Here is a 115063-nt window from a genome sequence, read left to right on the forward strand (position 1 = left end):
CCCGAACTCAGTAGTGAAACGATGCATCGCCGATGGTAGTGTGGGGTTTCCCCATGTGAGAGTAGGTCATCGTCAAGCACCTATACCAAACCCCCGATCATCGAAAGGTGATCGGGGGTTTGACTTTGCGCGGAAGAAAAATCCAACTCGGTCATTCGAGTCTGCAAGCTTTCCGCTGAGTCTTGTTCGTCCCTGTGAAAGGGTACCCCGTCAAAGCTGCGTGTCGGTCTTCCGCTCCCATCCGCCGACCGCTCACTTCTTGGCGCTCGCCACTGCGCAGACACAAAAAAGCCGCCTATTGGCGGCTTTCGCTGGGGTGGAGAGTTAATCCCCTCGGTATTCACACCCGCTTGTGCACGTCTCGTGTATGCGTACTCGGCTCAGTTCCGGGATCAGCGGCTTGACCTGTTGCCAGATCCACTTGGCCAGCACTTCACTGGTGGGGTTTTCCAGGCCGGGGATGTCGTTCAGGTAGTTGTGGTCCAGTTGCTCGTAGATGGGCCTGAACAGTGCCTTGATCTCCGAGAAGTCCCGAATCCAGCCGGTATGGGGGTCAACGTCCCCTTCGATATACAGGGCGACTCGGAACGAATGGCCATGAAGGCGGCCGCACTTGTGTCCGGCCGGTACGTGGGGGAGGCGGTGGGCTGCCTCGAAGATGAATTCCTTGAAGATTTCCAACTGCTGCGCCCTGGCTGAAAGGGATTTCGGGGGCGCGAGTGTATCAGGTGCGCTGAGTGTTTTCGTGCCGTCTGGCGCTAGCCTGGCTTCAGCGAAGGCCCAGGCGCTTCGCCAGGCGTAGAAGGTTGGCGCGATCCAGTCCCAGATCGCGTGCCGCCGCTGCCCAGTTGCCCTGATGATGCTCCAGCCCGGCCTCGATCAGGCGTCGCTGGTAATCATCGACCGCTTCCCTCAGGTCACGGACCTCGCCAGCACCTGCTTCGATTGCACCGGATGTCGCAGTCACGCCCTCCTGAAGCGTGGGCAGCGCCAGGTCAGAGGCGTCGATCGTCAGGATACGTGGTCGGTGGGGGCGCACAGCAGCCAGCGCCTTGAGTCCCGCCCTACCGATCAGATGCTCTAACTCCCGCACGTTCCCTGGCCAGTCATAGCGGAGGAGGGCGGCCTGTGCGTCTGCTGCCAGGCGCAGGCTGCGTAGCCCTAGCTGGGCCCGGTTGCGTTCGAGGAAGAAGCCCGCCAGCAGCAGCACATCCCGCCCACGCTCCCGCAATGACGGAACCAGCAGCGGATACACGCTCAGCCGGTGGTACAGATCGGCGCGAAAACGGCCTTGCCTGACCTCCTCGGCCAAGTCCCGGTTGGTGGCTGCGATGACCCGTACATCCACCCGGTGCTCCCGATCCGAACCGACGCGCTGCAGTTGCCCGCTCTGCAGCACCCGCAGGAGCTTCGCCTGGACGGCCATGGGCAGCTCGCCCACTTCATCGAGGAACAGCGTTCCCCCGTCGGCCAGCTCGAACTTGCCTCGACGATCATTCACCGCGCCCGAGAACGCCCCACGTACGTGACCGAACAGCTCGCTCTCCACCAGCGTGTCCGGGAGCGCCGCGCAGTTCAGGCTGACCATCGGCATCCCGTGCCGGGGCGAGCGGGTATGGATCGCCTGGGCCACCAACTCCTTGCCAACCCCCGTTTCCCCGGTCACCAGCACCGTCAGCTCGCTGTCCGCCACCGTTGCGATCTCCGCCAGCAGCGCCTTGTGCGCAGCACTCTGGCCGATCAGTTCACGAGGAGCCGGCTCGCCGGCGGCCTGGCGGTATGCATCCGCCCGTTGCCGTTCGTCCTGGGCGCGACGCTCCAGGTCATGCATGCGCTCCGCAGCCTTCACCGTGGCGGAAGCCAGGCTGGCGAACTGTTCCAGTGTCTGCAGGTCCTGCTGCGAAAAGCGCGACGGGTCCAGGGCATCCAGCGTCAGCAAACCCCATGGGCGCTCATCGAGGTAGAGCGGGCACCCCAGGCAGTCATGCACCTCCAGGTGCGCGTGATGGCCCTCCACCAACCCGTCGTAGGGATCGGGCAGGTCACAGTCCGCAGGAAAGTGCGTAGGGGATCGCTGTTCCAGCAAGGCCGCGAGACGGGGGTGATCGGCCACGCGGAAGCGCCTGCCCAGGGTGTCGAGGCTCAGTCCATCCACTGCCAATGGCACCAGGTGCTCATCCTCCAGGCGAAGAAGTGCCGTGGCATCGCACGGTAGCAACCCGCGGAGGGCTTCCAGCAAACGACGATAGCGCTCGCGTTCGGGCAGGTCGCGGGAGAGGTCGCTGACCAGGGGAAGCAAGGTCTGCAGCAAGGAGGGCGCAGTCATAATGACTCCATGTGTGTCGTTAAGACATGGAGCCAAGTGTAGTCAAATTAACCTGAATAAATACAACTCACTGAATATAAAGGGAAAATTTTCTGGCACGAAAACTGGAATAGCCAAGGTGAACCATCACACCACAAGGGAAACCCCCATGCTGTCCAGCCAAGCCCGTGCAATCGTCACTTCCACCATCCCGCTGCTGGAAACCGGCGGCGAAGCGCTGACCACCCACTTCTATCGCATCATGCTGACCGAGTATCCCGAGGTTCGCCCGCTCTTCAACCAGGCCCACCAGGCCAGTGGCGACCAGGCTCGCGCCCTGGCCAACGGCATCCTCATGTATGCCCGCCACCTTGATCGCCTTGACGCCCTGGGGCCGATGGTCGGGCGCATCGTCGCCAAGCACGTTGCCCTGCAGATCCTGCCCGAACACTACCCCATCGTCGGCGCCTGCCTGCTGCGGGCGATCCGCGAAGTGCTGGGCGATGAGATTGCCACCGACGAGGTGATCGCCGCCTGGGCCGACGCCTACCAGCAGCTTTCCAGCCTACTGATCGCTGCCGAGGAAGAGGTGTACGCCGCCAACGCCGAATCCGAAGGCGGGTGGCGGGGTGGTCGTCGCTTCGTGGTCCGGCAGAAAGTGGTGGAGAGCGAAGAGATCACCTCGTTCTACTTGGCTCCCGCCGATGGCGGCCCCGTCCAGGCGTTCATCCCCGGGCAGTTCATCGGCCTGCGGCTGGACATCGATGGGCAGGAGGTGCGCCGCAACTATTCCCTGTCCGCCGCACCCAATGGCCGCGACTACCGCATCAGCGTCAAGCGTGAGCCGAACGGCAAGGTTTCCAACCACCTGCATGACCGGGTCGGGGAGGGCGACGCCCTTGAATTGTTCGCCCCCGCCGGCGACTTCATCCTGCGCCCCGGCCGCAAGCCCCTGGTGCTGATCAGCGCCGGCGTCGGTATCACCCCCGCCCTGGCCATGCTCGAAGCCGCCAACGGAAGCGGTCGACCGATCCACTTCATCCACTGCGCCCGCAATGCATCCGTGCAGGCTTTCCGCCCCTGGCTGGAAGAGATGACCGCGCGCACGCCCAACCTGCGACTCCACACCTGCCTCAGCGAACCGAACGCCGGTGACCGGGCCGATGCCATCGGCCTGCTGAGCCGCGACCAACTCGCCCAGTGGCTGCCCGCCTCCCGTGATGTCGAGGCGTACTTCCTCGGTCCCAAGCCCTTCATGGCCATGGTCAAGAAACACCTCGCCGCGTTGGGCGTGCCGGCTGCACAGTGCCACTACGAGTTCTTCGGCCCGGCTGCCGAACTGGATGCCTGAACCGCCGCCCGGCACCCCGGTGCCGGGCCTTTCCTGGAGGAGTTCGCCATGCGCCCTGTCCCTTGCCGTTGCCCCTTGCTGAGCCTGGCCCACCGCCTGCTGGCTGCCGGCCTCGCGCTGCTGCTGGTTGGCGTCGTTGGCGCCTATGGGCTGGATCGTTACCTCGTGCTGCCCGCCCAGGTGCTGGCCCATGGACTGGTCATCCTGGGGCCCACGCTGATCAAGGTCGGCTATGTCATCCGCCTTACCGCCCTGCAGCGGCTGCATCGGGAGGCCTGCCATGCAACTGCGTGACCGTCGCCGCGAACTGGCCATTGCACCGCTCTGGCGCCTGGGGTTCCGCCCCTTCTTCCTGGCGGGCAGTGCCTTTGCGTTGCTCGCGGTAGCGGCTTGGCTGGGCGTGCTGAGCGGGCTGCTTCAGGGTTGGCAGCCCACCGGAGGCTGGCTCGCCTGGCACCGTCACGAGATGCCTTTCGGCTTCGCCGTGGCAATCATTGCCGGCTTCCTGCTCACCGCCGTGCAGAACTGGACCGGCCAGCCGGGCCTTGCCGGCCGCCCCCTGGTCGGCCTGTTCGTGGTGTGGCTGCTGGCGCGCCTGGCCTGGCTGGCCGGTGTGCCCCTGGTGATGGCGGCGCCCCTGCAACTGGTCTTCCTGCCCTTGCTGGCCTGGGTGATCGGTCGTCGCCTGTGGCGGGTGCGACAGCGCAACAACTACCCGGTGGTGCTGATGCTTCTGCTGTTGGCAGTGGCCGATGGGCTCGTGGTGCTGGGCATGCTCGCGGGCAACGACGCCTGGCAGCGCCAGGGTGTGCAGGGTGCGCTCTGGCTGGTGGCCGCGCTGATGGGCTTGATCGGCGGGCGGGTGATCCCGTTCTTCACCCAGCGCGGACTTGGCCTGCCCAGCCAGGTCAAGGCCTGGCCCTGGTTGGAGTGGGGCACCCTGGGGCTGTCGCTGGCAGTGGCGCTGTCGACGCTCATGGGCGCCGCCAACCGGTCTGTTCCGTTCCTGGCGCTGCCGTTCGCCGTGCTCGGGGCGGGGCACCTGCTGCGCCTGGTGCGCTGGTATCACCGGGGCATCTGGCGGGTGCCACTGCTCTGGTCACTGCACCTGGCATTCGCCTGGCTGGTGGTGGCGCCGTTCGGCCTGGCGGCCTGGCACCTGGGCTGGCTGGCGGGCAGCAGTCCGGCCCTCCACGCCCTGGCGGTGGGGGCCATGGGTGGGTTGATCCTGGGGATGCTGGCGAGGGTCAGCCTGGGGCACACCGGGCGCGCGCTGGTGGCACCAGCGGCGATGGGCTGGGCCTTCGGCCTGCTCAACCTGGGGGCGGTGCTGCGGGTCTTCGGCATCGGGATTTGGCCACTGGCCAGCCTGCTGCTGGCCGGAGCCTGCTGGATCCTGGCCTTCGCCCTGTTCCTCGGGCACTACGGGCCGATGTTCTGGCGGGCCCGGGTGGATGGCCAGCCAGGCTGAAGGCAGAGGGTCAGGGGCGGGCGGCGCGCAGGCGGGCCAGTTCCTGTTTCAGCCAGTCCGCGGAGAGTTGCTCCTGACCGGCGCAGTTCACCTTGTAGGGCTTGCCGCTCATGCTGCTTTCCGTGGCGGCCCGGGCGATGAAGTCCTCGGCGTTGTCCACCAGGCCCTTGTTTTCCAGGTAGTCCAGCTTCTTCTGCAGGTGCTGCCGTGCTTCGGCGGCGGGGTATTCACTGCCGTTGCGGATGAACAGGCAGCCACTGCTCTCCACGAACCCCAGCAGGGCGTTGATCTCCTGCTGGCTCCGCGCGTCCAGCTGGGCCTGGCTCGGGGTGGTCGCAAGCAGCAAGCAGCTGGCGCAGATGGCCCGCCAGGTAACGGTGGAAGCGCGCATCGTTCCAATACTCCATGTGGCTCAAAGGGGTGTGGCGTTTGTACCAGGGGCCGACCGGCAGGGCGACGTCCTCCGTCACGACTTCGGCATAGTTCTGCAGCGGTCGCAGCGGATAGCCCAGCGGATCGGCCGGCGCATACACGTTCAGCCAGCGCGCAGCGTGCTCAAGGCCCGCCGGCAGGCAATGGCCGGGAAAGCGGATCGGCCGCACCGGGTCGTAGGCGAAGGTGAAGAGCGGGATGTTGCAGCCGAAGGTCACCAGGCCCGCCAGGGTTTCCAGCGCGAGAAAGGGATCGCGCGGGCAACTGGGCGTGGTGTTCAGCTTCTGCTGGTCCCAGACGAAGTTGGAGAAGATGTGCCCGCCCAGCGAGTGGGCCAGCACCACCAGTGGCGTGGTCGGTGCCACCTTGGCCCGCAGGGCGGTGAGGCCGTTGCGCAGGCACTGGTGCACTTCTTCATAGGTGGTGTCGTAGGCCTGGCTCACCTTGCGGTAGCCGCTGGCATCACCGAGGAACAGCGTCACCGCCTCGCGCAGCCAGCGCCAGGTCACCGGTTCGTGCTCCAGACGGTCGAGGTAGGCCCGCTCGCGGCGGTCCAGCACGCTGGCCCAGTACAGGCTCTGGAAGGCGATGGCATCGGCCTCCATACCCAGCTCCCGGCGCAACCCGCCGATAAGACCCTGGGCATAGCTGTACTGGCCCTCGGCATCGCGCTGGTCGGGCTGGCTGCCAATGCCATGCAGGATGGCGACGGCGAGTTTCATGAATCCTTCCTTGGAACAGATGGGGTCAGAGGGGCAGCAGGCGCTCGGCGAGGCGGCCGCTGTCGGCCAGTTCGAGGAACTCGTCGCCCAGCCGCTGGCTTTCCGCCATGGCCTTGCGCCAATAGCGCTCGCGGCCGTCGTCGTCGCCCAGGTAGCGGGTGAAGTCCTTGCGGTCCGGCAGCTTGCCGTGGGGCAGGGTGGCCAGGTAGTCCTTCGACGGTGCCAGCAGCAGCACGTCCTGCAGGCGCTCGGCATCGCCACGGCGCCAGGGCAGGCCCTTGTCGAACCAGCCGGGGATGACCTTGTCGGTGAAGTGCGGGTAGAGCACCACCCCGTCGCCCTGGTAGGGCAGGTCCAGGTGGTAGTCCAGCAGGCCGCCGTCGCGGTAGGTGCCGGGGCCGACGCCGGGGATGTCGCGCACCCCCTCCATCACCATGGGGATGGAGCCGGAGGCCAGCAGTGCATGGCGCAGGTTGGCACCGTCCAGGGGCAGGCAGCGCGAGGGGAAGTCGTTCAGCGGCGCCAGCGGCGGTGCCAGGCGGCTGTCATGCAGGATCACCCGCTCGAAGTGACGCGCCAGGCGCGGGCGGCCCAGCAGGTTGGCGCCGATCACCGAAGACAACCCCAGGCCCAGTGCACCTCGACGGTCGTGGGCGAGCAGGCCGTGGCTCTTCACTACCACCACGTTCAGGCGGTAATGCGGGTTGCTCAGCACCTGCTGGTCCTGGCCGTCGAGCAACTGGTCCAGCATCGCCGTGCAGCGGCGGCTCACGTCCGCCATGCTCACGCCCTTGGGGAAGCGCTGCGAGGTGTACAGCTCGCCGAGGCGACGGAGGCCTTCCGCGGCGTCCGGCAGGCAGGCACTGGCGAAGCGCCAGGAGCCGATCGAGGCGCCGATCAGCGAGCGCTCCTGGGGCGCTCGGGGCAGCCATTCGCCGAACAGCGCCAGGTCCAGGCCCTGGATGCCCAGCGCCTTCGGCCCGCCCGCCGCGCCCGGGAGGATCTTCACATCCGCCGGTTGCAGGCCACGCTCGCGGATACGGGCCAGGGCCCGCTTGCCGGCGCGCAGGGTAAGGGCGGGCGACTTGATGTGAATGGCGCTCATGGGGGCCTCCGAAAAAAGCGAGGCAGCGATTATAGTGGCCCGCGCCTGCGGACCAAGTGCTTTCAGCGCGTGAATGATGCCTCCGCCTGTAGCACGATGCCGCCCCGGCAGCGGGGAGCCTGGCGAATTCAGCTTGAATTAATGGCGACTGGCTACAGTGGACCCATCTCAAGACAGCGCCCCCCACAAGGAGAAGCCACGATGAAAACCCTTACCGCCCTGTTCGCCACTGCCGTTCTCGCCACCACCTCCAGCCTCGCCCTGGCCCGCGACCTGGGGCCGGACGAAGCGCTCAAGCTGCGTGACGCCGGCACCATCCAGTCCTTCGAGAAGCTCAACGCCGCCGCCCTGGCTCAGCACCCCGGTGGCACCATCAACGAGACCGAACTGGAAGAAGAGTACGGCCGCTACGTCTACCAGGTGGAACTGCGTGACGCCAAGGGCGTGCAGTGGGACCTGGAGCTGGACGCCACCAACGGCCAGGTTCTGAAGAACCACCAGGACGACTGATGCGCCTGATCATTCGCTACAGCGGCATCGTCGCCCTGGTCCTGGCCACCTGCACCCTGCAGGCCATGGCCCGCGACCTGGACCAGGACGAAGCCCTCAAGCTCCGCGAGCGAGGGGTGATCATGCCCCTCGAACAACTCCTCGACCGCGCCCTGGGGCTCTACCCCGGGGCGCGCCTGCTGGAAGCGGAGCTGGAGGAAGAGGACGATATCTACGTGTACGAAGTGGAACTGCTGACCACCGATGGCGTGGTCCGCGAGCTGGAACTGGATGCCCGCGACGGTCGCATCCTGAAGGACGAGGAAGACGACTGATGCGCCTGTTGTTGGTGGAGGACCATGTCCCCCTGGCCGATGAACTCCTGGCTGGCCTGACCCGCCAGGGCTATGCCGTGGACTGGCTGGCCGACGGCCGCGACGCCGCCTACCAGGGCGCCAGCGAACCCTACGACCTGATCGTGCTGGACCTCGGCCTGCCGGGCCGCCCCGGCCTCGAAGTGCTGCAGGAGTGGCGCGCCAATGGCCTCGCCACCCCCGTGCTGGTGCTCACCGCGCGGGACTCCTGGGCTGAGCGCATCGAAGGCCTCAAGGCCGGTGCCGATGACTACCTGACCAAGCCGTTCCACCCCGAGGAACTGGCCCTGCGCATCCAGTCTCTGCTGCGCCGCGCCAAGGGCCTGGCCAACCAGCCGCACCTGGAGGCCGCCGGCCTGCAACTGGACGAAGCCCGCCAGTGCGTGCTGCGTGACGGCGAAGAGGTGACCCTGACCGCCGCCGAGTTCCGCCTGCTGCGCTACTTCATGCTCCACCCCGGGCAGCTGCTCTCCAAGAGCCACCTGGCGGAGCACCTCTACGACGGCGAGACCGAGCGCGACTCCAACGTCATCGAAGTCCACGTCAACCACCTGCGCCGCAAGCTCGGCCGCAGCGTCATCGAGACCCGCCGCGGCCAGGGCTACCGCTTCACCGGGGTCACCGGGTGAGGTCCATCCAGCGCCAGCTTTCCCTCGGCCTGGTCGCCCTGCTGCTGGTGGTTGGCCTGCCCCTGGCCCAGCTCAGCCTGTGGCTGTTCGACGATGGCCTGCGGCGTTACCTGGAGAACAACCTGCGCAGCGAAGCGGAAGGCCTGCTCGCCGCCCTGGTGCGCGGTCCCAATGGCATCCAGCTGGACGAGCAGAAGCTCAACCCCGCCCACCAGCAGCCCTTCTCCGGGCGTTACTTCGTGATCCGCATCGACGACCGCCCCTGGCGCTCCCGCTCGCTCTGGGACAGCGAGCTGCAACTGCCCGAGCGCGCCGGCCTGGCTGCCGACCTGCTACCCGGCCCCCGCGAGCAGCGCCTGCTCACCTACCGGGGCGACTACCGGCGCTTTGGCCGCCAGGTGGTCATCGTCGTCGCCCAGGACTACACCCCCGTGCTGGAAGACTTCCGTCGCGTGCAATGGACCGGCGTCGCCCTCGGCCTGGCCGCGCTGCTGCTGATCCTCGGGCTGCAGCGCTACACCGTCCGTCGCGCCCTGCAGCCCCTGGAGCGGGTGCGGCAGCAGATCGCCCAGTTGCAGCAGGGCCAGCGCAGCGACCTGGACGCCCAGGTGCCCCAGGAGCTGGAGCCGCTGGTGGGCCAGGTCAACCACCTGCTGGCCCACACTGAAGACACCCTGCGCCGCTCGCGCAATGCCCTGGGCAACCTTGGCCACGCCCTGAAGACCCCGCTTGCCGTGCTGGTCAACCTGCAGGACCGGGAGGAGCTGCGCGAGCATCCCGAGCTGCGCGCCACCCTCACCGAACAGCTGGAGCAGATCCAGCAACGCCTCGCCCGTGAACTGGGGCGTGCCCGGTTGGCCGGCGAAGTGCTGCCCGGCGCGCACTTCGATTGCGACGCGGAGCTGCCGACCCTGTTCAATACCCTGGCCATGATCCACGACAGCGCACTCGACCTCGACTGGAGCGTCGAGCCCGGCCTGCGCCTGCCCTGGGACCGGGAAGACCTGCTGGAACTGCTGGGCAACCTGCTGGACAACGCCTGCAAGTGGGCCGAGACCCAGGTCCTGCTGGGCATTGCCCGAGAGGGCGACGGCTACCGGCTGTGCGTCGACGACGACGGCCCCGGCATCGCCGAGGACCAGCGCCAGGCCGTGCTCGAGCGCGGCACCCGCCTCGACGAACAGGTGGCCGGGCATGGACTCGGCCTGGGCATCGTGCGGGACATCGTCGACGCCTGGGGCGGCCGCCTCGCCCTGGACAGCAGCCCCCTCGGCGGCCTGCGGGTGCGTATCGACCTGCCTGCGCCTCGCCGTTGACGGCACGCAGTGCGGTTGGTATCAGGCCTGTCTAGTCTGTAGGCAACCCAACAAGGACCCGCCCCATGCATGCATTCGATGCTCCCCATCCGCCGCAACTGGCCCGGCTGCTCGGTTTTGCCGGGCTGGTGCCCTTCGTCACGGGCGCACTCGGCATCTGGCTGACCCCGATCGGCTGGCGCCCCCTGGTGCTGGCGGCGTTGCTCGACTACGCCGCCGTCATCCTCGCGTTCATGGGGGCCATTCACTGGGGGCTGGCCATGCGCGCCGGCCAGGAGGACACCCGCGCGCGCTTGCAGCTGGGCTTCTCGGTGATTCCCGCATTGTTCGGCTGGGTCGCCATCTCCGCCGGGCTGCCCGCCGGCCTGGCGGTGGCCGTGTTCATTCCGGCTTTCATCGGCCTTTACCTGGCCGACCTGCGTGCCGTGCGCCTGGGCCTGGCACCGGATTGGTACCCGGCCCTGCGCCGCCCGCTGACCATCGGCGTGGTCACCAGCCTGCTGGTGGCCTGGGGCGGCCTGCTACTCGGCCAGCCAGGCTGATACCGTAGCCAGCGCCGCCTCGCGGCGCTCGGCCCAATCCCCCTCAAGCACCACGTAGCGCTGCCCCCGGGCCTTCAGCCACGTCTCGCTGGCGTGGAAGAATGCCAGGCGTTCGGCCAGTGCCGGCTGGCAGCGCTGCCCATCGCCCACCCAGGGCACGCCTTCCGGGCTCAGCAGCAGGTGCAGGTCGTAGCGGCGCTCGTCCAGGGCCGTCTCCAGCCAGGCCGGGCAGTCGCCAAACAGCGTGCGGCTCCAGAGGATGTTGCTCAGCAGGTGGGTATCCAGCACCAGCAGCGCCGAGCGCTCGGCCCGTGCCGCGTCCTCGCGCTGCAACTGCCCCCGGGCGATCAGGGGAATGTCGGCGTAGCAGGTGTCGCGCTGCTGCTCGTCGATGAACTCGCGCACGTACTCGCCCACCACCCGGCCGCCGAAGCGCACGGCGATCTCGCCGGCCAGCCAGCTCTTGCCGCTGGACTCGGGGCCGGCCAGTACCAGCACCTTCATGCCGAGGCCGCCAGGGGTTGGCGCCACTGCCGCCAGCCATGCACCGCCAGCAGGGTGAACAGCGCATAGAGCGCGGCGGTGAGGTAGAGCCCCTTGTAGGTGAACAGCCCGACGAAGATCACATCCACCACGATCCACAGCGCCCAGCACTCCAGGCGCTTCTGCGCCATCCACACCTGGGCCACCAGGCTGAACCCAGTCAGCGCCGCGTCCAGCCAGGGGGCGGCGGCATCGGTGTGGGTGGCCATCACGTAGCCCAGCGCCAGGCTGCCGGCGGCCCCCAGGCCCAGGCCGGTCGCCAGCTGCGCCGGTGCCAGGCGGCTGACCTCGCGGCCGTCATGGCGGGCGCCGCCCCGGGTCCATTGCCACCAGCCGTAGCCTTGCAGCACGGCGTAGATGCCCTGCAGCAGCATGTCGGAATAGAGCTTCACCTCGAAGAAGATCCAGACGTAGATCAGCACCATCACCAGGCCGATGGGCCAGCACCAGATGTTCTGCCGGGCGGTGAGCCAGACGGCCAGCACGCCGAGCGCGGCGGCGAAGAGTTCAAGCGGTGACACAGGCGACCCTCGTTCGATGGAGGGGCGATTGTAGCGGCTCCCACCTGCCGCGCCAGCAGCGGCAGGTGGGGCAGGGGAGGGCTCAGATGCGGAACTGGCGCAGCAGGTGGCCGAGGCGTTCGGCCAGCTCGTTCAACTGGTGGCTGGCGCTGCGGGTCTGCTCGGCGGCCATGGCCGTGTCGTGGGCCAGGCTGGCGGCCTGGGTGACGTTCTGGTTGACGTCCTCCACCACGTGGGACTGCTCCAGGGTGGCACTGGCGATGGAGGCATTGAGGCCCGTGAGGTTGCGCAGCGACTGGCCGATCTGCCCCAGGCTCTCGCCGGCCTGGCTGGCGCGTTCCACCGTGGCCTGGGTGGCCCGGCTGCTCTCGTCGATGACCTTCACCGCTGCCTCGGAGTTGGCCTGCAGGCGCTCGATCATGGTCTGGATCTCCGCCGTGGATTTCTGCGTCCGCTGGGCCAGCAGGCGCACCTCGTCGGCCACCACGGCGAAGCCACGGCCCTGCTCCCCGGCACGGGCGGCCTCGATGGCTGCGTTGAGCGCCAGCAGGTTGGTCTGCTCGGCGATGGAGCGGATCACCTCCAGCACGCTGCCGATCTGCGAACTTTCCGCCGCCAGCGAACGGATCACCTCCACCGCCTGGCCGATGGTGCTCGCCAGGTCGCTGATCTGCTGGATGCTGGCATCGATGCTGGTCTGGGCCAGGCGCGCCTGGTCCTCGGCGGTGCGCACCTCCTCGGCGGCGTGTTCGGCGTTCTTGGCCACGTCCTGCACGCCGTAGGTGACCTGGTTGATGGCGGTGGCCACCAGTTCCATACGCTGGGACTGCTGCTCGCTGTGGGCGTGGCCGTCCTGGGCGATCCCGCCCAGGGCGCTGGCCGACTGGTCCAGCGCACCGGCGGCCTCCAGGGACTGGCGGATCACCCCGCGCAGCTTGCCGGTGAAGGCGTTGAAGTGGCTGGCCAGCGCGGTCACTTCATCCCGGCCGTGGGTGTCCAGCTGGCTGGTGAGGTCCCCCTCGCCGCTGGCGATGTCGGCCATGGCACCCACCACGTCCTTCAACGGGCGGGTGATGCTGCGGGCTATGAGCGTGACCAGGGCGGCCATCAGCAGGGCGATGACCAGGCCGATGGCCGAGGCTTCGAGCGCCTGGTTGCGGAACTCGCCCTCCATGTCGTCGATGTAGATGCCCGAGCCGAGCACCCAGCCCCAGGGCTGGAACAGCTGCACGTAGGACACCTTCGGCACCGGGTCGGAGGCACCCGGCTTGGGCCAGCGGTAGTGTACGAAGCCCGCGCCCTTGGTCTTGGCCACCTCCACCATCAGGTTGAACAGCGGCTTGCCGTCCGGGTCCTTGTAGCCGGAGAGGTCCTGGCCCTCCAGCTTCGGGTTGGTCGGGTGCATGACCATGCGCGGGCCCAGGTCGTTGATCCAGAAGTAGTCGGCCTTGTCGTAGCGCATGCCGCGGATGGTCTCCATCGCCTGCTTCTGCGCCGCCTCGCGGGTCAGCGTGCCCGCCGCCTCCAGGCCCTGGAAGTACTGCAGGGTGCCCATGGCGGTCTGCACCACGTGCTGCGTCTTCAGCTCCTTGCCGGCGAGCAGATCTTCATGGATCTGGCGGAGCATCAGCACCCCGAGGATCAGCAGCATCGACACGGCGACGACGAGGATCAGCCAGAGTCGCTGGCTGATGGGCAGGCTGCGCAGATTCATGAATGAAATACTCCCGCGATATTGTTGTTTTTCCCTAAGGCGACAGAGGCGCGCTACAGATGTTGTCTGATAGCATTTCGGCCCTTTCGCCCGAAACCTGAGCATGCACCGCAGGACGCCCGGGAACCCAGTCGACCAAGGTCGGTCATAGAGCCGCCCGTCAGCCGTGCCGGCAGACACACCAACGCACTTAATTTAGTCGGGCCACGACCGCGTGTGCCCTGGGGAGATTCGATGGATTTGTGGACCGCCTTCCAGGCCTTGTTGCTGGGCATCGTCGAGGGCCTGACGGAGTTCCTGCCGATCTCCAGCACCGGTCACCAGATCATCGTCGCGGATCTGATCGGCTTCGGCGGCGAGCGCTTCGAAGCCTTCAACATCATCATCCAGCTCGGTGCCATCCTCGCGGTGGTCTGGGAATACCGGCGCAAGGTCCTCGACATCGTAGTCGGCCTGCCGCGCCAGCGCAGCGCCCAGCGCTTCACCCTCAACCTGCTGGTGGCCTTCCTCCCCGCCGTGGTGCTGGGGGTGGCCTTCGCCGACCTGATCCACCACTACCTGTTCAACCCCATCACCGTTGCCACCGCCCTGGTGATCGGCGGCGTGATCATGCTCTGGGCCGAACGCCGCCAGCACAGCATCGAGGTCGACACGGTGGACGAGATGACCTGGAAGCACGCGCTCAAGGTCGGCTGTGCCCAGTGCCTGGCACTGGTGCCCGGCACCTCCCGTTCCGGCGCCACCATCATCGGCGGGTTGGTCTTCGGCCTCTCGCGCAAGGCCGCCACCGAGTTCTCCTTCTTCCTCGCCATGCCCACCATGGTCGGCGCGGCCGTCTACTCGGGCTACAAGTACCGCCACCTGTTCCAGTCCGCCGACCTGCCCGTATTCGCCCTGGGCTTCGTGGTGTCGTTTATCTTCGCCATGCTCGCGGTGCGAGCGCTGCTGAAGTTCATCGCCAGCCACAGCTATGCCGTGTTTGCCTGGTACCGCATCGGCTTCGGCCTGTTGATCCTCGCCACCTGGGTCTTCGGCGTGGTGGACTGGAGCACCGTCCAGGCCTGACGAGGCCGAGGTATTCGCCGCATCGATGAAGGCGCGCCACAGGCGCGCCTTTGTCATAGTGGGCCCCCGCCATTGCCCGGAGGCCCACTATGCTCCCGCTCGAACACAGCCTGCTGGCCGTCAACGGCATCCAGCTCGCCCTGCACCTGGCCGGGCCGGAGGATGGTCCGCCGGTCTGGCTGCTGCACGGCTTTCCCGAGTGCTGGCTGGCCTGGCGCCACCAGATCGAACCCCTGGCCCGTGCCGGCTACCGCGTGCTGGTGCCCGACATGCGCGGCTATGGCGCCAGCAGCGCCCCAGCCGACCCGGCCGCCTACGACCTGCTGACTCTCTGCGCCGACATCCGCGCCGCCATGGACGCCCTCGGCCAGGCCCGCGTTTGCGTCGTCGGGCACGACTGGGGTGCCCCCGTGGCTTGGCACCTCGCACTGCTGGAACCCCAGCGCGTCCAGGCGGTGGTGGGCATGGCCGTGCCCTTTGGTGGCCGGCCCCGGCAGCCGGCCACCGAGGCGATGCGCCGCCACTTCGCCGATCGCTTCAACTACATCCTCTACTTCCAGCAGGTCGGCCTGGCCGAGCAGGAGCTGGACGCCGACATCCCCCGCACCCTGCGCATGATGCTGCACCACTGTTCCGCTGCCGTGCCGCTGGGGCATTTCCTCCAGGAGCGCCCCGCCGGCTCGCGGCTCTTCGATGGCCTCGAAGACCCCGGCCAGCCGCCGGTGTGGTGCGAGCCGGAAGCCTTCGCCGGCTACTGCAAGGCCTTCGAGCGCCACGGCTTTCGCGGTGCGCTCAACTGGTACCGCAACTTCGAGCGCAACTGGGCGCTGACCGAGCCCTTGCAAGGGCAGCGGGTGCTGCAACCGGCGCTGTTCCTCATCGGTGACCACGACCCGGTGGGCCTGCTGGAAGCCCACACGCTGAAGCAGATGCCGGAGGTGGTGCCAGCCCTGGAGGCCCATCGGATCGAGGCCTGCGGGCATTGGCTGCAGAGCGAGCAGCCCGAGGCGGTGAATGAGCGCCTGCTGAATTTCCTGGCCCGGCACTACCGCTGAGGGGCTGGGCGGCGCAGCGCCAGGTAAAGCAGCGGGCCGATGGAGGCGAAAACCGCCGTCAGCAGGTAGAAGGGCAGCAGGTAGGCCAGGCTCCGGCCCTGGCGGCGGTTGTCCTGGTACATCCAGACCGCGATCAGGATGCAGGCCAGGTACAGGTCGATCACCACCTGGGCGGTGTCCGGCCGGCTCATCAATTGAGCGCCGAAGGCCAGCAGCGACTGTTCGCTGATGGCCATCACATAGAGGGTGTAGCCACCAAAGGCGAGGAGAGCGGCGAGGGCGAGGGGGCGGGCAGGCATGGCAACGTCCTTGTTATGGGTATGGACGCCGAATCTGCCGCAGTGCCCCCGCGCCGGCAATGAGGCATCGGGTCGCCCCAGGCGGTTCAGTCCAGCAGCAACCCCACCCGCTTGTACTTCGGCAGGCGCGCCACTACCAGTTGGTGGGAGCGGGTCAGCAGGGCCTTCAGCTCGGCGTCGCCGAGGGCTGGCGGCATCGCCACGCTGACCCAGAAGGCTCGGGCCAGGTAGGGCGCCGGGCGGATGCCGGGGCGGTCGACGTAGCCGAGGAACAGGTCGGGGTCGACCTTGAAGGCCAGGTCCTCGCCGAGGAAGTCGACGATGGCGAACATCTTGTTCCCGGCCACCGAGAACACCCGGTTCGAGCCCCACTTGAGGTCTTCCCGGGCGCCGGGCAATTGCAGGCAGAACGCGGCGATCTCGTCAGCGGTCATGGACAGCTCCTTGCAGGTCTATAGAGGGCGCTGGCGCGCATCGCTGCGCAACAGCACGAGACCCAGCAGCATGCCGGCCAGGGCCAGCCCGGCGGCTACCAGGAAGATCGCGGCAAAGCCCTGGGCGTTGGCCACCAGGCCCATCAACGGGCCGGCCAGGCCCAGGGCCAGGTCGAAGAACACCGCGTAGGCCCCCAGCGCCGAGCTGCGGCTGGAGGCGGGAATGCGCGAGATGGCCTCCACGCCGAGGGCCGGGTACACCAGCGACAGGCCGAAGCCGGTCAGCGCGGCGCCGCACAGGGTCAGCCAGGGCTGCGGTGCCAGCCACAGCAGGAGCAGGCCCAGGCTCTCGATGCCCAGGCAGGCGATGGCCACCCGGTAGCCGCCGAGCCGGTTGATGGTGCCGGCGAACAGCAGGCGCGCGCCGATGAAGGCGCAGCCGAAGGCCGTCAGGCACCAGGCCGCGCCGCTCCAGCCACGGCTGGCGTAGTACAGCGTGACGAAGGTGGCCAGGGTGCCGAAGCCGATGGAGCCCAGGGCCAGCGCCACGCCGTTGGGGGCGATGCGCAGGAACACGTTGCGAAACGGCAGGCGCACGCCGGCGACGATGGGCGCCGGCGCCTTGCCCCGCGCCACCAGCAGCGCTCCTGCGCCCAGCAGGGCGATCAGCGCGCCCATGCTCCACAGCCCCAGGCCGCCCACCAGCAGCACCCCCAGGGGCGCGCCGATGGCCACCGCGCCGTAGGAGGCGATGCCGTTCCAGGAGATCACCCGCGCGGTGTTTTCCGCACCGACCCGGCCGATGCCCCAACTGATCGAGCCGGTGCCCACCAGCCCCTGGGACACCCCCAGCGCCACGCGGCCGGCCAGCAGCAGGCCCAGGCTCAGGCTCGGCAGGCCCTGCAGGGAGGTGGAGGCCAGCGTCAGCAGGCCGCTCAGCGCGCAGCCCGCCAGGCCCAGCAGCACCGCGTGCTTGGCACCGCGGCGGTCGGCCACCGCGCCGGAGAAGGGGCGCGAGAGCAGGGTGGCGGCGTACTGGGTGCTGATCACCACGCCGGCCAGCACCGAGCCGTAACCCAGGTCGTTGTGCACGTAGCCGGGCAGGACCGCCAGCGGCAGGCCGATGCAGAGGAAGCTGATGAAGGTGAAGAAGACGATGGAGACGATCTGCAGGGTGATGGAGGCAGACTGCTCGACGCTGCGCATGGATGGACCTGGTTCGGCTCGGTGCGGGAGGCGCCCATCATCCTCCAGCCGGCGGGCCAAAGGAAAGCCAGCTAACGATTGCTCAGAGGGGCTCCAGCGCCTCGCCGCGGCAGGCGTCGACGAGGTGGTCGATCCACGCCCGCACCGCTGGCAGCAGGCCGCGCCGGTGGGTGTAGACCACCTGCAGGTGGCCACCCGGCAGCTCCCAGTCCGGCAGTACCCGTACCAGGCGGCCGTCTTCCAGCTCCCGGTTGCAATGCATCGCCGGCAGCATGGTGATGCCCAGGCCACGCAGGGCCGCCTGCTTGCGCACCTCGAAATCCTCGATGGCCAGCCGGGGCTCGAGCACGATGTCGCGGCGGTTGCCCTGGACGTCGCGCAGCAAGTAGTGCAGCTTGCGGTCCCGCTCCAGCGCGCCGAGTACCGGCAACCGGGCCAGGTCGTCCGGGGTTTGAGGGGCGCCTGCCTGGAGCAGGGCCGGGGCCGCCACCAGGTAGGCGCGGGCGGGCGCCAGGCGGCGGCAGATCAGCGAGGGCTCCTCGTCCTCCTGGTCGCGTACCCGCAGGGCCACGTCCACCCCCTCCGCCAGCAGGTCGACCCGGTGGTTCACCAGCGCCACCTCCAGTTGCACCAGCGGGTAGCGTTCGAGGAAGTCGCTGAACACGCCGCGCAGCCGGGTGCGGGCGACTTCGGTGGGGCAGGTGACGCGAATGCGCCCGCGCGGTTCGCTGGTCAGGCTGGCCACCGCTTCCTCGGCCTGTTCTGCCTCCAGCAGCATCGCCTGGCAATGCCGCAGGAAGCGCTCGCCCACGTCGGTCAGGGCCAGCTTGCGGGTGGTGCGCTGCAGCAGGCGTGCACCGAGTCGGGTCTCCAGCTCGGCGATGCGCCGCGACAGGCGGGACTTGGGAATGCCCAGCAGGCGCCCGGCCGCGGCGAAGCCGCCGTGCTCCACCACCTTGGCGAAATAGAAGAGGTCGTTGAGGTCCTGCATGCTGCGCTACCGCTCGGAAGAGGGCGCACTATGGCACTCGGGGGCGGATTTCGTCGACTTGATGAATCCTTTGCCTACGCAGTTGTCGGAGCGGTGTATCTTGAACGCTCCGCGTATCGGTGAATGCCAGGCCAAGACTGGCGCGATACCTGCAACACCTCAGGCTCACTGCCGGTCCATCGGCGGTGGCGCCGGCTCAGGGAGGCGAGCCTGGTCCGAACGCGGGGCGGAGCGCCCGATCCCTGAACCCGGAACGGAAGGTGAGCACCATGTTGGTTCGTCTTTCAGCCATCCTCGGCCTGGCCCTGCTGGCCGCCCTGGCTCCCCTCGATGCCCTGGCCGCCCAGGCCGTCGGCGTGCACCGTCTGGTGCTCAGCGACCCCCTCGACGACAGCGCCAGCCTCAGTGCCGTGGCCTTCTACCCGGCACGGGGCGAGCCGCAGAGCAGCGACCTGGGCTTCTACCACGTCGCCGCTGGTGAGGATGCGCCCATGGCCGCCGGGCGCTTCCCGCTGGTGCTGCTCTCCCACGGCAACGGCGGGTCGCCGCTGGCCCACCATGACCTCGCCACCGCCCTGGCCCGGCGCGGCTTCGTGGTGCTCGCCGTGCTGCACACCGGCGACAACTACAAGGACCAGAGCCGCACCGGCACCCTGAGCAACCTCTATGGCCGCCCGTTGCAGCTGTCCGCCGCCATCGACGCGGCGGAGTCCGATGCGCTGCTGGCGGGCGGCCTCGACACCGAGCGGGTCGGCGTCATCGGCTACTCCGCCGGCAGCGAGACCGCACTGATCCTGGCCGGCGCCCAACCCGACCCGGATCGCCTGCGCGCCTACTGCCAGCAGCAGCCGGCTGACCACGACACCTGCGGCACCCAGGGCGAGCTGGTGCCCGACCGCGACGACCTCGACCCCTTCGCCGACGAGCGTGTCAGCGCCGTGATGCTGATGGCGCCCCCTGGCGTGCTGTTCGGGCGCAAGGGGCTGGAGCCGGTGCAGGTGCCGGTGCTGGTCTACAGCGGGGACGAGGACCGCGTGGTGCCGCTGGAGCAGAACGCCCGTGCGCTGCTGCGCAAGCTGCCCAACCCGCCGGACTTCCGCCTGGTGCCGGGTGCCGGTCACTTCGTGTTCATGGCGCCCTGTTCCGAGGAGATGGACGCCCTGGTGCCCCAGGTCTGCGAGGATGCCGACGGGGTCGACCGGGTGGAGGTGCACCGCGAGCTGGACGCCGAGGCCGTACGCTTCTTCACCCGCACCCTGGCGGACCTGCAAACATCGCTGCGCTGATTCGCCTCATGGATGGGACGCTGCATCGCAAATGCACCGACTAATCGTCGTTTGGCTGCATGGGTAGGATGGCCACCATTCCGATCGCACTCCGCCGATCGCCAGACACAGGGGCCTTCCCATGAAACTTCTGCACCTCGACTCCAGCATCCTCGGTGACGCGTCCGCCTCCCGCCAACTCAGCCGCGCCGTGGTCGAAGCCTGGCAGGCCGCCGAGCCGGCCGTGCAGGTCACCTACCGTGACCTTGCCCAGGACGCCTACGCCCACCTCTCCGCCACCAGCCTGATGGCCGGTGCCACCCCCGCCGAGCTGCGCGACGCCGCGCAGAAGGCCGAGGTCGCCCTGTCCGAAGCCTCGCTGGACGAATTCCTCGGTGCCGACGCCATCGTCATCGGCGCGCCGATGTTCAACTTCACCGTGCCCACCCAGCTCAAGGCCTGGATCGACCGCATCGCCGTCGCCGGCAAGACCTTCAAGTACACCGAAGCCGGTCCCCAGGGCCTGGCCGGTGGCAAGAAGGTGGTGATCGTCTCCACCGCCGGTGGCATCCACGCCGGCCAGCCCAGCGGCCAGGCCCACGAGGCCTACCTGGTGCAGGTGCTGAACTTCCTCGGCATCACCGACATCGAGATCGTCCGTGCCGAAGGCCTGGCCTACGGCGAGGAACCCCGCGCCAACGCCCTCAAGGCCGCCCAGTCGCGCATCGGCGAGCTGTTCGCGGCTGCCTGATCGGCAGGCAGGATGAACGAGCCCCGCTTCGGCGGGGCTTTTTCATGGCTGTCGTGCTGGCCGGCTAGGGGGGGCCAGGCCAGGTGCGGCTGAGCAGTTCTTCGAGAATGGCCAGGCTGAACTGGCGCTGCAGGGTGATGGCGAAGAACTGTTCGGCGATGTCCGGCACCTCGGCGTAGAGCTGGAGCGTGCCGTTGCGCAGTTCATCCTGGACCACCACGGCCGGGAGCAGGGCCATGTCCCCGGAGTCGCGTGCGAGCAGGCGCAACATGGCCATGTCGTCCACCTCGGCACAGATGATCGGCGCCAGGTCGTGGCTGTTGCAGTAGACCTCGAACTGGCTGCGTACATCGCTGCTGCGCCCCGGCACTATCAGGCGCGCCTGGTTCAGGTCACGGCGGATGTCGAAGGGGCGGGAGGACTCGCGGGGAGGGCCGATCAGGCAGACCGCCTGGCGTGCCAGCAGGCGGCACTGCCAGGTGCGCTGGCTGTCGGCGCTGACGGCCTTGTTGGTCAGCACCACGTCCAGCTTGTGGAGGGCCAGGCGCTCCAGCAGGTCCTCCAGGCTGCCGGACTCCAGGACGATGCGCAGGTCCGCACGCCCCAGCAGCGGACGCAGTAGGTTCTCCTGGAAGTTGCGGGAGAGGGTGGCCACTGCGCCGATGCGCAGGACCTGGCTGGCCTGGCGGCTGCTCAGCAGGGTGGTTTGCAACTCGCTGCCGAGGGCGAAGATGGTCTCTGCGTAGTCCAGCACCAGGCGACCGGCCTCGGTGAGTTGCAGGCTGCGGCCGGAGCGGGTGAACAGGGCATGGCCGAGCTGGTCTTCCAGGGCACGGATCTGGGTCGACAACGCCGACTGGGAGACATGCAGGGTCTCGGCGGCGCGGGTCAGGTTGCCCTCCTTGGCCACGGCCCAGAAATAGTGAAGGTGATGGAAATTCAGCCGGCGCATCTGATCGTTCCCAGAAAGTGAACGTTTCCTTCTTATCTATCTATTTTTAATAGATCAAGCACTCCCCGAAACTGACCATCAACACGCCTCGGTGGAGCCTTCCCATGTCCGATCTGTCCTTTCCTCTGGCGCAGGCCTTGCCCTGGGTCTACGCGCTATCACTGCTGGCAGCGGCCTTCCTGCGCGCCGGGCGCATCTGGTGGCCGGCCCGGGGTGCCGGCTTCGTCGGGCTCGCCCTGGCCTTCGCGGCCTGGCTGCAGGCGGCTGCACACGGGTTCGAGGGGGACCGGCTGGGCCTGGCGATGATCGCTCTGGTAAGCCTGCTGGCCCTGGTGATCATCGAGTACTCCCGGCGTTACCTGGAGGGGGAGCCGGGCCAGCGGCGCTACGTGCTGGCCCTGCTCGGCACCCTGGCGGCGGTCGCCACGGTGGTCACCAGTACCGACCTCTTCCTGCTGGTGGGCGCCTGGATCGCGTCCAGTCTCTGCCTGCATCCGTTGCTCACCTTCTACCGTGAGCGTCCCCAGGCCCGGGTCGTGGCCCATAAGAAGTTCCTCGCCAGCCGCCTGGCCGATGCCTGCCTGCTGCTGGCGGCGTTCCTGCTGGTACAGGCCAGCGGGGATAGCGCCATCCCGGCCATCACCCATGCCCTCGAGGTCCGGCTGCAGGCCACCGGCCAGCTCGGCTGGGACCTGCAGCTGGCGGCCTGCCTGATGGCCCTGGCGGTCATCCTGAAGTCGGCGCAATTGCCGGTGCATGGCTGGTTGATCCAGGTGATGGAGGCGCCCACACCCGTCTCGGCGCTGTTGCACGCTGGCCTGGTCAACCTCGGTGGCTTCCTGATCCTGCGCTTCGCGCCGCTGTTTTCCGCCTCGGTGTCGGCGCAAAGCCTCCTGGTTATCGTCGGCGGGGGCACTGCAGTGCTCGCCGCCCTGGTGATGATGACGCGCGTCAGTATCAAGGTGCGCCTGGCCTGGTCCACCTGCGCACAGATGGGGCTGATGTTGCTGGAGTGTGGCCTGGGCCTTTATGAGCTGGCCCTGGTGCACCTGCTTGCACACTCGCTGTACAAGGCTCATGCCTTCCTCACCGCCGGGGAGACGGTCGCCCAGTCGCGGCACCAGGCCCTGTACCCCAGCGCGCCGAGCCCGGACCTGCTGAGCCTGGTGTCGGCCCTGCTGCTGTCCGGCCTGGCCCTGCTGCTGGTGAAGGGGGCGTGGGATGCGTTGTGGCCGGGCCATGCGCTGCCGCTGGTGGCCCTGGCGATTCTTGCCGTCGGGCTGGCCCCGTGGTGCCTGCGCCGAGGTCCGCTGCCGTATGGCGTGGCTATGTTCGTGCTGCTGGTGGGCGCCTACCTGCTGTGGCACCAGGCTGCCGCCTGGCTGCTGCGCAGCACGCCGACCGTCGCGCCACTTCCTCTGACCCTGCTGGCGCTGGGGCTGTTCCTCGGCCTGTACCTGGTGCAGGCACTGATCCTGACCCGCCCGAAGGGGGGCCTGGCGCGGCGTCTGTACCCGCTGGCCTTCGCCGGCTTCTACCTCGACGAGCACTTCACCCGCCTGACCTTTCGCCTGTGGGCGGCGAGCCCGCCGCAGGCATCGTCCCGTGTTGCAGGAGACCAGCCATGACCGCCCATGAACACCCTGTCGGCCTCGAACAGCAAGCTTTGCTCGATGCGGCACGGCAGGCCTGCGAACGCATCGCGCCGACCTGGCCGCTGGACCGCATGATTGCCGTCAGCCCGCTGTGGGAGCGTCGCCACCAGCCCTGGCAGGCTGTCGCCGAGCAGCTCTGGCTGCGCGCGGGGAGTCGCCTCACGCTCGCCCCCGATGACTACCGGCAGGCCTGGGAAGAAGGACGGATCACCGAGCGTCACCTGCGCCAGGCGCTGGCGGAACAGCACCAGGCGGCGCACATCGATCCCCTGCTGCAGGCCCTGGAGACCCCCGGCGAACCCGCGCAGGGGCTGCTCCTGTTGGAGGATCTCGCCGAGCCGGGCATGCCCCTGCCGGGCTGGTCGGTGCTGATCACCCAGCAGATCGGACAATGCTGCGCCGCGTGGTTCGATCGCGAGCAGGCCGACTGGCGCCCGGACGAGGCGTCTGGCCTCTATCGCTCCTGGCGCGACAGCACGCTGCTGGACCGGGGACTGGAGGTACTCAGCGGCTGTGCGGACCTGAATGCACGAGTCGCCACGCTTGCCGAGCAGCCGGAGGTGGCGCTGGAGCACGCGGCGCGGCACCTGGGCCTGTCGGCGAATGACTGGGCGCCCTGGTTCGATGCGCTGCTGTTGCGCAGCATCGGCTGGGCGTCCTGGTGTGCCTACCAGCGCTGGCAGGCACGGTTGCAGGGTGGGGACGACCAGAGCCTGCTGGAGCTGCTGGCCATTCGGGCCTCCTGGGAGGTGCTGGTGGATGACGGTCGGCGCGACGGCGAAAGCCGCTGGAGCCACTGGCTTGCGGCTTGGCAGGCCCGGCTCGAACAGGCCCCCGACGAGCGCTGGCGGGCCTTGCAGTTATGGCAGCGGGCCGAGGAGCTGGCCTGGCAGGAGCAACTGCAGGCGCAACTCTGCGGTGCCGTGCCGCTGCCGGTTCCCCGGGCGCCGCTGGCCAAGGTGTTTTTCTGCATCGATGTGCGTTCCGAGCCCCTGCGTCGTGCCCTGGAGCACGCCTGCCCGGACCTGGAGACCGGCGGCTTCGCCGGCTTCTTCGGCCTGCCCATTGCCTACACCCCGCTGGGCACCGCCGCCACCCGGCCGCAGTTGCCGGGTCTGTTGGCCGCGCAACTGCAGGTCAGCGAGGCCAGCGGCGATGCGGCCCTGGATGAGCGCCTGGTAGCGCGGCGGCAGGTCCGGCTGGCTCGCGAGGGGCGCTGGCAGGTCTTCCAGCGCCTGCCGGCGTCGACCTTCGCCCTGGTAGAGAGTCTCGGCCTAGGCTATGCCGGTGCCCTGATCGGGCGCACCTTCGGGGCGGCGGGTGCCGGCCACGACGTGCACCGCAGCGGGTGGCGTCGTGACGAGTGGCGGCAACTGCAGCCCCAACTGCTGGCCGTGCCCCTGGCGCAGCGCATCGACCTTGCCGAGCGCATCCTTCTGGCGATGGGGCTCAAGGGCACGGTGCCCGGGTTGCTGCTCCTGCTGGGGCACGGCAGCCAGAGTGCCAACAACCCCCAGGCCGCCGGCCTGGACTGTGGGGCGTGCTGTGGGCAGACCGGCGAGGTCAACGCCCGGGTCCTGGCCGGGCTGCTCAACGACCTCGATGTGCGTAGCGGGTTGCAGGCGCGGGGGTTCGTGCTGCCGCCGTCCTGCCATGTGCTGGCCGGGCTCCACAACACCGGCACCGACGAGGTCCGGGTGTTCGACCATGACGCCGTTCCGCAGGCCCTGCAGCCGAACTGGCGGCGCCTGCGCGAGGCCCTGGACGAGGCCTCGGCACGGGTGCGCCGGGAGCGCGCGGCCGGGCTGGGGCTGGCCGATGCGCAAGGCCAGCCCGGCAAGCTGCTCGGCCTGCTGCGGCGGCGTGCCCGCGACTGGGCCCAGACGCGTCCCGAGTGGGGGCTGGCCGGCAACGCCGGGTTCATCGCGGCGCCGAGGGCACGCACCCGTGGCGTGGACCTGCAGGGCCGGGCCTTCCTGCACGACTACGACTGGCAGCAGGACGAAGGCGGGCGTGTGCTGGAACTGATCATGACCGCGCCCATGGTGGTGGCCCACTGGATCAACCTGCAGTACTTCGCCTCCACCACCGACAACCTGCGCTTCGGCAGCGGCAACAAGCTGCTGCACAACGTAGTGGGTGGCCATATCGGCGTGTTCGAGGGCAATGGGGGCGACCTGCGCATCGGTCTGTCACGCCAGTCCCTGCATGACGGGCAGCGGTGGGTGCATCGCCCCGTCCGTCTGCATGTGGTGATCGAGGCGCCCACCGGCATGATCGACCGGGTGATCGAGCAGCACGCCACCGTCCGCGATCTGGTCCACCACGGCTGGCTCTACCTGTTGCAGCTGGACGGCGAGCCGGCCCGCCTGCAGCGGAGGACGGCCGACGGATGGCAGGTGCTGGAGCGCGCCTGAGTGCCGACGCCTCGCCCCGGGTCTGGGGCGGGGCATTTCGGGGGAGCGCTAGAAGTAGCCCTCGATCTTCTTCTTCTCCATCGAGCCTTCCTGGTCATGGTCGATGACCCGTCCCTGGCGTTCGGAAGTCCGGGTCAGGAGCATTTCCTGGATGATGGCCGGCAGCGTCTGCGCCCGGGATTCCACCGCGCCGGTCAGCGGGTAGCAGCCCAGGGTCCGGAAGCGTACCCAGCGGGTCTGGATGCTGGCGCGCTGCGCCGGACTCAGGTGGGGCAGCAGGCGCTCGTCGTCGACACAGATCAGCGCGCCGTTGAGTTCGACCACCGGCCGCGGCGCAGCGCGGTAGAGGTCGACGATCTCGATGCCTTCGAGGTGGATGTATTGCCAGATGTCCAGCTCGGTCCAGTTCGACAGGGGGAACACCCGCAGGCTTTCACCGGCGTTGATGCGGGTGTTGTACAGCTGCCACAGCTCGGGACGCTGCTGCTTGGGGTCCCACCGCTGGCGCGGGTCGCGGAAGGAACAGACGCGCTCCTTGGCACGGGATTTCTCCTCGTCCCGCCGGGCGCCACCGAAGCAGGCGTCGAAGCCGTACTGCGCCAGCGCCTGCTTCAGGGCCTCGGTCTTCATGATGTCGGTGTACTTGGCCGAGCCGGCGGAGAACGGGGTGATGCCGAGCCGTTCTCCGTCCGGGTTGATGTGAACCCGCATGTCCAGGCCCAGGCGCGCGGCCAGGCGGTCGCGAAACCGCCCCATCTCCTGGAACTCCCAGCCGGTGTCCACGTGCAGCAGCGGGAAGGGCACCGGACCGGGAAAGAAGGCCTTGCGCGCCAGGTGCAGCAGTACCGTGGAGTCCTTGCCGATGGAATAGAACAGGCAGGGGTTGCGCGAGGTGGCCACCACCTCGCGGAGGATGTGGATGGCCTCGGCTTCCAGGGCCCGCAGGTTCGTCAGGCCCGGGGAGCGGGCGGGGCAGGGGACGTCGGTCATGGGTTGCACCGTTCGCAGTCACCGGCGCTGGCCAGGTGGGTGACGGCCTGCCGCTGCTGGTGTCGGCAGGCGGGGCATTCCCAGATGTGGGCGGCCGCCAGGGCGGTGGTCAGCCCGCAGTCTTCGCACAGTAGCCCGGGTTCATGGCGGGCGATGGCATAGCCCGGCGCGTTGCACTGGGGGCAATGCCTGGCCAGGCGCCGCGCCAGTTGCCGGGCGGCTTCGGTGATCACCACCTGGCGCTGCGGATTGAGGTGGGCGCGCATGTCGGTCTCCAGCCACACCGAAGGCTGGTGCGCCAGCACCTGGCCCACCGCATCCATCAGCACGGCAGGGTCCTGGATGGCCTTGCGGAACCAGGGTTCGCCGGGGCGGCCGAGGATCAGCGCGTGCTCGGGGAACTGTGCGCGCCGGGCAAAGCTGTCCGCGGCCTCCAGGCTGTCGATCTCGGCATGGGCATAGTTGGTGGCACCGGAGCCGGCCATGGCGAAGACCGCGTAGTTCAACTCGGCATCCCATAGGCAGAGGATCTCGTAGTCCCAGGGCATCCAGCCCAGGTGCGGGTCACGGCCGAAGCAGCCCTCGCTGCCCAGGCCGTAGCGCGTGCCTGCCAGGGTGCAGGCCAGCTCGGCCTTGCGTTGTGCGGCATCGTGGGCGCTGCCCTGGCGCGGGATTTCCCGGCTGAACGTGCCGAACTGGTCGGTATCCCAGGCGCTGGTCGGTTCGACGACGAAGCCCAGCGGAGCCAGGGCGTCGACCACAAGCCGGGCCTTGTCATGGCAGGTGAGAAAGGCAATGCGGGATGCCTGGGTGGCGGTTGCATCGTGGCGGCGCGGCGTGAAAGCGGCAGTCATGGCGGGTCTCCTGCAATAGCGGGGATGCAGGCATTTTCGCGAGGGCTTTCTATAGTCGAAAATAGATTATCCAAGCGTAATACATTGGTTATCAGCAATGAAAAGACCCCGGTTCCACACGCGCCAGACCACCTTTCGCCAACTGGAGACCTTTCTCGCCGTTGCCGAGCGCCTGAGTGTCACCGAGGCGGCGCGGGCGCTCCACCTGGCCCAGCCCTCCGTCTCGACGCAGATCGCCAAGCTGGAGCAGGCCCTGGGCATGCAGCTGTTCGAGCAGTTGGGCAAGCGCCTGCACCTGACCGATGCCGGGCGCGAAGTGCTGGCCGGGGCCCGGAACATTTTCGACGCCCTCGACCATCTGGAGATGCGCCTGGCCCAGCTCAACGGCCTGACCGCCGGGCAACTGCGGCTGGGGGCGGTGACCACGGCGAAGTACCTCGTGCCCCGCCTGCTGGGGCCGTTCTGCCGGGCCTTTCCCCAGGTCGAGGTGGAGCTGAACATCGCCAACCGGTCGGAGGTGATCCGACGCCTGGAGGACAACCGCGACGATCTCTACGTCTTCAGCCAGCCCCCGCGCCACCTCGACCTGGAACTGACCCCACTGGCCGACAACCCGCTGGTGGTCATCGCCCCGGCCGGTCACCGCCTGGCCGGTCGCCGCATCCAGTGGGCGGAGCTGGCCGGTGAGCCCTTTCTCACCCGCGAGCCGGGCTCCGGTACGCGCCTGGCCATCGAGGAGCACTTCGCGCATTCGGGATGGACGCTGAAGCCGCAGATGACCATCGAGAGCAACGAGGCCATCAAGGAGTCCGTGGCGGCGGGGCTGGGCATCGCCATCCTCTCGCGGCACACGCTGATCCACACCGCGCCGGGCAATCTGGTCGAACTGGATGTGGAGGGCTTCCCCATTGCCAATCGCTGGTACCTGGTGCGCTGGCGCACCAAGAGCCCGTCACCGGCTGCGGAGGCGTTCAGCCGGTTCGCCGAGCTGCCGCTGGAGGCGCCTGTCTTGCCGGTGTGAGCCTCAGGCCAGGCGCTGGCTTGCCCGGGCCAGGCGGTCGTGGATGGCGGCCCAGGCCTCGTCGGCCGGCGGCAGTTGGATGTACAGGTGTTCCAGGCCCAGGGCGTCCAACTGGTAGAGCGCCGCGTAAAGACCCGCTGCGTAGGCCTTGGGGTCATCGCCCAGGTCAAGTGCCGGTCCCTGGCAGGGCAGCGGCTGGCCGCACCATAGCCAGCCACAGCGTGGCGATGCGATGGCGTGTACCGGCGGCTGGACGAAGGCCAGGGCCGGTGTGGCCGGTGCGTAGTGACGGTGGTGCTGGCCCGGGGTGCGCAGCCCGCCGGCCTTGTCCTCCAGCGGCTGGCCTATCACAGCCTCCAGGCTGGCCCGTGGCAGCATGCCGCGCCGCAGGAGCCGTGGCGCATCGCCAGGCAGCAGGCTGACGATGCTCGACTCCAGGCCCACTCCGCACGCGCCGCCGTCGAGAATCCACAGGTCGCTGTCGGGAAACTGCTGGGCGACATGCCCGGCGCTGGTGGGGCTGATCGACATGTAGCGGTTGGCCGAGGGCGCCACCAGGCCGCCATCGAACGCGGCCAGCAGCGCACGCGCCATCGGGTGCGCCGGGACCCGCAGTGCCACGCTGTCCTGCCCGGCGGTGACGCAGCGCGAAACCTCGTCACGGGCCGGCAGCACCAGGGTCAGGGGGCCCGGCCAGAAAGCCTCCATCAGCCGCCGGGCGGCGGCGGGAACCGTGCTGGCCCAATGTTCGGCCTGCTCCTGGCGCTCCAGGTGGACGATCAGCGGGTTGCTGCTGGGGCGGCCTTTCAGCTCGAACACGCGCTGCACGGCAGCTTCCTGACAAGCATCGGCCGCAAGGCCGTAGACCGTTTCCGTGGGCATGGCGACGAGGTGGCCCGCACGCAGGCGGGCGGCGCACGCCTGGGCGTTCTGGGTGAGGTGGGGCATATCGGGGCTCTGTGGAGATGCGGCTACGATTCGCGCGAGCTTTTAGCAGGTCCGGGGCGACGTGGCGAGGCCTCTCGCGGCCATGGCGCCATCCGGCAGGGGCGGGCTGTGGTTCGGCCCGCCAGGTGTTACCATTGCGCCCCTTTACGCCGCGCCGGGCGCCCGAATGCCAACCGGGCACCGGCCACAGGACGCCCCGTAACCCCGCTGGACCCCGTTTGCCGACTCGCCTCCCATCGCTGCTTGCCGATCCGGCCCATAAGCCCGGGAGCGCCTGCCGCCTGCCATGGCGAGCACCAGCGGCTGTTCGCCATCGACGACGACCGGGTAGCGGAAAGGGCGCTCAATTACCGTTGCAATCCCGTAGGACACACCCTTGATCTCCACCGCCAACATCACCATGCAGTTCGGCCCCAAGCCGCTGTTCGAAAACGTTTCCGTCAAGTTCGGCAACGGCAACCGCTACGGCCTGATCGGTGCCAACGGCTGCGGCAAGTCGACCTTCATGAAGATCCTCGGCGGCGAGCTGGAGCCGTCCGGCGGGCAGGTGATGCTCGAACCCAATACCCGCCTGGGCAAGCTGCGCCAGGACCAGTTCGCCTACGAGGACTTCACCGTCATCGACACGGTGATCATGGGCCACGCCGAGCTGTGGAAGGTGAAGGCCGAGCGCGACCGCATCTACAGCCTGCCGGAGATGAGCGAGGACGACGGCATGGCCGTGGCCGAGCTGGAAGTGCTGTTCGCCGAGATGGACGGCTACACCGCCGAATCCCGCGCCGGTGAACTGCTGCTGGGCCTGGGCATCCCCCTGGACCAGCACTTCGGCCCGATGAGCGCCGTGGCTCCGGGCTGGAAGCTGCGCGTGCTGCTGGCCCAGGCGCTGTTCTCCGATCCGGACGTGCTGCTGCTGGACGAACCGACCAACCACCTGGACATCAACACCATCCGCTGGCTGGAAGGCGTGCTCACCGCGCGCAACAGCACCATGATCATCATTTCCCACGACCGTCACTTCCTGAACAGCGTCTGCACCCACATGGCCGACCTGGACTACGGTGAGCTGCGCCTGTTCCCGGGCAACTACGACGAGTACATGACCGCCGCCGAGCAGGCCCGCGAGCGCCTGCTCTCGGACAACGCCAAGAAGAAGGCGCAGATCGCCGAACTGCAGCAGTTCGTCAGCCGCTTCTCTGCTAACGCCTCCAAGGCCAAGCAGGCCACCAGCCGTGCCCGCCAGATCGACAAGATCCAGCTGGAAGAGGTCAAGCCGTCCAGCCGCGTCAGCCCCTTCATCCGCTTCGAGCAGTACAAGAAGCTGCACCGCCAGGCGGTGACCCTGGAGCGGGTCAGCCAGGGCTTCGACGGCACGCCGCTGTTCAAGAACCTGTCCATGCAGATCGAGGCCGGCGAGCGCGTTGCCATCATCGGCCCCAACGGCATCGGCAAGACCACCCTGCTGCGCACCCTGGTGGGCGAGATGGCGCCGATGGCCGGCGAGGTGAAATGGACCGAGAGCGCCGACGTGGGCTACTTCGCCCAGGACCACGCCGAGGACTTCGAGGACGACATGACCCTGTTCGACTGGATGGCCCAGTGGACCCAGGGCGGCGAGCAGCTGGTGCGCGGCACCCTCGGCCGCATGCTGTTCTCCAACGACGACATCAAGAAGTCGGTCAAGGTCATCTCCGGGGGCGAGCAGGGCCGCATGCTGTTCGGCAAGCTGATCCTGAAGAAGCCCAACGTGCTGGTGATGGACGAACCCACCAACCACCTGGACATGGAATCCATCGAGGCGCTCAACCTGGCGCTGGAGAACTACCCGGGCACGCTGATCTTCGTCAGCCATGACCGTGAGTTCGTCGGCTCCCTGGCCACCCGCATCATCGAGCTGTCGGAGAACGGCGTGACCGACTTCAGCGGCACCTACGACGACTACCTGCGCAGCCAGGGCGTGATCGTCTGATCACGACCGGACAGGAAAAACCCCGCTCAGGCGGGGTTTTTCGTTTTCAGAGGCGGGCCGGCTTCAGCCCAGCACCCGGTGGGCCAGGCCGACGTACAGCGGGATGCCCAGCAGGATATTGAAGGGGAAGGTGATCCCCAGGGACATGCCGAAGTACAGCGAGGGGCTCGCCTCGGGGATGGCGAAACGCAGGGCCGCCGGCACGGCGATGTAGGAGGCGCTGGCCGCCAGCACCATCAGCAGCGCGGCGTTGCCAGCCTCGACCCCGACCAGCACGCACAGGCCCAGGGCCAGGCAGGCGTGCACCGGCGGGGCGGCCAGCGCATAGAGCAGCAGCCAGGGCGAACGGCCCTTGAGGTCCCCCAGGTTGCGTGCGGCCAGCAGGCCCATGTCCAGCAGGAAGAAGGCGAGCATGCCCTTGAACAGGTCCACCGAGAACGGTGCCAGGGCGGCCTGGCCCTTGGCGCCGGTCACCAGGCCCACCAGCATGGCGCCGAGCAGCAGCAACTGAGCCCCGTCGGTGAGGGACTCGTGCAGCACCTTGCCCAGGCCGACGCCGCCGCTCGGGGCCCCGCCCACCGCCAGGGTGCCCGAAGGCGTGGCCAGCGCCGCCGGGGCGGGCGCACGGTGGCGCAGGGTGTTGGCCAGCACCACGGCGATGATGATCGCCGGCGACTCCATCAACGCCATGGCTGCAGCCATGTGCCCGCCATAGGGCAGGCCCTGGTTCTCCAGGTACTGGATGGCGGTGATGAAGGTCACCGCGCTGACCGAGCCGTAGGTGGCGGCCAGGGCCGCGGCGTCGAAGCCGTTGAGCAGGCGGCGCAGCAGCTGGTAGGCCAGCGCCGGCACCAGCAGCGCGAGCACCACGGCCAGGCCCAGGGAGCGCGCCACTTCCGGGGTGAAGCCGGAGGCGGCGAGGGCGAAGCCGCCTTTCAGGCCCAGGGCCATCAGCAGGTAGAGCGAGAGGAAGCGGGAGATCGGTGCGGGGATCTCCAGGTTGGACTTCAGCAGGCCGGCGAAGATGCCGAAGAGGAAGAAGAGGATCGCGGGGTCGAGGAAGTTGGCCATCGTCGGTTTCCAGGGGAGCAGGGATGGCCATAGGCTAGTGCGCAAGATGCATAATCAAAAATCAATAATTACGATGCAAAGATTAGAGGAAAGGTTATGAATGCGACGTTCCGGCAATTGCGCCTGTTCCTCGCCCTGGCCGAGCACCGCAGCATCACCGCTGCCGCCCGGGCCTGCCACGTCACGCAGCCCACCGTGTCGATGCAGCTCAAGGAGCTGTCCGAGGCGGTGGGCATGCCGCTGTACGAGCAGATCGGCCGGCGCCTGTACCTCACCGAGGCCGGCGAGGCGCTGGCCGAGACGGCCCAGGCGATGGTGGAGGAGTGGGGCTCGTTTGAGCAGCGTATCGACGGCATGCGCGGGTTGACCCGGGGGCGCCTGCGCCTGGCGGTGGCGAGTACCGCGCAGTACTTCGTGCCCAGCCTGCTCGGACGCTTCTGCGCCAGCCACCCGCAGATCGACATCGCCCTGGAGCTGCTCAACCGCGATGCGGTGCTGGCGCGCCTGCGGGACAACCGCGACGACCTCTACATCCTCTCCATGCCGCCGGCCGACCTGGAGCTGGAGACCCACGCCTTCCTGCCCAACCCGCTGGTGGTGATCGCCAGCCAGTCGCACCCCCTGGCTGGCCGGCAGGGGCTGACCCTTGCAGACCTGGCGGAGCAGCGCTTCATCCTCCGCGAGCGTGGTTCCGGTACGCGGCTGGCCTGCGATGCGCATTTCCAGCAGGTCGGCTTCGTGCCCCAGGTCTGGGTGGAGCTGGGCAGCAACGAGGCGATCAAGCAGACGGTGGCCTCTGAAATGGGGCTGTCGGTCATTTCCCGCCATGCCCTGGCACCCATCGTCGAGCACGAGCAACTGGCCGTGCTGGATGTGCAGGGATTCCCGCTGCAATCGAACTGGTGGACGCTCTATCCCCGGGGCAAGCGCCTGTCGCCCCTGGCGACGGTGTTCCTCACCCACCTCGATGACATGGCCCAGGCCTGGTACCGGCAGCGCCAGTCGCAGTAGGGCGCCTCCAGGCCCCCCGATGCTGTCATCGGTTCGGGTGTTTGATACGGGGCGGGCGGGTGGCCGGTCGTCTGTTTTTCCAGGTTGTCAGGGGTGCGATGCGACTCGCCGAGGGTTTGCAGCGTCGCATCGCCTGAAATGGAAGTCTGCGTGGTGCATTTGTGAAACGTGATATCCGTCTTACCGCTCTGCTCCTGGCCATCATCGTGGTCTCGCTCATCGCCCTGGTCGGCTGGAAGGTCTGGGCCTCGCGCGAGCGCGCCCTGCATGAAGCCTACGTGCACACCCTCAACCTGACCCAGGCACTGGACACCTACGCCGAAGGCATCGTCCGGCAGAGTTCGACGCTGCTGCTGGGCTTCATGGAGCGCCTGGAGGCCGACGGCACCGGGCCGGAGCAGATGGAGCGCCTGCATGCCCTGGCGGACCAGCAGCAACTGCTGATGAGCCAGCTCAACGGCATCGTCATCTACGACGCGGCGGGCAACTGGCTGATGTCCTCCAATGGCGAGGTTCCGGCCAATGCCAACAGCGGTGACCGGGCCTTCTTCCTCTTCCACCGCGACAACCCGACCCGCGAGGTGCACATCGGCCCGCCGATCCGCAGCCGCGCCACCGGGGCCTGGGTGATCACCGTCAGCCGGCGCTTCGAGGACGCCCCCGGCCATTTCGCCGGCGTGGTGGCGGTCACGCTGGGGGTGGAGAACTTCCTCCGGCTGTTCGGCAAGATCGACGTGGGCACCGAGGGGGCCATCGCGCTCACCTTCACCAACGGGCAGATGCTGGTGCGCTACCCGTTCCGTGAGCAGGACATGACCCACGATTTCTCCGGGTCGCCCATCTACACCCAGTACCTGGTGGGGCACTCGGTGGGCACGGCGGCACTCACGTCGAGCCTGGACGGGGTGGACCGCCTGTATGCCTTCCGCAAGAACGAACACCTGCCCCTGGTCACCACCGTGGCCGTCGGCAAGGGCGAGACCCTGCAGGCCTGGCGCACCGAAACGCAGTTCACCGTGGGTGTGGCCACGGCGATGCTGGGGGGCATCGGCATCGTCGGGCACCTGCTGATCCGCGACATCCGCCGGCGCATCCGCACCGAGCGGCTGCTCATGGCGACCCGCGAGGACCTGCTGCTGAGCAATGCCCGGCTGGAGGCCCTGGCCTCCCGCGACCCGCTCACCGGGCTGGCCAACCGGCGCGGCTTCGACATGACCCTCACCACCGAGGCGCGGCGTGCCTACCGGGAGCGGACGCCGCTGTCGTTGCTGTTGCTGGACATCGATCACTTCAAGCGCTTCAACGACGCCTACGGGCACATCGCCGGGGACGAGTGCCTGAAGGCGGTGGGCGAGGCCCTGCAGGGGTGCGTGCGGCGCCCGAGCGACCAGGCCGCCCGCTACGGCGGGGAGGAAATGGCGGTGATCCTGCCCGGCACCGACCTGGCCGGCGCACAGGCCGTGGGCGAGGCCATCCTGCAGCGCCTGGCGGAGCTGGCGATTCCCCACAGTGCCAGCCCGCTGGGCCGGGTCAGCGCCAGCATCGGCGTGGCGACCCTGCAGGGCCCGGCGTTGCTGGGGGGCGAGCTGGCGCTGGTGGAGGCGGCCGACCAGGCGCTGTACCGGGCCAAGGACGCTGGCCGAAACCGCGTAGAGCTGGCCGGGCCGGCCTAGCATCGGGCCGTGTGTCAGAACCGCGCCTGCACGCCGAGCCGCCAGGTGCGCCCCGGGGCCGGCATGAAGCTCTGCGCCAGCGGGTCCAGGTAGTAGCGGTCGGTGAGGTTCTGCACCGACAGGTTCAGTTCGGCGTGCTCCAGCACCTTGTAGGTGAGGAACAGGTCGTACAGCGTCACGGCGCGGTAGTCGATCTGCGGCGTGGTGGCGCCGGTCTGCCAGGGCTTGTCCAGCTGCGCGGTGGGGCCGGAGGTGTGGGTCATGCGACCGCCCAGGGTCAGTGTCTCGTCGAAGAAGCGCAGGCCGGCCAGCAGGTTGGTGGAGAACCTGGGCGGGTTCTGGGTGTTGGTGTACGAGCCCATGTAGCTGCCCGGGGTGCAGTCCGGCGTGTCCTGGGTGCGCTGGTAGGGGCTGGCGACGGCGCGCAGCTTGGCGGCGAAGGCCGCGTCGCAGGTTTCGGTCTTCAGGTAGTAGGTGGCCGAGAGGTCGGCGAACACGCGCCCGGCGTCGTAGTGCGACTGCAGTTCCAGGCCACGGGTGCTGTAGCGGTCGGTGTTGCTGAAGGTCATCTGCCCCCAGAGGCCCGGGCTCGGGTCGTAGTAGCGGGTGATGTAGTGGCGGATCTCGTTGTCGAAGAACGCCAGCTTGGCGGACGCGGTGTCGCCTGATGCCAGCAGGTCGCTGCGCAGGGCGCTCAGGCCCAGCTCCCAGCTGCGCGAGCGCTCGGGCTTGAGGTGCTTGCCCGGAGTGACCTGCTGGGTGCCCTGGCTGGTCTCGAACAGCGAGGGCTGACGCATGCCTTCGGTGTAGGTGAGGTAGGCGAAGGTGTCCGGCAGGAACTCGACGTTGATGCCGAAGGCCGGGGCGAAGCCGCCGCCGTGGCTGTCGCGCTGCGGGGTGTAGGCGTAGCCGGTGACGACGTTGCTGACTTCCTCGGGGGAGACCGTCACCTGGGTGGCGCCGAAGCTGTCGAAGGGCACGCCGTTGAACGGCTCGTTGCTGTTGCCGAAGACGATGCCGTTGTTCAGGCGCGGGTCGGTGGCGGCGGTGTACTGCCCGTTCTGGTCGGGGAACCACATCATGCTGCCCCAGCCTGTGGGGCTTTCCACCGTGATCCAGCGCATCGCGCGGTCCGCCCGGCGGGCCTCGGCGAGCACGGTGTTGTCGCGGGTGCGGTAGTGGCTGTAGCGGCCGCCGCCCCACAGGGTGACTTCCTCGATGGGCTGGTACTCCAGCTTGCCGTTGAAGCTGAACTCCTGGCGCGAGGCGTCCCGCAGCATGCGGTTGGCGTTGATGTCGTGCTGGGTGACGACCACGCTTTTCTGCGGCTTCAGGTCCTCCACCTGGAAGGCGCCACCCAGCTCCAGGGTGAAGTCGCCGTGGTCGGTGCTGAAGCGCGACACGTTGCTCAGGTCGCCGCCGATGCGCCGGTCGTCCTGCCGGGTCCATGCGCGGTCGGTGCGGTACAGCTGGGAGGCGGGCGCCATCCAGGCGGCGCTGAGGGAGCTGGTCTGCGAGTCGGTCAGCCACAGGCCGGCGTTGAGGTCCAGCAGTGGGTTGTCGGCGGGCAGGTAGTGGTAGCGCGCGGTGTAGGTGTCGATCGCCACGTCACTGGTGGGGTACTGGTAGATGCCGGCGGTGCCGAAACGGAAGATGTCCGAGGGCATGATCTCGCCCATGTGCCCGTCGAAGCGGCGGTAGCCAAGGTCCAGGGTCTGTTCGTCGTCCAGCCGCCAGGTGGTCTTGAGCAGGTAGGACTCGGTCTCTGCCGAGGAGTTGAGCACCTCTTCACCGGCGTTGTAGGTGCTGGCCACGCTGGGCTGCTCGTCGCCCTCGCGGTCGAACAGGCGGTAGCGGTCCTGGCCGTGCTTGCCGGCGAAGTAGTTGCCCTGGTTGCGGTGGGCGTAGGCGGCTACCAGGTCCACCCGCTCGTGGTGGAAGGCGAAGGCTGCGCTGCCGGATTCGGCCGCCGAGTTGAACAGGTTGCCGCGCTGTGTGCGGGGGACGGCGCTGAGGTCCTCGGTCCGCGAGTGGGCGTCGCGGCTGGCGGGTTCGACGCCGTTGTTCCAGAGGTTGCCGGTCACGCGCAGGCCCACGTCCTGGCCGTCGACGAGGATGTCGTCGACGCCGAGGGTGGTCATCTCCACCGCGCCGCCGATGGCCCCGGAACGCAGGCTGGGGCCCTTGTTCACGGTCACGCTGCTGAGCAGGTCCGGGTCGATGTAGCTGCGCTGCTGGGTGCCGCCGTAGCCGCGGTAGACATCCAGCGCCTGCTCCGAGCCGTCCACCCGCACCGCGATCCGGCTCTGCCCCTGGATGCCGCGGATGTTGACGTCCAGCGCGCCGCCGTTGCGGCTGTCGCCCACCTGCACGCCGGCCACGCCCTTGAGCATGTCGCCCACCGAGACGGTGCCGAAGCGGTCCAGGTCCTCCCGCGTCAGGTGCACGGAGGAACGTGGCGCGCGATAGGCCTCCTGCGGGTCGTCGAGCAGGGCGGTGGCGCCGACCATCGTCGGGCCCAATTCGAGCCCGGCCTCGGGCGGTGTGCTCCGGGGCAGCAGGACATAGGTGCCGGCGGCCCCGGGCAGCAGGTCCAGCTCCGTGCCGGCCAGCAGGCGCCGCGCGGCGTCCGCCACGTTGTAGCGCCCCTTGAGTGCGGGGGCGGTGCGGCCCCGCGTCAGGTCGGCATCGTAGGACAGCAGCAGCCCGGACTGGCTGGCGAACAGGCCCAGCGCGGCACCCAGCGGCCCGCGCGGGATGTCGTAGTCGTGGGCGCTGTCCGGCCGGTCGTGGGGCGCGGTCGTCTCAGTGGCTTGCACGGCCGGGGCGGCGACACCGGCCAGCAGGCAGCCAATCAACGCGCAGCCGACGGCCAGGCTGATCGGGGAGAGGCGGATGGGCATGGGCGAAGCGGCGGGGTGCCGGTGGACTGCAGGCATGGTTCTCTCGCTCGTAGGGTGTGTGGCCCGCCACTCGCTGCGGGCTGTCACTCCCTCTGTCGCACGAGATTGGAAAAGGTATATGCGGATCGTTCTTGTTTTCATCCGTGCTTGTGGCGGCTCGGATTTTAGTGATAATTGTTTTCATTTGCGACCTGCCGTGCCGATCCCCCGCGATGACTTCCCCCGAATCCCCGATCCTGCGCGCCGAGCGCTGCCCCGTGACCACGCTGTACACCGAGCACCACGGCTGGCTGCGCAGCTGGCTGAGCTACCGGTTGCGCTCCTGGGGCCGGGGTGTCGCCGATGACCTGGCCCAGGACGTGTTCCTGCGGGTACTGGTGAGCCGCGATGCCAGCCAGAGTGGTGCCATCCAGCAGCCCCGCGCCTACCTGACCCGCATCGCCCAGTGCGTGCTGGTCAGCTGGCGGCGACGCCATTCCCTGGAGCAGGCCTGGCTGGAGGCGCTGTCGCAGCTGCCGGAGCCGGAGCATCCTTCGCCGGAGCAGCAGAGCGTCATCCTCGAGACGCTGCATGAGGTGGACGCGCTGCTCGACACTTTGCGGCCGCCCGTGCGCCAGGCGTTCCTCATGGCGACCCTGGACGGCATGAAGCAGAAGGCCATCGCCGAGGCCCTGAACATCGCCCTGCCCACCGTGAAGAAGTACATCCACCAGGGCTACCTGGTTTGCCTGAGCCGGATGCCCGATGCCTGACCTGCGCGCCCCTGGCGACCCCATCGCTGCCACCGTGCTGGAACAGGCCGCGTCCTGGCTGCTGCTGATGCAGGAGCGGCCGCTGACACCTGCCGAACAGGCCGAGCTGGTGCGCTGGCAGCACGCCGGTCCCGAGCACGCGCGCGCCTGGCAGCGTGCCCAGCGGCTGCTGGATTGCCTGGGCACGTTGCCGCCGGGGTTGGCCCGGCAGGCCCTGTCCCGCCCGCTTGGCAGCAGCCGCCGCACGGTGCTGCGCAGCCTGCTGCTGGCCACCTGCTCGGCGCCGCTGGGGTGGTGGCTGTGGCAGCGCAGCCGGGCGGGCGTCGACTACCTCACGGCCCGGGGTAAGCGCCGCGAGCTGTGGCTGGAGGACGGCACCCAGGTGGCGCTGAACAGCGACACGGCCCTGCAGGTGCGCTTCAGCGCCGACCAGCGCCTGCTGCACCTGCAGCGCGGCGAGCTGTACGTGACCACGGCGGTGGATCGGCAGGTGCCGCCCCGGCCGCTGCGGGTACGCACCGGGCAGGGGCTGATGCAGGCGTTGGGCACGCGCTTCAGCGTTCGCACCTTCCCGGACGCGACCCTGCTCGCCGTCTACCAGGGGGCGGTGAGGGTGACCCTCGACCACCCGGGTGCCGTGCCGCACGAGGCGGTCCTGCAGGCCGGGCAGCAGGTGCGTTTCAGCCGTGAGCGGTTCGGTGCTGTCGAGGCCGCGCGCGAGTCCGCCCTGGCCTGGCGCAAGGGGCTGCTGGTGGCGGAGGACATGCCGCTGGCGCAATGGGCGCAGGAACTGATGCGCTACAGCGACCGGCCCCTGGCCTGGTCACCCGCCGTGGCGAGCCTGCGGGTGTCCGGCACCTTCCCCGTCGACGACCTGCCCCTGGCGCTGGCCATGCTGGCGCAGAGCCATGGGGTACGGGTCGAAGCCGTCGGCGAGGGGATGCGCATCCAGCGCTGAGCGGCTGGATCAGCCGAAGCGCGTGAGGAGGATGTCCCGCTGAGCGCAGGCCTCCATGAAGGCGTCGCTGGCGAGGAAGGCGTATTCCCGTTCCCGGGCGTCTGCAATCGGGTCATCAGCGGCGCGCGGGCCGTGGCCGGGGTGGCACATCAGCAGGCCACGGTCGGGGCAGGCGTCCAGCCAGGCCTGCATGAGCCCCGGGAAGTCGGCCTCCGCTGTCAGGGCATAGAGGCCGGCGAACCAGGGCGGCGTGCGCAGCCCCTGGGCCTTGGCCCGCTGCTGGAAACCCCGGCAGGCGCTGGCCAGCACCCGCGCCTTGAGCCCGCTGTCGCCGGGGTGGGCGAGCCGGTCCGGCGCGCGCAGGTAGGGCGGTGCGATGGTTTCCCAGCGCTGTTCGATGGCCGCCAGCAGCGCCTCGCGGATCACCGGGAAGGCGTGCACGTGCTGGTGCCCGTCGATGAAGTCCGGCAGGCGGCCGAAGTGCTCGGCGAAGCGGTCGATCTGCGCCAGCGCCAGGTCTTGCAGCCGTGCACGGGACAAGGCGCGGAGCTGGCTCAGCAGCAGCCAGTAGGGCAGTGGACGGGTTCCGTGCTCGAACGGATGGGTCAGGTTGAAGTGCAGGCCGATGTCCGCCTGGCCGTCGAAGGCCTTGAGTGCACGGGCGTGCTCGGGCCACAGCGGCGACTGGCTCATCACGCTGGTGGCCGACAGGCGCCCGGCGCCCAGCAGCGCGAGGATGCCGCCGCTGGTGGCATCGGTCTGGGCGAAGTCGTCGGCGCACAGGGTCAGCCGGCGGGGTGGGCGGGCGTGGCTGTTCATCCGGCACTCCCCGGCAGGCGGAAGGCCCAGAGCTTGCCGAGCACGAAGGTCATCCCGGCCACCAGGACAAGTACCAGCAGCAGGGCCGGGCGGTAGCCGAGGGCCGTGTGCTGCAGCAGCAGGGCGTAGAGCCCTTCGTTCACCGCGAAGCTCAGGCAGGCGACGGCGAAGAAGCGTGGCAGGGCCTGGCGATGGGGCACGCCGGTGGCGCGGAAGGTCTGCACCCGGTGCCCCCAGTAGCTGACCTGGAAGGCCAGCAGGAAGCCCAGCACGTTGGCCAGCAGCGGCGCCAGCCCCAGGGGCACCAGCACCCAGGCCACGCTGGCGAAGTGCACCAGCAGGGCACTGATGCCGACCACGCCGAACCAGAACAGCTCGCGGCTCAAGGGCGGGGCTCCCGGTCGCGGCTGCTGATGCGGCTGATCAGGTAGTTGGGGCGCTGCTTGACCTCGTCGAAGATGCGCCCGACGTATTCGCCGAGGATGCCGATGGACAGCAGCTGGACCCCGCCGAGGAAGCACACCGCCACGGCCAGGGTCGGCCAGCCCTGGATCGGGTTGCCGAACAGCAGGGTGCGGACCAGCTCAATCAGGGCGTAGCCGATGGCGAGCAGCGAGACCGCGCAGCCCACCAGGGTCCAGATGCGCAGGGGCAGGTTGGAGAAGGCGGTGAGCCCGGTGATGCCCAGGTCCAGCAGGCGCCGGTAGTTGAAGCTGCTGTGGCCGGCGCGGCGCTCGTCCACGCGGGTGATCATCGGCCGCTGGGTGAACCCCACCCAGTGGTACAGGCCCTTCATGAAGCGGTTGCGCTCGGGCATCTGGCGCAGGGCCTCCAGTACGCAGCGGTCGAGCACGCGGAAGTCCTGGGTGTCCGGCGGCATCTTGTGCCGGCAGCCGCTGTTGGTCAGGCGGTAGAAGGCGTGGGTGCACAGGCGCTTGATCCAGGGCTCGCCACGGCGGTGTTCGCGCACGCTGTAGACCATGTCGTAGCCCTGGCGCCATTGCTCGAGAAAGTCCGGGACGCGCTCCGGCGGGTGCTGGAAGTCGCAGTCGATCAGCACCGCCACGTCGCCCCGGGCCTGGTCGATGCCGGCACTCAGGGCGATCTCCTTGCCGAAGTTGCGCGACAGCTGGATCAGCGTCACGGGCAGCGCATCCAGCTGGCCGAGTACCTGCTGCACGGTGTCGTCGCGGCTGCCGTCGTCCACCACCACCAGTTCGTGGCGGTAGCCGGCGGCGTCGAGCAGGGTGTGCAGGGTCTGCAGCATCGGCACGATGTTGGCCGCCTCGTTGTAGGCCGGCAGGATGCAGCTGACCAGCGGATCGGCCGGCCGCTCCTGGGCACGCAGCGACAGCAGGTAGGGGGGCACCTGGTAATCAGTCATGGCGATGGCCCTCGATGTCCGGGATGGGGGCGGCTTCGCCCAGCAGCAGGAAGGTGTTGCCGACGTTGCGCACCTGCGCCACGGGTTCGAAGCGGGCGCGGATGTCCGCCGGCAGCTGGCGCAGGTCCTTGTCCTCGCAGACGATGAAGCTGCCGGGGCGGCCGCTCAGCCAGGCGCGCAACTGCTCCGGGTCCGCGGTGGTGCGGGCGCGACCGTGGGAATAGAACTCGGCGGAGAAGGCGCGGCTGTCGCTCCAGTACACCAGCGCGCTGGCCGGCGACGGATGCTGGGTACGCCAGGCGGCGATCACGTCCTTCTGGGTGCGCAGGTAGCGGTCCCCCTGGAAATGGTTGACGGCCAGCACGCCGGCCAGCAGCAGGGCGCCGATGGCGGCGATCAGGGGCAGGGCGCTGCCACTGTCGGGGTTGCGCCGGGCCCGCAGCCAGAGCTCGGCGAACAGCAGGGCACAGCCCGGCAGCATGGGCATGGAGTAGGGAAAGATGATGTTGCCGGAGAGGGTGAAGAACAGCGGCGTCATCAGCGTCCAGAGCGCCAGGTAGAGCACCCAGCCGTCCTCGTCGCGCACCAGGCGGGGCAACTGGCGACCGTGGCGCGCCAGCCAGGCCAGCATGACCAGCGACCAGGGCAGCAGGGCGGCGAAGGTGTAGGGCCAGATCATGCCGCGCGGGGTGGCATGGGCGAAGCCGTACTTGTCGCCCTTCCAGCCGGCATCGAGGAAGCGGCTGAGATGCTCGCCGACGATGAAGTAGTTCAGGAAGCCCGGGGTGCGGTGTTCCGCCAGCAGGTACCAGGGCAGTGCGATGGCCAGCATCAGGGGGATACCGGTGAGCCACGGCAGGCGCTGCCAGAGGGCACGCCAGCGGTTGCCCAGTAGCACCCAGAAGAACACCGGCATGCCCACCAGCACGCCGGCGAGCGGGCCCTTGGCCAGCAGGCCGAGCCCCAGCCCGACGAACAGTAGGTAGCCCCAGGTCCGGCTGCCGAGGACCACGGCACGCCAGACGGCCACCAGGCTGAAGGTGACGCAGAACAGCAGGGCGGAGTCGGTCATCACCGTGCCGGCGGTGCCGAGGAACAGCAGCCCGCTGCCGAGGATCAGCGCGCAGGCGAGGGCGGCGTCACGGCCGCTGCGCTGGCGGATCAGGCTGCACGCCAACAGCAGGGTGGCCACGGCCAGCAGCAGCGAGGGCAGTCGTGCCGCCAGCTCCGTGGCGCCGAGCAGGTCCATGCTGCCGGCGGAGAGCCAGGTGGACAGCGGCGGTTTGGCCCAGAAGGGCACGCCGTAGTCGTGCCACAGGGTGACCCAGTCGCCGGTCTCCCACATCTTGCGGGCGATCTCGCCATAGCGGGCTTCGGTCTTGTCGGTGAGGGGGAGTGCCCAGGCGGCGATGAGACGCAGGAGCAACAGGAGAAGAAGGACGGGGATCGCGAGTCGCTGCCAGCGCATGGTCGGTGAGGTCTGCATGAGGGTCGATACGCTCCCTGTGGTGCTGTTGGAGCCGTCCAGGCTCGGTGCAAAGCGTAAGTGAGGCTGGCTGTACGGCGGCTGTACGAATGATCGGAGTCCCCCGGTGACACGCGTCGGCCGGGGGCACCGCAGGCTGGATCAGTCGGTGTAGGAGAGGGCGATCTGGGCCACGGCGTCGACCACGCGCTGGGCTTCGGAGCGGATTTCATTGATCACCGTGCCGGCCTGGTTGGCCAGCTCCACGCCACGCTGTGCGCGGCTCTGGGTGGTGGCCATGCCGGTCACTGCATCGTGCGCCAGGCTCTGGTTCTGCTGCACCACGGCCTTGATCTCCACCGTGGCCTGGCTGGTGCGGAAGGCCAGTTGGCGAACCTCGTCGGCCACCACCGCGAAGCCGCGCCCCTGGTCGCCGGCGCGAGCGGCCTCGATGGCGGCGTTGAGCGCCAGCAGGTTGGTCTGGTCGGCGATGGAGCGGATCACCTGGACGATGTTGGTGATCTGCTCCGACTGCTGGTTGAGGCCTTCGATCTGCCCGGCCACGGCGGCCAGGTCGTCGGCGATCTCGGTGACCACCTGGACCGTCTCGGCGACGGTGCGGGTGCCCCGGTCGGCGGTGATGTCGGTTTCCCGGGCGATGTCCTGGGCCAGCTGCGCGGCGGCGGCCTCGGTGTCGCGCCGCAGCATCTGCGGGGTGATGTCGGTGGCGAACTTGACCACGCCGTAGGGGCGGCCGGTGGAGTCGTACAGCGGGCTGTAGGTGGCGCGTAGCCAGATGGTGCTGCCGGAGCGGGTGAGCCGGCGGAAGCGGTCGGAGATGTACTCGCCGTGGCGCAGGCGGTCCCAGAAGTGCTGGTAGTCGCTGCCGCTGGCTTCGTCCGGGCAGCAGAACAGGCTGTGGTGCTTGCCCTGCACCTCGTCGAGGCTGTAGCCCATCAGGCCGAGGAAGTTGGCGTTGGCGCCCACCACCCTGCCTTCGAGGTCGAATTCGATGGCCGCCATGGCGTGGTTGATGGCGTTCACGTAGCTCTCGTGGACGTGCTCGGCTTCCAGTTGGCGGGTGATGTCGGTGGCGACCTTGAGGATGCGGATGGTCTGGCCGGCTTCATCCAGCACCGGCATGTAGGTGGCCTCCAGCCACACCTGGCGACCGCTGCGGGTCAGGCGCATGAAGCGGTCGCTGAAGTGCTCGCCGGCCCGCAGGCGGCGCCAGAACTCCTCGTAGGCCGGGCTGCGCACCAGTTCCGGGGTGCAGAACAGGCTGTGGTTGCGCCCCAGTACGTTGTCCAGCTGGTAGTCCACGACGCCGAGGAACGCGGCGTTGGCATCGAGGATGGTGCCGTCCGGGCTGAACTCGATCATCGCCATGGCGTTGCGGATGGCCCGCAGCTCGAGCTCTCCCAGCGATACGGGCGGCGCGGCCGGCTTCTTCCTGGCAAACCACATGGTCGGCTTCCTCTATCAGATTCGAAAGCCGCCCACGGTAGCGGAAGGCCATCGGTGCTTCCGGAGGGGCTGGCCGATGGAGGAGGGGGAATGCCTCGACGGTGCGCGTAGGACTGTTTCAGTCCCTGAAGAACACCTGCACCAGGTGATAGCCGAACTGGCTCTTCACCGGGCCGTGGATGGTGCGCACCGGCTTTTTGAAGATCACCTGGTCGATCACCCGCACCATCTGTCCGGGGCGCACTTCGCCCAGGTCGCCGCCGCGCTTGCCGGACGGGCAGATGGAGTGCTTCTTCGCCAGCACGGCGAAGTCCTCGCCCTTGGCCAGGCGCTGCTTGATCTGTTCGGCTTCCGCCTCGGTCTTGACCAGGATGTGGCGGGCAAGGGCCTTGGCCATGGGATTTCCTCTTGGTTTGTGGAGCCGTTCATTGTGCCAGCCACGGGCCGGGCCATACAGTTCGTCGCCTTCACGGCACGCGCCGTGCCCACTGGCGAAATTCGCCTACCGTTACCTTGTCCTGCCCCACGGATACACGCCCCATGGATCTCCCTTCGATGCTGAAGGTCCTTGCCTCCCAGGATGGCTCGGACCTCTACCTGTCCACCGGCGCGCCGCCCTGCGCCAAGTTCAATGGCGTGCTCAAACCGCTGAGCGCCGACCCGCTCAAGCCGGGGGATGTGGCGCGTATCGCCGAGTCGATCATGGACCCGGAGCAGCGCGTCGAATTCGACCGTGAGCTGGAGATGAACCTGGCGATCTCGGTGCCCAACGTGGGGCGCTTCCGCATCAACATCTTCAAGCAGCGCAACGAGGTCTCCATCGTCGCGCGCAACATCAAGCTGGACATCCCCCGCTTCGAGGACCTCAAGCTGCCCGAGGTGCTGCTCAAGGTGGTGATGGAGAAGCGCGGCCTGGTGCTCTTCGTCGGCGGCACCGGCTCCGGCAAGTCCACCTCCCTGGCGGCACTGATCGACTACCGCAACCGCAACAGCGGCGGGCACATCATCACCATCGAGGACCCGGTGGAGTATGTGCACCGGCACAAGAAATCCATCATCAACCAGCGCGAGGTGGGCGTGGACACCCGCAGCTTCCACGCGGCGTTGAAGAACACCTTGCGCCAGGCGCCGGACGTGATCCTCATCGGCGAGATCCGCGACCGAGAGACCATGGAGCACGCCCTGGCCTTCGCCGACACCGGTCACCTGGCCATTTCCACCCTGCATGCGAACAACGCCAACCAGGCGCTGGACCGCATCATCAACTTCTTCCCCGAGGAGCGCCGACCGCAGCTGCTCAACGACCTGGGCAACAACCTTAAGGCCTTCGTCTCCCAGCGCCTGGTGCGCACTTCCGATGGCAAGCGTCGCGCGGCGGTGGAGGTGCTGCTGGGCACTTCCACCATCAGCGACCTGATCAAGCGCGGTGACTTCAGCTCCATCAAGGAGATCATGGAGAAGTCCAAGGCCCTGGGCATGCAGACCTTCGACCAGGCGCTGTTCGACCTGGTGGTAGAAGGCGCCATCAGCGAGGACGAGGCGATCAAGAACGCCGACTCCGCCAACAACCTGCGCCTCAAGCTGAAGCTCTACCGCGACGGCCCGGCTCCCGCACCGACGCCCGCTCCCGCCGCCGCACCCACCCCGCCACCAGCCGCGACCCGTACCCAGGACGCAGCCAGTTGGGGGCTGGAGCTGAAGCTGGAGGAACTGCCCGAGGAAACGCCGCCGGAAGATCCGGGCAAGCATTTCTGATCGGGTTGGTGTCAGTCGCCCATCGCTCGGAGTTGTTGCAGCAACTGGTTTGCGGGGCGACGCGGGCTCAGCCGTCGATTGGGCTGAGTGGCCAGCGGTTGCCGGCGGTAGGGGTGAGGTTCGCGCCGCTTCTGCCGCCTGTGCATGCGCTGAGGACGTACTACATCAGGCTGGTCGATCAGATGATGGCCGAACTGACGGAAGTAGCGATCGATGAGGCTGCGTTTGCTCGGTGCCAGATCGTTTTCCATCAGGGCGATACGGCAGGCTTGCCGGTCGACTTCAACGCCCAGCTCCAGTAGCAGGATCACCGTTTCGGCGTGGCCCATTTCCACGGCTTCGACCAGGGCTGGAGCGGGAATCGGCGAGCCCAGCCCTCGAAGCAATTCGATTTCCTGGACGCGGTTTTCAACCGCCATCCAGTGCAGGACGTTTTCACCCAGCCCGTTGCCCGCCGTTACCAGGTTTCGTTCTGCTGCCAGCAGTTGATTCAACCGATGAGGCTGGAAGCGGACCGCATCGAACAACCGGCCGAACGCGTATTCGTGTTCTGGGCGTATGCAGCCGCAAGGGGGCAGGGGCGGCTCGTTGTGAAGGTCGGGGGCGCTGTTGAGTGCAAGATCGAGCAGGTGATCAAGCTCGATGCGCTTGATCAGGGAGATGACACATTGAGTGTTCATGCTGCGGGCCGGCCATCGCCGACGGACAGGGAAGAGGCAGATCATCAGCCCCGGCGGCAGAGTCGCCACCGAAGGGCGTGCGCATCATAGGGGTCTCCACCTGAACTGTCGATGGGATGGGGCTTTGCCTCGTTCACTGCACCCCAGGCAGGTAGTGCTTCTGGATGCGCTGCACCCGGCCTTCGTCGCGCAGGGCCTGCATGGCGTGGGCGACGGCGTCGGTCAGCTGCGGGTCGCACTGGCGCGAGCAGGCGATGTAGAGGTCGGTGGTGGCCAGGGGCGGGCTCATGTGCAGCTTGCGGTCGGTGACCTGGGGCCAGATGTAGAGCCCTTCGGTCACGCCGGTGAACCAGGCGTCGATGCGCCCCATCAGCAACAGCTGGGCGGGCTTGTCGCCCAGCACCAGGTGGCGGATCTGTTCGTCTGCGAAGCCTTCGCGGTGGAGGATGTCGCTCTGGGCGGTGCCCAGCCCCACACCGATCTGCCGGTAGCGCTGGCGCGCTTCCTCGAAGCTCTTCACCGGCTCGTCGAGGCTGAAGAACACCCGGTCCAGCGCCATGACCGGGGCCACCCAGGTGTAATGGGCTTCGCGCTCGGGGGTACGGGAGAGGGGAATGATCAGCAGGTCGCGGCCGTCCATGACGGTTTTCTGCGCCCGGGCCCAGGGCTCGACGCGGATGCGCACCCGGTAGCCGGCGCGCTTGAGCGCGAGGAGCGTGGCGTCGCCGACGATGCCGTGGCCCTTGGCGTCCTGGACCAGGGTCAGCGGTGGTGCATCGGGCAGGTACAGCTCCACCTGGCGTGGCTGTGCCTGGAGGCCGAATGCGAGGCAGAGCAGGGCGATGATCCAGGGCGCTTTGGCGGGCACAGGGCGGTCCGGTCCGAGGTGGTGCAGCGAGTATAGAAAAGCTCCGGGAGGGTGGAGGGTGACGGCGGTCATCTCTTCCCAGCGATCAGTTCACACCCAGGTGCAGCCGGGAGAACGCCACGATGGCTTCCGCCGAGGCCAGGGGGTGGGCTTGCAGCAGCGCATGGGGGCCGTCCAGGCGGACCAGGCCGAAGACTCGGGTGCGCTGGGCTACTGCCCGTGCGGCCCGTGCCGGCACCAACCGGTCCTGCCGGGCCTGCAAGTACAGCAGCGGAACCTGCAGCTCGCCCAGGCGCGCACGCAGGTCCACCGTGGCGACGGCGTGCAGGCGCGAGGCAAGGCAGGCCGGCGGTGCCAGGGACAGGCTGTGGCGCAGGGCCGCCAGGGTCGATGTGGGCGCGTTGGCACCCAGCAGGGCGAAGCGCAGCAGCCAACCCGGCACGGCGTCGAGGGGCATCCGGCGGATCAGCGGTAAAAGAAGGGCGATGCCCGGACGAGGGCGATGAGCGAAGCTGCAGGCCAGCACCAGAGCCCTCAGGCCGGGTGGGCGGCGCAGGGCCAGCTTCAACGCGACGGGGCCGGAGAAGGACTCACCGAGCAGGATGAAGGGCCGGTCTTTCGGCAGTTGCTGTTCTGCCCATTCGACGAGGCTGTCGTAGTCCTGGGGCGCCACCGTCGGGTAGCCGAGCACCTGGCAGTCCAGGCGCCCGGCAAGGGCTTTGCGCAACGGTTCGAACAGCAGGCCGCTGCCGTCCAGGCCCGGCAGCAGGATCAGCAGCGGTGCGATGGCCTCAGCGTCCCTTGAAGGCACCGGGGCGGCGCTCCAGCATGGCCTGCAGGCCTTCCTGGGCGTCCTCCGAGGCCAGCAGCCGCTGGGCGACTGCCGGCAGGGCACGGGCGGCGGCGAGTTCGCCCTCGTTCACCACCTGCCGCGCGGAGGCGAGGGTGGCGCGGATGCCCAGCGGCGCCTGTGCGGCGATCCGCTCGGCCAGCCAGAGGGCACGGGGCATCAGCTCTTCGCTGGCCAGCACCTCCTGCACCAGGCCCAGGCGCAGGGCTTCGTGGGCGTCGAACTCGTCGCCGGTGAGCAGCCAGCGCATGGCGTTGCCCCAGCCGGCCACCTGGGGCAGGCGCAGGGTGGCGCCGGCGAAGGGGAAGATGCCGCGCTGGACTTCCATCTGGGCGAAGCGGGTGTTGCTGGCGCAGAGGTTGATGTCGGCAGCGAGCATCAGTTCGATGCCGATGGTGAAGCAGTAGCCCTGCACGGCCACCAGCAGCGGCTTGCTCAGGCGCGGGCCGCCGAAGGTGCCCCAGGGGTCGACGGCGCCCTCGGGCAGTTGCCAGCCGTTGCGGAAGGTCTCGGCCACGTTGGCCAGGTCGAGGCCGGCGGTGAAGTGCTCGCCGTGGGCGAACACCAGCGCGCAGCGCGCCTCGTCGTCCCGCTCGTAGTCCCCCAGGGCCAGCACCAGGTCGTCGAGCATCGCCTGGTCGAATGCGTTGCGCTTGGCGGGGCGGTCGAGGCCGAGCAGCAGGATGTGGCCGCGCTGTTCGCGGGTCACGCGGCCGGTTTGGGCGTGGGACATGGAGGCGGTCCTCGGAGGGAAGGGGCGGGGGCTCGGAGGATATAGCCGCTGCGTGTGGCGTTGTCCATGCGACCAGAGCCGTCTGGCGCTTTGCGTGAGAAAAACGCTGCGCGCTTGTCAGCTTTTACTGTATGATGCGCGCCGGCCCTAAACCGGGCCCCGTTCAGGAACTGCATCTTTCGGGGCATTCGCCTTCAGCTGCACCGTCCGCATCGCGGACTACCCTAGACGTAACACTCCAACCAATAAGCAACTCGCAAATTCTCTCCCAGGCTGCCAGGGTGACCCACAAGGTCTTTCGGCATATGCAGCTTTGGGTTTGGGTCTTTGCGGATGCACATGAGGCATACCCATGACCCAGGATATCGGCGGATTCGCCGCGCTCGGCCTTCACCCCAATGTTCTCGCTGCCATCGCTGCAGTGGGCTACGAAGAGCCTTCCCCCATCCAGGCCCAGTCGATTCCGGTGATCCTCGCCGGGCACGACATGATCGGCCAGGCCCAGACCGGTACCGGCAAGACTGCAGCCTTCGCGCTGCCGATCCTCTCCCGTATCGATCCGGCCAAACGTGAGCCGCAGGCGCTGATCCTGGCACCGACCCGCGAGCTCGCACTGCAAGTCGCCACCGCTTTCGAAACCTACGCCAAGCAGATGCCCGGCCTGAACGTCGTGGCCGTCTACGGCGGCGCGCCCATGGGTCCGCAGCTCAAGGCCCTGCGCCAGGGCGCCCAGGTGATCGTGGCCACCCCCGGCCGCCTATGCGACCACCTGCGCCGTGACGAGAAGATGCTCGCCACCGTGCAGCAGATGGTGCTGGACGAAGCGGACGAGATGCTCAAGCTCGGCTTCATGGAAGACCTCGAAGTGATCTTCGAGGCCCTGCCGGAAAGCCGTCAGAGCGTGCTGTTCTCCGCCACCCTGCCGCCGTCGATCCGTTCGATCGCCGAGCGTCACCTGAAAGAGCCGCAGCACGTCAAGATCGCTGCCAAGACCCAGACCGTGGCCCGCATCGAGCAGGCCCACCTGATGGTCCACGCCGACCAGAAGGTCGGTGCCGTGCTGCGCCTGCTGGAAGTCGAGGAGTTCGACGCGCTGATCGCCTTCGTGCGCACCAAGCAGGCCACCCTGGACCTGGCCTCCGCCCTGGAAGCCAAGGGCTACAAGGCCGCTGCGCTGAACGGCGACATCGCCCAGAACCAGCGTGAGCGCGTGATCGAGTCCCTCAAGGACGGTCGCCTGGACATCGTCGTCGCCACCGACGTCGCCGCCCGCGGCATCGACGTACCGCGCATCACCCACGTGGTGAACGTGGACATGCCGTACGACCCCGAGTCCTACGTGCACCGTATCGGCCGTACCGGCCGTGCCGGTCGTGAAGGCCGTGCCCTGCTGCTGGTTACCCCGCGCGAGCGCCGCATGCTGCAGGTGATCGAGCGCGTGACCAACCAGAAGGTCGCCGAAGTCCGCCTGCCCACCGCGCCCCAGGTACTGGATGCACGGATCCGGAAGTTGACCAACAGCCTGGCCCCCCTGGTGGCCGACGCCGAGGCCAGCCATGGCGAACTGCTCGACCGCCTGATCGCCGACATCGGCTGTAGCCCGCGTGCCCTGGCCGCTGCGCTGCTGCGCAAGGCCACCAACGGCCAGTCGCTGAACCTGGCGGACGTGGAGCGCGAGCAGCCGCTGGTGCCGGGTGCTCCCCAGCCCCGCGAGCGCCGTGAGCGTGACGGTGAGCGTGGCGAGCGCGGTGAATACCGCGAGCGTCGTGCGCCGCTGCCGGTCGGCGAAGGCCGCGTGCGTTGCCGCACCGCCCTGGGGACGCGCGACGGCATCGCCGCGAAGAACCTGCTGGGCGCCATCCTCAACGAGGGTGGCCTGGCGCGCGAAGCCATCGGTCGTATCCAGATCCGCGAGACCTTCAGCCTGATCGAGCTGCCCGAAGAGGGCCTGGATCGCCTGCTGGGCAAGCTGAAGGACACCCGCGTGGCGGGCAAGTCGCTGAAGCTGCGTCGCTACCGCGAAGACTGATCCGCACTGCTGCAACGCAACGGGGGGCCATTTGGCCCCCCGTTGCGTTTCTGCGTGTGCGAAAACCTCAGGCGCGCTGGTGCACCGAGCGGCCCGCGGCGAAGGTTTCCTTCACGGTGCGGTCGTCGCCGAGGATGGTCAGTGCGAACAGCTTCTCCGCCAGGCTGCGGGCCTGCTGCATGCGGTAGGCCATGAGCGGGGTGGCCTGGTAGTCGAGGACGACGAAGTCGGCGTCCTTGCCGGTCTGGAAGTTGCCGATGCGGTCGTCCAGGTACAGCGCGCGGGCGCCGCCCAGGGTGGCGAGGTAGAGGGACTTGAACGGGTCGAGCTTCTTGCCCTGCAGCTGCATGACCTTGTAGGCCTCGTTCAGCGACTGCAGCTGGGAGAAGCTGGTGCCGGCGCCGACGTCCGTGCCCAGGCCCACGCGCACGCCATGCTGCTCCAGCTTCTGCAGGTCGAACAGGCCGCTGCCGAGGAACAGGTTGGAGGTGGGGCAGAAGGCCACGGCAGAGCCGGTTTCGGCCAGGCGCTGGCACTCCTCGTCGCACAGGTGCACGCCGTGGGCGAACACCGAGCGTTCGCCGATCAGCCGGTAGTGGTCGTAGACGTCCAGGTAGCCCTTGCGCTCGGGGAACAGCGACTTGACCCATTCGATCTCCGCCTTGTTCTCGGAGAGGTGGGTGTGCATGTACAGGCCGGGGTATTCGCCGTAGAGCTTGCCGGCCAGCTCCAGTTGCTCGGGGGTGCTGGTGGGGGCGAAGCGCGGGGTCACCGCGTAGTGCAGGCGGCCCTTGCCGTGCCAGCGCTCGATCAGCGCCTTGCTGTCGGCATAGCCGGATTCGGCGGTGTCGGTGAGGTAGTCCGGGGCGTTGCGGTCCATCAGCACCTTGCCGGCGATCATGCGCAGGTCCAGCGCCTGGGCGGCTTCGAAGAACGCATCAACGGAGGTGGCGTGCACGGTGCCGAACACCAGGGCGGTGGTGGTGCCGTTGCGCAGCAGCTCGCCGAGGAACAGGTCGGCCACTTCGCGGGCGTGGGCCGGGTCGGCGAAGGCGCGCTCGGTGGGGAAGGTGTAGGTGTTCAGCCAGTCCAGCAGCTGCTCGCCGTAGGAGGCGATCATGCCGGTCTGCGGGTAGTGGATGTGGGTGTCGATGAAGCCGGGGGTGATCAGCGCGTTGGGGTATTCGCGGATCTCCACGCCGTCGAGCTCGGGCAGCAGGTCGCGGGCGTGGCCGATGCGGGCGATGCGGCCATCCTCCACCAGCAGGATGCCGTCCTCGAAGTATTCATAGGAGGCTTCGACGCCCACCTCGGCGGGGTCGGCGATGCTGTGGAGGAGGGCGGAGCGGTAGGCGGTCAAGCGGGTCATGGCAGTCTCGTCGGTCAATGCGGTACTTGAGGGCCCGCGTTTCGCGCGGGCGTGGAAAAGCGGGCGCCGGGGTGGCCGCCCGCTTTCCGTTGTGTGGTCTGGTCAGGCCTGTTCGCGGCGGGAGCTGGGCACCAGCCGGGCGACCGTTTCTCCCTTCTTCACGTCCTGGCCATTGTCCTTCTGTCCGAAGGTGGCGTTGTAGGTGGCGATGATCTCACCGGCGATGGAGATGGCAATCTCCACCGGCAGCTTGCCCTTGACCTCGGCCAACCCCATGGGACAGCGCATGCGTTGCACGGTTTCGCTGGCGAAGCCGCGCTCGCGCAGGCGGTGCTCGAACTTGACCCGCTTGGTGCGCGAGCCGATGAGGCCGAAGTAGGCGAAGTCGTTGCGCTTGAGGATGGCGGCGGTCAGCTCCAGGTCCAACTGGTGGTTGTGGGTCATGACGATGAAGTAGCTGCCGGAGGGCAGGGCGTCGACTTCGTCGACCACCTCGTCGTTCACCACCTTCTCCACCCCGGCGGGCACCTGCTCGGGGAATTCGCTTTCCCGCGAGTCGATCCAGCGCACCTTGCACGGCAGGCTGGCGAGCAGTGGGGCCAGGGCACGGCCGACGTGGCCGGCGCCGAACAGGGCGATCTGCGCCTGGGGCTGGTCCATCGGCTCGAACAGCAGCACGGTGGCGCCGCCGCAGCACTGGCCGAGGCTGGCGCCCAGGCTGAAGCGCTCCAGGCGGGTGTCGCGGCTGCCGCTCGCGAGCATTTCCCGGGCGATGGCCATGGCCTTGAACTCCAGGTGGCCGCCACCGATGGTTTCGTAGATGCGCTCGGCGGTGACCACCATCTTCGAGCCAGCGTTGCGGGGCGTGGAGCCCCGCTCTTCGATGATGGTCACCAGCACGCTGGGTTCGCCGCGCTGCTGCAGCTCGGCAAGGGCGTTGATCCAGCTCATCGGCTCAGCCTCCAGTTGCGCAGCGGGCGGCGCGAGCGGGACAGGCGCCAGTCGTCACGCTCGCCGGGGCGAGGTGTGTCAGTGGCGGCTGCCGGCCGGGCCGGGGTGTCGTGCAGGGTCGGACGTGGGTTCATCGGTCGCCTCCCGGCTGCCCTCAGGCAGGCTCCACGTGGGCGTTGCTGGGGGCCTCGGCCTTGCGTTGCAGCGCCTTCATCTGCTCGACGCCCCAGAGCACGCGCTCGGGGGTGGCCGGTGCGTCGATCTGCGGGTGGGCCTTGTAGTCGGCGAGGCTGGCCACGGCGTCCTTGATGGCGCACCAGGCGGCGATGCCGAGCATGAAGGGCGGCTCGCCCACGGCCTTGGAGTGGAACACCGTCTGCTCGGGGTTCTTGCGGTTCTCCACCAGCTTCACCCGCAGGTCGATGGGCATGTCGGCGATGGCCGGGATCTTGTAGCTGGCCGGGCCGCTGGTCATCAGCTTGCCCTTGGCGTTCCACACCAGCTCTTCGGTGGTCAGCCAGCCCATGCCCTGGACGAAGGCGCCTTCCACCTGGCCGATGTCGATGGCCGGGTTCAGCGAGGCGCCGACGTCGTGGAGGATGTCGGTGCGCAGCATCTTGTACTCGCCGGTGAGGGTGTCCACTAGCACTTCGCAGCAGGCCATGCCGTAGGCGAAGTAGTAGAAGGGGCGGCCGGCGGCCTTGTCGCGGTCGTAGTAGATCTTCGGCGTGCGGTAGAAGCCGGTGCTGGAGAGCGAGACCTGGTTGAAGTAGGCCAGCTGGATGACCTCTTCGAAGGCGAGGTACTGGTCGCGCACGCGCACCTGGCTGTTCTTGAACTCCACGTCCTCGGGGGTGACCTTGAAGTGCCCGACGAGGAAGTCCACCAGGCGACCCTTGATGGTCTCGGCGGCGTTCTGCGCGGCCTTGCCGTTCAGGTCGGTGCCGCTGGAGGCGGCCGTCGGCGAGGTGTTGGGCACCTTGTCGGTGTTGGTGGCGGTGATCTGGATGCGCGAGATGTCCACCTGGAACACTTCGGCCACCACCTGGGCGACCTTGGTGTTGAGGCCCTGGCCCATCTCGGTGCCGCCGTGGTTCAGGTGGATGCTGCCGTCGGTGTAGACGTGGATCAGCGCGCCGGCCTGGTTGAGGAAGGTGGCGGTGAAGCTGATGCCGAACTTCACTGGCGTCATCGCCAGGCCTTTCTTCAGCACCGGGCTCTGGGCGTTGAAGGCGCGGATGGCGTCGCGGCGCTGGGCGTACTCGGCGCTGGCTTCCAGCTCGGAGGTCATTTCGGCGAGCAGGTTGTGCTCGACGGTCTGGTAGTAGTGGGTGACGTTGCGCTCGTCCTTGCCGTAGTAGTTGAGCTTGCGCACCGCCAGCGGGTCCTTGCCCAGGTGGTGGGCGATGACGTCCATGATCTCTTCGATGGCGACCATCCCCTGGGGGCCGCCGAAGCCGCGGTAGGCGGTGTTGGAGGCGGTGTTGGTCTTGCAGCGCAGGCCGTTGATGGTGGCGTGTTCGAGGAAGTAGGCGTTGTCCGAGTGGAACATCGCGCGGTCGACGATGGAGCCGGAGAGGTCCGGCGAATAGCCGCAGTTGCCCGCCAGTTGCAGTTCGATGCCGGTGAGCAGGCCCTGGTCGTCGAAGCCGATGTCGTACTCGACGTAGAAGGGGTGGCGCTTGCCGGTGATGCTCATGTCCTCCATGCGCGGCAGGCGCATCTTGGTGGGCCGGCCGGTGAGGTGGGCGATCACCGCGCAGAGGCAGGCCGGGCCGGCGGCCTGGGTTTCCTTGCCGCCGAAGCCGCCGCCCATGCGGCGCATGTCGATGACGATCTTGTTCATCGGCACGCCCAGCACTTCGGCCACCAGCTTCTGCACTTCGGTGGGGTTCTGGGTGGAGGTGTAGACGATCATGCCGCCGTCTTCGCTGGGCATCACCGAGGAGATCTGGGTCTCCAGGTAGAAGTGCTCCTGCCCGCCGATGTGCAGGTGACCCTGCAGGCGGTGTTTCGAAGCGGCCAGGGCGGTGGCGGAGTCGCCGCGCTTGTGCTGGTGCGGGTCGAGCACGTAGTGCTTCTTCCGGTAGGCATCGACCACGTCGAGCACGGGCTCCAGGTCTTCGTACTCGATGAGGGCGGCCATGGCGGCCTTGCGCGCGGTTTCCAGGCTGTCGGCAGCCACGGCGAGCACCACCTGGCCGACGTATTCCACCTTGCCGTCCGCCAGCAGCGGGTCACCGGCCACCACCGGGCCGATGTCCAGTTGCCCGGGCACGTCCTCGGCGGTGATGGCGATGGCCACGCCGGGGATTGCGTAGCAGGGGCGGGTGTCGATGCGGACGATGCGCGCGTGGGCGCGGTCGCTCATGCGGGCATAGACGTGCAGCTGGTTGGGGAACTCCAGGCGGTCGTCGACGTACATCGCTTCGCCGGTGACGTGCTTGGGCGCGCTCTCGTGCTTGACGCTCTTGCCGACGCCGGTGGTGATGTCGGCACGGAACAGCGCCGCCAGTTCTTCCTGGGTCTTGAAATGGTGCTTAGACATAGGCGGTCACCCGGGTTTCGACGGCTGGGGATTGCTGTTCGAGGAAGCACTTGCGCAGCAGGTTCTGGGCCGCCAGCAGACGGTATTCCTTGCTGGCGCGGAAGTCGGTGAGGGGGCTGAAGTCCTGGGCCAGGGCTTCACAGGCGCGCTCGACGGTGCCCGGGTACCAGGCGGAGCCGACCAGGGCCTGTTCGCAGGCGCTGGCGCGCTTGGGGATGCCGGCCATGCCGCCGAAGGCGACGCGGGCGCGGCGTACCACGCCGTCCTCGATCACCAGGTTGAAGGCGGCGCAGACGGCAGAGATGTCGTCGTCCAGGCGCTTGGAGACCTTGTAGGCGCGGAACACCTGGTTCTTGCGGGCGCGGGGCACGCGCACCTTCTCGATGAACTCGGACTCCTGGCGGGCGGTGACCTTGTAGTCCAGGAAGTATTCGTCCAGCGGCAGGGTGCGGGTCTGGTTGCCCTTGCGCAGGACGATCTCGGCGCCGAGGGCGATCAGCAGCGGCGGCGCGTCGCCGATGGGCGAGGCGTTGCCGATGTTGCCACCGAGGGTGCCCTGGTTGCGGATCTGCAGGGAGGCGAAGCGGTGCAGCAGTTCGCCGAAATCCGGGTACTCGCGGGACAGGGTCTCGTAGCAGTCGGACAGCGGGGTGGCGGCGCCGATCTCGATGAAGTCGGCATCCGTCTCGATGCGCTTCATGGCGTCGATGTGGCCGACGTAGATCATCACCGGCAGCTCGCGGTGGAACTGGGTGACTTCCAGGGCCAGGTCGGTGCCGCCGGCCAGCAGGCGGGCCTGCGGGTTGGAGACGTAGAGTTCGGCCAGGTCTCCGATGGTCAGCGGCACCAGGCAGCGCTTGTCGCCGCTGTTCAGCTCGGCGGTGTCGCGCGGGGCAATCGCCTTGAGCTGGGCGAGGGTCTCGGCTTCGGCGGCGTCGAACTGGTCGGGCTGCGCCTGGCAGCAGGCCTGCTCGGCGGCATCGAGGATCGGGCGGTAGCCGGTGCAGCGGCACAGGTTGCCGGCCAGGGCTTCCAGGGTCTGGGCCTTGTCGTAGCCGGTGCTGCCGGAGGCGGCCCGGCTCTTCTGCAGGGCGAACAGCGACATGACGAAGCCGGGTGTGCAGAAGCCGCACTGGGAACCATGGCAGTCCACTATGGCCTGCTGGACGCTGTGCAGCTGGCCCTTGTGCTTGAGGTCTTCGACGGTGATGAGCTGCTTGCCATGCAGCGAGGAGACGAACGTCAGGCAGGCATTGAGGGTGCGGTAGCGGATGCGGTCGTCGACCACCTCGCCCACCACCACGGTGCAGGCGCCGCAATCACCGGAGGCGCAGCCCTCCTTGGTTCCTGTCTTGCCCAGGTGCTCACGCAAGTAGTTCAGCACCGTGACGTTGGGGTCGAGCGCATGTTCGGTGCGCAGCTCCCGGTTGAGTAGAAACTGGATCAAGGAAGACCTCCAGGCACTTTATTGTTGTTTACGAGGGCTCGTATGGCCGCGAATTTAGAGTCCGTTGACTTTTCGGTCAATATTTTTCTGACCTGAAAGTCAGAAAATCATACGGGCTGCGCTGCAAGTGCCGTGCCGTGGCGCTGGAACAAGGGTAGACCGGAATGCAAACGCCCCGCTCTGGGGCGGGGCGCTTGGGTGTGGCGAGGGGGTAAGGGCAGAGTCAGGCGACCTGTTGCTGGTCGGTCAGCTGGTGTTCTTCACCGGCGTAGTAGGCGCGCACCCGCTTGTCCATCACGGCGCGCCACAGCGGTGGGAACAGCGCCAGGACGATCATCCCGGCATAGCCGTTGGGCAGCTGCGGGCTGTCGTCGAAATGGCGCAGCACCTGGTAGCGGCGCTTGGCGTAGGCGTGGTGGTCCGAATGGCGCTGCAGGTGGAAGAGGAACAGGTTGGTGAGCAGGAAGTTGCTGTTCCAGGAATGCGCCGGACTGGTGCGTTCATAGCGGCCGTTGTCCAGTTTGCGACGGTGCAGGCCGTAGTGCTCCACGTAGTTGACGATCTCCAGCAGGGTGAAGGCCATCGCTGCCTGCACCAGGAAGAACACCCCGCCCAGCCAGCCCAGGGCGAGGGTGAAACCCACCAGCATCGCGGCGCTCAGGGCGTACCACCACACCAGCTCGTTGCGCCAGTGCAGCGCCGGCAGCCCCTTGCGCTTGAGGCGCTGGGCCTCCAGGTTCCAGGCGTTGAGGAAGTTGTGCTTATAGGCGTGGGGCAGGAACTGGTAGAGGCTCTGGCCGAAGCGGGCGGAGGAGGCATCCTCCGGGGTGGAGACGTTCACGTGGTGGCCGCGCACGTGCTCCACCTTGAAGCCGGCGTAGCACACCGCCGCCAGCAGGATGCCGCCGGCGCTCTGCTCCAGCAGCGGGTCCTTGTGGATCAGTTCGTGGGAGACGGTGATGCCGATGGCGCCCATCACCGTGCCCACCGAGAGCACCCAGCCGAGCTTGCCCACCCAGTTCCAGTCCGGGTGGTGGACGAACACCCAGCCGCTCCAGGCCAGCATCAGCAGCAGCAGCGGCAGGGTCATCAGGCTGAGGAAGCGGTAGTAGCCCTGGCCCTCCATGAACGGCACGTCGTCCGACTCGTCGGGGTTGGCCGGGTCGCGGCCGACGATGAAGTCGAGGAACGGAATCACCCCGAAGACGATGGTGATCACCAGCCAGGGCCAGGCATTGGGATGGTCGCTGCCCAGCGACCAGTAGTAGCTCATGGGAATGCCGGCCACGGGGATCAGCCAGATCCAGTAGCCGACCTTCTTCAGGGCGATCATCCAGTTGGAGGGCAGGCGTTCGAACATGGTGGGCTCCGTCCGTGCAGGTGGGTGGGTTATTCCAGGATTGTCAGACAATCCTGCGCCCCAACCCGGTGCAGGGCGACCGACCTTTAGGTCTGAATGCCCGCCGTCTGTCACCTTCGACGGGTAACACCCTGTGTTACACTTCGCCCCCTGCCGCGTCCTGCGCAGATCCCTCGTGCATGATCCCTTCCGACCAGCCCGCTGCGCCGGACCCCGAGGGCGCCTGATCGACCCCCCACAGCCAAGACCGAAGGAAAACCATGACGTTCAAGGCACCGGACAGCCTCGCCGAACAGATCGCCCACCACCTCGCCGAACGCATCATCCGAGGGGACCTGAAGGCCCGCGAACGCATCCAGGAGCAGAAGGTCACCCAGGCCCTCAACGTCAGCCGCGGGTCGGTGCGCGAAGCGCTGCTGATCCTCCAGCGCCGCCACCTGATCACCATCCTCCCGCACCGTGGCGCCCAGGTGTCCGAGCTCACCCCGCACCACGTGCAGAGCCTCTACGCACTGATGATGGAGATGTACATCCTGCTGGGCTGTGCCGTTGCCCAGCGCTGGAAGAGCGAAGAGGACCTCGCGCCTTTCCTGGCCATCCAGCAGCGCCTGGAACAGAACCTGCAGGACCACGACATCAGCGGCTTCGTCGATTCCAGCTTCAGCATCATGCGTGCGGCCTATGCCTTCGCCGACAACCCCTACCTGGAGGAGACGGTGGAGAACCTGCTGCCGGCCATCAGCCGCACCTACCACCTGGCGCTGGAGCAGCGCAAAGGCGAGATGGCGCAGTTCATGGCCGCCTTCGCCGAGCTGCTCAAGGCAGTGATCGGCCGCGATCCGGCGCGCATCCGCGAAGTGCTGGTGGGCTACGGCCAGCACAACTGCCAGCTGGTGCTCGCCGCCCTGGCCGGCCACTGACGCCACTGACCGGGAGAGGCGCCCATGCGGCTCAAGTGCATCAAGCTGGCCGGGTTCAAGTCCTTCGTCGACCCCACCACGGTCAACTTCCCCAGCAACATGTCGGCGGTGGTGGGCCCCAACGGCTGCGGCAAGTCCAACATCATCGACGCCGTGCGCTGGGTGATGGGCGAGAGCTCGGCCAAGAACCTGCGCGGCGAGTCGATGACGGACGTCATCTTCAACGGCTCCAACACCCGCAAGCCGGTGGCCCAGGCCAGCATCGAGCTGATCTTCGACAACTCGGACAACTCCCTGGTGGGCGAGTACGCCGCCTTCGCCGAGATTTCCATTCGCCGCCGCGTCAGCCGTGACGGCCAGAACACCTACTTCCTCAACGGCACCAAGTGCCGTCGCCGGGACATCACCGACATCTTCCTCGGCACCGGCCTGGGGCCGCGCAGCTACTCCATCATCGAGCAGGGGATGATCTCCAAGCTCATCGAGGCCAAGCCCGAGGACCTGCGCAACTTCATCGAGGAAGCCGCCGGCATCTCCAAGTACAAGGAGCGCCGCCGTGAGACCGAGAACCGCATCCGCCGCACCCACGAGAACCTGGCGCGCCTGACCGACCTGCGCGAAGAGCTGGAGCGCCAGCTCGACCGCCTGCACCGGCAGGCCCAGGCGGCGGAGAAGTACCAGGAGTACAAGGCCGAGGAGCGCCAGCTCAAGGCCCAGCTGTCCGCCCTCAAGTGGCAGGCGCTGAACGAGCAGGTGGGCCAGCGCGAAGGCGTGATCGGCAGCCAGGAGGTGGCCTTCGAGGCACTGGTGGCCGAGCAGCGCAACGCCGACGCCGCCATCGAGCGCCTGCGTGACGGCCACCACGAGCTGTCCGAGCGCTTCAACCTGGTGCAGGGCCGCTTCTATTCCGTGGGGGGGGACATCGCCCGGGTCGAGCAGAGCATCCAGCACGGCCAGCAGCGCCAGCGGCAACTGCAGGACGACCTGCGCGACGCCGAGCGCGCCCGCCAGGAGACCGAGTCCCACCTGGGGCATGACCGCACCCTGCTGGCGACCCTCGGCGAAGAGATGGACATGCTCATCCCCGAGCAGGAACTCAGCGCCGCCGCCGCCGAAGAGGCCAGTGCCCAGCTGGAAGAGGCCGAGGCCGGCATGCAGGGCTGGCAGGAGCGCTGGGACGGTTTCAACCAGCGCAGCGCCGAGCCCCGCCGCCAGGCCGAAGTGCAGCAGGCGCGCATCCAGCAGTTGGAACAGAGCCTCGAACGCGTGCTGGAGCGCGAGCGCCGCCTGGCGGATGAGCGTACCCAGCTGGCTGCCGACCCCGAGAGCGCGGCCATCCTCGAATTGAATGAACAGGCCGCCGCTGGTGAGCTGGAACTGGAAACCCTGCAGGCCGCCGAAGAGGCCCTGGTCGAGCGCCTGGAGCAGCTGCGTGATGAGCTGCAGCGCGCCAGCCAGGCCCAGCAGCAGGCCCAGGGCGAGCTGCAGCGCCTCAACGGCCGCATCGCCTCGCTGGAAGCCCTGCAGCAGGCCGCCCTCGACCCCGGCGCCGGCACGGCGGACTGGCTGCGTGAGCATGGGCTCGACCAGCGCCCGCGCCTGGCCGAAGGCCTGCGGGTGGAGGCGGGCTGGGAACTGGCGGTGGAGACCGTCCTCGGGGCGGACCTGCAGGCCGTGCAACTGGATGATTTCCAGGGGCTCGACCTGGCGGGCTTCAGCCAAGGCGACCTGCGCCTGGTGGCCGCCGGCCAAGGCGGTGCACGAATCGCCGGTAGCCTGCTGGACAAGGTGGAGTCACGGCTCGACCTGGCCCCTTGGCTCGGCCGTGTGCGCCCGGTGGAGAGCCTGGACGAGGCCCTGGCCGGCCGCGCCGCGCTGGCCGCCGACGAAAGCCTGATCAGCCGCGATGGCTACTGGGTCGGGCGCAACTTCCTCCGTGTCCGTCGCGCCAGCGAAGCGGAAAGCGGCCTGCTGGCCCGTGGCCAGGAGCTGGAGCGCCTGCACGCCGAGCGTGACGAGCGCGAAGCCACCCTGGAGCGCCTCGACGAGGCCCTGCAAACCCTGCGGGACCAGCAGCGCCAGCAGGAAGAAACCCGTGAACAGCAACGTCGCCAGGTGCAGGACGAGGCGCGTCGCCTGTCCGAGGTTAAGGCCCGCCTGTCCGCCCAGCAGGCGCGGGTCGAGCAGCTCAACCTGCGTCGCCAGCGCCTGGAAGCGGAGCTGGCCGAACTCGATGAGCAGCGCGCCTTGGAGCATGAGCAGCTGGGCGAAGCCCGCCTGGTGCTGCAGGACGCCCTGGACGCCATGGCCACCGACACCGAGCAGCGCGAACGCCTGCTGGCCGAGCGCGATGACCTGCGCGAACGCCTCGACCGCATCCGCCAGGAGGCACGCCAGCACAAGGATCAGGCCCACCAGTTGGCCGTGCGGCTGGGCTCCCTGCGGGCCCAGCACGACTCGACACGCCAGGCCCTGGAGCGACTCAGCCAGCAGTTCGAACGCCTCGAAGAGCGTCGCGAGCAGCTCAGCCTCAACCTGGAGGAGGGCGCCGCCCCGCTGGAAGAGCTGCGCATGAAGCTGGAAGAGCTGCTGGAACGGCGCATGGCGGTGGAAGACGAACTCAAGCTCGCCCGGCTCGCCCTCGAGGATGCCGACCGCGAACTGCGCGACGCCGAGAAGCGCCGCACCCAGGCCGAGCAGCAGTCGCAACTGCTGCGCGGCCAGCTGGAGCAGCAACGCATGGAGTGGCAGGCCCTGACCGTGCGCCGCAAGGCGCTGCAGGACCAGTTGCTGGAGGACGGCTACGACCTGCACGGCGTGCTCGCCACGCTGCCCGAGGGCGCCAGCGAGCCCGCCTGGGACGAGGAGCTGGAGCGACTGGCCGCGCGCATCCAGCGCCTGGGCCCGATCAACCTGGCGGCCATCGACGAATACCAGCAGCAGTCCGAGCGCAAACGCTACCTGGACGCGCAGAACGATGACCTGGTGGAGGCGCTGGACACGCTGGAGAACGTCATTCGCAAGATCGACAAGGAGACCCGCAACCGCTTCAAGGAAACCTTCGACCAGATCAACGCCGGCCTCCAGGCGCTGTTCCCGAAGGTCTTCGGTGGTGGGCACGCCTACCTGGAGCTGACCGGCGAAGACCTGCTGGACACCGGGGTCGCCATCATGGCGCGTCCGCCAGGCAAGAAGAACAGCACCATCCACCTGCTGTCCGGTGGCGAGAAGGCCCTTACCGCGCTGGCGCTGGTGTTCGCCATCTTCCAGCTCAACCCCGCGCCGTTCTGCATGCTCGACGAGGTGGATGCGCCGCTGGACGACGCGAACGTCGGCCGTTATGCACGATTGGTCAAGGAAATGTCGGAGAAGGTCCAGTTCATCTATATCACCCACAACAAGATCGCCATGGAGATGGCCGACCAGTTGATGGGCGTGACCATGCACGAGCCGGGATGCTCACGGTTGGTCGCCGTGGATGTCGAGGAGGCGCTTTCCCTCGTAGAGGCCTGACACGCCCGGCCGGCAATGCCGCCCGGGTTGCCCTGCAGGCCTCGTGATCAGAGGTTTCTCTGCTGGGCTGGCCGTGCTAGCTTAATGCCCAATTTTTTTGACACGTGGAAAACGCCATTGGGAACATGGAGTTGGGCGCCACGTTTTCAGAGGACCGGATGTCCTTTCTTCATCACTATCAGAATATTTTTTGACCAGGGGACACAGGATTAATGGAAATCGGTCTGCGCGAGTGGCTGATCGTCATCGGCGTCATCGTAATCGCCGGCATTTTGTTCGATGGCTGGCGCCGCATGAGTGGCGGCAAAGGCAAGCTCAAGTTCAAGCTCGACCGCAGCTTCTCCAACCTTCCCGATGACGGGGAGGACCCCAACCTCCTCGGACCGGCCCGCGTTCGCGAACGTGGGGAGCCCTTGCTGGACGAGGAAGACCTGCCCAGCATGAGCGCCAAGGAACTGAACAAGCGCCGCAACGAGCCACGCCAGGGCGACCTGGCGCTGGACGAGCCGGTGCCGACCCTGCTGACCCCCGTCGAGGAGGCCGCAGCGGCCAAGGCGGCGCGCCCGGCCAAGGTCCAGGACCTGCCGCCCGTGGAGGAAGTGCTGGTGATCAACGTGGTCGCCCGCGACGAAGGCGGCTTCAAGGGGCCCGCCCTGCTGCAGAACATCCTCGAGAGTGGCCTGCGTTTCGGCGAGATGGACATCTTCCATCGCCACGAGAGCATGGCCGGCAATGGCGAGGTGCTGTTCTCCATGGCCAACGGCGTCAAGCCCGGCACCTTCGATCTGGACGACATCGACCTGTTCAGCACCCGTGCGGTGAGCTTCTTCCTCGGCCTGCCCGGCCCGCGTCACCCGAAGCAGGCCTTCGACGTGATGGTGGCCGCAGCCCGCAAGCTCTCCCAGGAACTGAACGGCGAGCTGAAGGACGACCAGCGCAGCGTGCTGACCGCCCAGACTATCGAGCATTACCGCCAGCGCATCGTCGAGTTCGAGCGTCGCAGCCTGACCCAGAAGCGCTGAACCGGAAGATCCACCGAAACAGAGCAGCCCAGGCTGCTCTTTTCGTTTGCACGGAAAAGAGCCCCGCATCATGAACGACACCTCAGGCAATGCCGCCCAGCGCATCCAGGCACTGCGTGCCGAACTGGATGAGCACAACTACCGCTACTACGTCCTCGACGAGCCCAGCGTGCCCGACGCCGAGTACGACCGCCTGTTCCGCGAGCTGCAGGCCCTGGAGGCCGAGCACCCGGAACTGGTCACCCCCGATTCGCCCACCCAGCGTGTCGGCGGCGAGGCCCTCAGCGCCTTCGGCGAGGTGCGCCACGAAGTGCCCATGCTGAGTCTGGGCAACGCCTTCGAGGAGGAGGACCTGCTGGCCTTCGATCGCAGCGTGCAGAGTGGCCTCGGCCTGTCCGGCGGCGACCTCTTCGGCGGTGGAGCAGCCGTGGAATACAGCTGCGAACCGAAGCTCGACGGCCTGGCCGTCAGCCTGCTGTACCGCAACGGCGTGCTGGAGCGAGGCGCGACGCGCGGCGATGGCACCACCGGCGAGGACATCAGCGCCAACGTGCGCACCATCCGCAACGTACCGCTCAAGCTGAAGGGCGAGGGCTGGCCGCAGGTGCTGGAGGTACGCGGCGAGGTGTACATGCCCAAGGCCGGCTTCGAGGAACTCAACGCCCGCCAGGCCGAGAGCGGCGGCAAGACCTTCGCCAACCCGCGCAACGCCGCCGCCGGCAGCCTGCGCCAGCTGGACCCGAAGATCACCGCCAGCCGCCCGCTGGAGTTCTGCTGCTACGGCATCGGCCAGGTCAGCGCCGAACTGGCCCCCACCCAGGTGGGCATGCTGGAGCGCCTCAAGGGCTGGGGCATTCCCATCAGCCGCGAGCTGCGCCTGGCCAAGGGCGTCGAGGCCTGCCTGGACTACTACCGCGACATCGGCCAGCGGCGCATGGCGCTGCCCTACGACATCGACGGCGTGGTGTTCAAGGTCAACACCCTGGAGGACCAGCAGCAGCTGGGCTTCCGCGCCCGCACCCCGCACTGGGCCATCGCCCACAAGTTCCCCGCCCAGGAGGAGCTGACCGAGCTGCTGGACGTCGAGTTCCAGGTCGGCCGTACCGGCGCGGTGACGCCTGTGGCGCGCCTCAAGCCGGTCAAGGTGGCGGGCGTCACCGTCGCCAACGCCACCCTGCACAACATGGACGAAGTCGCCCGCCTGGGCTTGATGATCCGTGACACCGTCATCATCCGTCGCGCAGGCGACGTGATCCCGCAGGTCATGCAGGTGGTGGCCGAGCGTCGCCCTGCGGATGCCCGCCCGGTGCACGTGCCGGAGCAGTGCCCGGTGTGCGGCTCCGCCGTCGAGCGCACCCAGCTGGTCAAGCGCGCCAAGGGCAAGGCCACCACCAGCGAAGGCTCGGTTTACCGCTGCGTCGGCCGCCTGGCCTGCGGCGCCCAGCTCAAGCAGGCGATCATCCACTTCGCCTCCCGCCGCGCGATGGACATCGACGGCCTGGGCGACAAGATCGTCGAGCAGCTGGTGGATACCGGCCTGGTGGCGTCGCCCGCCGACCTCTACACCCTCACCTACGAGCAGGTGGTGGAGCTGGAGGGCTTCGCCGATCTGTCGACCCGCAACTTGCTAGCGGCGATCCAGGACAGCGCCAAGCCGACCCTGGCGCGCTTCATCTTTGCCCTCGGCATTCCCGATGTCGGTGAAGAGACCGCCAAGCTGCTGGCTCGCGCCCTCGGCTCGCTGAAGCGCCTGGAACAGGCCCTGCCGGAAGTGCTGACCTACCTGCCCGACGTGGGGCTGGAAGTGGCGTCGGAGATCCACAACTTCTTCGGTGACGACCACAACCGCCAGGTGATTGCCGACCTGCTGGCCCGCGGCGTCGTCCTGCAGGACGAAGGCGAGGTCAGCGCCGAGTTCACCGCCTGCGCCTCCCTGGGTGGCTTCCTCGACAAGCTGAACATCCCCGGTATCGCCACCACCGGCGCTGAGAAGCTGGCGGCCCGCTTCGGCAGCCTGCAGGGCGTGATCCAGGCCGATTGGCTGGACCTGCGCCAGGTGGAACGCCTCAACGAAAAGGCCGCCCGCTCCCTGCGCGACTTCTTCGACGAGCCGGCCAACCGCGAGCACGCCCTGCGCATCGAGGCGCAACTGCTGGAGTTCGGCATGCACTGGTCGTGCGAGCGCAAGGTGGTGGAAGGGCTGCCCCTGGCCGGGCAGACCTGGGTGCTGACCGGCACGCTGGAGGCCATGAGCCGCGACCAGGCCAAGGACAAGCTGGAAGCCCTGGGGGCCAAGGTCGCGGGCTCAGTGTCGGCGCGCACCCACTGCGTGGTCGCCGGGCCGGGTGCTGGCTCCAAGCTGGCCAAGGCCACCGAGCTGGGGTTGCGGGTGCTGGACGAGGAGCAGTTCCTCGCTGAACTGAAGACCCTCGGCGCCGCGTGAGGCGCCACACATGAAAAGGCCGGGCTTCGATGCCCGGCCTTTTCGTATCAGCCGTTGATGGCGTCGGTCAGGGCCTTGGCCGGCACCAGTTTGACCACCTTCTTCGCGGCGATCTCGATGCTCTTGCCGGTCTGCGGGTTGCGGCCGGTGCGCGCCGGGCGTTCGCTGACCTTGAGCTTGCCGATGCCCGGCAGGGTGATCTCATCGCCGTTCTCCAGCGAGTCGCTGACGATCTCGCTCAGTTGCTCCAGCACGGCGCGCACGGTGGCTCGGGTGGCGTCTGTGGCGTCGGCGATGTCGGCGATGAGTTGGTCTTTGGTGAGTGCCATGGGGGTGCTCCGATGAAGATGAAGGCGCCCGGCTCTAAGCGGGGCGGGGGCACGCTAGCACAGATCGGTTTCCCGCGCGTTGCAGGGAGTCGGGCTACGCTTGTGCGAATCGCCGCGCCCTGGGGAGAGTCGTCATGCTGCAAGCCTTCGCCGACCTGAGTTTCCGCTGGAAGATCACGTTGCCCATCCTCCTCCTGCTGGTCCTGCTCGCGCTGTTGGGCGGGCTCGGCGTGCAGGGGCTCAACCAGGTGGTCGACTCCAGTGCCCGCCTGACCAATCGCTACCTGCCCGCCGTCAGTCTGTTGCTGAACGCCGACCGCGACCTCTACCAGGCCTTCACCGCCGAGCGCAGCCTGCTGGACGAGAGCTCCGGGGACTTCGTCACCCAGCTCAAGTCCGACCATGCCGAGAACCTCCAGCAGGCCTACGACCGGGTGCACAAGTACGCCGACCTCAAGCCCGGTGACGAGGCTCGCCAGCTGGTGGCCAGCTTCGACCGTGGGTTTGCCGAGTGGAAAGCCACCTCGCTGAAGGTGGTGGCCCTGTCCTCCAGCGAGCCCGAGGCGGCCAGTCGCCTGAGCTTCGGCGACAGCGAGAAGCAGTTCCAGGCCATGCGCGATGTCATCAACAAGCTGGGTGAGCTGGAGGATGCCGAAGCCAGCGCCGAGGGCCTGGCATCCACCGCCCTGGGTCAGCAGCGCAGCCTCCAGCAGGGCGTGATCATGGCCGTTGCCTGCGGCATCTGCCTGCTGCTGGTGCTGGGGTTCCCCACCCTGGTGACCCGCCCGCTGCATCGCCTGCTGGAACGCATCGAGCAGATCGCCGAGGGCGACGGCGACCTGCGTGTACGGCTGGAAGTCACCTCGCGGGACGAACTGGGCAAGCTCAGCCATGCCTTCAACCGCTTCCTCGACAAGCTCCAGCCGTTGATCCGTGAAGTCGGCCGGGTGACCGACGAGGTGGCCAACTCCGCCCGCAGCCTGGCCGGCCTGGCGGCCGCCAATGACCGCCTGATCACCAGCGAGCATGCCGCCGTCGACCAGGTGAGCACCGCTGCCACCGAGATGAGCGCCGCTGTCCACGAGGTGGCCCGCAGCGCACAGAACGCCGCCGACGCCGCCCGCCACGCCGAAAGCCAGTCCCGCGAGGGCGCCCAGGTGGTGGGGGCCACCATCCGTGCCATCCGCCAGCTCGCCCAGGAAGTGGAGAGCGCCTCCACCACCATCGAGACGCTGCAGCAGGAGACCGCCAACATCGGTGCGGTGCTCGCCGTCATCAAGGGCATCGCCGACCAGACCAACCTGCTGGCACTGAACGCCGCCATTGAAGCCGCCCGGGCAGGCGAGCAGGGGAGGGGGTTCGCGGTGGTAGCCGATGAGGTCCGCGCACTGGCTGCCCGCACCCAGGACTCCACCAAGGACATCCAGGAAATGATCGCCCGCCTGCAGGTCGGCGTTGAGAATGCCGTGCGGGCCATGCAGGCCGGCAGTCATCAGGCGCGGGACAGCGTCGAGCGCGCCGCCGGGGTGGACCAGGCCCTGAGCGACACCGGCGATTCGGTGCAGCGGATCAACGACATGGCCGCGCAGATCGCCACCGCCTGCGAGGAGCAGAGCAGCGTGACCGAGGAGATCGCCCGCAACATCAGCGACATCCGCAACCTGTCCATGGAGGCCTCGCAGACCTCGGACCAGAGCACCCAGGCCAGCCGGCACCTGTCCGAGCTGTCCAGCGGCCTGGCCAGCCTGGTGGGGCGCTTCCGGGTCTGAACGCAAGTGCTTGTCAGGAAAAGTGATTTCAGCGGTTGTAAGTTTGCCAAGAGCCAGTACAATGGCGCGGCTCGCCGATCTGGCGAGTCGCGTTATGGTGGCCCTGCCGGTCCCCCCGCATTGATCAGCCGTGAACCCGGTCAGGCCCGGAAGGGAGCAGCCGCAGCGGTGACATCGAGTGCCGGGGTGTGGCTGGTGGGGTCGCCTCCTAATTTCTACCCTCGCTTCATCCCCTTCTTTCTGATTTCTTCGCCACGCATTGCGTGAGCACTGCCGTGCCACGTCCCGTCCTTATGGCGTTCCCGTGACCGAAAGAAGTTCGTCACGAGCGTGCATCTCGGGTGCAATTTGCAGGTTGCTCCGCTAGCATTAGCCCCCTCCCGATTCACTGCTGCGACGGTTTTCAATGAGTTATCAGGTTCTTGCGCGCAAATGGCGTCCCCGCTCGTTCCGGGAAATGGTCGGCCAGACCCATGTGCTGAAGGCCCTGATCAACGCCCTGGACAACCAGCGCCTGCACCACGCCTACCTCTTCACCGGTACCCGTGGCGTGGGCAAGACCACCATCGCGCGCATCCTCGCCAAGTGCCTGAACTGCGAGACCGGCATCAGCTCCACGCCCTGCGGCCAGTGCTCGGTCTGCCGGGAGATCGACGAAGGTCGCTTCGTCGACCTGATCGAAGTGGACGCCGCGAGCCGCACCAAGGTCGAGGACACCCGCGAGCTGCTGGACAACGTGCAGTACGCGCCGACCCGCGGTCGCTACAAGGTCTACCTGATCGACGAAGTGCACATGCTCTCCACGCACTCGTTCAACGCGCTGCTCAAGACCCTCGAAGAGCCGCCGCCCCATGTGAAGTTTCTGTTGGCCACCACAGACCCGCAGAAGCTGCCCGTCACCATCCTCTCCCGCTGCCTGCAGTTCTCCCTGAAGAACATGCCGCCGGAGCGCGTGGTGGAGCACCTGACCCAAGTACTCACTGCCGAGAGCGTCCCCTTCGAGCCGGACGCGCTGTGGCTGCTGGGCCGCGCCGCCGATGGTTCCATGCGCGATGCCATGAGCCTCACCGACCAGGCCATCGCCTTTGGTGAAGGCAAGGTCCTGGCCGCCGACGTGCGCGCCATGCTCGGCACCCTCGACCACGGCCAGGTCTACGGCGTGCTCCACGCGCTGCTGCAGGGCGATGCCCGTGGCGTGCTGGAGGCCATCCGCCACCTTGCCGAGCAGGGCCCGGACTGGAACGGCGTGCTGGCCGAAATCCTCAACGTGCTGCATCGCGTGGCCATCGCCCAGGCCCTACCCGATGCCGTCGACAACGGCCAGGGCGACCGTGACCGCGTGCTGGCACTGGCCGAGGCGCTGCCGGCGGAAGATGTGCAGTTCTACTACCAGATGGGCCTGATCGGTCGTCGCGACCTGCCCCTGGCGCCGGACCCGCGCGGCGGCTTCGAGATGGTGCTGCTGCGCATGCTGGCGTTCCGCCCTGCCGATGCCGACGGCGCGCCGAGGGTGGTGCTAAAGGACCCGGGGATCAGCAAGGCCACAGCTGATTCCAGCCAGAACCCCGTGGCCGGAGCCGCCGTTGTGGCTCCGGCGGCCGTCATCCCCGCGCCCGTGCCCCAACCGCCCATGCCGGCCCCTGTCGCCGCGCCCGCTCCGGCGGTCGTGCCGGCCCTGCAGCCGGCGCCGGAACCGGTGGTCGAGGCCGCGCCTGCTGCCGTGGTGCCCGAGCCTGAACCCGAGCCTGTAGCGCCGGTCGAGCCCGTCGTGGCGAGCGAACCGGTCATCGAGCCGGCGCCGCAGCCCGCCGTGGTTGCCGAGTCCCCCGCCGAGGTGCCGGTTGACCTGCCCTGGGAAGAGCCCGCTGCAGCAGCCGCGTCCGTGCAAGTCGCGCAGCCCGAGCCCGAGCCCGAGCCCGAGCCTGTAGCCGAAGCACCCGTACCGAACGCCGCACCGGCCCCAGACGCCGCAGTGCCGGCACCTGTCGCCGAAGCCGTGCCGGCGTCCGAAGCGCCCTTCGACGACGAAGAGCCGCCGCCCGGGGACTATGACGACTACTATCAGGCGGACGCCGATTCCATCGCCTACCTCGACGAGCTTCCCGTCGGCGAGCCGGCCGTGGTGGCCGAGCCCGAAGTCCTGCCGGATGTGCAGCCGGCCACTGGCCTGGCCGCCGAATGGCTGGACCTGTTCCCGCGCCTCGGTATCAGCGGCATGACCGGCAACATTGCCGCCAACTGCACCCTGGTGGCCGTGGAGGGTGACACCTGGCGCCTGCACCTGGACCCGGCCCAGAGCGCCCTGTTCAACGCCACCCAGCAACGGCGCATGAACGAGGCCCTCAACCAGTACCACGGCCGCACCCTGACCCTTGAGGTGGAGATCCGCCGCCCCGAGCAGGAAACCCCGGCCCAGGCCGCCGCCCGCAAACGTGCGGCCCGCCAGCGTGACGCCGAAGACTCGATTGCCAGCGACCCGCTGGTGTTGAAGATGATCGAACAGTTCGGGGCCAGCGTGCGCCCGGACACCATTGAACCCCTTGACCGCTGAGGACAACCATCATGATGAAGGGTGGCATGGCAGGCCTGATGAAACAGGCCCAGCAAATGCAGGAAAAGATGCAGAAGATGCAGGAAGAGCTGGCCAACGCCGAAGTGACCGGTCAATCCGGTGCCGGCCTGGTGAGCGTGGTCATGAACGGCCGTCACGACGTCAAGCGCGTGAGCCTGGATGACAGCCTGATGCAGGAAGACAAGGAAATCCTCGAAGACCTGATCGCCGCCGCCGTCAACGACGCCGTGCGCAAGATCGAGCAGAACAGCCAGGAGAAGATGTCCGGCATGACGGCCGGCCTTCAACTGCCGCCCGGCTTCAAGATGCCCTTCTAAGTGGGGAGCGCCCAGCCAGCACGCATGACTGCGTTGCGAACGGCTCCGGGCATCCTCATTTACAGACGTAAACTCCGGTGCCCGTAGCCGTTCACGCCTTGTACTGCATGCCGTCTGATCGCTCCTGGCGGCAGCGACTGTAATAGAGGTCGGAAGCGAGCAGGGCACCGGAGCTCGTTTCAGCCCCAATCCGAGATTTCTGAATGAGCTTCAGTCCGCTGATCCGCCAACTGATCGACGCCCTCCGCATCCTGCCCGGTGTAGGCCAGAAGACGGCCCAGCGCATGGCGCTGCAGTTGCTGGAGCGTGACCGCAGCGGCGGCCTGCGCCTGGCCCAGGTACTTACCGCTGCAATGGAAGGTGTCGGGCATTGCAAGCAGTGCCGCACCCTCAGTGAGGACGACCTCTGCCCGCAGTGCGCCGATCCGCGTCGCGACGACTCGCTGCTGTGCGTGGTGGAAGGGCCGCTGGACGTGTTCGCCGTGGAGCAGACCGGCTATCGCGGCCGTTTCTTCGTGCTCAAGGGGCACCTCTCGCCCCTGGATGGCCTGGGCCCGGAAGCCATCGGCATTCCCGAGCTGATGGAGCGGATCGAGGCCGGCGCCTTCAGCGAAGTGATCCTCGCCACCAACCCGACCGTGGAAGGGGAGGCGACCGCCCACTACATCGCCCAACTGCTGGTACCCAAGGGCCTGGTGGCCTCGCGCATCGCCCACGGCGTACCGCTGGGTGGCGAGCTGGAACTGGTGGACGGCGGCACCCTGACCCACGCCCTGGCCGGGCGCCGCCCCATCGGCCTCTGATCGCTCTTCAGTAGCCGGGCTTCAGCCCGGGACAGCATTGGCAACGCATCGGCCTACCGGCTACCCCAGCGCTGCCAAGGCCTCCAGCGTCTTGGCATCCATCCCGTAGGCAATCCACTTGCTGTCGGGGCGACCGCCCAGGCGTTGGTAGAAGCGCTCGGCACCTCGGTTGCCCACCAGTACATCCCACTTCAGGCGTCCAGCGCCACGAGTTTGCGCCCAGCGCGCCACGGCGGCCATCAGGCGCTGTCCCTGACCCTGGCCACGCGCGTCCGGCACCAGGTACAGCTCCTTGAGCCGCACCGTCGGGCGCAAGTCGTAGGTGAAGGCGATCTCCTGGGCCACGGCATAGCCGAGCAGTCGGCCCGAGGTTTCCACCACGAAGACCTGGCACTGGGGCTCCGGGCCGAAGGCGCGGGCCAGCAGTTGTGCCTCGCTCACCGCGAACTCCTCCAGATACGCCTCGAAACGCGCCAGCTCGCGCATCAGCGGGAGGAGGGCGGGCACATCCTCGGCCCGCGCCTCGCGTACGGATGGGCTCAACATGCGCACGAGATGGCCGGGCGAGCTGCCTGCTGGCTTTGCGCACCGGTCAGGCTCAGGCCCTCGTCCAGCCAGCCGGTGACACCGCCGAGCATCTCCTTCACCGCGAAACCCAGCCCGGCCAGGCGCACGGCCGCGCGATGGACGCCGTTGCAGTGAGGCCCCGCGCAGTAGACGACGAACAGCGTGTCACGCGGGTAGCCGGCCATGAACTCGGCGGTCATCAGCCGATGGGGGATATTGATCGCGCCCGGCACATGGCCGGCGGCATAGGCCGCTTCGCTGCGCACGTCGACCAGCACGTAGTCCACGTCACCGGCCTGCTGGCTGGCATGTACGTCCGAGCAATCGGTCTCGAAGGCCAGGCGTTGGGCGAAATGGGCCAGGGCGGCTTCCGGGTGGGCAGCGGGGTGCTGGCGAACGAGGCTGGGCATGGTGGTTCTCCGTCGGTTAGGGGATGGCGCCACTGTATCCAGCGCGTTTTCTTCCCTAAAGTGGCGGGCGAGACAGTAACTGGTAAGTTTCCGCCAAATGCGCGACGACCCCGGCTTGGTGGCCATCCTCGCCTACGATGGCCTCTGCACCTTCGAATTCGGCATTGCCGTGGAGATCTTCGGCCTGCCACGGCCCGAATTCGATTTCCCCTGGTATCGCCACTGCATCGTCGGTCTGGACGACGGCCCCATGCGCGCCATGGGCGGCATCCAGGTGCTGGCCGATGCCGGCCTGGAGCGCCTGGCCAAGGCCCGGACCATTGTCATTCCCGGCTGGCGTGACCGCGCCGAGGCACCCCCGGAGCGGCTGCTGGCAGCCCTGCGTGATGCCCATGCCCGTGGGGCTCGGCTGGTGTCCATCTGCTCCGGCGTTTTCGTCCTCGCCGCCAGCGGCCTGCTGGACGGCCAGCGCGCCACCACCCACTGGCGCTACACCGACGAACTGGCGCAGCGCTTCCCGGCCATCGAGGTGGACCCGGACGTGCTCTACGTGGATGCCGGCCCGCTCATCACGTCGGCCGGCAGCGCCGCCGGCATCGACGCCTGCCTGCACCTGGTGGCGCGGGACTTCGGCACCCAGGTGGCCAACACCGTGGCCCGGCGCCTGGTCATGTCGCCCCAGCGGGCCGGCGGCCAGGCGCAGTTCATTCCCGCCCCGGTGGCGCAGGCGCCGCGCAATGATCTGTCCGCCCTGATGCAGTGGGCCCGCCAGCACCTGCACGAGCCCCTGGAGGTGAGCCAACTGGCACGCCGCGTGGCCATGAGCGAGCGCACCTTCCTGCGGCGTTTCAGTGAAGCCACCGGCATGACCCCCAAGGCCTGGCTGCAGCACGAGCGCCTGGCCCGCGCCCGCGAGCTGCTCGAAAGCACGGCCGACGGCAGCGAGCGCATCGCCGAACGGTGCGGCTTCCGCTCGGTGGAGAGCTTCCGCGTGGCCTTCCGCAACGCCGTCGGGCTGCCGCCTTCTGCCTACCGTGAGCGCTTCGGCGCGGCGCATACGACCTGATCGATGGCGCAACTCCCGCCTTGAAAACCAAGCAAGCGCTCGGTAAGTTTTCCTGACTTTCGCCAGGGAGCTATGCCATGCCGGCCTGCCAGGAATACTTCGACGAATCCCATCAACTGGTGCGTGATTCGGTACGCCGCTTCGTCGAGCAGGAAATCCTCCCCCACATCGACGACTGGGAAGAGGCCGAATCCTTCCCCCGCGAGCTCTACCTCAAGGCCGGTGCCGCCGGCATCCTCGGCATCGGCTACCCCGAGCAATACGGCGGCAGCCACGAGGGCGACCTGTTCGCCAAGGTGGCGGCCAGTGAAGAGCTGATGCGCAGCGGCTCCGGCGGCCTGGTGGCCGGGCTCGGCTCCCTCGACATCGGCCTGCCGCCCCTGGTCAAGTGGGGCCGCCCCGAGCTTCGCGAGCGCATCGCCCCGCAGGTGCTGGCCGGCGAGAAGATCATGGCGCTGGCCGTCACCGAGCCCTCCGGCGGCTCCGACGTGGCCAACCTCAAGACCCGCGCGGTACGCGAAGGGGACTTCTACCGCGTCTACGGCAGCAAGACCTTCATCACCAGTGGCGTGCGTGCCGACTACTACACCGTGGCGGTGCGCACCGGCGGCGACGGCTTCGGCGGCGTCAGCCTGCTGCTGATCGAAAAGGGCACCCCCGGCTTCAGCGTCGGGCGCCAACTGAAGAAGATGGGCTGGTGGGCCTCCGACACCGCCGAACTGTTCTTCGAGGACTGCCTCGTCCCGGTGGGCAACCTCATCGGTGTCGAAAACATGGGCTTCGCCTGCATCATGGCCAACTTCCAGTCCGAGCGGCTGGCCCTGGCCATCATGGCCAACATGACCGCCCAGATGGCCCTGGAAGAAGCCGAGCGCTGGGCCCGCGAGCGGCAGGCCTTCGGCAAACCCATCGGCAAGTTCCAGGTGCTCAAGCATCGCCTGGCGGAAATGGCCACCCAGGTCGAGGTCTCCCGCGAGTTCACCTACCGCCAGGCGGCGAAGATGGCCGCCGGCAAGAGCGTGATCAAGGAAATCTCCATGGCCAAGAACTTCGCCACCGACGTGGCGGACCGGGTCACCTACGACGCCGTACAACTGCTCGGCGGCATGGGCTACATGCGCGAGAGCCTGGTGGAGCGGCTCTACCGCGACAACCGCATCCTCTCCATCGGCGGCGGCTCGCGGGAAATCATGAACGAGATCATCAGCAAGCAGATGGGGCTCTGAGCCCCCCGGTGCCGTGAGGCACCGGGGCTCCACCCTCAGGGGATGAAAGCGCAGAGGCCTTTCAGCGCCCCATGCGCTCCAGGGCTTCGGCCGCCAGCACCCGCGTCAGCTCGCCCGCCGGCAGGTGCTTCGACAGCGCCGCCGCCTGGCCCGACCACAGCGACATGAAATCATCGGCACCCGCCGCCTCGGCCTTGGCTCGTAACGGGGCCAGCGCACCGCCCGCCAGCGGGAAGGCCGGTGCCAGGTCACTCAATGGCCCCACCTCACGCATCACCCGATTGAGAATCCCCCGCGCCGGGCGCCCGGTGAACAGGTTGGTGATGGCCGTACCGTCGTCCCGGCTCTGAGCCAGCGCCTGGCGGTGCAGGGCAGGCAGGCGCGCCTCCGGAGTGAACAGGTAGGCCGTGCCCAACTGCACCGCCGCCGCCCCCAGCGCGAAAGCCGCTGCGATGCCGCGTGCATCGGCGATGCCACCGGCCGCAATCACCGGTACCCGCACCGCATCCACCACCTGGGGCAGCAGCGCAAAGGTGCCCACCTGGGTGTCCACCCGCGTATCGAGGAACAGCCCGCGATGACCGCCGGCCTCCGCGCCCTGGGCAATGATCGCGTCACAGCCCCGGGCCTCCAGCCAGCGGGCCTCGGCCACCGTGGTGGCCGACGAAATCACCTTCGCCCCGGTCGCCTTCACCCGCTCCACCAGCGCTGCCTCCGGCAGGCCGAAGTGGAAGCTCACCACCTCCGGGCGCAATGCCTCCACCAGCTCGCAGAGCGCTTCATCGAACGGCGCGCGGTTGGACAGCGGCACTGGCTCGGCCGGGTCCAGGCCGAGTTCCCGGTAGTAGGGCTCCAGGCGCTGCTTCCAGGCTGCAAGGCTGGCCTCGTCCGGCACCGGCGCCGAGTGGGCGAAGAAGTTCAGGTTGATCGGCGCCGCAGTCCCTTCGCGAATCCGCCCGACTTCCTGGCGGATCTGCTCGGCACTCAGCATCGCGCAGGGCAGCGAACCCAAGCCACCGGCCTGTGCCACCGCCACCACCATTTCCGCATAGGACGGCCCCGCCATCGGCGCCTGGATGATGGGCAGTTCGATGCCGAACAGATCCTGGATACGGGTATCGGGCCAACGGGACATGGCAGTGCTCCTGGCAGGGGAAAGGGCGACAGGATACTGCCAAATGCAGCGCGGCAGAGCGGGCGGATTGCCGCGCTGCCGCCCAAGACGAACAAGGCCCCTTGCGGGGCCTTGTCGAAAGCGGGTGGTGTTACTGCCAGTTGGCGGCGATCACCACCTCCAGTTGAGCCCGTTGCTCAGGCGTGAGGTTGGCGTTGCCCGCAGTCGGCGGCGCGAAGGCCGCCATGGCGTTGACCAGGTTCTGTACCTGGCTGTTCAGTAAGGTTAGGCCCGAGCCGGTTTGTAATTGGTCGACTTGAAAGTCTTTACCGTCATACCAGTTGCGAACCGTACAGCTATCTGTCTCGCCCAGTAGGCTGATCACTAGATCTGTACCGACCTGGCGAAGCCACAGGCGATCAGCTTCTATTCCGGTCGCGAAGCGCAGGGTGTCGATGTCTCCGGAGGATGTATCGCGGTTATCAATCACATCCTGTCCGTCGCCTAAGCCGAACAGATAGATATCGCTGCCACTGCCGCCCTGTAGAAAGTCGTTCCCAAGGCCTCCTTGCAAGGTATCGTTGCCTAGTCCACCCGCCAGCCAGTCATTGCCGCCACCGCCATCTAGGAGGTTGTCCGAAGCATTACCTATCAACGTATTGTCCAATGCATTACCGATACCCCTATGGGCCGTGCCAATCAGCTCAAGCTCTTCGACATGGTTGGTAAGAGTCAAATTGATCGAGGAGATAATCCTATCAGTACCCTCGTCGGCATGTTCCACTACGGCATCTCCCAGATCGTCAACAAAGTAAAGATCGTTGCCCTGGCCACCTTGCATCGTATCGCCGCCCTTGGCCCCATCCAGACGGTTGTCACCCAGGTTGCCTATCAGCATATTGCGTGCAGAATTGCCGGTTGCATTAATTGGCTGGTCACCTGTAAGAATCAAGTTCTCCAGTTCGTCGGACAAGGTATAGGAAACAGATGCCTTGACTGTATCAACACCTTCGTTGGCCTTCTCGATCACGCGATCAGCACTGTCGTCAACTACGTAGGTATCATTGCCCTGGCCACCCAGCATAATGTCATTGCCAACTCCCCCATCTAGGACGTTCGCTTCGCTGTTACCAACCAGGCGATTGGCCAAGCGATTACCCACGCCATTGAGCGCTCCCCATCCTTTCAGCTCTAGTACCTCGACCTCTTCAGGCAGTTGATAGCTGATGTACGCTTGGACCCGGTCATATCCTCCCCCAGCTACTTCTTTCACTAAATCGCCAACATCATCGACGATATAGGTGTCATCGCCGCTGCGGCCTTCCATAGGTCCGGAACCGTCCCAGCCGTTCAACGTGTTACCACCTGCATCGCCAATGAGGTCACCGTCGTAACGTGAAATGTAGGTTTTCGGATCACTGGCGCTTTCGGCAAAGATGAAGTTGCCCGCAGACAGTTGCTTGGCCTCGACACCCTTCAGAGTGAAGTAGGCGGTACCTACCTGCCGTTGACCCAACCAGACGCGCAGATACTGCTGGCCATTTATGTGCAGGTTACTGAAATTCAATTCAGTGAAATCATGTAGATGATCGTATTCCTTCAAATCGATTTTCTCGCCGGGATTTGCCGCCTCGAAGTCAAGAATCAAGTTGCCCAGCAATCCTTCGGAAGAGGCATCGTCGATGACAAAGTGATCATTACCCGCCCCGCCAGACACAGCCGCACCGGTAAACCGGACGTCCATGACCGTCACGCTCGCCGCCGACGTATCGAGCCCCTCTACGTCGAATGCGCCCTGATCACCTTCCAAGTAGAGGGTGTCATCTCCGGCATCGCCACTGAGAAAGTCGAGCCCATCATCGCCACGCAGGGTGTCATTACCAGCGCCCCCGCTCAGAATATCGTTGCCGGCGCCTCCAGACATCCTGTCAGCACCGCCTTGCGGGTTATCGGGGGCCCGCTCACCCACTAGCATGTCGTTACCAATACCTCCGTGAATAAAGTCCCCCCCTTGACCGCCGAAGACACGTTCTCCGGCATCGTTGGCCCAGTAGATGGTCCCGCCCGCCGTATCCGGCAGCAATGCATCACCCATGCCGGCAATGCTAGTGGTCGACACGTGGAGATCGTCGGTGAGGGAGCTGTCGATCTGCCGCTTGAGAGGCTCCGGGTTCCCGACGTTGATGGTAATCTGTCCTCCAGCAATCATACCGCCCCCACCTGCCATGACTGTCGTGCCGGTCGCTTGTGTGGAGAAGATGAAATTGTTGGCCGATAGTTGCGTCGCGTTGATTCCCTTGAGGGTGATGAACGCACCACCGCCACCGGTTCCAAGCCATACCCTGAGGTAGTCCTGGCCATTGACCTGGAGCTCACTAAACTTCAGATCCGCCAAGGAGCGAATGCCATTGAGTGCAGAAAGATCAATTTTCTCGTTAGGGTTATCGGCCTCAAAGTCCTCAATAAGGTTCTTCAGCAAGTCCACTGAAAAAACATCAACAGCTGCATTACTAACCACAAAGCGGTCGTTCCCGGCCCCGCCCACGACTGCCGCACCGGTCAAGCGCGCACCATTCCATACGATCTTCGGCGCTACGAGGTTTCCAGTCTCGTAAGATCCCTGATCACCATCGAGGTACAGCACGTCATCGCCAGAATCGCCATTTATGTAGTCGTTGCCTCCCCCGCCTCGTAGAGTATCGTTACCGCCACCACCACGAATAACATCGTTGCCGGCGCGTCCATCAATGTAGTCATTGCCCCCCTCATCACCGGCTGTACTGCGGTCGCCTACTAGAACATCGTTGCTACCACCGCCTCGGATCGAGTCGCCGCCTTGGCCGCCAAACACTCTTTGTCCCGCCGACGAGGTCTGATAGAACTCGCCCGTTGCCGTATCCGGTAGAGCAACTTCATTGGGCGTGATACCAAAGCCGTAGGCGTCGTAACGATTAATTTCTGCTAGAGATATAGGTTGCCTGATGAAGATGAAGTTCTCTGCCCGGAGCTGTGCTGCGTCAATGTTTCTCAGTAGGACATTATGTATGCCGTTAATGCTGAGAAGAGTGTCGCTACCTTGCTGTTTCATGTTCAGCATGGAGGGCGAGTAACTTCCAGGCTGCACTTCGTTGGCGGGTAGTTCGGGATTATAGAAGCCGGCAAGTACTAATTTATCAATACCTAATTTGAAGTCTGTAATGGTGTCGCTGGAGCCTGGTTGTCGCTGCTGCTCAATTATAAAATAGTCAAGATCATCACCGCCGGTAAGTGTATCGTTACCTTGCCCGCCTAGCAGAAGATCACGACCCCCTCCACCGGACAATAGATCGTCGCCATTGCCGCCAAACAAACGGTTGTTCGCAATGTTTCCAATCAATTGATCCGCGAACTCGCCACCAACAGCATTCTCAATGGTCTCGGGATTCCTAATAGTCAGTTGTACACCAGCTAACTGCGCAGTGCCCTTGGTTAAATCGATGACGCTCTTCTGACTAATAGCCGCTGCGTTAATGGTATCAGCGCCGCCATCAAGATCCTCTAGGACATCACGCCCCCGAGCGGCCAATTGCGCATATTCATTTGTATATATATATTGATCGTTTACCGTTTCCCCTTGACCGTAAACGTTCAGGCTCCAGTTATTTAGCGTTCCCGTATTCCCTGTCACGGTATCGATGACCTGCAACGTCCAGTTGCCGGCCGCATGCTCGCCCCGCAGTAGAGCCGTATCGAAGACATAATCTAGGGTGTGATTACCCGCAAAATCCGCGTCGCCATGCTCGGTTTCCAAGCTGCCCGGCGCCTTGCCGGATCGGTTCATCAGAATGGACTCAGTGCCCGACGGCGAAATCAGCTTGATGATCAAATCGCCGGGGCGGCTGTGCGTTAGATTAATCCGCACCTCGGCATGCTCCACCAGCAGGTCGACGCTGCCGACTTTCAAGGTATAGCTAAGACCCGAGCTTTGCCCATCAGGGATCGCGCTGTTGAGTGCCCCCGATTGCAAAGGAGTAACCAAGCGGTACTCATTGGCGTAAATCTGTTGGGTACTCCAAGTCTCAGCCAGGCGCACGGCAGCGCGGGCATCGACCTCGCCGTAGCCATAGTCATGGCTCACATGCATGCCACCGCCGTTCCAGTTCTCACTACCGTTGTCCTGCCAAGTGGTAGACGGATCGGCGACCTTCTTCGCAGAAAGCGCCAGGATTTGCTGCACGTCTCGATAGCCCAGGGCGGGGTTGGCCTCCAGCATCAATGCCACGATGCCGGAGACGATGGGCGTGGCGAAGCTTGTTCCCTGCGACACAGAGGTATCTGCGCCAAAGATGGAGCCGTTGTCGTTCTGTACGAGGCGCGAGGTGGATGTCACATTGGAGCCCGGTGCACTGACTAAGATGCTGGCGCCAGGGCTGGAGAAGGGGGCGCCTCCCAACTGCAAGGCACCGAGATCTGTCGTGGCATTGATCGCTCCCACGACAATGCTGCTGCGTGAATTCGACACGTTAGAATAGTTAGCGTTACCGCCTTGTTTGCGGTCGTTTCCGGCTGCCGAGACAATGATGGTTCCCAGCCCATCACGCCCTTCGCTCAAGGCACGTCTATAAGCTGCGGGCAGCTTCCCCAACTCGGCGGGGGAGAAACGCAAATCGAAGCGAGTGCTACCACCCCAGCTATTGTTGACCACGTCATACTCATGCATATGGTCCAAGCTGGAGAAGTCGTCCTTGTTAACCCAATGCCCGGCGAGCTTCGCATTGTAAGCTACACCGACTCCCCCCTCGCCATTCCGGGCCGCTACCATAACACCAGCTACCAGCGTGGCATGTTCACTGAACTTACCTCCGCTGCCTTCGCCTGCCATCTGTCCGGGGGTGGCATTCGCCAGCCAGAGCGGATCGATGTTCTCTTTGAGATCCGCATGGCGGTAATCGAGAATTTCCTTGGTCGTACCGAAGGCGCCGTTAGTCTCGAACTGACCAATCAGTACGTTCCTGCCGGTGTAGTCCTTCCACACAGGCAAGATATTGGCCTCGGAGAGATACCACTGATCTGTAACCAGCGGGTCATCCGGTAAGTCGGGTGTTCGCAGGAAGACGGCAGCGCGCATGGTGGCGCTCTCGCCACTCCTCATATTGATAACTTCGGCGGCTTCGTTACCTTTCGCGTCGGTCACGCTGTATTTGAAACTCATGACGCCAGCGAAATCGACATCCGGCGTGAACAGAACATCACCGGCTTGAGTCAGCTTCGCCGTACCACCCGTTACATCGAAGAGCGCAGTGATGTGCAGCACATCGCCCTGCCAATCGATATCGTTACGCAGCAATTGCTCCTTGCCGATCAGATGCGCCTTTGTACGGTCGAAGGCGACCCCCGCCTTGTCCGTATTCAGTACATCCTTGGCTAGCAGTGGGTTTTCCAACTCCTCGCTGGCGGTGCCGGGGATATCCACCAGTTTCAGGTTCTTGAAGTTGGCCTTTTCCAGGTTTTTGACGAAGTCCGTGCCATCTCGACCCGCCACCGTATCGCTGATCCAGACCCCTCCCTGAGTCTTGGTGAAGCGGTATTCGGAGAAATCGCCCGACAGTTCAATGACATCGGTACCCTCCCCGCCGTCGAGCGTGTCGTCGCCCGCTCCGCCTATCAGCACATCATCGCCGGCGCCGCCGCTCAGATGATCGTCGTCCAGACCGCCATCGATAAGATCATCGCCCAGACCGCCTAGAATCTGGTCGCGTCCTCGGTGCCCGCGCAGCACATCGTTTCCGGCCCCTCCGCTGATCCAGTCATCTCCGTTTTCTCCGGACAAGGCGTCACTCGCGGCCCCACCGATCAAGATATCGTTGCCATCGCCACCACGCATGAAGGCAGTGCTTGTTCCATTGCTGATAAAGACGTCATCCCCGCGTCCACCCTGAGCGATCTCTACCTCGGCCTGCGTTAAATTGAGGAAAACGCCTTTATCCCCAACCACCTGCACGATATCGGTTCCTTCGCCGCCATGAATGTTTGCTGGCAAATCATCCGCATCGATCAGCAGGACATCATCGCCCGCGCCGGCGTTGAAGGTGTCACCGCCCTGGCCGCCTGCCAGCCAGTTGGTCCCGGCATCACCGATCAGCACGTCGTCGCCTGAGCCACCCGTGGCGTTATTCACGCCTTTCTGCGCAATGTCGATTATTTCGCCGGTCTCGGACGAAGAGGCATAGGCGCTGACCGGTGCGGCTTGCCCGCCTCCCTGGGTCGAGATGAGGACTCCCGAACCGTTCGCTGTGAAGGTATGGCCGGTGGGGTTAGCCAGAAAATTGGCGGCGATGGCTTCCTTGGTCGAGCCACCCTGCACGAAGGTCCCGCGGGCCAGCACCTCATTGCCATCGCGCACCTCGCCACTCTGCTCCGCGTAGGCCAGGTCGATCTGGATGATGCCGAGTGCCGACAATGATTTCAGCTCGCTCGCTTCGCCCGCATCTACGACGCCGTTACCGTTGGCATCGTCCCAGCTTTTGCCGTCATGGTTGGTATCCGTCCATACCTTGATGCTTGACCAAGCGTCGTCCTTGTCGTCAAAAACATCGTCGCCGTTGCTGTCCAGGCTTTTTAGCGCGTCGAATCCATTCTTGAAGCGCTTCTCGCCTGCATTCCCTGCACTGCCCGTCGCCCCGCCAAAATACTCCGATAGAGTTTCGCCGATGTGGTCAATTTTGCCATTTCCATCGTGATCGACCACGACAATCCCGTCGCCTGAACTCACCCAGCCGGTCTCTTCCAAGCTGCCGCCGTCGTTATCGATATCGAACAGTACTGGCGTGCTGACATAATCGGTCAACCGGACTCCATCGCCATCCAAGTCGAGTACCAGCGGATCGGTAGGCAGCGTCAATCGCGCCTGGGCATTGCCCGAATTGAGCAAGGCGCCGTATTTATTGGGACCGTATGAAAAGCCTTGTGTCGCACTGCGCAGGCTGAAATCGAATACATCCTTGACGGTGTTTCCATTGCCCGGTCGATAGCCGTCGGCGAGAATTTGGGTTGCGGCGGCGGTGAACGTGTTATCGATCCAGTTGCCTTGATATTGATTGAGGTTGAGTTTATTGGCGTCGAAGTTAACCTTCCACCCCCCCCCGCTAGCGACGAGCCCCTGCGCGACTTGTGCAGCGCTTGCTTCGTGATCAACTGGCTCCTTGTATTTCAGTTCTGCAACCATGTCGGTGCTAAAGTTAAATTTATTGTCGGTCTCACCAAAGAAAGACTGATCATTAATTCCAAGCCATATGCAGGTCTGCCCCTTCCTGTCCTCATAATATTCCCCATGTCGAGTCAAGTCGTCACGAATTATCTTGGCGCCATGCCCTTTAAGCAATTTTTCGATATCATCCTTGTTATTTCCTGGCCAGAGATCTCCTTCAAAGTTTTTTTTGTTATAGCCAATAATTTTTAGAGAGGCGTAAGCGAAATCTACACAGCTATTGGTTAGAAGATTGTAAGTTGAGTCATCAAAGCCGTATTTATTGGGGGTTTCTGAAAATTCTTTTAATTTATAATATTGTTCTTCGGTTAATGTGATTTTTACTTCATAGAGCGTTTCCTGGTATCCACTGTCGTCGTGGCGAGAGATATCCCCGGGGCCAAACATCTCATCATTTCTCGAAGAAAACCCATAGCTCTCTCTCTCGTGTCCGTCGCTCAAGCTATACCATATATGTCCACCTGGAGAGGTATGCTCATCTCCTATCTTGTGATCAGCTTTGTCGGCTTGATAAATATATAGCGCCCCGGCCTTGGAAACTTTATAGGTAACGCTATATTCTTTCGCTGCACTCATTTCAGAAATCCTTTCTCGTTAGGAGGTATGATCAAATTTTTGGGTTGTAGTAAGAGAATTCGGCATAAGTTTCGATGCCCTTGAATTCTTCACTGCTCTCAAGGGTTTTGATCTCGGCAAAATAATTTCCAGGCAATAATCCGAAATTTTTGATATCTCTTATGGCTGTAGATTTGATTTCGCCTTTATAGTTAGTTCCCTGGTAGGATTGCGTGCCACGAGTCACTATTATTTCTTCGAAGAGTACTTCGCCATCCTTGACTAAGCGAAAGTGAATCGGTATCGGAACTCCCTCCTTGTTAATGCTGCCAAAAATCGATCTCTGTCTTTCTCTTTTTGATACGTCTGAGCTCCAGACAAATACTAAGGCAAACCTGTAGCCTCCATGCTCCTCTACTACAAAATTTGCCATGGCCGTTTGGTTGGGCAATGCTACATTGAGCGGTTTAATTATCCAGATATTTTTGGTGCAGGCTGTGAGTAAAATGCAGAAAAGGATCAGTAGAACCTTCATAAGGTGTGTGATTGTTTTTTTGAATAAAAATATCACCTTCAAAGGTGCCGCTTCATAGTAATATCTATGCATTTAAAATCTCTCTATGTTTAGGGGCTCAAATATTTCGGTATTCCTGATGAAATTCAGTGCCTGTTTTTTAAAAGCAGGGAACTGATCAAAAACGACCAAATCACCTGCCGACTTCTGGGCTTTTAGCCGTCGCGAGCACCTCTCGGCGTTATGTCCTGCATTACAGGCACACCTCTCCCGTGTTCGTCAGCAAGCGCTGACCTGCCATCCAACGATTTGAAAGAGTGAATAGTTTGAGCAACTGAGCTGCGCTAGGCCACGGAAGCGCACTTTGGTGTAGCCGAACTGGCGCCTCATTCGGTACAGCAGGCTGCGTTTTTCGTAATTTCTTTAGGTGCGGCGTCATGCCGCTGTCTGCCAGATGACTTGGCTTCCCTCGTGCTCGGGCCGCTTCTCCACCTCTGTGTAGCGGGCATCGGTATGCACCACTTTCTCTTCGCCATGCAGCTGTCGGTTGAGTGACATCCGCCACTTGGGCCTCTGTGCCTACCATGCTGTGCACCAAACTGGGCTCGGCATCCACGCCGATGTGGGTCTTCATGCCGAGGTAATACTGGTTTCCTTTCGTCTTCTGATGCACTTCCGAGCTGCGTTTATTGCCCTGATTCTTGGTCGAACTCGGCGCGTGGACCCGCGTGATATAGACGTTGGTGGCTTGGCGCAGTGACAACCAGTACTGCATCAGATAGAAGTGCAGCATCGCCATCAACGGATAGCTCTTAGGATAGTGCGGCTCGATCAGGGCAACCAAACCCATCCAAGGCAACACCTGATCCATCTCGATCAGGAACAACTTATTGCGGGGTTGCTTACACATGCTGGTGCACTCTACGTCGGCGAAAGTCATCTGCTTCATCGGGAAGCTCGGGATACTGAGGCGGTGTATTGCCCCAGATTGGTTCAGGGTTTTCTTAATTTTACGTATGCCCTATTGAGGGCGTAATCCAGTTCTTAATTTTGTTTTTATTTTCTGGGGTTATTTGGTTGTGTGTGGTCGTTGCCTTTGAATTGAGTGTGCTCTTATTTATGATTTCCGGCTATATTTTTGAGCTAACGGTAGTGGGTGTTGGAGGTTTATGTTTTAATTGCTAAATTTTTTCGGGTTGGCTTTTAGGGGACTAGGTATTCCCCCTACGCGTTGCCGTGACTGCCAGCTGGATTATTTTGTATGTAGCTACTGTTGCTGCTGTGGCTAACGAAAATACAAAGAGATAGTGAAGTGTGCCCTTCAGAATAAATTGGCTCTTTGTTGAGTTGAACGAGAGCGCCGAGTCCCCGGCACCACAAACAAACGCGGAAAGGAGAGTCGCGGTAATGATGTGTGTGAGGCTCTTCTTTTTGTATAGGCAGTACACCGCAGGCAAAATAATTGTCCAGCCGTGCCACGGGAAAATGACTATGTTCAGGATGTCGATGTAATCCTTTGCCATTCCTATGCTATCGGGTATGGACGGGACAGGAAGCCTTGCCGAGTTTGCCTCCATGGCGAGGAGCACTAGGCTGCCAATTAAGTAAAGCGCTACAGCTATTTGCTTGTCTTTCATGGGGCTCTGTTTTTGCTTGATTCGTTGGCTTTGATTGTTTTTGGTGAGAGGGGCAGACCTTCATAGGCTTGTGAGGAATATGTTTCCATGGGTTCTTAATATTTTCGCTCCGTCTGTTTCGAGCGTGATTAATGTTTCTGTTTGGATTATCAAATTCCTGACTGATTTTTTCGACGCAAAATATTTGTCCTGATCGGATTTTGAGTGGTATATCTTGAATCCTCTCGCCTCTAAGAATTTCAGGGTTGCATCGAGGTCGTCGCCCGATCTTATATATCCATTAAGTAGTAGGGTTATGTTTCTGTTGTTTTTTCTCAATGCATCATCAAGCGCCTCGATAAAGGCATCTTTTGGTTGAGGCGGTTGGAGTGCCCAATACCCTAGGCTGCTAATGCAGAGAGTCGCCAAGAGTGCTGCCAGAATATTTCTTGTGGTCGTGCTCTTTGTTCTTGTAGGTTGTGCCTCTGTTTCTTTTGTCATGTTGTTGTTCATGATTTTAAAGCCCTGTTAAGCCTATCGCGCCCGTCGCTTCGGTTACCACATCTCCATGGGTTGTTATGATTATGTTGGTTGAAGTGAGTATCACCAGGTTTTTGATTTTTTTCCTGCTTGCATAGTATTCGCGAATATTTTCTTTTCCGGGTTTGGTTTCTAAGGGGTGGATTGTGAAGTTTCTTGCTTTTAGGAATTTCGCTGTTTTCTCGAAGCTGTCACCTGGCTTTATGTATCTTTCTAGTAGTTTGGTTATGTTCCTGTGGTTTTTTCTAAGTGCCTCATCCAACGCTTCGATGAATTCATCTTTCGGTTGAGCTGGCTGGAGTGCCCAATACCCTAGGCTGCTTATGCAGAGTGTCGCGAAGACTGCGGTGAGTGCGATTCTCATACTCGCGCGCTTGGCTGCTGGAGGGTTAAGCGCTTTCATGGATTCCTGCCTGTTCAGGTTGCGCGGCACCATTGTTAGTGCGTAACCGGGTGCGGTGGTTTTCATCCTTTATTAGGTGCGCCAGTCAGTTTTTTGCTGGCGTACTCATTATTTGTGCTCGTCCATCTTCCATGGCTTCCAACAACGCTTTTGCATGTTTGTCATTGGCATTGTTTTGCAGATAGACCTGCAGGTTCTCTTTGGCCTTGTTTGCATCGCCTGTGGCGAAGTAGGCCAGGGCCAGGGTGAAGTAGGCGGGCGGGTAGTTTGCGCGCGTGGCTCTTTCCAGGTAGGGCAGGCTCTGTGAGCTTTGCCCCGTTTCTGCGAGGAAGAGGCCGTATTGATAGTTGGCGTGCAGGTCATCTGGGGTGATGGCTAGCAGTTTCTGGTAAAGCGTTTCCGCTTTCTTCCAGCTGTCGGGCATGTCCAGGTTGTGGCCCATTCGGTGCAACAGGGCAGCTCTTGAGAGGAGTTGCCTGTCCGGGCGGGATTGCAGGCCAAGGTCGAGAACGTGCGTCAGTGCTGCAATTTCCTTTCTTGCCCGATTGGTATCCGTGTCGGATTCGAAGCTGGGTGGGTAGCTGCCGGCAAAGCCGTACAGGTCGTCGATGACTTGATCGATATAGCGGAGGTTGAGCGCGTAGTGACCGCTCTCGCTGCTGGGACGCACGATCTGCTGCATATCATGCTGCGGGTACTCAGCCGCGTTTGCCGCAAAGCTGACCAGCAGTGAAAGAAGCCCTGTCCGTATGAGTGTTTTCATCGCCTGTCCCTGGAGTTCGGAGAGCCTGCAGTCTCGTGGACGGAGAACCCCGGGACAATGGATCAACTGATCCAAAAACGGCCTGGCGTGCTATTGAAAAAGCTGACGGCATTGTCGTTGCGGTGCTGAAGGCACCGTCTCGGTTTTCAGCGACCTAGAGCAACCTCAATTCATAAGCCTTCGCCAATGCTTCGGCCCGCGTCGAGGCGCCCAGCTTGGTGAGGATCGAGTGCACCTGGTTGCGAATGGTCGACACGCTTCGACTGAGTAGGGCGGCGATCTCCGGGTTGCTCTTTCCGGCTGCCAGCCAGCGCAGGACGACCTGTTCCTTGGGGGAGAGCAGCTGGGCGTTACTGAAAGCATTGCGGGTGTTCTGGCTTGCGATCAGGCGTACCAGGATCTGGTGGAGGTGGGGGGTGATCAGCTCCATGAGGAGCGCGTGATGGTCCGTTAATTGGCCTGGGACCCGCGCCAGGCTGATGTAGCTGCCTTTCTTCCCGTCCAGGTCGACCAGCCCGTGGGCAACGAAATTGTCGAAGGCGAACTGTTCCATTTCAGAACGCTCCAGTTCGGAGAGCTGCTGGTCATTCAGGCCGCGGGTAATGAGCTGCGGCTTGCGCTCCATGTACCAGCGGGCGAGCAAGGCCCGGTCAGGGATGCTGACGATTTCATGCACCTTTTCGAAGAGGGTCGTGGGGTAGTCCACCGCCACGGCCATTTCCAGCACTGCCTTTCCATTCACGAACGCCCCCACGCAGGCCAGCGTCATGCCATGGGGTAGCAGCGGCCGCAGGCATTCACGAACGAAGCCCTGAAAGCCCTCCACGGAATCCACCTGCTGCGAGGCCATCACCAGCTTCAGGTAAAGGGTTTGTTCTTGCTCGGTGAGTTTGTGCACCTTTGCCTCCTTGTGATGCGAGGGTTACGCACGAGCTGTACTCGATCTTTCACCGCTCCCCCAAACTCTCATCCTGGTACTCCTTCAACGGACTCAGGAAGTAGTCGATCACCTTCCGCTTGTCCGTCTTCACTTCCGCCCGTACGGCCATGCCGGGGGAGAGTTCCACGCGTTTGTCGCCGACCTGGATGCTGTTTTCCTCCAACTGGATGCGGGTGCTGTAGACCAGGCCGCGTTTTTCGTCGTCGATGGCGTCGTTGGAGATGCTGACGACCTTGCCGTGCACTACGCCGTATTTGGTGAAGGTGAAGGTTTCCACCTTGATCTCGACTTCCTGGCCGGGGTGGACGAAGCCGATGTCCTTGTTCTCCAGCATGGCTTCCACTTCCACCGGCTGGTCGCTGGGGACGATGACCATCAGCGGTTGGGCCTCGGTGACCACGCCGCCGTTGGTGTGGATGGCCAGTTGCTGCACGGTGCCGTCCACCGGGGCGGTGAGGCGCATCAGGCGGTCGCGCTGTTCGGCCTTCTTCAGCTCCTGGACGAGGCCGGCGGCGCGCTGTTCGGACTCGTGCTGTAGATCGAGCATGGCGCGACGGGTCTGGGCCAGCACGGTGTTGCGCTGGCGTTCGGCGGCGCTGCGGGCGGCGGTGAGTTCGATGACGCGGGCTTGCTGGATGGCCAGCTCGCGCTCCTGATCGAGGCGTGCCTGCTCCTTTTCCAGGTAGGCGTGCTTGGCCACGTAGGCCTTGTCCAGCAGGCGCTTGTAGTCGGCGGAGAGCTGGCGGGTGATGGGCAGGGACTCCTCCAGCTTGGCCACCCAGGCCTTGGCAGCCTGGATCTCGGCCACGCGCTGTTCGATCTCGGCGTCGGCCTGGTCGAGTGTGCTGCGTAGTTCCAGGTACTGGCCCTGCAACCAGCGCTGGGCCGCCAGTTGCTGCTCGGGGCTGGCCTCGGGGATCAGCGCGGCCAGGGACGCGGGCTCGCTGTCGCTCTGGATGGCGTCGAGCAGGGCGCGGGCCCGGGCGCTGTCCACCTGGGCGGCGAGCAGGTCGTTCTTCAGGCGGTCGACGTCGGCACCGGTGATCTGCGCGTCCAGGTCCACCAGCAGGTCGCCGGCCTTCACCTTCTGCCCGTCGTAGACGTGGATGGCCTTGACCACCGCTACCTCGCTGGGCTGGATGACCTTGGTCTTGCCGCTGGGGACGATCTTGCCGGTGGCGGTGGCCACCACGTCGATCTCGCCGATGCAGGCCCACACCAGCGCCAGCACGGCGAAGGCGATGATCAGCCACTGGATGATGCGTGGCGCCGGGTGCGGCGGCTGCTCCTGCAGGGCCAGGGCGGCGGGAAGGAACTGCACCTCGTGGCTCAGGCGCGCGGGCGCGTCCATGGCCTTGCGGTTGCGCCAGGCGTGGCGCCAGACGGTGCGGTAGCGGTTGATCAGTTCACGGCGTGCGCTCATGGCGTGGGCTTCCTTGCGGGTGAGGTTGCGCTCACCCCGGGCCTCTCCCGGTGGGAGAGGGGGCTGGCTGGAATGGGGTTCATCAGGGGATCACCCCTGTTGCAGGCGGTGCAGGCGCGAGTAGTGGCCGGCCTGGTGGGCCAGCAGTTCGGCGTGGGTGCCCTGTTCGACGATCTGCCCGCGGTCCATCACCACGATGCGGTTGGCATCGCGAACGGCCGAAAGACGGTGGGCGATGATGATCACCGTGCGCCCCTGGCAGATGGCGCGCATGTTCTGCTGGATCACCCGCTCGGACTCGTAGTCCAGGGCGCTGGTGGCCTCGTCGAAGATGAGAATGCGCGGGTTGCCCATCAGCGCCCGGGCGATGGCCACGCGCTGGCGTTGTCCGCCGGAGAGCGAGGCACCGTGCTCGCCCACCACCGTGTCGTAGCCCTCGGGCAGTTCGAGGATGAATTCATGGGCGCCGGCCAGCTTGGCGGCTTGCATCACCGCCTCGATGGGCGCGCCGGGGTCGGTGAGGGCGATGTTCTCGCGGATGCTGCGGGCGAACAGCATGTTGTCTTGCAGCACGACGCCGATCTGCCGGCGCAGGGACGACACGTCCGCCAGGGCCAGGTCCATGCCGTCCACCATCACCCGGCCGCGCTCCGGCGTATAGAGGCGTTGCAGCAGGCGGGTGAGGGTGCTCTTGCCCGAGCCGGAGCGGCCGACGATGCCGATCACCTCGCCCGGCTGGATGGTCAGGCTCACCCCACGCAGGATCTCTGAACCGTCCGGGCGGTAGCGGAAGTGCACCTGGTCGAACTCCACATGGCCACGCAGCGGTGGCAGCGCGCTGCGGGTGGCCTGGGACAGCTCGGTGCGGGTGTTGAGGATGTCCCCCAGGCGCTGCACCGAGACGCCGGTCTGCTGGAAGTTGGTCCACAGCTGGGCCAGGCGCATGATCGGCTGCGACACCCGGCCGGCCAGCATGTTGAAGGCGATCAACTGGCCGACGCTCAGGTCGCCGTCGATCACCAGGCGCGCGCCCAGCCACAGGGTCGCCACCGTCACCAGCTTGCCCACCAGGCCGACGCTCTCGTTGGCCAGGGTGGACAGCGTCTGGGTGCGGAAGCTGGCCGCCACGTAGCCGGCCAGCTGGTTGTCCCACTTGCGGTTGATCTGCGGCTCCACCGCCATCGCCTTGAGGGTGTCGATGCCGTTGACGGTCTCCACCAGGAAGGCCTGGTTCTCCGCCCCGCGCGTGAAGCTCTCGTTCAGCCGCGCCCGCAGCAGCGGGGTGATGAACAGGGAGATGAGGAAGTACAGCGGCAGCGACAGCACCACCACCAGCGTCAGCCAGCCGCTGTAGAAGAACATCACCGCGATGAACACCACCGAGAACAGCACATCGAGGATCAGCGTGATGGCGTTGCCGGTGAGGAAGCTGCGGATGTTCTCCAGCTCCCGCACCCGCGCCACCGAGTCGCCCACCCGGCGCGCCTGGAAGTAGGCCAGCGGCAGCGTCACCAGATGGCGGAACAGCCGGGAGCCCAGCTCCACGTCGATGCGGCTGGCGGTGTGGACGAACACATAGCTGCGCAGGCCCGAGAGCAGCGACTCGAAGAGCATGATCCCCAGCAGGCCCAGGGCGATCACGTCCAGGGTGGACAGGCCCCGGTGCACCAGCACCTTGTCCATCACCACCTGGAAGAACAGCGGCGTCAGCAGCGCGAAGATCTGCAGCACGAAGGACACCAGCAGCACCTCGCCCAGCAGCTTGCGGTACTTGACGATGGCGGGGATGAACCAGGTGAAGTCGAACTTGGCCAGGTCGCCGGCCAGCGACGCCTGGGAGCGGATCAGCAGCAGCTCGCCGTTCCAGCGGGCTTCCAGGGCGTCGAACTCCAGCACCTCCGGGCGCTGGGCGCGTGGGTCGTGGATCAGCGCCTTGCCGTCGTCCAGCCGCGCGATGATGAAGAAGCGGCCCTCCCGGTCGGCGGCAATCGCCGGCAGCGGCGTGTGCTCCAGCCGTTTGAGGGTGCTGCGCGCCGGGCGTGCCTTGAGGCCGAGCTTCTTGGCGGCCAGGAGCATCTCGGCCTTGGCGAAGTGGCGGCCGTCTTCGGCGAATTCGTGGGCGAGTTGTTCGGGGGAGGCGGCCACGTTGTGGAAACGGGCCAGCATCACCAGGCACGCAAGGCCGGTGTCGAGCGCTTGTCCCGGCTCGTGGGGGGAGCTTTCCTGCATAAAAGCCTTCTTCCTTGATGATGGCGAGGCGCCATGAAATGCGCGCGCCATTCTGACAAAACCGCCCCCGGGATAAAAAGCGGCGGATTGACGAGCGGTTCTCACTCCAAGGGGATTCAGAGCCTGTAGGGCTTGGTGACGCACATGCAGGCATTTTGCCTACGACTGTCTACAGTCTTTCTTGGGTGCCTACGCCGTATCCGACCCCAGTGCAAGGCCTCGGGATGTGCCCTTGTGCGGGGAGTTCCGCTCCACCGTTCAGCAGGGAAGGCCGATGAACAGCACGTCTTTCAGCATCGATGCAGGCAGTTTCCGCCGCATTCTCACCCGTAACGTGGCATTGCCCCTGGGCGTTGGCGTCCTGGGCGTGGTGCTGTTCGTCGGGCTGATCGGCTACCTGCTGTATGTGCTCAATTGGGTCGAGCACACCGACCAGGTGATCGCCCGCAGCAACGAGAGCCTGCGCCAGTCGGTGGAGTGCGAGTCCAGCTTCAGGGGGTTCCTGCTGTCCGGGGAGGAAGAGTTCCTCGAAGGCTACCGGGAAACGGCCCCGCGTCTGCTGGCCGGGCTGCAGGCGCTGCGTGAGCTGATCCACGACAACCCCGTCCAGAGCGAGCGTCTGGCGCGCATCGAGGCTGCCCAGACGCGCTGGCTGCAGATGACCGAACCTCTGATCGAAGCGCGGCGTGCCAACCAGGACATCAGCGCGTTCATCCGCGAAAAGCAGGGCAAGCGGCAGATGGACGAGGTGCGCCAGGGCTTCGTGGCCCTGGTTGCCACCGAAGAGCAGCTGCGCCACGAGCGCAGCGAGCGGGCCAACCGGGCGGTGGTGCTGATCATCGGCCTGCTGGTGGTCATGCAACTGGGCGGCAGCGGAGCGCTGGCGATCTTCGGCCGGCGCGAGTTGATCGGCCTCTCGACCAACTACAACCGCATCCTCGACCAGCAGTCACGCTTCACCGAGCAGCTGCAGGCCCAGGCCTGGCTGCGGGAAGGGCAGTCGGAACTGGCCGAGCAACTGATCGGCCAGCAGACCCCGGCATTGATCGGCCGCGCCGTGCTGGATTTCCTCGCCGGTTACCTGGAGGTCGCCGTGGGTGCCCTCTATGTGCGCGAGGGCGAAGGGCGGCTGCGGCGCGTGGCCGACTATGGCTTCGCACCCGGGCAGCAGGCCCGCGACCAGGTCTTCGAGGACGGCGCCAGCCTGCTCGGCCAGGTGCTGCGGTCCCGCGAGGCACGGGTCATGGAGGGGCTTCCCCCGTCCTACCTGCGGGTCAACTCCGGGTTGGGCGATACCGATCCGCTGACGGTGATCCTGTCGCCGACCCGAAGCGATGGGCAGGTCAACGGCGTGCTGGAACTGGCCTTCCTGCGGCCCCTGTCACCCCGCGACCGGCAACTGCTCGAAGCCGTTGCCGAAAGCCTGGGGACCTCCATCGAGGCGGCCCGCTACCGCCAGCGTCTGCACGACATGCTCACCGAGACCCAGCAGCTCAACGAAGAGTTGCAGGTGCAGCAAGAGGAGCTGCGCGTCGCCAACGAGGAACTGGAAGACCAGGCCCGGGTGATCCGCGACTCCCAGGCCAACCTGGAGACCCAGCAGGCCGAACTGGAGCAGACCAACGAGCAGTTGAGCGAGAAGACCCGCCGCCTGGAAGACCAGCGCGACCTGCTGGACGAGCGCAACCACGCCCTCGACCAGGCCCGGTGCGAGCTGGAGGCGCGTGCCGAGGAACTGCAGCGGGCCAGCCGCTACAAGTCCGAGTTCCTCGCCAACATGTCCCACGAGCTGCGCACCCCGCTTAACAGCTCGCTGATCCTCTCCAAGCTGCTGGCGGAGAACCGCAAGGGCAACCTCGACCCGCAGCAGGTGCATTACGCCGAGCTGATCAACAAGTCCGGCAACGAGTTGCTGCGGCTGATCAGCGACATCCTCGACATCTCCAAGGTGGAAGCCGGCCGCCTGGAGGTGCATCCCGAGGACACCGACGTTGCGCAACTGGTGGACGGGCTGCGCGCTCTGTTCCAGCCCCAGGCGGATGACAAGGGGCTGGCGTTCGACGTGCAGGTCGAGCCCGGCGCCCCGGCACGGCTCTACACCGACGGCCAGCGAGCCGGGCAGATCCTGCGCAACCTGCTGTCCAACGCCGTCAAGTTCACTGCCAGCGGTCGCATCGGCCTCAAGGTCCGCGCCGCCAGCGGCGGCATCGCCTTCGAGGTCAGCGACTCCGGCATCGGCATCAGCGACGAGCAGATGGGCATCATCTTCGAGCCCTTCCGCCAGGTGGACGGCACCACCAACCGACGCTTCGGCGGCACCGGCCTCGGCCTGTCCATCTCCCGCAACCTCGCGGAAATGCTCGGTGGCAGCATCACCGTGCAGAGCCAGCCCGGGCGCGGCAGCTGCTTCACCCTCTGGCTGCCCAGCAACTGCCTCGCCGGGGAGCCGCTGCCGTCCATCGCCCAGGTTCAGCCCGCCGAAGGTGTGCGGGCTGTCGCGCCCGCGGCGTCCGCCAGTGGCCTTCAGGACGACCGCCAGCGGCCCGTCGATGCGCGCCACTGCGTGCTGGTGATCGAGAACGACCCGAAGTTCGCCCGTGACCTTTACGAACTCGCCCACGAGCTGGGCCACCGCTGCCTGGTGGCCGGCAACGCCGAGGAAGGCCTGCGCCTGGCACGGGAGCAGGGGCCCGATGCGGTGTTGCTGGACATGCGCCTGCCGGACGAGTCCGGCCTCGCCGTGCTGCAGACGCTCAAGGAAGACCCCGTCACCCGGCACCTCCCTGTGCACGTGCTCTCCGTCGACGACCGCACCGGTCCGGCGCTGCAGCTGGGGGCCATCGGCCACGCACGCAAGCCTGCCACCCGCGACCAACTGCGCGAAGTCTTCGCCCGCCTGGAGGACAAGCTCACCCAGAAGGTCAAGCACGTCCTGGTGGTGGAGGGCGACGCCAGCCAGCGCGACAGCATCGCCCAGTTGGTGAGCGACGAAGACATCCAGGTCAGCGCCGTCGCCAGTGGCACCGAGGCCCTGGAGCGCCTGCGTGGCGGCACGTTCGACTGCATGATCATCGACCTCGCCCTGCCGGACATGCGCGGCAACGAACTGCTGGAGCGCATGGCCGCCGAGGCGCTCGGCAACTTCCCCCCGGTGATCGTCTACACCGCCCGCCAGCTCAGCCTGCGTGAAGAGGAGGAACTGCTACGCCACTCCCGCTCCATCATCATCAAGGGCGCCTGCTCCCCCGAGCGTCTGCTCGACGAGGTCACCCTGTTCCTGCACAAGGTCGAGTCCTCTCTCTCCAGCGACCGCCAGCGCATGTTGCAGAGCGCGCGCAATCGTGACCGCGTGTTCGAGGAACGCACCGTGCTGGTGGTGGACGACGACGTGCGCAACATCTTCGCCCTCATCAGCGCCCTGGACGAGAAGGGCGCCCAGGTGGTGACCGCCCGCAACGGCCAGGAAGCCCTGCAGAAACTGGAGGAGAACCCGCAGATCGACCTGGTGCTGATGGACGTGATGATGCCGGTCATGGACGGCTTCGAAGCCACCCGGCGCATCCGCCAGGACCCGCGCTGGAGCCGGCTGCCGATCATCGCCGTCACCGCCAAGGCGATGAAGGACGACCAGGAGCAGTGCATGGGCGCCGGCGCCAGCGACTACCTGGCCAAGCCCATCGACCTGGAGCGGCTGTTCTCGCTGATCCGCGTGTGGCTGCCGAAGCTGGACAGGTTCTGAAGCGCGGCGTTGACCGCCGCGCGGCCGTTTACCCGCGCAGTTCGCGGAGTTCGCTGGTCAGGGTGTCCAGGCGCAGCAGGCGTCCCGTCTGGTCGAACAGACGCCAGTCGTGTTCCAGGGAACGGCTTTGCAAGGGGGTATCGGATGGCCAATCCAACTCGGCGCAGACCTTCGTGTTGCGCTGGCTGATGAGGCGCCAGCGCGTCATTCCCGCATCCCCGGGGGCGCCAATGAGCAACCAGCCATCGAACAGCTTGAGTTTCAACTTGCTGATCTGTTCAGCCTTGATGCCGGGCAGGAGGACTTCGCGTGTTTGCATCAGCAGGCTTTGTTCGCCCACTTCGTTGCTACGGAATTCGATCTCCAACAACCCGCCATACGGGTTGAGGAGGAAGAGCCCCTGTTCCTTCGTTGACGGGTGTACCTCGTAGCGATGGGTCAGACGCCGTGTCGGCAGGGTGTAGCGCCAGAGTTCGACGTCGCCGTGGGCATTCTCTACCAGCCATTGCTCGATTTCGGAGCGGCCCTGGAAAGCGCGGATTGGCCCCGGCAGATCGCTGACGTGCCAAACGACGGCGAAGGACCGGTCGACATCCACCACGCGCACGCTGCGGCTGTCACCGATGGTCCAGGAGGTGCCATCGAATTCGGAGGCGTGGAAGTCCATGGCCAGCACGCCCAGATCGGTGGCCTTGCGGCTGACCAGATCGAGCTTGGTGATGCGCCAGAGCTGGTCGCGCCTGGCCAATGCCAGGGCCACGCGCTGGTTGCGGGCGAGGACGATGCGGTGGCCGGGTTCGGCGAATCGGAACAATGGGCGACCCAGGTCGTCCAGCACTGCCAGGCCGGCCTCGCCCAGGGCCACCAGGGTTCGCCCCTCGGCCAGGGGCGCGGCATCGAGAATGGCCCGCTGACCGGCATGCGGCGCCTGCCATTGCAGGGGGGAGGCCCGCTGCAGCAGCGGCTGGCCTTCACGCTGAGGCAGGCCCTTGGGCGGCAGGTCGGCTAGCAGCAGTTTGTCCCGGCTGACGTTGAGCAGCTCCTGCAGGTCGCGTCGGGACAGATTGACCCGGCCTCGGGCGTGGTCTTCCAGCAGGGGTGGCAGCACCAGCCGTGCCAGTAGTTGCAGCTGTTCGTTGTTGCGGGCGCGGGGCAAAGTGCCGGCGCGGTTCAGCGCCTGGGCCAGGGCGAAACGCTCGCCGGCCCGCGTCGGGTCGTCACGCAGCGACTTCAGGCGCGTGGCATAGGCATCCAGGGTGTCGGGCAGTAGCACGGCACGTTTCACCAGGGCCTCGGCGCCCAGCCCGCCACCGGCGTCCTCGGCACACAGCAGCCATTGGGCGGCCTGTTCCTGCTTGTCCGGCAGCGGCCAGATCGCGTCCACCGCGTCCAGCCATTCGCCACGGGCCACCAGCATATCGGCCCAATCCTCGCGCAGGCGTTGTGCGACCTGGGGCCATTTCTTCCCGAGCATTTCCACCGCATTGGCGAAGGCGTCGTCACGGCGTGCCACCTGCAGGGCCGTGCGCCAATCGCCGGCCAGGCAGTGCAGGCGCACGATGCAGTCGGCCGGCATGTCCCAGGCCAGTGCCAGCTCGGCGGCCTGGCGGAAGCGCTGGTGGCGTTCCAGGTAGTCCAGCGCCTCCTGTCGCGCCTTGAGCAGCTCGGCGAGGATGAACACCGCTTCATCGATGCGCCCCTCGCGGTCGAGCTTCTCGAAGTGCTGGCGATAGACCTTGCGCAGGTGCGCTTCGAGGTCCTCGCCCAGGGAGATGGCGGTGCCCGGGCCGCTGCGCTTGCCAAGGTCGAGGTCGTCGCGCCGCGTCGGTGTGCCGAAGGCCTGGCCCAGGTCGCCCTGCTCGCCACCCAGGGGCAGTGCGTGACGCAAGGCTTCGGCGATGTCGCCGTCCTCGAACATCTTCAGCATACGGCGCATGTAAGCGCTCTGGCGGCGGTTGAGCAGCTCGCTGAATTTCGAGGTGATGGCCAATGAGGTGAGGAAACGCCGCCAGACGCCAGGTCCGCTTGGAGCCTGCGTGGCCCGAGGCTTGATGGGCGGTGCCGCGGGAGGCTTGGCGGGGATTTGGCTGGGCGCGGAGGGTTGAGCAGTCCAACCGTGCTGGCCGTTCTTGAAGAACCGTCGCAGTGCGGCGAATAAAAGCATCGCAATGAGGACTGCGATCGTGATCAGGATGACGAACAGGACCGTGTCCGTGTCATCGCTCGGCCCTGCCAGCGTAGGCGCTGCCGCCGGAACCGGGCTGAGGGTAGGTGGGGGAATGTTCGTTGGTTGTTTCATCGCATCGCGGATGAGGTTGCCCACCATCATGATGACGAACAGTGACAGCCAGAACGCCCAGCTGGCATTGATCCGCGATTTGCGTGGAGAGGGACGTGAAGGAGTCGGGCGCTGGGCACCTGCCTGTTGCTGTGCCAGCGTCTTGAGGAGGTTGTCACGCTCGGGGCTCGGTGGCTTCACCTTGCCGTCGAGGATGGCGTGGATGTCCTTGATCGGTGGCAGCACCTCCAACACCGGAGGCGGCAGGGCGGCGCGGCAGTCGCAGGTGTCCAGTAGCGGGTAGCCACCGAGGGCGATGTGCTCCTCCAGGGCCAGGTCCTGGGCATCGGCCAGGCGCAGTGCCTGTACCTGGCCACCACGTACCAGCCAGAGATCGGCGACCGGTAGCATGGCGCGTTCCTCTGCCTCCAGCTCCGCAGAGCACAGGCCGCCGCCTTTCAGGGCCAGCAGTGGCCAGCCGACCAGGCCGTCACAGTCCATCGGCCGGGCACTGGCGAAGCGCAGCAGATCACCCTCGGCGAAGCGCCAGGCGCGGGCGTCGGCATGCCAGTGGTGCAACAGCAATGCCGTGCGTTCCTCCGCATCCAGCCAGTCGGCCGGCAGCCAGAGCCCGGCCACGGTACGTCGGCCCTTGAGCAGCGGCTGGCGAACCTGAGCATCCGGCGAGTTCATGGCTGGGCTCCTTCGTCATCGGCCAGGGTGCAGTGGGCGCGTAGGCGCACCACTTGGCGCTGGCTGCAATAGACCACCAGCTCACGGGCATGGGTGAGGATGGCCACCAGGCCGCTGGCGGGGCAGACACTGAGGCGAGCGATGGGGTCGGGGGAGTCGAAGAATCTGTCGAGGGTGCTGCCGCTATACAGGCTCAGGCTCTTGCGGTCGCTGCTCATCAGCACCAGTGAAAGGGCACCGGTCTCGCGGGTACGCACCAGTCCTTGGGCATTCCAGCCGCCGGGAACATCGAGCATCCTGCTCTCCCTCTCGTGGTCCTGGCGGTATGGGGCGCGGCAGATCCGCCAGCGCTCTTGGGGCGTGGTTTCCATCAGCAGGGCGCAGGCGGGCGGTGAGGTGGACTTGTAGGCCCGTGCCATGAAAGCCATGAAGGCCTTGTTGGGCTCACCGGCTTCGCCCAGGCGCCAGGGGTGAGTGCTCGGGTTGCTCGATATTACTTTCAGGAAGAAGCGTTGATCGCGCTTGTACAGGTAACAGACCCCCCCATCCTCGAAGCCGGCCATGGCCAGTACGTTGGACTCGATCCACTGCAACGTCGCTGGCTCATGGTTGGGTGCTTTTGTGTCGCGGTTCCAGCTCAGCAGGTGCTCGGCGGCATCCAGCAGGTACAGGCGCTGGCTCTCGTGATTGCTGTTCACCAGGGCCAGCGGCAGCAGGTTGGCGGTGCCCGGCGGGGCGTTCAGCTCTCGCAGCGGCGGACGTTTGACGGCGTCGAAGCCCGGCAACTGCCAGAAGCGCAGGTAGGCTCCGGTGTCCACCACGGCGCCCAGGCTCTTGCCCTGGAAGGCCATGGCCAGTGGCTGGTTGCTAGCGGGCCAATTCTGTCGGTACACCTTGGCTAGGGTGGTCTTTTTGCCGCGTAGCGGCGGCAGTTTGAAGACCAGCGCACCCTTCTGGTCGAGCAGCGTCAATGCGACCAACTGCCCAGAGTGGGCGATCACCGGCGGCAGGGTCAGGGCCACCCGCTGGGTATGCAACACCTCAGGTTGTGCCGACGCCTGCGACCCTGGCAGGCCCATCGAGGCGAACTGGCCCAGCAGCAGGCGCTTGCCCATCGCTGGCGGTGGCAGCAGTAGGTCCAGGCTGCGGCGGAGGTTCGCCTGGTGCAGCGTGATCTCCAGTGCCTTGCCGTCGAGGCGGGTAGTGACCTGCAGGTTGTGGCTGATGGTGTCGTGGTCCGCAGGGCCGCCGATCAGCCAGCACTCGTCCGGTGTCTCCGGCAGCGTATCGAGTAGTGCCTGCCAGGCCTGCCAGTGGGCGGGTTCGGCGGCGGCCCAGCTGCGCGCTTCGAGCAGCTGTGTGAGGTCGGCCTGGCTTTGCAGGCCGTCGTGCCAGGCCGGGGCCTGCAGGCTGCCCCAGCGCAGTTCGCCATTGGCCTCTCGGGCGCGGCGGGCGAGGAGGATGAGCATCGCCAAGTGCGCCAGGCGGGGCGCACCCAGTTGCCGGGGGCCAGCGTCGAACAGGGCGACGATCAGCCGGCTGCGGCGCTGTTCGCGCTGCTGTGGTGCGAGGAACAGGTGCTCGCCACCGGCCGCGCGGCGGAGGAACTCATCGGGAAACTCTTCAGCCAGCAACCACTCGCTGGATAGCAGCCGCTCGTAGGGGCCGCGTCGGCGCAAGTCGCCCAGGCCCTCAGGCTCGGGTTGGCCGTTGGGTGTGCGCTCGCGGAAGGGGCCGACCAGGGCCTGCAGGCGGTCGAGCATGGCGGCCAGGTGCTCGGCAAGCTCCGGGGCCACACCTTCCAGCAGGTTGTGCCAGGGCTTCAGGGCGTCGGGCAATTGCATGGTCAGCGTCCCTGCCAGTGATTGAGGATGCGCGCCAGGTGACCTTCGGAAAGCGGCAGCTGGCGGTCCAGCGGCACCGTCCTGGCCGGCGCGGGCCAGAGCAGCAGCGGGGTGCGGCCGTGGCGCTTGGTGAGGGCGCGGGCGAGCAGGTCCAGTGGTGCATCGGGGCACAGCCGGGTTGGCAGCCAGAGTTCGGGGGCGCCTTCACAGGGGGCGGCGTAGTCGATGTCATCCACCCAGGGCAGGGCGTCAGCTTCACCGATCACCACCAGCAGGTCATCGGCGGCAGTGGCCTGCAGGCTCGCCAGTTGCCCGGCGGGCAGGGCCAGCAGGCGCGCGTGCAGGCGCCGGGAGGCTTCGCCCCAGGCCACGGCAGCACGGGGTTCCAGGGCCTGGGCGCGGGGTTGCCAGCGCCAGGCCTGTTTCAGGGCACTCATGCGGGGGTGGCGAGGCGGGCGACCAGGCGCTCGCGCAGCTCGGCCAGCTCCGGCGGCAGGGCGTCAGCGAGGAAGTTGGCGTCGATCTCCCGCAGCACCGCTTCCGGGTTCGTCCCCTCGGCCTCGTCCAGGCAGGCGCGGGCTTCTTCGGCCAGGCGGCTGGCTCGCGACAGCGGTTGCAGGGTGGCTTCTTCCACCGCGCTGAAGAGGTTGTCGTTGCTGGCCTGGGCGAACAGCTCGCGCAGGACCTCGCGGGCCTGTTGCTGCATGGCCTGGGTGGGCAGGGCGTAGAGCAGCGGCCAGAGGTCCGCCTCGCTGGCCTGCTGGCGGCCGCCGAGCAGTGCGGCGGCGGCGATCAGCCGTTGCGATTTGACGATACGCCGGTCGGAAAGCGGGATGCCGGCCTGGCGCAGGCGGCGGATGGCGTCGGCCAGGGCCGGGCGCACGCTGTCGAGGTCGACCTGGCGCAGGGCGCCGCAGAGCGTGTCCAGGTGGCCCAGGTGGTGCGCGTCCAGCACGGGTAGCTGCTCGGCCTTCCAGCCGCCAGCGAGCATGGCTTCCAGTTGGTGGTCCGGCACGGTGTCGACGAACAGGTGCAGCAGGAAGCGGTCGGCGAAGGCCGCCAGGGCCTCGTCTTCCGGCAGGCCGTTGGCCGCGCCGACGCAGACCCGCAGCGGGCAGCGCAGCTCGGTGTGGCCACGGCGGAAGCGCCGTTCGTTGAGCACGCCGAGCAGGGTGTTGAGGATGGCGGTGGAGCCGAGGAACACCTCGTCGAGGAAGGCCACGTCGGCTTCCGGCAGCATGCCGCTGACATCGGTTTCCACCGTGCCCTCGCGCAGCTTGCGCAGGTCCACCGGGCCGAACAGCTCGCTGGGCTCGGTGAAGCGCCCGAGCAGGTACTCGAAGTAGCGGCCGCCCAGCACCTGGGCCACCCGGCGTACCACGGCGCTTTTTGCCGTGCCGGGCGGGCCGACCACCAGCAGGTGCTCCTGGGCCACGGCGGCGAGGATGATGAGTTCGGCGAGTTGCTCACGGCCGACGAGGCCGGTGGTGGCGGTACGAATGGCCGAGCGGAGTTCCCTGGCGGCGTGCTGGATGGCGTTCAAAGCGGCGTCTTCCCTGATGGCAAGGCGCGGATTTTGCGCAAATCGACCAGGCTGTCAATGCGCCATGACGCAACCCGTCGGACGGCTCACAAGGAACCGTCCCGGCACATGCGTTCACTCCCCGGCGGCATCCTCCAGCACCGGCTTGGCCAGGTAGCGCGACAGGGCGTGGGCGATGTTGTTGGGGCGCTGGCCGTCGCCGAACAGCAGTTGCCCGATGCTCAGGCCCAGTTGGCGGTAGCTCTCGAACTGGGCTTCGTCGAAGAACTGGTCGCCGGTGGTCTGGTTGGGGAAGTCCGGGTTGGCGCGCACGTAGTTGAGCACGTCGGTGGGCACGCCCTCGATCAGCCGGGGCTTGATCAGCAGGATGCGGCTGGTGAGGCGGCGCGGGATGTCGGGGTTCTCCCGGTCCGGGGTGTGGAAGACGTTGAGCAGCACGGCGCAGCGGCGGTCGCTCGGTTCGGTGGCGGCGCGCAGGGACTGGGTGCTGCCGAACACCTGGGACAGCAGCGGGTGGCGCAGTACGCCGGGGTCTTCCTCGATCTCCAGGTCGTGGTCGATGCGCGACAGCCGCACCAGGTTGGCCAGGTCGTCGAAGCGGTACTCCGGGTCGCAGCCGCAGTCGCACATCACCACCAGTTCGATGTCGCGGGCGGGGCGCAGCAGCTCGTAGGTGGCGGTGTTCTCGAAGTGGCCGCCGTCGGTGAGGTAGAGCTTGTCGCGGCGATGGCCGTGGAAGCGCGCGGTGAGTTCGTAGAACAGGTAGGTCTGGGTCGGCAACCAGTGGGACGACGCCTCGCCGATCCGCGACAGCGGCTTGGCGCGGCCGACGAAGTTGCTCTGCCACCAGGTGCCCAGGCGCACGTTGGCCAGCCCCAGCAGCAGCGAGAGGCCCAGGCTGGTCTGGCGGCCGAGGCCGGTGCTGGCGGCGGCGCCGGAGGTGGCCACCCACTGGCCGAGGCTCAGCGGCTGGTTGATCTCGCCGCGGCCGTTGGGCGGCTGCCGGGATTTGCGCTGGCCGTCGAGGATGAAGCTGGTGACCTGGTCCTGCTCGCCGCCGGGGGTGTAGCGGTAGGGCGCCACGCACAGCGGCTTGCCCTTGCGGTCGCGCTGCACCAGTTGCTCGGCCGGGTCCACGGTGAGGTTCATGGTGACGTTGATCAGGTGCAGCGGGCCGGCGGTGCGTTTGCCGTAGTAGTCCTTCAGGGGGATGTCGTCCCGCGAGAGGGTCTGCGCCACGCTCATGCGTCGGCGGCTCTGGGTGCAGGAGACGTCGAAGCGCTGGCCGTTGGAGGCGCCCAGGTAGGCGCGGGTCAGGCGGGCGGCGTAGAACGCCTGGAGGCTGGAGAGGTTGATGAAGCCGATGAACTGCCCGGTGACCACCGCCATCACCAGGGCGATGACCGCCAGCAGGCCGAAGCGGAAGAGCTGCGCATCACCCGCGTGGGCGCCCGGCACCCGGCCGTTCCAGGCGAACCAGTGGGCCAGCAGGCCCCAGGCCAGGGTGACGGCCAGCAGCAGGACCAGGCCGGCGACCAGCGCCAGGGCGTCCAGGGGCAGTTTCTTCAGCAGGCCGGGGGCGGGTTTCTCGTCACGGCTGCGGGCCAGGTGGCGCACCAGCCAGATCAGCACCGGCAGCACGCTGAAGGTGAGGCTGCCCTGCCAGTGCCGGGCCAGCACCGTGTACAGCTCGAAGGTCAACTGGTGCACCAGGACCAGCACCAGGGCGACAGCCGCCCAGGTGATCGCCGTGCTCAGCGCCCGGGTGACGTTGACCCGGTAATTGCGCACATTGTCGGCGTCCAGTCCGCCGTCGTCGGGGCGCTGCTTCAGGCGTTGGGACGCCACCAGCGCGGCGCACCAGGCCAGCCCCAGACCGAGCACCGTGACCACTATCCAGAGCAGGTCGCGGGCGGGCACCGGCAGCCAATCCGCTGTGTCGGGCACCTGGCAGGTGAACCAGCCCAGCGCCACGGCCATCGCCAGGGCGCTGCCGGTGGCCCAGTTGAGCAGCGCGGGCGGTTCGTCCTGGGTCTTGCGCGAGTAGATCAGCCAGTACGCCAGCATCAGCGGGGCCACGGCCACCAGGGCAATGCCCAGGGGAATGGCCAGGAGGTGGTCGCAGAACAGGTTCCAGCGCGAACAGGCCAAACCCTGGGTCAGGGCCAGCAGCGCGGTGACCAGCAGGATCGGCAGCCCGATCACCAGGTGCACGGCCACCCAGTTGCGCCAGGTCATCGCCAGGGCGTAGAGCAGGTCACCGGCGCCGGTGGGCGTCAGGTAGCGGCCGTTCTCCCGCAGCCAGGCGGTGGGCCCGGCGCCGACCGGGGCCGCGCGGTAGTTGGTGGAGGAGTGGATGCGCCCCGGCGGCTGGTAGCTCAGCACCCGGTAGGCGTCCTCGGCCGCCTGGCGTGCCTGGGCCTGCTCGGTGCCCGTGCCGGGGCGCAGGCGCCCGGGCTGGAACAGGCTGGAGAAGAACGAGCCCATGTAGCCGCCGCCGCTCACGGTGGAGAGGTAGTCGAAACGCGGCAGCAGGCGCTCGGCGGGGGCGTCGCCGGTACTGCCGAGGGGGCGGTTGGCGGGGGTGTAGGGCGCGCGGGCCAGGGCCTGGAGCACGCCGAAGCAGAAGGTGGCGCTGCGGATGCCGCCGCCGGAGAGGGCCAGGGCCCAGGGGCGGCGGCGCGGTTCCGCCGGGGTGTCGATGCCGAGCGTCTCGCGGCGCCAGTCGATGCGTTCCTGTTCGGCCTTGTATTGGTCTTCCACGTGCCCTCCCTGGTGCGATGTTGCCTACAGCTCCTTACTAAAGCAGGTGCCGGGCATTCCGCCAGCCAGGCGTCGGGCTCAGCGCGGGCCTCCCGGGCAGGTGCCCGCTTCGCCCATAGGGCGCCGGGCCAGGCCGATGGCCAGTACCAGGGCCAGCACCAGCATGCCGCCGACGAACAGGCCGATGCCGTGCCAACCGGCCTGGTGCCAGAACAGCCCGCCGAGGGTGCCGGCGACGCCGGAGCCGGTGTAGTAGAAGGCCTGGTAGAGCGACGCCGCCTGGCCCCGCGCCTGGGTGGCACGGCGGCCGACCCAGCTGCTGGCCACCGAGTGGGCGCCGAAGAAGCCGAAGGTGAACAGCAGCATGCCCAGCAGGATCAGCGGCAGCGGTGCCAGCAGGGTGAGGCCGAAGCCGACGAGCATCAGCAGGATCATCACCCACAGCACCTTCTGCCGGCCCACCCGGTCGGCCAGGGAACCGGCCATGGCCGAGCTGTAGGTGCCGGAGAGGTACACCACCGAGAGCATGCCCACCGCCGCCTGGCTGAGGTGGTAGGGCGCCTGCAGCAGGTGGAAGCCGATGTAGTTGAAGAAGGTCACCAGGCTGCCCATCAGCAGGAAGGCCTCGACGAACAGCACTGGCAGCCGGGCATCGCGCAGGTGCAGGGCGAAGCCGCCGGCCAGGTTGCCCAGGGTAATCGGCCGGGGCCGGAAGTGCCGGGACTCCGGCAGCAGGCGCCAGAACACCAGGCCGGCGAGCAGCGCCAGCAGGCCGATGCAGGCCAGCACCCAGTGCCAGGACAGGTAATCCACCATCACCCCGGCCACCAGGCGGCCGCACATCCCGCCGATGGCGTTGCCGCCGATGTACAGGCCCACTGCCAGGCCGGTGTGGGCCGGGTGGATCTCCTCGCTCAGGTAGGTCATGGTCACGGCAGTGAGGCCGCTGAGGGAGAGCCCCACCAGCACGCGCATCAGCAGCACCAGCTCCCAGCGGGTCATGGCGGCGCTGGCGAGGGTGAACAGGGCCGCGCAGAGCAGCGAAACGCCCATTACCCGCTTGCGCCCGAGGGCGTCGGACAGCGAGCCGGTGAACAGCAGGCCCACCGCCAGCGCCAAGGTGGACACCGACAGCACCAGGCTGGCCTGGGCAGCGCTGATGGCGAAGGCCTGGGCCAGCACCGGCATCATCGGTTGCACGCAGTAGAGCAGGGCGAAGGTGGCGAAGCCGCCGCAAAACAGCGCCAGGTTGGTGCGCAGGAAGGCGGCGCTGCCTTTCTCGATATGGGTGGGCGGCTCGGCGGGCGCGCCGGTGGCAGTCTGGCGCTCGGGGTGGCTCATCGGGGACCTCATCACGCGAATCAGGCAGTCGGCCCGTGGGGGCCGTGGCCCGCTGCTGGCGGGCTCTGGGGGACGGTGAAAAGCCTATCGGTGCGCAATACGCGTTTCCAATATATTGTTCGACATCTTTGATATCTGAAACCTATCAATCGCCGCCATGGAACTCCGCCACCTGCGTTACTTCATTGCCGTCGCCGACGAACTCCATTTCGGTCGCGCGGCGGAGCTGCTGGGCATATCCCAGCCACCGCTGAGCCAGCAGATCCAGGCCCTGGAGGAGGAGCTGGGGGCGCGACTGTTCGAGCGCACCAACCGCCGCGTGGCCCTCACCGAGGCCGGTCGGCTGTTCCTCGACGAGGCACGCCAGATACTCGCCCAGGTGGACCAGGCGGCCGAGGTGGCGCGCCGTGCCCAGCGCGGCGAGCTGGGTCAGTTGAAGCTGGGGTTCACCTCCTCGGCGCCGTTCACCTCGGTGATTCCTGGCGCCATCCTGCGCTTTCGCCAGGCCTTCCCCGAGGTGCAGCTGGAGCTGCACGAGCTGAACAGCCGGGAAGTGGCCGACGCGCTGCTCAACGGGCGCATCCAGGTGGGGCTGATCCGCCCGCTACCGTTGCCGGAGTCTTTAGTGGCGGTGGAGCTGTTCCGCGAGCCGCTGGTGGCGGTGCTGCCCGCCCAGCACCGACTGGCAGGCGAGAGCGCCGGCCTGCACCTGGCGGAGCTGGCAGCCGAACCCTTCGTGTACTTCCCGCGCAATGCCGGCACCGGCCTCTACGACCAGGTGATCGCCCTGGCTCACGAGGCCGGCTTCAGCCTGCGCATCACCCAGGAATCCCACAGCGCACTGACGCTGATCGGGCTGGTGGCGGCGGGGCTCGGGGTTTCGGTGCTGCCGGCGTCCTTCACCCGCATGCACTTCGACGGCGTGGTCTACCGGCCGCTGCTGGATGCCGGCGCCACTACCGCCGTGTGGCTGGTACGCCGGGATGACGAGCGCTCACCGCTGTCGCGGGCCTTCATCGAGCTGATCGCGCCCTGAACGCGCCTGCTTGCCGCCCGTCATGGCTGCGCAGGGCATGGCCAGTTGTTGCGGGGGCGGAGGGCTGGGTTCGGCGTTCAGCGAGGGGGCGGGTGACGGGAGAGGGCCCGTGAAAGGGCGGGGTAACGCAAAACGACCCGCCATGCCTGGACGCTCGATCGGCATGGCGAGTCAGAAGGGAGAGCGGGGGATCAGCGGAACGCGGGCACCACGTGCTTGATGAACAGGTCCAGGGACTTCTTCTTCTCGGCGTGGGGCAGGCTGTTGTCACACCAGAAGCTGAACTCGTCCACGCCCAGCTCCTGGTAGTAGCGGATGCGCGCGATGATCTCTTCCGGGGTGCCGATCATGGTGTTCTTGCGGATGTTCTCCAGCTCGAATTCGGGGCGGTCCTTGAACTTCTCTTCCGGGCTGGGCGGCAGGATGCCGTTGACCGGGGTCTGCTTGTTGCCGAACCAGGCATCGAAGGTGCGGTAGAAGCGCGAGATGGCGGCGGCGCCAAGCTTCCAGCCTTCCGGGTCGTCCACGCTGTGCACGTGGGTGTGGCGCAGCACCATCAGTTGCGGGCGCGGTACGTCCGGGTTGTTGGCCAGGGCGGCCTCGAACTTGTTCTTCAGGTCCACCACTTCCTCGTCACCCTTCATCAGCGGGGTGACCATCACGTTGCAGCCGTTCTTCACCGCGAAGTTGTGGGAGTCCGGGTCGCGGGCGGCGATCCACATCGGCGGGTAGGGCTGCTGGATCGGACGCGGGGAGGAAGTGGAGGTGGGGAACTTCCAGATCTCGCCGTCATGGGCGTAGTCGCCCTGCCACAGGGCTTTCACCGCCGGGACCATTTCGCGCAGGTGCTGGCCGCCGTCGGTGGCCGGCATGCCGTTGGCGAGGCGATCGAACTCGAACTGGTAGGCGCCACGGGCCAGCCCCACTTCCATGCGGCCGTTGCTGATCACGTCCAGCAGGGCGCATTCACCGGCTGCGCGAACCGGGTTCCAGAACGGCGCGATGATGGTGCCGGCGCCCAGGCGGATGGTGGTGGTGCGGGCCGCGAGGTAGGCCAGGGTCGGCATCGGGCTGGGGGAGATGGTGTACTCCATCGAGTGGTGCTCGCCGATCCAGACGGTGCTGAAGCCGCCGGCCTCGGCCATCAGCGTCAGTTCGGTCAGGTCTTCGAACAGCTGGCGGTGGCTGATGCTCTCGTCCCAACGCTCCATGTGTACGAAGAGGGAGAATTTCATTTCGCTTACCTCGGGCTTTTTGTTGTTGGCCGATGCGATGACCCGCCTGCAGCGGGCATTGCCGGGATGTTCAGGCCACCGGATCCGCTCGGGATACCGCTGGTCGGCTGTTGCGATATTGGTATACCATAATATGGAATATCCGCAAACACAATCTGTCGGCCTCAAGGAATCCGAGCGAGATGAACATAAAACAAAAACTCACGATGGCCTTTGCCGCCATCGCCAGCGTGCCGGTCGTCCTCGTGGCGGTGCTGATCGTCCTCAACCTGCGCGGGGAGGCGCGCGAGGACTTCCTCGACAGCAGCGGCCGCGAAATCCGCCAGGTGGAGAACGCCATGAAGCTGTTCTTCGAGGGCATCAGCCAGAACGTCGACTACCTGGCCACCCACCCGCGCCTGCAGGCGGTGGATGGCAGCCTCAAGCAGTACATCGCCGCCAACGCAGCGGACCTGCCCACCGGCCCCCAGGACGAGCAGGTGTTTGAGCTGTTCAACGGCCTGGCCAAGTCCCACCCGGCCTATGCCTACCTGTCCCTCGGCACCCAGCAGGGTGGCTATGTGTTCTGGCCCGGTGACCCCAAGCTCGCCAGCTACGACCCGCGCACCCGTCCCTGGTACCAGGCCGCCATGGCCCAGCCGGGCAGGACGCTGCGCACCTCCGCCTACTACTGGGCGGCGGACGACGTGGTGCTGGTGAGCACCGTGCGCAGCTTCGCCAACCAACTGGGCAACCCGGGCGGCGTGGTGAACATCGACGTGTCGCTCAAGCAGCTGACCGACCTGGTCAAGCAGATCCACCTGGGCGAGAGCGGCTACCTGATGCTGCTGGAAGGCAACGACAAGGTGCTGGTGGACCCCAACGCACCGGAGCACAACTTCAAGAACCTCAGCGACCTGGGCGAGGGCTACGCGCAACTGGCCAAGGCCGGCACCGGCCTGGAAGAGGTGGTGCTGGGCGGAGAGCGCTACATGGCCAACGTCTGGACGTCCGACGCGCTGGGCTGGCGCTTCATCGGGGTGATCCGCGAGGACGAGGTGATGGCCTCGGCCACCCGCCTGAGCTGGGTGATCGCGCTCATCGCCCTGGCCTGCGGCGGCCTGTTCGCGCTGGTCGGCGGCTTCTCCGCCGGGCTCATCGTCAAGCCGATCCGTGGTGTGGCCAGCGGCCTGGAAGGCATCGCCCAGGGTGAAGGCGACCTCACGGCGCGCCTGGACGTGCGTGGCCAGGACGAAACCGCGCAACTGGCGGGGTGGTTCAACCAGTTCCTCGAAGCCATCCGCACCCTGATCCGCCGTATCGGCGATGCCGCCGGGGAGATCCACAGCACCTCCGGCCGCTCCACCGAGACCGCCCAGGACCTGGCCGAGGTCGCCAGCCGCCAGCGCGAGGCGGTGGACATGGTCTCCACGGCCTTCCACGAGATGGTCGCCACCTCCAACGAAGTGGCGCGCTCCTGCAGCCAGGCCGCCGACTCCGCCGACAGCGGCCAGCGCCAGGCCCACGACGGCCAGCGACAGATCGACGAAGCGGTGACCAATGTCGACCGCCTGAGCCGCGAGATCGGCCAGTCCGCCGAGGCCATGCAGCAGCTGGAGCAGGACAGCAACGACATCCAGTCCATCCTCGGCACCATCAGCTCGATTGCCGAGCAGACCAACCTGCTGGCGCTCAACGCTGCCATCGAGGCGGCCCGTGCCGGCGAGCAGGGCCGGGGCTTTGCCGTGGTGGCCGACGAAGTGCGGGCCCTGGCCAAGCGCACCGCCGATTCCACCAGCGAGATCGACACGCTGCTGGGCAACCTGGCCCGCCGCACCCACCAGATGGGCAAGCAGATGCATGCCAGCCTGGAGGTCTCCCAGGAAACGGTGGTGTCGATCAACCAGGCCCGGGCGAGCTTCGAGCTGATCCGCGAATCGGTGGACGTGATCCGCGACATGAACACCCAGATCGCCACCGCCGCCGAAGAGCAGCACCAGGTGGCCGAGGACATCAACCGCCACATCAGCCAGATCCACGGCGATGCGCAACTGGTGGCCAACCTCGCCGAGTCCACCCGCGGCGATGCCCACAACCTCACCGACCTCAGCAACGAGCTGAACCAGCTGGTGCGGCGCTTCCGTACCTGATCGGCTGTAGCGGCGAGCCCGCTAAAGGCTGCCGGAACGCCAGGCAAAAAAAGAGCGACGCTTGTGGCGTCGCTCTCGTGCCCTGGGGGCGGGTGGCGGGACGGGCCGCCGGCTGGGAAGGTGCCCGGCGCAAGGCCGGGAACCGGACGGCCCGGCTTCTTGTGGAAGCGCGGGCCGTTGGGCCGCGAGGCGGCCCGGGGCGTCAGCCGATGGTCATCAGGCTGGCGTTGCCGCCGGCGGCGGCGGTGTTGACGCTGAGGGAGCGTTCGATCAGCAGGCGCTCCAGCGGTACGGCGGTTTCCCCACGGGACAGGCCCTGGACGCCGATGATCGCGCCCTTGCGGGCGGCGACCTGCTGGCAGATCTCGCGCAGCTGATCGGAATCGCCGTGGTGCAGCACGGCGTCGAATGCCACGTCCTCGCTCTTCCAATCGGCGACCAGCTGGATGCGCGACTGAACCGCCTTCGGCAGTTTGGCGCGCAGGGCCTTGGTCACTTCGCCGTCCTGCCAGATCACGCGGTTGCCCACCGACAGCGCGCCCGCCAGCTGGACCAGCAGGTCGGCTTCGTCGTCGGCCAGGCCCAGCACGTTCTCGCGGGGCAGCAGCAGGTAGGTGTTGCGCTCGCCGGTCGGGCCGGGGAGGGTGCGGCTCAGGCCGCTCTGGGACAGCTCGGCGAAGCGGTCGCAGAGGCTGGCCAGCTCGCCACGGCCTTCCTTCGCGGCCCACTCCTTGAGGGCGGCCAGCGGTTTGCCCTGGCGCTCTTCCTGGAGCGTGCGCAGGCCGGCGTCGGCCTGTTGCTCGTCGAGGCGCTGGAAGGTGCGGGTGACCGCATCGTCCGGGCGGGTGGCGAGCAGGCGGTACATGTACAGCGGGCCGCCGGCTTTCGGGCCGGTGCCGGAGAGGCCTTCACCGCCGAAGGGCTGCACGCCGACCACGGCGCCGACCATGTTGCGGTTGACGTAGAGGTTGCCGGCGTGGGCCTTGTCCACCACCTTGGCGATGGTTTCGTCGATACGGGTGTGCACGCCCAGGGTCAGGCCGTAGCCGGTGGCGTTGATCTGGTCCAGCAGCTGGTCCAGGTTCTCGCGCTTGTAGCGCAGCACGTGCAGCACCGGGCCGAACACTTCGCGCTCCAGCTCGTCCAGGCCTTCCAGTTCGATCAGGGTCGGCATGACGAAGGTGCCGCGGCTCATCACGTCGCCTTCGGTGCGGGCAACCTGGTAGACGTGGCGGCCTTTCTTGCGCATGGCTTCGATATGGCGGTCGATGCCGGCCTTGGCTTCGGCGTCGATCACCGGGCCGATGTCGACGATGATGTTGTCCGGGTTGCCCAGGCGGCATTCGGCCATGGCGCCCTTGAGCATCTCCAGTGCGCGGTCGGCCACGTCTTCCTGCAGGCACAGCACGCGCAGGGCGGAGCAGCGCTGGCCGGCGCTGTCGAAGGCGGAGGCAACCACGTCGTTGACCACCTGCTCCAGCAGGGCCGAGGAGTCGACGATCATGGCGTTCTGGCCGCCTGTCTCGGCAATCAGCGGGATCGGGCGACCCTGGGCGTCCAGGCGGCCGGCGACGTTGCGGGCGAGGATGCCGGCGACTTCGGTGGAGCCGGTGAACATCACGCCTTTGACGCGCTCGTCGTTCACCAGGGCGGCGCCCACGGTGTGGCCTTCACCCGGCAGCAGCTGCACGGCGCCTTCGGGGATGCCGGCCTGCAGCAGGATGCGCACGGCCTGGGCGGCCACCAGCGGGGTCTGCTCGGCGGGCTTGGCCAGCACGGTGTTGCCGGCAGCCAGCGCGGCGACTACCTGGCCGGTGAAGATCGCCAGGGGGAAGTTCCACGGGCTGATGCAGACCACCGGGCCCAGCGGGCGGTGGCTGTCGTTGGCGAAGTCGTGGCGGGCCTGGGCGGCGTAGTAGCGCAGGAAGTCCACGGCCTCGCGCACTTCGGCGATGGCGTTGGCGAAGGTCTTGCCGGCCTCGCGGCACAGCAGGCCCATCAGCGGCTGGATCTCGGCCTCCATCAGGTCGGCGGCGCGGTCCAGGGCTGCGGCGCGCTCCACCGGCGGGGTGGCCTGCCAGATGGGGGCGGCGGTCAGCGAGGCGAGCACGGCGTTGCCGACATCTTCGAGGCTGGCGTTCTGCACGTGGCCGACGACGTCGCGGCGGTCGGCCGGGTTGAGCACCGGCAGGCTCTCGCCTTCGGAGACCGGGCAGCCCAGCATCGGGCGGGCGCGCCAGTCGGCATGGCCACTGCCGAGCAGGGCGCTGGAGAGGGAGCCCAGGCGGTGCTCGTTGGCCAGGTCGATGCCACTGGAGTTCACCCGGCCGGCGCCGTACAGGTCACGGGGCAGGGGAATGCGCGGGTGCGGTTTGCCGAGGGTGCCTTCGGCAGCGGCCATGGCTTCGATGCTGGCGACCGGGTCTTCCACCAGTTGCTTGATGGAGATGGAGCTGTCGGCGATGCGGTTGACGAACGAGGTGTTGGCGCCGTTTTCCAGCAGGCGACGCACCAGGTAGGCCAGCAGCGTTTCATGGGTGCCCACCGGGGCGTAGATGCGGCAGGGGCGGTTCAGCTTGCCGTCGGCGATCTTGCCCACCACCTGCTCGTACAGCGGTTCGCCCATGCCGTGCAGGCACTGGAACTCGTACTGGCCCGGGTAATAGTTCTGCCCGGCGATGTGGTA

The 115063-nt window shown here is 66.6% G+C and carries 91 protein-coding genes, 1 other RNA gene and 3 pseudogenes (1 of these 95 cut by a window edge); 37 read left to right on the plus strand and 58 right to left on the minus strand.

All coding sequences use genetic code 11. The annotated features are described in order from the left end of the window. Window positions 1–324: 324 nt before the first annotated feature. Both queD and norR read right to left on the minus strand, forming a co-directional pair. A complete protein-coding gene (queD, locus tag RTK35_RS27220) occupies window positions 325–681 on the minus strand; it encodes a 6-carboxytetrahydropterin synthase QueD (RefSeq protein WP_044408942.1) in 357 nt (118 codons plus the stop codon). Window positions 682–769: 88 nt separating this feature from the next. Further along, window positions 770–2326 (minus strand): nitric oxide reductase transcriptional regulator NorR, encoded by a 1557-nt coding sequence (gene norR / locus RTK35_RS27225; RefSeq protein ID WP_316909433.1) that lies wholly within the window; start codon window positions 2324–2326, stop codon window positions 770–772. 148 nt (window positions 2327–2474) lie between these two features. Between norR and hmpA the strand changes: the two genes are divergently transcribed. The 3 genes from hmpA to RTK35_RS27240 are packed head-to-tail and all read left to right on the plus strand — an operon-like array spanning window position 2475 to window position 5127. After that, a complete protein-coding gene (gene hmpA, locus RTK35_RS27230) occupies window positions 2475–3656 on the plus strand; it encodes an NO-inducible flavohemoprotein (protein WP_316909434.1) in 1182 nt (393 codons plus the stop codon). A 48-nt stretch (window positions 3657–3704) separates the two neighbouring features. After that, window positions 3705–3950 (plus strand): transmembrane sensor/regulator PpyR, encoded by a 246-nt coding sequence (locus RTK35_RS27235; RefSeq protein WP_316909435.1) that lies wholly within the window; start codon window positions 3705–3707, stop codon window positions 3948–3950. Then, window positions 3937–5127 (plus strand): NnrS family protein, encoded by a 1191-nt coding sequence (locus RTK35_RS27240; protein WP_316909436.1) that lies wholly within the window; start codon window positions 3937–3939, stop codon window positions 5125–5127. The genes RTK35_RS27235 and RTK35_RS27240 overlap by 14 nt, the downstream gene beginning before the upstream one ends. Before the next feature lie 10 nt (window positions 5128–5137). Here RTK35_RS27240 and RTK35_RS27245 read toward each other — a convergent pair whose 3' ends face one another. Genes RTK35_RS27245 through RTK35_RS27255 form a run of 3 tightly spaced genes read right to left on the minus strand, consistent with a single transcriptional unit; the run spans window position 5138 to window position 7386 of the window. After that, on the minus strand, window positions 5138–5395 hold the full coding sequence (locus RTK35_RS27245) for a DUF5329 domain-containing protein (RefSeq protein WP_268194663.1): 258 nt from the start codon (window positions 5393–5395) through the stop codon (window positions 5138–5140). Next, window positions 5355–6281 (minus strand): hypothetical protein, encoded by a 927-nt coding sequence (locus RTK35_RS27250; protein WP_236214411.1) that lies wholly within the window; start codon window positions 6279–6281, stop codon window positions 5355–5357. Before RTK35_RS27250 ends, RTK35_RS27245 begins: the two co-directional genes overlap by 41 nt. A 25-nt stretch (window positions 6282–6306) precedes the next feature. Beyond that, the gene (locus RTK35_RS27255) at window positions 6307–7386 is read right to left on the minus strand and encodes a patatin-like phospholipase family protein (RefSeq protein WP_160481150.1); all 1080 of its coding nucleotides are present in this window, start codon (window positions 7384–7386) and stop codon (window positions 6307–6309) included. Window positions 7387–7587: 201 nt separating this feature from the next. Here RTK35_RS27255 and RTK35_RS27260 point away from each other — a divergent pair, with 201 nt between their 5' ends. The 5 genes from RTK35_RS27260 to RTK35_RS27280 all read left to right on the plus strand — a co-directional run bounded on the left by RTK35_RS27260 (window position 7588) and on the right by RTK35_RS27280 (window position 10736). After that, window positions 7588–7896, plus strand: coding sequence for a PepSY domain-containing protein (locus RTK35_RS27260; RefSeq protein WP_279863270.1), 309 nt, complete (start codon window positions 7588–7590; stop codon window positions 7894–7896). Further along, window positions 7896–8210, plus strand: coding sequence for a PepSY domain-containing protein (locus RTK35_RS27265; RefSeq protein WP_044408964.1), 315 nt, complete (start codon window positions 7896–7898; stop codon window positions 8208–8210). The genes RTK35_RS27260 and RTK35_RS27265 overlap by 1 nt, the downstream gene beginning before the upstream one ends. Next, complete coding sequence (locus RTK35_RS27270) at window positions 8210–8878, plus strand: response regulator transcription factor (RefSeq protein WP_044408967.1); 669 nt, start codon at window positions 8210–8212, stop codon at window positions 8876–8878. Before RTK35_RS27265 ends, RTK35_RS27270 begins: the two co-directional genes overlap by 1 nt. Beyond that, a complete protein-coding gene (locus tag RTK35_RS27275) occupies window positions 8875–10194 on the plus strand; it encodes a sensor histidine kinase (protein ID WP_282888000.1) in 1320 nt (439 codons plus the stop codon). The genes RTK35_RS27270 and RTK35_RS27275 overlap by 4 nt, the downstream gene beginning before the upstream one ends. Window positions 10195–10259: 65 nt before the next feature. Then, window positions 10260–10736, plus strand: coding sequence for a DUF3429 domain-containing protein (locus RTK35_RS27280; RefSeq protein ID WP_222901550.1), 477 nt, complete (start codon window positions 10260–10262; stop codon window positions 10734–10736). On the opposite strand, the gene RTK35_RS27285 is transcribed toward RTK35_RS27280, so the two are convergent. The 4 genes and pseudogenes from RTK35_RS27285 to RTK35_RS30710 all read right to left on the minus strand — a co-directional run. Beyond that, window positions 10716–11240: an AAA family ATPase gene (locus tag RTK35_RS27285; protein ID WP_316909437.1), complete on the minus strand. Its 525-nt coding sequence runs from the start codon at window positions 11238–11240 to the stop codon at window positions 10716–10718. The two genes, RTK35_RS27280 and RTK35_RS27285, sit on opposite strands and share 21 nt — an antisense overlap. After that, complete coding sequence (gene pnuC / locus RTK35_RS27290; protein WP_044408981.1) at window positions 11237–11800, minus strand: nicotinamide riboside transporter PnuC; 564 nt, start codon at window positions 11798–11800, stop codon at window positions 11237–11239. Before pnuC ends, RTK35_RS27285 begins: the two co-directional genes overlap by 4 nt. An 82-nt stretch (window positions 11801–11882) precedes the next feature. After that, window positions 11883–12617 (minus strand): methyl-accepting chemotaxis protein, encoded by a 735-nt coding sequence (locus tag RTK35_RS30705; protein WP_373874400.1) that lies wholly within the window; start codon window positions 12615–12617, stop codon window positions 11883–11885. A gap of 123 nt (window positions 12618–12740) precedes the next feature. Then, a pseudogene (locus tag RTK35_RS30710) lies at window positions 12741–13619 on the minus strand (cache domain-containing protein); the annotation flags it as partial. Between the two features lie 129 nt (window positions 13620–13748). Between RTK35_RS30710 and RTK35_RS27300 the strand changes: the two are divergent. Together RTK35_RS27300 and RTK35_RS27305 are read left to right on the plus strand one after the other, a co-directional pair. Then, complete coding sequence (locus RTK35_RS27300; protein WP_316909438.1) at window positions 13749–14579, plus strand: undecaprenyl-diphosphate phosphatase; 831 nt, start codon at window positions 13749–13751, stop codon at window positions 14577–14579. Between the two features lie 89 nt (window positions 14580–14668). After that, on the plus strand, window positions 14669–15634 hold the full coding sequence (locus RTK35_RS27305) for an alpha/beta hydrolase (RefSeq protein ID WP_316909439.1): 966 nt from the start codon (window positions 14669–14671) through the stop codon (window positions 15632–15634). Here RTK35_RS27305 and RTK35_RS27310 read toward each other — a convergent pair. The 4 genes from RTK35_RS27310 to RTK35_RS27325 all read right to left on the minus strand — a co-directional run bounded on the left by RTK35_RS27310 (window position 15625) and on the right by RTK35_RS27325 (window position 18564). Continuing rightward, window positions 15625–15933, minus strand: a complete 309-nt coding sequence (locus tag RTK35_RS27310; protein ID WP_282887996.1) for a DUF2834 domain-containing protein — start codon at window positions 15931–15933, stop codon at window positions 15625–15627. The two genes, RTK35_RS27305 and RTK35_RS27310, sit on opposite strands and share 10 nt — an antisense overlap. An 86-nt stretch (window positions 15934–16019) precedes the next feature. Next, the gene (locus RTK35_RS27315; RefSeq protein ID WP_172433134.1) at window positions 16020–16367 is read right to left on the minus strand and encodes an MmcQ/YjbR family DNA-binding protein; all 348 of its coding nucleotides are present in this window, start codon (window positions 16365–16367) and stop codon (window positions 16020–16022) included. Window positions 16368–16385: 18 nt separating this feature from the next. Beyond that, window positions 16386–17573 (minus strand): MFS transporter, encoded by a 1188-nt coding sequence (locus tag RTK35_RS27320; RefSeq protein ID WP_236214420.1) that lies wholly within the window; start codon window positions 17571–17573, stop codon window positions 16386–16388. 82 nt (window positions 17574–17655) lie between these two features. After that, window positions 17656–18564, minus strand: a complete 909-nt coding sequence (locus tag RTK35_RS27325; protein ID WP_316909440.1) for a LysR substrate-binding domain-containing protein — start codon at window positions 18562–18564, stop codon at window positions 17656–17658. A gap of 272 nt (window positions 18565–18836) precedes the next feature. On the opposite strand from RTK35_RS27325, the gene RTK35_RS27330 reads away from it, so the two are divergent. Next, complete coding sequence (locus tag RTK35_RS27330; RefSeq protein ID WP_316909532.1) at window positions 18837–19850, plus strand: alpha/beta hydrolase family protein; 1014 nt, start codon at window positions 18837–18839, stop codon at window positions 19848–19850. Window positions 19851–19971: 121 nt separating this feature from the next. Continuing rightward, on the plus strand, window positions 19972–20580 hold the full coding sequence (locus RTK35_RS27335; RefSeq protein WP_316909441.1) for an FMN-dependent NADH-azoreductase: 609 nt from the start codon (window positions 19972–19974) through the stop codon (window positions 20578–20580). Window positions 20581–20644: 64 nt separating this feature from the next. Here RTK35_RS27335 and RTK35_RS27340 read toward each other — a convergent pair whose 3' ends face one another. Further along, window positions 20645–21532: a LysR family transcriptional regulator gene (locus tag RTK35_RS27340; protein WP_165667588.1), complete on the minus strand. Its 888-nt coding sequence runs from the start codon at window positions 21530–21532 to the stop codon at window positions 20645–20647. A 104-nt stretch (window positions 21533–21636) separates the two neighbouring features. Between RTK35_RS27340 and RTK35_RS27345 the strand changes: the two genes are divergently transcribed. Together RTK35_RS27345 and RTK35_RS27350 are read left to right on the plus strand one after the other, a co-directional pair. Then, the gene (locus RTK35_RS27345; RefSeq protein ID WP_316909442.1) at window positions 21637–23160 is read left to right on the plus strand and encodes an NADH-quinone oxidoreductase subunit L; all 1524 of its coding nucleotides are present in this window, start codon (window positions 21637–21639) and stop codon (window positions 23158–23160) included. Further along, a complete protein-coding gene (locus RTK35_RS27350; RefSeq protein WP_316909443.1) occupies window positions 23157–25604 on the plus strand; it encodes a DUF2309 domain-containing protein in 2448 nt (815 codons plus the stop codon). Before RTK35_RS27345 ends, RTK35_RS27350 begins: the two co-directional genes overlap by 4 nt. A gap of 48 nt (window positions 25605–25652) precedes the next feature. On the opposite strand, the gene cysD is transcribed toward RTK35_RS27350, so the two are convergent. Continuing rightward, complete coding sequence (gene cysD / locus RTK35_RS27355; protein WP_316909444.1) at window positions 25653–26594, minus strand: sulfate adenylyltransferase subunit CysD; 942 nt, start codon at window positions 26592–26594, stop codon at window positions 25653–25655. Then, window positions 26591–27448 carry a DUF6671 family protein gene (locus RTK35_RS27360; RefSeq protein ID WP_316909445.1) on the minus strand — a complete coding sequence of 286 codons (858 nt, stop codon included), beginning with the start codon at window positions 27446–27448 and terminating at the stop codon, window positions 26591–26593. Before RTK35_RS27360 ends, cysD begins: the two co-directional genes overlap by 4 nt. Before the next feature lie 97 nt (window positions 27449–27545). On the opposite strand from RTK35_RS27360, the gene RTK35_RS27365 reads away from it, so the two are divergent. Beyond that, entirely contained in the window at window positions 27546–28469 is a 924-nt protein-coding gene (locus RTK35_RS27365) for a LysR family transcriptional regulator (protein ID WP_316909446.1), read from the plus strand. A gap of 3 nt (window positions 28470–28472) precedes the next feature. Here RTK35_RS27365 and RTK35_RS27370 read toward each other — a convergent pair whose 3' ends face one another. Further along, window positions 28473–29417, minus strand: coding sequence for an L-threonylcarbamoyladenylate synthase (locus tag RTK35_RS27370; RefSeq protein WP_316909447.1), 945 nt, complete (start codon window positions 29415–29417; stop codon window positions 28473–28475). A gap of 376 nt (window positions 29418–29793) precedes the next feature. Between RTK35_RS27370 and RTK35_RS27375 the strand changes: the two genes are divergently transcribed. Continuing rightward, the gene (locus tag RTK35_RS27375) at window positions 29794–31383 is read left to right on the plus strand and encodes an ABC-F family ATPase (protein WP_044409009.1); all 1590 of its coding nucleotides are present in this window, start codon (window positions 29794–29796) and stop codon (window positions 31381–31383) included. Between the two features lie 63 nt (window positions 31384–31446). Here RTK35_RS27375 and RTK35_RS27380 read toward each other — a convergent pair whose 3' ends face one another. Then, entirely contained in the window at window positions 31447–32454 is a 1008-nt protein-coding gene (locus RTK35_RS27380) for a sodium-dependent bicarbonate transport family permease (RefSeq protein WP_074967598.1), read from the minus strand. Window positions 32455–32550: 96 nt separating this feature from the next. On the opposite strand from RTK35_RS27380, the gene RTK35_RS27385 reads away from it, so the two are divergent. Next, window positions 32551–33465: a LysR family transcriptional regulator gene (locus RTK35_RS27385; protein ID WP_044409016.1), complete on the plus strand. Its 915-nt coding sequence runs from the start codon at window positions 32551–32553 to the stop codon at window positions 33463–33465. 161 nt (window positions 33466–33626) lie between these two features. Continuing rightward, window positions 33627–35138, plus strand: a complete 1512-nt coding sequence (locus RTK35_RS27390) for a sensor domain-containing diguanylate cyclase (RefSeq protein WP_316909448.1) — start codon at window positions 33627–33629, stop codon at window positions 35136–35138. A 14-nt stretch (window positions 35139–35152) separates the two neighbouring features. Here RTK35_RS27390 and RTK35_RS27395 read toward each other — a convergent pair whose 3' ends face one another. Then, window positions 35153–38077 (minus strand): TonB-dependent receptor, encoded by a 2925-nt coding sequence (locus tag RTK35_RS27395; protein ID WP_316909449.1) that lies wholly within the window; start codon window positions 38075–38077, stop codon window positions 35153–35155. 176 nt (window positions 38078–38253) lie between these two features. On the opposite strand from RTK35_RS27395, the gene RTK35_RS27400 reads away from it, so the two are divergent. Beyond that, window positions 38254–38793, plus strand: coding sequence for a sigma-70 family RNA polymerase sigma factor (locus RTK35_RS27400; RefSeq protein ID WP_316909450.1), 540 nt, complete (start codon window positions 38254–38256; stop codon window positions 38791–38793). Continuing rightward, window positions 38786–39751 (plus strand): FecR family protein, encoded by a 966-nt coding sequence (locus RTK35_RS27405; RefSeq protein ID WP_316909451.1) that lies wholly within the window; start codon window positions 38786–38788, stop codon window positions 39749–39751. The genes RTK35_RS27400 and RTK35_RS27405 overlap by 8 nt, the downstream gene beginning before the upstream one ends. A gap of 9 nt (window positions 39752–39760) precedes the next feature. On the opposite strand, the gene RTK35_RS27410 is transcribed toward RTK35_RS27405, so the two are convergent. The 7 genes and pseudogenes from RTK35_RS27410 to RTK35_RS27435 form a co-directional block, all read right to left on the minus strand. After that, on the minus strand, window positions 39761–40570 hold the full coding sequence (locus tag RTK35_RS27410; protein WP_316909452.1) for a ChbG/HpnK family deacetylase: 810 nt from the start codon (window positions 40568–40570) through the stop codon (window positions 39761–39763). Next, a complete protein-coding gene (locus RTK35_RS27415) occupies window positions 40567–40956 on the minus strand; it encodes a GtrA family protein (protein ID WP_044409036.1) in 390 nt (129 codons plus the stop codon). Before RTK35_RS27415 ends, RTK35_RS27410 begins: the two co-directional genes overlap by 4 nt. Continuing rightward, window positions 40953–41954, minus strand: a complete 1002-nt coding sequence (locus RTK35_RS27420; RefSeq protein WP_316909453.1) for a glycosyltransferase family 2 protein — start codon at window positions 41952–41954, stop codon at window positions 40953–40955. Before RTK35_RS27420 ends, RTK35_RS27415 begins: the two co-directional genes overlap by 4 nt. Continuing rightward, complete coding sequence (locus RTK35_RS27425) at window positions 41947–43440, minus strand: glycosyltransferase family 39 protein (RefSeq protein WP_316909454.1); 1494 nt, start codon at window positions 43438–43440, stop codon at window positions 41947–41949. The genes RTK35_RS27420 and RTK35_RS27425 overlap by 8 nt, the downstream gene beginning before the upstream one ends. Window positions 43441–43581: 141 nt before the next feature. Beyond that, complete coding sequence (locus RTK35_RS30715) at window positions 43582–44127, minus strand: methyl-accepting chemotaxis protein (protein ID WP_232060843.1); 546 nt, start codon at window positions 44125–44127, stop codon at window positions 43582–43584. A gap of 15 nt (window positions 44128–44142) precedes the next feature. Next, window positions 44143–44886, minus strand: a pseudogene (locus tag RTK35_RS30720) (PAS domain-containing protein); the annotation flags it as partial. 118 nt (window positions 44887–45004) lie between these two features. Then, window positions 45005–45283 (minus strand): peptidylprolyl isomerase, encoded by a 279-nt coding sequence (locus RTK35_RS27435; protein WP_044409048.1) that lies wholly within the window; start codon window positions 45281–45283, stop codon window positions 45005–45007. A gap of 143 nt (window positions 45284–45426) precedes the next feature. Between RTK35_RS27435 and RTK35_RS27440 the strand changes: the two genes are divergently transcribed. Beyond that, a complete protein-coding gene (locus tag RTK35_RS27440; RefSeq protein WP_177329735.1) occupies window positions 45427–46641 on the plus strand; it encodes a PilT/PilU family type 4a pilus ATPase in 1215 nt (404 codons plus the stop codon). Between the two features lie 11 nt (window positions 46642–46652). On the opposite strand, the gene RTK35_RS27445 is transcribed toward RTK35_RS27440, so the two are convergent. The 4 genes from RTK35_RS27445 to RTK35_RS27460 form a co-directional block, all read right to left on the minus strand. Then, window positions 46653–47321, minus strand: a complete 669-nt coding sequence (locus RTK35_RS27445; protein WP_316909455.1) for a hypothetical protein — start codon at window positions 47319–47321, stop codon at window positions 46653–46655. Between the two features lie 133 nt (window positions 47322–47454). Continuing rightward, window positions 47455–48189, minus strand: coding sequence for a substrate-binding periplasmic protein (locus tag RTK35_RS27450; protein ID WP_253543699.1), 735 nt, complete (start codon window positions 48187–48189; stop codon window positions 47455–47457). 85 nt (window positions 48190–48274) lie between these two features. Then, window positions 48275–49000, minus strand: coding sequence for an alpha/beta fold hydrolase (locus RTK35_RS27455; RefSeq protein ID WP_316909456.1), 726 nt, complete (start codon window positions 48998–49000; stop codon window positions 48275–48277). Continuing rightward, window positions 48981–49772: a crotonase/enoyl-CoA hydratase family protein gene (locus RTK35_RS27460; protein WP_044409054.1), complete on the minus strand. Its 792-nt coding sequence runs from the start codon at window positions 49770–49772 to the stop codon at window positions 48981–48983. The genes RTK35_RS27455 and RTK35_RS27460 overlap by 20 nt, the downstream gene beginning before the upstream one ends. A gap of 352 nt (window positions 49773–50124) precedes the next feature. Here RTK35_RS27460 and RTK35_RS27465 point away from each other — a divergent pair, with 352 nt between their 5' ends. Then, window positions 50125–51801, plus strand: a complete 1677-nt coding sequence (locus RTK35_RS27465; protein ID WP_044409057.1) for a DEAD/DEAH box helicase — start codon at window positions 50125–50127, stop codon at window positions 51799–51801. 67 nt (window positions 51802–51868) lie between these two features. Here RTK35_RS27465 and guaD read toward each other — a convergent pair whose 3' ends face one another. The 6 genes from guaD to RTK35_RS27495 form a co-directional block, all read right to left on the minus strand. Continuing rightward, complete coding sequence (gene guaD / locus RTK35_RS27470; RefSeq protein WP_316909457.1) at window positions 51869–53170, minus strand: guanine deaminase; 1302 nt, start codon at window positions 53168–53170, stop codon at window positions 51869–51871. A gap of 102 nt (window positions 53171–53272) precedes the next feature. Further along, window positions 53273–54121, minus strand: a complete 849-nt coding sequence (gene xdhC / locus RTK35_RS27475; protein ID WP_069562554.1) for a xanthine dehydrogenase accessory protein XdhC — start codon at window positions 54119–54121, stop codon at window positions 53273–53275. Beyond that, window positions 54118–54255, minus strand: coding sequence for a hypothetical protein (locus tag RTK35_RS27480; RefSeq protein WP_160158591.1), 138 nt, complete (start codon window positions 54253–54255; stop codon window positions 54118–54120). Before RTK35_RS27480 ends, xdhC begins: the two co-directional genes overlap by 4 nt. Window positions 54256–54275: 20 nt before the next feature. Beyond that, window positions 54276–56669, minus strand: a complete 2394-nt coding sequence (gene xdhB, locus RTK35_RS27485) for a xanthine dehydrogenase molybdopterin binding subunit (RefSeq protein ID WP_316909458.1) — start codon at window positions 56667–56669, stop codon at window positions 54276–54278. Next, entirely contained in the window at window positions 56662–58116 is a 1455-nt protein-coding gene (gene xdhA, locus RTK35_RS27490) for a xanthine dehydrogenase small subunit (protein ID WP_316909459.1), read from the minus strand. Before xdhA ends, xdhB begins: the two co-directional genes overlap by 8 nt. A gap of 223 nt (window positions 58117–58339) precedes the next feature. Continuing rightward, window positions 58340–59476, minus strand: coding sequence for an alkane 1-monooxygenase (locus tag RTK35_RS27495; protein ID WP_044412809.1), 1137 nt, complete (start codon window positions 59474–59476; stop codon window positions 58340–58342). 260 nt (window positions 59477–59736) lie between these two features. Between RTK35_RS27495 and RTK35_RS27500 the strand changes: the two genes are divergently transcribed. The 4 genes from RTK35_RS27500 to ligA all read left to right on the plus strand — a co-directional run bounded on the left by RTK35_RS27500 (window position 59737) and on the right by ligA (window position 67374). Beyond that, window positions 59737–60396, plus strand: a complete 660-nt coding sequence (locus RTK35_RS27500) for a GntR family transcriptional regulator (RefSeq protein WP_160481122.1) — start codon at window positions 59737–59739, stop codon at window positions 60394–60396. 24 nt (window positions 60397–60420) lie between these two features. Continuing rightward, window positions 60421–63909 (plus strand): chromosome segregation protein SMC, encoded by a 3489-nt coding sequence (gene smc, locus RTK35_RS27505; RefSeq protein WP_074967625.1) that lies wholly within the window; start codon window positions 60421–60423, stop codon window positions 63907–63909. A gap of 212 nt (window positions 63910–64121) precedes the next feature. Next, on the plus strand, window positions 64122–64931 hold the full coding sequence (gene zipA, locus RTK35_RS27510) for a cell division protein ZipA (protein ID WP_074967626.1): 810 nt from the start codon (window positions 64122–64124) through the stop codon (window positions 64929–64931). A gap of 70 nt (window positions 64932–65001) precedes the next feature. Continuing rightward, window positions 65002–67374: an NAD-dependent DNA ligase LigA gene (ligA, locus tag RTK35_RS27515; protein ID WP_316909460.1), complete on the plus strand. Its 2373-nt coding sequence runs from the start codon at window positions 65002–65004 to the stop codon at window positions 67372–67374. A 47-nt stretch (window positions 67375–67421) separates the two neighbouring features. Here the strand turns inward: ligA and RTK35_RS27520 are convergent, their stop codons facing one another. Continuing rightward, a complete protein-coding gene (locus tag RTK35_RS27520) occupies window positions 67422–67703 on the minus strand; it encodes an HU family DNA-binding protein (RefSeq protein WP_044412796.1) in 282 nt (93 codons plus the stop codon). Between the two features lie 134 nt (window positions 67704–67837). Between RTK35_RS27520 and RTK35_RS30725 the strand changes: the two are divergent. The 6 genes and pseudogenes from RTK35_RS30725 to recR all read left to right on the plus strand — a co-directional run. Beyond that, window positions 67838–68614: pseudogene (locus tag RTK35_RS30725) on the plus strand (MCP four helix bundle domain-containing protein); the annotation flags it as partial. Between the two features lie 132 nt (window positions 68615–68746). Beyond that, complete coding sequence (locus RTK35_RS30730) at window positions 68747–69472, plus strand: methyl-accepting chemotaxis protein (protein ID WP_373874401.1); 726 nt, start codon at window positions 68747–68749, stop codon at window positions 69470–69472. Window positions 69473–69576: 104 nt separating this feature from the next. Then, window positions 69577–69673: signal recognition particle sRNA small type (gene ffs, locus RTK35_RS27530), an RNA gene on the plus strand. A 205-nt stretch (window positions 69674–69878) separates the two neighbouring features. After that, on the plus strand, window positions 69879–72023 hold the full coding sequence (gene dnaX, locus RTK35_RS27535) for a DNA polymerase III subunit gamma/tau (protein ID WP_316909461.1): 2145 nt from the start codon (window positions 69879–69881) through the stop codon (window positions 72021–72023). Between the two features lie 11 nt (window positions 72024–72034). Then, window positions 72035–72361, plus strand: coding sequence for a YbaB/EbfC family nucleoid-associated protein (locus RTK35_RS27540; RefSeq protein WP_044412787.1), 327 nt, complete (start codon window positions 72035–72037; stop codon window positions 72359–72361). Window positions 72362–72564: 203 nt separating this feature from the next. Next, the gene (recR, locus tag RTK35_RS27545) at window positions 72565–73164 is read left to right on the plus strand and encodes a recombination mediator RecR (protein WP_316909462.1); all 600 of its coding nucleotides are present in this window, start codon (window positions 72565–72567) and stop codon (window positions 73162–73164) included. A 60-nt stretch (window positions 73165–73224) separates the two neighbouring features. On the opposite strand, the gene RTK35_RS27550 is transcribed toward recR, so the two are convergent. Both RTK35_RS27550 and RTK35_RS27555 read right to left on the minus strand, forming a co-directional pair. Beyond that, window positions 73225–73710 (minus strand): GNAT family N-acetyltransferase, encoded by a 486-nt coding sequence (locus RTK35_RS27550; RefSeq protein ID WP_316909463.1) that lies wholly within the window; start codon window positions 73708–73710, stop codon window positions 73225–73227. Further along, window positions 73704–74141 (minus strand): rhodanese-like domain-containing protein, encoded by a 438-nt coding sequence (locus RTK35_RS27555; RefSeq protein WP_172433154.1) that lies wholly within the window; start codon window positions 74139–74141, stop codon window positions 73704–73706. The genes RTK35_RS27550 and RTK35_RS27555 overlap by 7 nt, the downstream gene beginning before the upstream one ends. Before the next feature lie 97 nt (window positions 74142–74238). Between RTK35_RS27555 and ftrA the strand changes: the two genes are divergently transcribed. Next, a complete protein-coding gene (gene ftrA, locus RTK35_RS27560) occupies window positions 74239–75207 on the plus strand; it encodes a transcriptional regulator FtrA (RefSeq protein ID WP_316909464.1) in 969 nt (322 codons plus the stop codon). 77 nt (window positions 75208–75284) lie between these two features. Beyond that, the gene (locus tag RTK35_RS27565; RefSeq protein ID WP_316909465.1) at window positions 75285–76433 is read left to right on the plus strand and encodes an acyl-CoA dehydrogenase family protein; all 1149 of its coding nucleotides are present in this window, start codon (window positions 75285–75287) and stop codon (window positions 76431–76433) included. A gap of 61 nt (window positions 76434–76494) precedes the next feature. Here RTK35_RS27565 and RTK35_RS27570 read toward each other — a convergent pair whose 3' ends face one another. The 11 genes from RTK35_RS27570 to RTK35_RS27620 all read right to left on the minus strand — a co-directional run bounded on the left by RTK35_RS27570 (window position 76495) and on the right by RTK35_RS27620 (window position 93776). Continuing rightward, window positions 76495–77568: an NAD(P)H-dependent flavin oxidoreductase gene (locus RTK35_RS27570; RefSeq protein ID WP_172433156.1), complete on the minus strand. Its 1074-nt coding sequence runs from the start codon at window positions 77566–77568 to the stop codon at window positions 76495–76497. Between the two features lie 130 nt (window positions 77569–77698). Continuing rightward, on the minus strand, window positions 77699–85369 hold the full coding sequence (locus RTK35_RS27575; RefSeq protein WP_316909466.1) for a S8 family serine peptidase: 7671 nt from the start codon (window positions 85367–85369) through the stop codon (window positions 77699–77701). Between the two features lie 31 nt (window positions 85370–85400). Next, on the minus strand, window positions 85401–85955 hold the full coding sequence (locus RTK35_RS27580; protein WP_316909467.1) for a DUF5625 family protein: 555 nt from the start codon (window positions 85953–85955) through the stop codon (window positions 85401–85403). Window positions 85956–86115: 160 nt separating this feature from the next. Beyond that, a complete protein-coding gene (locus RTK35_RS27585) occupies window positions 86116–86811 on the minus strand; it encodes a transposase (protein WP_410478715.1) in 696 nt (231 codons plus the stop codon). Window positions 86812–87073: 262 nt separating this feature from the next. Then, the gene (locus tag RTK35_RS27590; RefSeq protein ID WP_316909468.1) at window positions 87074–87499 is read right to left on the minus strand and encodes a hypothetical protein; all 426 of its coding nucleotides are present in this window, start codon (window positions 87497–87499) and stop codon (window positions 87074–87076) included. Window positions 87500–87559: 60 nt separating this feature from the next. Next, window positions 87560–87991 (minus strand): hypothetical protein, encoded by a 432-nt coding sequence (locus RTK35_RS27595; protein ID WP_316909469.1) that lies wholly within the window; start codon window positions 87989–87991, stop codon window positions 87560–87562. Between the two features lie 4 nt (window positions 87992–87995). Next, window positions 87996–88421, minus strand: a complete 426-nt coding sequence (locus RTK35_RS27600) for a hypothetical protein (RefSeq protein WP_316909470.1) — start codon at window positions 88419–88421, stop codon at window positions 87996–87998. Window positions 88422–88506: 85 nt separating this feature from the next. Next, entirely contained in the window at window positions 88507–89184 is a 678-nt protein-coding gene (locus RTK35_RS27605) for a tetratricopeptide repeat protein (protein ID WP_236215280.1), read from the minus strand. A gap of 154 nt (window positions 89185–89338) precedes the next feature. Next, the gene (locus RTK35_RS27610) at window positions 89339–90082 is read right to left on the minus strand and encodes a helix-turn-helix transcriptional regulator (protein WP_282886786.1); all 744 of its coding nucleotides are present in this window, start codon (window positions 90080–90082) and stop codon (window positions 89339–89341) included. Window positions 90083–90131: 49 nt separating this feature from the next. Further along, window positions 90132–91547, minus strand: coding sequence for an HlyD family type I secretion periplasmic adaptor subunit (locus RTK35_RS27615; protein WP_316909471.1), 1416 nt, complete (start codon window positions 91545–91547; stop codon window positions 90132–90134). A 90-nt stretch (window positions 91548–91637) separates the two neighbouring features. Beyond that, window positions 91638–93776, minus strand: a complete 2139-nt coding sequence (locus tag RTK35_RS27620; RefSeq protein ID WP_316909472.1) for a type I secretion system permease/ATPase — start codon at window positions 93774–93776, stop codon at window positions 91638–91640. A 274-nt stretch (window positions 93777–94050) separates the two neighbouring features. On the opposite strand from RTK35_RS27620, the gene RTK35_RS27625 reads away from it, so the two are divergent. Beyond that, window positions 94051–97515, plus strand: a complete 3465-nt coding sequence (locus RTK35_RS27625) for a response regulator (protein ID WP_316909473.1) — start codon at window positions 94051–94053, stop codon at window positions 97513–97515. A 28-nt stretch (window positions 97516–97543) separates the two neighbouring features. Here RTK35_RS27625 and RTK35_RS27630 read toward each other — a convergent pair whose 3' ends face one another. The 6 genes from RTK35_RS27630 to RTK35_RS27655 all read right to left on the minus strand — a co-directional run bounded on the left by RTK35_RS27630 (window position 97544) and on the right by RTK35_RS27655 (window position 107977). Beyond that, a complete protein-coding gene (locus RTK35_RS27630) occupies window positions 97544–100486 on the minus strand; it encodes a bpX6 domain-containing protein (RefSeq protein ID WP_316909474.1) in 2943 nt (980 codons plus the stop codon). After that, window positions 100483–102330 (minus strand): hypothetical protein, encoded by a 1848-nt coding sequence (locus tag RTK35_RS27635; RefSeq protein ID WP_316909475.1) that lies wholly within the window; start codon window positions 102328–102330, stop codon window positions 100483–100485. The genes RTK35_RS27630 and RTK35_RS27635 overlap by 4 nt, the downstream gene beginning before the upstream one ends. A 2-nt stretch (window positions 102331–102332) precedes the next feature. Continuing rightward, complete coding sequence (locus tag RTK35_RS27640) at window positions 102333–102767, minus strand: hypothetical protein (RefSeq protein WP_316909476.1); 435 nt, start codon at window positions 102765–102767, stop codon at window positions 102333–102335. Continuing rightward, entirely contained in the window at window positions 102764–103873 is a 1110-nt protein-coding gene (locus RTK35_RS27645) for an AAA family ATPase (RefSeq protein ID WP_044412763.1), read from the minus strand. The genes RTK35_RS27640 and RTK35_RS27645 overlap by 4 nt, the downstream gene beginning before the upstream one ends. A 114-nt stretch (window positions 103874–103987) precedes the next feature. After that, window positions 103988–106636 carry a patatin-like phospholipase family protein gene (locus RTK35_RS27650; RefSeq protein WP_316909477.1) on the minus strand — a complete coding sequence of 883 codons (2649 nt, stop codon included), beginning with the start codon at window positions 106634–106636 and terminating at the stop codon, window positions 103988–103990. A 78-nt stretch (window positions 106637–106714) separates the two neighbouring features. Further along, entirely contained in the window at window positions 106715–107977 is a 1263-nt protein-coding gene (locus RTK35_RS27655) for an MFS transporter (RefSeq protein WP_316909478.1), read from the minus strand. Window positions 107978–108134: 157 nt separating this feature from the next. Here RTK35_RS27655 and RTK35_RS27660 point away from each other — a divergent pair, with 157 nt between their 5' ends. Beyond that, entirely contained in the window at window positions 108135–109013 is an 879-nt protein-coding gene (locus RTK35_RS27660; RefSeq protein ID WP_044412756.1) for a LysR family transcriptional regulator, read from the plus strand. 191 nt (window positions 109014–109204) lie between these two features. Here RTK35_RS27660 and RTK35_RS27665 read toward each other — a convergent pair whose 3' ends face one another. Then, the gene (locus tag RTK35_RS27665) at window positions 109205–110248 is read right to left on the minus strand and encodes an LLM class flavin-dependent oxidoreductase (RefSeq protein ID WP_282886777.1); all 1044 of its coding nucleotides are present in this window, start codon (window positions 110246–110248) and stop codon (window positions 109205–109207) included. Between the two features lie 182 nt (window positions 110249–110430). Between RTK35_RS27665 and RTK35_RS27670 the strand changes: the two genes are divergently transcribed. Next, a complete protein-coding gene (locus RTK35_RS27670; protein ID WP_316909479.1) occupies window positions 110431–112377 on the plus strand; it encodes a methyl-accepting chemotaxis protein in 1947 nt (648 codons plus the stop codon). Between the two features lie 202 nt (window positions 112378–112579). On the opposite strand, the gene putA is transcribed toward RTK35_RS27670, so the two are convergent. Beyond that, a protein-coding gene (gene putA, locus RTK35_RS27675) for a trifunctional transcriptional regulator/proline dehydrogenase/L-glutamate gamma-semialdehyde dehydrogenase (protein WP_316909480.1) crosses the window boundary here: on the minus strand, window positions 112580–115063 show its 3' portion. The gene runs 1491 nt beyond the window's last position; only the last 2484 of its 3975 coding nucleotides appear in the window; its start codon lies off the right edge, out of view; its stop codon occupies window positions 112580–112582.

Origin of the sequence: Pseudomonas sp. zfem003 (assembly GCF_032621675.1) — a bacterium.
Taxonomy (GTDB): domain Bacteria; phylum Pseudomonadota; class Gammaproteobacteria; order Pseudomonadales; family Pseudomonadaceae; genus Metapseudomonas; species Metapseudomonas otitidis.

Excerpts from the sequence above, each read along its gene's own strand:
- norR (WP_316909433.1), bottom strand. The coding sequence starts at position 2,326 with ATGACTGCGCCCTCCTTGCTGCAGACCTTGCTTCCCCTGGTCAGCGAC.
- hmpA (WP_316909434.1), top strand. The coding sequence starts at position 2,475 with ATGCTGTCCAGCCAAGCCCGTGCAATCGTCACTTCCACCATCCCGCTG.
- RTK35_RS27235 (WP_316909435.1), top strand. The coding sequence starts at position 3,705 with ATGCGCCCTGTCCCTTGCCGTTGCCCCTTGCTGAGCCTGGCCCACCGC.
- RTK35_RS27240 (WP_316909436.1), top strand. The coding sequence starts at position 3,937 with ATGCAACTGCGTGACCGTCGCCGCGAACTGGCCATTGCACCGCTCTGG.
- RTK35_RS27250 (WP_236214411.1), bottom strand. The coding sequence starts at position 6,281 with ATGAAACTCGCCGTCGCCATCCTGCATGGCATTGGCAGCCAGCCCGAC.
- RTK35_RS27255 (WP_160481150.1), bottom strand. The coding sequence starts at position 7,386 with ATGAGCGCCATTCACATCAAGTCGCCCGCCCTTACCCTGCGCGCCGGC.
- RTK35_RS27260 (WP_279863270.1), top strand. The coding sequence starts at position 7,588 with ATGAAAACCCTTACCGCCCTGTTCGCCACTGCCGTTCTCGCCACCACC.
- RTK35_RS27265 (WP_044408964.1), top strand. The coding sequence starts at position 7,896 with ATGCGCCTGATCATTCGCTACAGCGGCATCGTCGCCCTGGTCCTGGCC.
- RTK35_RS27270 (WP_044408967.1), top strand. The coding sequence starts at position 8,210 with ATGCGCCTGTTGTTGGTGGAGGACCATGTCCCCCTGGCCGATGAACTC.
- RTK35_RS27280 (WP_222901550.1), top strand. The coding sequence starts at position 10,260 with ATGCATGCATTCGATGCTCCCCATCCGCCGCAACTGGCCCGGCTGCTC.
- RTK35_RS27285 (WP_316909437.1), bottom strand. The coding sequence starts at position 11,240 with ATGAAGGTGCTGGTACTGGCCGGCCCCGAGTCCAGCGGCAAGAGCTGG.
- RTK35_RS30705 (WP_373874400.1), bottom strand. The coding sequence starts at position 12,617 with ATGGAACTGGTGGCCACCGCCATCAACCAGGTCACCTACGGCGTGCAG.
- RTK35_RS27300 (WP_316909438.1), top strand. The coding sequence starts at position 13,749 with ATGGATTTGTGGACCGCCTTCCAGGCCTTGTTGCTGGGCATCGTCGAG.
- RTK35_RS27305 (WP_316909439.1), top strand. The coding sequence starts at position 14,669 with ATGCTCCCGCTCGAACACAGCCTGCTGGCCGTCAACGGCATCCAGCTC.
- RTK35_RS27310 (WP_282887996.1), bottom strand. The coding sequence starts at position 15,933 with ATGCCTGCCCGCCCCCTCGCCCTCGCCGCTCTCCTCGCCTTTGGTGGC.
- RTK35_RS27315 (WP_172433134.1), bottom strand. The coding sequence starts at position 16,367 with ATGACCGCTGACGAGATCGCCGCGTTCTGCCTGCAATTGCCCGGCGCC.
- RTK35_RS27320 (WP_236214420.1), bottom strand. The coding sequence starts at position 17,573 with ATGCGCAGCGTCGAGCAGTCTGCCTCCATCACCCTGCAGATCGTCTCC.
- RTK35_RS27325 (WP_316909440.1), bottom strand. The coding sequence starts at position 18,564 with ATGCAGGACCTCAACGACCTCTTCTATTTCGCCAAGGTGGTGGAGCAC.
- RTK35_RS27335 (WP_316909441.1), top strand. The coding sequence starts at position 19,972 with ATGAAACTTCTGCACCTCGACTCCAGCATCCTCGGTGACGCGTCCGCC.
- RTK35_RS27340 (WP_165667588.1), bottom strand. The coding sequence starts at position 21,532 with ATGCGCCGGCTGAATTTCCATCACCTTCACTATTTCTGGGCCGTGGCC.
- RTK35_RS27345 (WP_316909442.1), top strand. The coding sequence starts at position 21,637 with ATGTCCGATCTGTCCTTTCCTCTGGCGCAGGCCTTGCCCTGGGTCTAC.
- RTK35_RS27350 (WP_316909443.1), top strand. The coding sequence starts at position 23,157 with ATGACCGCCCATGAACACCCTGTCGGCCTCGAACAGCAAGCTTTGCTC.
- cysD (WP_316909444.1), bottom strand. The coding sequence starts at position 26,594 with ATGACCGACGTCCCCTGCCCCGCCCGCTCCCCGGGCCTGACGAACCTG.
- RTK35_RS27360 (WP_316909445.1), bottom strand. The coding sequence starts at position 27,448 with ATGACTGCCGCTTTCACGCCGCGCCGCCACGATGCAACCGCCACCCAG.
- RTK35_RS27365 (WP_316909446.1), top strand. The coding sequence starts at position 27,546 with ATGAAAAGACCCCGGTTCCACACGCGCCAGACCACCTTTCGCCAACTG.
- RTK35_RS27370 (WP_316909447.1), bottom strand. The coding sequence starts at position 29,417 with ATGCCCCACCTCACCCAGAACGCCCAGGCGTGCGCCGCCCGCCTGCGT.
- RTK35_RS27380 (WP_074967598.1), bottom strand. The coding sequence starts at position 32,454 with ATGGCCAACTTCCTCGACCCCGCGATCCTCTTCTTCCTCTTCGGCATC.
- RTK35_RS27385 (WP_044409016.1), top strand. The coding sequence starts at position 32,551 with ATGAATGCGACGTTCCGGCAATTGCGCCTGTTCCTCGCCCTGGCCGAG.
- RTK35_RS27395 (WP_316909449.1), bottom strand. The coding sequence starts at position 38,077 with ATGCCTGCAGTCCACCGGCACCCCGCCGCTTCGCCCATGCCCATCCGC.
- RTK35_RS27400 (WP_316909450.1), top strand. The coding sequence starts at position 38,254 with ATGACTTCCCCCGAATCCCCGATCCTGCGCGCCGAGCGCTGCCCCGTG.
- RTK35_RS27405 (WP_316909451.1), top strand. The coding sequence starts at position 38,786 with ATGCCTGACCTGCGCGCCCCTGGCGACCCCATCGCTGCCACCGTGCTG.
- RTK35_RS27410 (WP_316909452.1), bottom strand. The coding sequence starts at position 40,570 with ATGAACAGCCACGCCCGCCCACCCCGCCGGCTGACCCTGTGCGCCGAC.
- RTK35_RS27420 (WP_316909453.1), bottom strand. The coding sequence starts at position 41,954 with ATGACTGATTACCAGGTGCCCCCCTACCTGCTGTCGCTGCGTGCCCAG.
- RTK35_RS27425 (WP_316909454.1), bottom strand. The coding sequence starts at position 43,440 with ATGCAGACCTCACCGACCATGCGCTGGCAGCGACTCGCGATCCCCGTC.
- RTK35_RS30715 (WP_232060843.1), bottom strand. The coding sequence starts at position 44,127 with ATGCTGCGGCGCGACACCGAGGCCGCCGCCGCGCAGCTGGCCCAGGAC.
- RTK35_RS27435 (WP_044409048.1), bottom strand. The coding sequence starts at position 45,283 with ATGGCCAAGGCCCTTGCCCGCCACATCCTGGTCAAGACCGAGGCGGAA.
- RTK35_RS27440 (WP_177329735.1), top strand. The coding sequence starts at position 45,427 with ATGGATCTCCCTTCGATGCTGAAGGTCCTTGCCTCCCAGGATGGCTCG.
- RTK35_RS27445 (WP_316909455.1), bottom strand. The coding sequence starts at position 47,321 with ATGAACACTCAATGTGTCATCTCCCTGATCAAGCGCATCGAGCTTGAT.
- RTK35_RS27460 (WP_044409054.1), bottom strand. The coding sequence starts at position 49,772 with ATGTCCCACGCCCAAACCGGCCGCGTGACCCGCGAACAGCGCGGCCAC.
- RTK35_RS27465 (WP_044409057.1), top strand. The coding sequence starts at position 50,125 with ATGACCCAGGATATCGGCGGATTCGCCGCGCTCGGCCTTCACCCCAAT.
- guaD (WP_316909457.1), bottom strand. The coding sequence starts at position 53,170 with ATGACCCGCTTGACCGCCTACCGCTCCGCCCTCCTCCACAGCATCGCC.
- xdhC (WP_069562554.1), bottom strand. The coding sequence starts at position 54,121 with ATGAGCTGGATCAACGCCCTTGCCGAGCTGCAGCAGCGCGGCGAACCC.
- RTK35_RS27480 (WP_160158591.1), bottom strand. The coding sequence starts at position 54,255 with ATGAACCCACGTCCGACCCTGCACGACACCCCGGCCCGGCCGGCAGCC.
- xdhB (WP_316909458.1), bottom strand. The coding sequence starts at position 56,669 with ATGTCTAAGCACCATTTCAAGACCCAGGAAGAACTGGCGGCGCTGTTC.
- RTK35_RS27495 (WP_044412809.1), bottom strand. The coding sequence starts at position 59,476 with ATGTTCGAACGCCTGCCCTCCAACTGGATGATCGCCCTGAAGAAGGTC.
- RTK35_RS27500 (WP_160481122.1), top strand. The coding sequence starts at position 59,737 with ATGACGTTCAAGGCACCGGACAGCCTCGCCGAACAGATCGCCCACCAC.
- smc (WP_074967625.1), top strand. The coding sequence starts at position 60,421 with ATGCGGCTCAAGTGCATCAAGCTGGCCGGGTTCAAGTCCTTCGTCGAC.
- zipA (WP_074967626.1), top strand. The coding sequence starts at position 64,122 with ATGGAAATCGGTCTGCGCGAGTGGCTGATCGTCATCGGCGTCATCGTA.
- ligA (WP_316909460.1), top strand. The coding sequence starts at position 65,002 with ATGAACGACACCTCAGGCAATGCCGCCCAGCGCATCCAGGCACTGCGT.
- RTK35_RS27520 (WP_044412796.1), bottom strand. The coding sequence starts at position 67,703 with ATGGCACTCACCAAAGACCAACTCATCGCCGACATCGCCGACGCCACA.
- dnaX (WP_316909461.1), top strand. The coding sequence starts at position 69,879 with ATGAGTTATCAGGTTCTTGCGCGCAAATGGCGTCCCCGCTCGTTCCGG.
- RTK35_RS27540 (WP_044412787.1), top strand. The coding sequence starts at position 72,035 with ATGATGAAGGGTGGCATGGCAGGCCTGATGAAACAGGCCCAGCAAATG.
- recR (WP_316909462.1), top strand. The coding sequence starts at position 72,565 with ATGAGCTTCAGTCCGCTGATCCGCCAACTGATCGACGCCCTCCGCATC.
- RTK35_RS27550 (WP_316909463.1), bottom strand. The coding sequence starts at position 73,710 with ATGTTGAGCCCATCCGTACGCGAGGCGCGGGCCGAGGATGTGCCCGCC.
- RTK35_RS27555 (WP_172433154.1), bottom strand. The coding sequence starts at position 74,141 with ATGCCCAGCCTCGTTCGCCAGCACCCCGCTGCCCACCCGGAAGCCGCC.
- ftrA (WP_316909464.1), top strand. The coding sequence starts at position 74,239 with ATGCGCGACGACCCCGGCTTGGTGGCCATCCTCGCCTACGATGGCCTC.
- RTK35_RS27565 (WP_316909465.1), top strand. The coding sequence starts at position 75,285 with ATGCCGGCCTGCCAGGAATACTTCGACGAATCCCATCAACTGGTGCGT.
- RTK35_RS27570 (WP_172433156.1), bottom strand. The coding sequence starts at position 77,568 with ATGTCCCGTTGGCCCGATACCCGTATCCAGGATCTGTTCGGCATCGAA.
- RTK35_RS27575 (WP_316909466.1), bottom strand. The coding sequence starts at position 85,369 with ATGAGTGCAGCGAAAGAATATAGCGTTACCTATAAAGTTTCCAAGGCC.
- RTK35_RS27580 (WP_316909467.1), bottom strand. The coding sequence starts at position 85,955 with ATGCATAGATATTACTATGAAGCGGCACCTTTGAAGGTGATATTTTTA.
- RTK35_RS27585 (WP_410478715.1), bottom strand. The coding sequence starts at position 86,811 with ATGAAGCAGATGACTTTCGCCGACGTAGAGTGCACCAGCATGTGTAAG.
- RTK35_RS27590 (WP_316909468.1), bottom strand. The coding sequence starts at position 87,499 with ATGAAAGACAAGCAAATAGCTGTAGCGCTTTACTTAATTGGCAGCCTA.
- RTK35_RS27595 (WP_316909469.1), bottom strand. The coding sequence starts at position 87,991 with ATGAACAACAACATGACAAAAGAAACAGAGGCACAACCTACAAGAACA.
- RTK35_RS27600 (WP_316909470.1), bottom strand. The coding sequence starts at position 88,421 with ATGAAAGCGCTTAACCCTCCAGCAGCCAAGCGCGCGAGTATGAGAATC.
- RTK35_RS27605 (WP_236215280.1), bottom strand. The coding sequence starts at position 89,184 with ATGAAAACACTCATACGGACAGGGCTTCTTTCACTGCTGGTCAGCTTT.
- RTK35_RS27615 (WP_316909471.1), bottom strand. The coding sequence starts at position 91,547 with ATGAGCGCACGCCGTGAACTGATCAACCGCTACCGCACCGTCTGGCGC.
- RTK35_RS27620 (WP_316909472.1), bottom strand. The coding sequence starts at position 93,776 with ATGCAGGAAAGCTCCCCCCACGAGCCGGGACAAGCGCTCGACACCGGC.
- RTK35_RS27625 (WP_316909473.1), top strand. The coding sequence starts at position 94,051 with ATGAACAGCACGTCTTTCAGCATCGATGCAGGCAGTTTCCGCCGCATT.
- RTK35_RS27630 (WP_316909474.1), bottom strand. The coding sequence starts at position 100,486 with ATGAACTCGCCGGATGCTCAGGTTCGCCAGCCGCTGCTCAAGGGCCGA.
- RTK35_RS27635 (WP_316909475.1), bottom strand. The coding sequence starts at position 102,330 with ATGCAATTGCCCGACGCCCTGAAGCCCTGGCACAACCTGCTGGAAGGT.
- RTK35_RS27640 (WP_316909476.1), bottom strand. The coding sequence starts at position 102,767 with ATGAGTGCCCTGAAACAGGCCTGGCGCTGGCAACCCCGCGCCCAGGCC.
- RTK35_RS27655 (WP_316909478.1), bottom strand. The coding sequence starts at position 107,977 with ATGAGCCACCCCGAGCGCCAGACTGCCACCGGCGCGCCCGCCGAGCCG.
- RTK35_RS27660 (WP_044412756.1), top strand. The coding sequence starts at position 108,135 with ATGGAACTCCGCCACCTGCGTTACTTCATTGCCGTCGCCGACGAACTC.
- RTK35_RS27665 (WP_282886777.1), bottom strand. The coding sequence starts at position 110,248 with ATGAAATTCTCCCTCTTCGTACACATGGAGCGTTGGGACGAGAGCATC.
- RTK35_RS27670 (WP_316909479.1), top strand. The coding sequence starts at position 110,431 with ATGAACATAAAACAAAAACTCACGATGGCCTTTGCCGCCATCGCCAGC.